This window comes from Allobranchiibius sp. CTAmp26, assembly GCF_017565405.1.
Taxonomy (GTDB): Bacteria; Actinomycetota; Actinomycetes; order Actinomycetales; family Dermatophilaceae; genus Allobranchiibius.
Window position 1 is genome coordinate 57672 of sequence record NZ_JAGEKR010000006.1, and the last position, 114826, is coordinate 172497.

At 70.2% G+C, this 114826-nt stretch carries 111 protein-coding genes, 2 tRNA genes and 1 riboswitch (2 of these 114 only partly in view); of the genes, 82 read left to right on the top strand and 31 right to left on the bottom strand.

Features of this window, described 5'->3' with window-relative positions; all coding sequences use genetic code 11:
- Positions 1 to 992, top strand: partial view of a methionine adenosyltransferase gene (gene metK, locus J4030_RS04140; protein WP_208047947.1) — the 3' portion only. The gene continues 229 nt to the left of window position 1, outside the view; the window shows 992 of its 1221 coding nt (coding positions 230–1221); its start codon lies beyond the left edge, outside the window; its stop codon occupies positions 990 to 992.
- A 180-nt stretch (positions 993 to 1172) separates the two neighbouring features.
- A complete protein-coding gene (locus J4030_RS04145) occupies positions 1173 to 3287 on the top strand; it encodes a primosomal protein N' (RefSeq protein WP_307864549.1) in 2115 nt (704 codons plus the stop codon).
- 93 nt (positions 3288 to 3380) lie between these two features.
- Here the strand turns inward: J4030_RS04145 and J4030_RS04150 are convergent, their stop codons facing one another.
- Positions 3381 to 3992 (bottom strand): DJ-1/PfpI family protein, encoded by a 612-nt coding sequence (locus J4030_RS04150; protein WP_208047948.1) that lies wholly within the window; start codon positions 3990 to 3992, stop codon positions 3381 to 3383.
- 44 nt (positions 3993 to 4036) lie between these two features.
- Here J4030_RS04150 and J4030_RS04155 point away from each other — a divergent pair, with 44 nt between their 5' ends.
- The 13 genes from J4030_RS04155 to J4030_RS04215 all read left to right on the top strand — a co-directional run bounded on the left by J4030_RS04155 (position 4037) and on the right by J4030_RS04215 (position 14464).
- Complete coding sequence (locus J4030_RS04155; RefSeq protein WP_208047949.1) at positions 4037 to 4741, top strand: HAD family phosphatase; 705 nt, start codon at positions 4037 to 4039, stop codon at positions 4739 to 4741.
- A complete protein-coding gene (gene def, locus J4030_RS04160) occupies positions 4742 to 5287 on the top strand; it encodes a peptide deformylase (RefSeq protein ID WP_208047950.1) in 546 nt (181 codons plus the stop codon). It abuts the gene before it with no gap.
- Positions 5284 to 6210, top strand: a complete 927-nt coding sequence (gene fmt, locus J4030_RS04165; protein ID WP_208047951.1) for a methionyl-tRNA formyltransferase — start codon at positions 5284 to 5286, stop codon at positions 6208 to 6210. The genes def and fmt overlap by 4 nt, the downstream gene beginning before the upstream one ends.
- Complete coding sequence (locus J4030_RS04170; protein WP_208047952.1) at positions 6207 to 7718, top strand: RsmB/NOP family class I SAM-dependent RNA methyltransferase; 1512 nt, start codon at positions 6207 to 6209, stop codon at positions 7716 to 7718. Before fmt ends, J4030_RS04170 begins: the two co-directional genes overlap by 4 nt.
- Positions 7719 to 7729: 11 nt before the next feature.
- Positions 7730 to 8383 carry a ribulose-phosphate 3-epimerase gene (gene rpe / locus J4030_RS04175; RefSeq protein WP_208047953.1) on the top strand — a complete coding sequence of 218 codons (654 nt, stop codon included), beginning with the start codon at positions 7730 to 7732 and terminating at the stop codon, positions 8381 to 8383.
- Positions 8384 to 8489: 106 nt separating this feature from the next.
- Positions 8490 to 8626, top strand: a riboswitch (FMN riboswitch).
- A 138-nt stretch (positions 8627 to 8764) separates the two neighbouring features.
- Positions 8765 to 9793 (top strand): bifunctional diaminohydroxyphosphoribosylaminopyrimidine deaminase/5-amino-6-(5-phosphoribosylamino)uracil reductase RibD, encoded by a 1029-nt coding sequence (gene ribD, locus J4030_RS04180; RefSeq protein WP_208047954.1) that lies wholly within the window; start codon positions 8765 to 8767, stop codon positions 9791 to 9793.
- Complete coding sequence (locus J4030_RS04185) at positions 9794 to 10417, top strand: riboflavin synthase (protein ID WP_208047955.1); 624 nt, start codon at positions 9794 to 9796, stop codon at positions 10415 to 10417.
- Complete coding sequence (locus J4030_RS04190) at positions 10414 to 11109, top strand: nicotinamide mononucleotide transporter family protein (protein WP_208047956.1); 696 nt, start codon at positions 10414 to 10416, stop codon at positions 11107 to 11109. The genes J4030_RS04185 and J4030_RS04190 overlap by 4 nt, the downstream gene beginning before the upstream one ends.
- Position 11110: 1 nt before the next feature.
- Positions 11111 to 12358, top strand: coding sequence for a GTP cyclohydrolase II (gene ribA / locus J4030_RS04195; RefSeq protein ID WP_243762841.1), 1248 nt, complete (start codon positions 11111 to 11113; stop codon positions 12356 to 12358).
- The gene (ribH, locus tag J4030_RS04200) at positions 12355 to 12849 is read left to right on the top strand and encodes a 6,7-dimethyl-8-ribityllumazine synthase (protein WP_208047958.1); all 495 of its coding nucleotides are present in this window, start codon (positions 12355 to 12357) and stop codon (positions 12847 to 12849) included. Before ribA ends, ribH begins: the two co-directional genes overlap by 4 nt.
- 11 nt (positions 12850 to 12860) lie before the next feature.
- On the top strand, positions 12861 to 13124 hold the full coding sequence (locus J4030_RS04205) for a phosphoribosyl-ATP diphosphatase (RefSeq protein WP_208047959.1): 264 nt from the start codon (positions 12861 to 12863) through the stop codon (positions 13122 to 13124).
- A 31-nt stretch (positions 13125 to 13155) separates the two neighbouring features.
- Positions 13156 to 14001, top strand: coding sequence for an ATP phosphoribosyltransferase (gene hisG / locus J4030_RS04210; RefSeq protein ID WP_208047960.1), 846 nt, complete (start codon positions 13156 to 13158; stop codon positions 13999 to 14001).
- A 7-nt stretch (positions 14002 to 14008) separates the two neighbouring features.
- Positions 14009 to 14464: a PH domain-containing protein gene (locus J4030_RS04215; protein ID WP_208047961.1), complete on the top strand. Its 456-nt coding sequence runs from the start codon at positions 14009 to 14011 to the stop codon at positions 14462 to 14464.
- A gap of 9 nt (positions 14465 to 14473) precedes the next feature.
- Here the strand turns inward: J4030_RS04215 and J4030_RS04220 are convergent, their stop codons facing one another.
- The gene (locus J4030_RS04220) at positions 14474 to 15085 is read right to left on the bottom strand and encodes a hypothetical protein (RefSeq protein WP_208047962.1); all 612 of its coding nucleotides are present in this window, start codon (positions 15083 to 15085) and stop codon (positions 14474 to 14476) included.
- A gap of 23 nt (positions 15086 to 15108) precedes the next feature.
- Between J4030_RS04220 and hisF the strand changes: the two genes are divergently transcribed.
- Entirely contained in the window at positions 15109 to 15864 is a 756-nt protein-coding gene (gene hisF, locus J4030_RS04225; RefSeq protein WP_208047963.1) for an imidazole glycerol phosphate synthase subunit HisF, read from the top strand.
- Between the two features lie 141 nt (positions 15865 to 16005).
- On the opposite strand, the gene J4030_RS04230 is transcribed toward hisF, so the two are convergent.
- Entirely contained in the window at positions 16006 to 16647 is a 642-nt protein-coding gene (locus tag J4030_RS04230; protein ID WP_208047964.1) for a TIGR03085 family metal-binding protein, read from the bottom strand.
- A gap of 18 nt (positions 16648 to 16665) precedes the next feature.
- Here J4030_RS04230 and J4030_RS04235 point away from each other — a divergent pair, with 18 nt between their 5' ends.
- The gene (locus J4030_RS04235; protein ID WP_208047965.1) at positions 16666 to 18555 is read left to right on the top strand and encodes an ABC transporter ATP-binding protein; all 1890 of its coding nucleotides are present in this window, start codon (positions 16666 to 16668) and stop codon (positions 18553 to 18555) included.
- Complete coding sequence (locus J4030_RS04240; protein ID WP_208047966.1) at positions 18552 to 20366, top strand: ABC transporter ATP-binding protein; 1815 nt, start codon at positions 18552 to 18554, stop codon at positions 20364 to 20366. Before J4030_RS04235 ends, J4030_RS04240 begins: the two co-directional genes overlap by 4 nt.
- A gap of 72 nt (positions 20367 to 20438) precedes the next feature.
- Here the strand turns inward: J4030_RS04240 and J4030_RS04245 are convergent, their stop codons facing one another.
- Complete coding sequence (locus J4030_RS04245; RefSeq protein WP_208047967.1) at positions 20439 to 20822, bottom strand: ClpX C4-type zinc finger protein; 384 nt, start codon at positions 20820 to 20822, stop codon at positions 20439 to 20441.
- A gap of 74 nt (positions 20823 to 20896) precedes the next feature.
- On the opposite strand from J4030_RS04245, the gene J4030_RS04250 reads away from it, so the two are divergent.
- From J4030_RS04250 to J4030_RS04280, 7 genes are all read left to right on the top strand, one after another.
- Positions 20897 to 22261, top strand: a complete 1365-nt coding sequence (locus J4030_RS04250) for a serine hydrolase (RefSeq protein WP_208047968.1) — start codon at positions 20897 to 20899, stop codon at positions 22259 to 22261.
- 95 nt (positions 22262 to 22356) lie between these two features.
- Positions 22357 to 22443 (top strand): K(+)-transporting ATPase subunit F, encoded by an 87-nt coding sequence (gene kdpF / locus J4030_RS18645; protein ID WP_374221978.1) that lies wholly within the window; start codon positions 22357 to 22359, stop codon positions 22441 to 22443.
- Positions 22443 to 24089 carry a potassium-transporting ATPase subunit KdpA gene (kdpA, locus tag J4030_RS04260; RefSeq protein ID WP_208047970.1) on the top strand — a complete coding sequence of 549 codons (1647 nt, stop codon included), beginning with the start codon at positions 22443 to 22445 and terminating at the stop codon, positions 24087 to 24089. The genes kdpF and kdpA overlap by 1 nt, the downstream gene beginning before the upstream one ends.
- A complete protein-coding gene (gene kdpB, locus J4030_RS04265; protein WP_208047971.1) occupies positions 24086 to 26113 on the top strand; it encodes a potassium-transporting ATPase subunit KdpB in 2028 nt (675 codons plus the stop codon). Before kdpA ends, kdpB begins: the two co-directional genes overlap by 4 nt.
- A gap of 3 nt (positions 26114 to 26116) precedes the next feature.
- Complete coding sequence (kdpC, locus tag J4030_RS04270) at positions 26117 to 26704, top strand: potassium-transporting ATPase subunit KdpC (RefSeq protein ID WP_208047972.1); 588 nt, start codon at positions 26117 to 26119, stop codon at positions 26702 to 26704.
- Positions 26705 to 26742: 38 nt separating this feature from the next.
- Positions 26743 to 29247, top strand: a complete 2505-nt coding sequence (locus J4030_RS04275; protein ID WP_208047973.1) for an ATP-binding protein — start codon at positions 26743 to 26745, stop codon at positions 29245 to 29247.
- Entirely contained in the window at positions 29244 to 29921 is a 678-nt protein-coding gene (locus J4030_RS04280; protein WP_208047974.1) for a response regulator, read from the top strand. Before J4030_RS04275 ends, J4030_RS04280 begins: the two co-directional genes overlap by 4 nt.
- Before the next feature lie 211 nt (positions 29922 to 30132).
- Here the strand turns inward: J4030_RS04280 and arr are convergent, their stop codons facing one another.
- On the bottom strand, positions 30133 to 30561 hold the full coding sequence (gene arr / locus J4030_RS04285) for an NAD(+)--rifampin ADP-ribosyltransferase (protein WP_208047975.1): 429 nt from the start codon (positions 30559 to 30561) through the stop codon (positions 30133 to 30135).
- A 30-nt stretch (positions 30562 to 30591) separates the two neighbouring features.
- Positions 30592 to 31419 carry a glycoside hydrolase family 16 protein gene (locus tag J4030_RS04290; RefSeq protein ID WP_208047976.1) on the bottom strand — a complete coding sequence of 276 codons (828 nt, stop codon included), beginning with the start codon at positions 31417 to 31419 and terminating at the stop codon, positions 30592 to 30594.
- A 255-nt stretch (positions 31420 to 31674) separates the two neighbouring features.
- Between J4030_RS04290 and hisI the strand changes: the two genes are divergently transcribed.
- From hisI to J4030_RS04350, 12 genes are all read left to right on the top strand, one after another.
- Positions 31675 to 32028 carry a phosphoribosyl-AMP cyclohydrolase gene (gene hisI, locus J4030_RS04295; RefSeq protein ID WP_307864550.1) on the top strand — a complete coding sequence of 118 codons (354 nt, stop codon included), beginning with the start codon at positions 31675 to 31677 and terminating at the stop codon, positions 32026 to 32028.
- The gene (locus J4030_RS04300) at positions 32028 to 33569 is read left to right on the top strand and encodes an anthranilate synthase component I (protein WP_208048089.1); all 1542 of its coding nucleotides are present in this window, start codon (positions 32028 to 32030) and stop codon (positions 33567 to 33569) included. Before hisI ends, J4030_RS04300 begins: the two co-directional genes overlap by 1 nt.
- Positions 33566 to 34147 (top strand): Trp biosynthesis-associated membrane protein, encoded by a 582-nt coding sequence (locus J4030_RS04305; RefSeq protein ID WP_208047977.1) that lies wholly within the window; start codon positions 33566 to 33568, stop codon positions 34145 to 34147. The genes J4030_RS04300 and J4030_RS04305 overlap by 4 nt, the downstream gene beginning before the upstream one ends.
- Before the next feature lie 71 nt (positions 34148 to 34218).
- Complete coding sequence (locus tag J4030_RS04310; protein WP_208047978.1) at positions 34219 to 34482, top strand: HGxxPAAW family protein; 264 nt, start codon at positions 34219 to 34221, stop codon at positions 34480 to 34482.
- Between the two features lie 5 nt (positions 34483 to 34487).
- Positions 34488 to 35288, top strand: coding sequence for an indole-3-glycerol phosphate synthase TrpC (trpC, locus tag J4030_RS04315; RefSeq protein WP_208047979.1), 801 nt, complete (start codon positions 34488 to 34490; stop codon positions 35286 to 35288).
- Entirely contained in the window at positions 35285 to 36568 is a 1284-nt protein-coding gene (gene trpB, locus J4030_RS04320; RefSeq protein WP_208047980.1) for a tryptophan synthase subunit beta, read from the top strand. Before trpC ends, trpB begins: the two co-directional genes overlap by 4 nt.
- Entirely contained in the window at positions 36565 to 37362 is a 798-nt protein-coding gene (gene trpA / locus J4030_RS04325) for a tryptophan synthase subunit alpha (RefSeq protein WP_208047981.1), read from the top strand. The genes trpB and trpA overlap by 4 nt, the downstream gene beginning before the upstream one ends.
- Positions 37359 to 38309 (top strand): prolipoprotein diacylglyceryl transferase, encoded by a 951-nt coding sequence (gene lgt / locus J4030_RS04330; RefSeq protein ID WP_208047982.1) that lies wholly within the window; start codon positions 37359 to 37361, stop codon positions 38307 to 38309. The genes trpA and lgt overlap by 4 nt, the downstream gene beginning before the upstream one ends.
- A gap of 174 nt (positions 38310 to 38483) precedes the next feature.
- Positions 38484 to 43040 carry a glutamate synthase large subunit gene (gltB, locus tag J4030_RS04335; protein WP_208047983.1) on the top strand — a complete coding sequence of 1519 codons (4557 nt, stop codon included), beginning with the start codon at positions 38484 to 38486 and terminating at the stop codon, positions 43038 to 43040.
- Positions 43033 to 44490, top strand: a complete 1458-nt coding sequence (locus tag J4030_RS04340) for a glutamate synthase subunit beta (protein ID WP_208047984.1) — start codon at positions 43033 to 43035, stop codon at positions 44488 to 44490. Before gltB ends, J4030_RS04340 begins: the two co-directional genes overlap by 8 nt.
- A 71-nt stretch (positions 44491 to 44561) precedes the next feature.
- On the top strand, positions 44562 to 46034 hold the full coding sequence (gene pyk, locus J4030_RS04345) for a pyruvate kinase (protein ID WP_208047985.1): 1473 nt from the start codon (positions 44562 to 44564) through the stop codon (positions 46032 to 46034).
- 136 nt (positions 46035 to 46170) lie between these two features.
- Positions 46171 to 46256 (top strand) — tRNA-Leu (locus J4030_RS04350).
- A gap of 74 nt (positions 46257 to 46330) precedes the next feature.
- Here J4030_RS04350 and J4030_RS04355 read toward each other — a convergent pair.
- Together J4030_RS04355 and J4030_RS04360 are read right to left on the bottom strand one after the other, a co-directional pair.
- Positions 46331 to 46624 (bottom strand): hypothetical protein, encoded by a 294-nt coding sequence (locus tag J4030_RS04355; protein ID WP_208047986.1) that lies wholly within the window; start codon positions 46622 to 46624, stop codon positions 46331 to 46333.
- A 9-nt stretch (positions 46625 to 46633) separates the two neighbouring features.
- Positions 46634 to 48502 (bottom strand): sodium:solute symporter family protein, encoded by a 1869-nt coding sequence (locus J4030_RS04360; protein ID WP_208047987.1) that lies wholly within the window; start codon positions 48500 to 48502, stop codon positions 46634 to 46636.
- Between the two features lie 165 nt (positions 48503 to 48667).
- On the opposite strand from J4030_RS04360, the gene J4030_RS04365 reads away from it, so the two are divergent.
- The 10 genes from J4030_RS04365 to J4030_RS04410 all read left to right on the top strand — a co-directional run bounded on the left by J4030_RS04365 (position 48668) and on the right by J4030_RS04410 (position 58791).
- Positions 48668 to 49471, top strand: coding sequence for a DeoR/GlpR family DNA-binding transcription regulator (locus J4030_RS04365; protein ID WP_208047988.1), 804 nt, complete (start codon positions 48668 to 48670; stop codon positions 49469 to 49471).
- On the top strand, positions 49419 to 50558 hold the full coding sequence (galT, locus tag J4030_RS04370) for a galactose-1-phosphate uridylyltransferase (protein WP_307864553.1): 1140 nt from the start codon (positions 49419 to 49421) through the stop codon (positions 50556 to 50558). Before J4030_RS04365 ends, galT begins: the two co-directional genes overlap by 53 nt.
- Complete coding sequence (gene galK / locus J4030_RS04375; RefSeq protein ID WP_208047989.1) at positions 50555 to 51694, top strand: galactokinase; 1140 nt, start codon at positions 50555 to 50557, stop codon at positions 51692 to 51694. Before galT ends, galK begins: the two co-directional genes overlap by 4 nt.
- Before the next feature lie 191 nt (positions 51695 to 51885).
- Positions 51886 to 52518 (top strand): response regulator, encoded by a 633-nt coding sequence (locus J4030_RS04380; protein ID WP_307864562.1) that lies wholly within the window; start codon positions 51886 to 51888, stop codon positions 52516 to 52518.
- 140 nt (positions 52519 to 52658) lie between these two features.
- Positions 52659 to 53858: a branched-chain amino acid ABC transporter substrate-binding protein gene (locus J4030_RS04385; protein ID WP_208047990.1), complete on the top strand. Its 1200-nt coding sequence runs from the start codon at positions 52659 to 52661 to the stop codon at positions 53856 to 53858.
- 75 nt (positions 53859 to 53933) lie between these two features.
- Positions 53934 to 54857 (top strand): branched-chain amino acid ABC transporter permease, encoded by a 924-nt coding sequence (locus tag J4030_RS04390; protein WP_208047991.1) that lies wholly within the window; start codon positions 53934 to 53936, stop codon positions 54855 to 54857.
- Positions 54854 to 56542 (top strand): branched-chain amino acid ABC transporter permease, encoded by a 1689-nt coding sequence (locus J4030_RS04395; protein WP_208047992.1) that lies wholly within the window; start codon positions 54854 to 54856, stop codon positions 56540 to 56542. The genes J4030_RS04390 and J4030_RS04395 overlap by 4 nt, the downstream gene beginning before the upstream one ends.
- Positions 56539 to 57393, top strand: coding sequence for an ABC transporter ATP-binding protein (locus tag J4030_RS04400; protein WP_208047993.1), 855 nt, complete (start codon positions 56539 to 56541; stop codon positions 57391 to 57393). The genes J4030_RS04395 and J4030_RS04400 overlap by 4 nt, the downstream gene beginning before the upstream one ends.
- A complete protein-coding gene (locus J4030_RS04405) occupies positions 57390 to 58106 on the top strand; it encodes an ABC transporter ATP-binding protein (protein WP_208047994.1) in 717 nt (238 codons plus the stop codon). The genes J4030_RS04400 and J4030_RS04405 overlap by 4 nt, the downstream gene beginning before the upstream one ends.
- Before the next feature lie 106 nt (positions 58107 to 58212).
- Entirely contained in the window at positions 58213 to 58791 is a 579-nt protein-coding gene (locus tag J4030_RS04410; RefSeq protein WP_208047995.1) for an N-acetyltransferase, read from the top strand.
- Positions 58792 to 59000: 209 nt separating this feature from the next.
- On the opposite strand, the gene J4030_RS04415 is transcribed toward J4030_RS04410, so the two are convergent.
- A complete protein-coding gene (locus J4030_RS04415) occupies positions 59001 to 59474 on the bottom strand; it encodes a hotdog fold thioesterase (protein WP_208047996.1) in 474 nt (157 codons plus the stop codon).
- 19 nt (positions 59475 to 59493) lie between these two features.
- Between J4030_RS04415 and polA the strand changes: the two genes are divergently transcribed.
- Positions 59494 to 62175: a DNA polymerase I gene (gene polA, locus J4030_RS04420; RefSeq protein WP_208047997.1), complete on the top strand. Its 2682-nt coding sequence runs from the start codon at positions 59494 to 59496 to the stop codon at positions 62173 to 62175.
- A 124-nt stretch (positions 62176 to 62299) separates the two neighbouring features.
- Here the strand turns inward: polA and J4030_RS04425 are convergent, their stop codons facing one another.
- Genes J4030_RS04425 through J4030_RS04445 form a run of 5 tightly spaced genes read right to left on the bottom strand, consistent with a single transcriptional unit; the run spans position 62300 to position 66167 of the window.
- Complete coding sequence (locus J4030_RS04425) at positions 62300 to 63043, bottom strand: AAA family ATPase (RefSeq protein ID WP_208047998.1); 744 nt, start codon at positions 63041 to 63043, stop codon at positions 62300 to 62302.
- Positions 63044 to 63052: 9 nt separating this feature from the next.
- A complete protein-coding gene (locus J4030_RS04430; protein ID WP_243762843.1) occupies positions 63053 to 63598 on the bottom strand; it encodes a GNAT family N-acetyltransferase in 546 nt (181 codons plus the stop codon).
- A 4-nt stretch (positions 63599 to 63602) separates the two neighbouring features.
- Entirely contained in the window at positions 63603 to 64469 is an 867-nt protein-coding gene (locus J4030_RS04435; RefSeq protein WP_208047999.1) for a metal ABC transporter permease, read from the bottom strand.
- The gene (locus tag J4030_RS04440) at positions 64462 to 65277 is read right to left on the bottom strand and encodes a metal ABC transporter ATP-binding protein (protein WP_208048000.1); all 816 of its coding nucleotides are present in this window, start codon (positions 65275 to 65277) and stop codon (positions 64462 to 64464) included. The genes J4030_RS04435 and J4030_RS04440 overlap by 8 nt, the downstream gene beginning before the upstream one ends.
- The gene (locus J4030_RS04445) at positions 65274 to 66167 is read right to left on the bottom strand and encodes a metal ABC transporter solute-binding protein, Zn/Mn family (protein ID WP_208048001.1); all 894 of its coding nucleotides are present in this window, start codon (positions 66165 to 66167) and stop codon (positions 65274 to 65276) included. The genes J4030_RS04440 and J4030_RS04445 overlap by 4 nt, the downstream gene beginning before the upstream one ends.
- 135 nt (positions 66168 to 66302) lie before the next feature.
- On the opposite strand from J4030_RS04445, the gene J4030_RS04450 reads away from it, so the two are divergent.
- From J4030_RS04450 to J4030_RS04510, 13 genes are all read left to right on the top strand, one after another.
- Positions 66303 to 67703, top strand: a complete 1401-nt coding sequence (locus J4030_RS04450; RefSeq protein ID WP_208048002.1) for a sigma 54-interacting transcriptional regulator — start codon at positions 66303 to 66305, stop codon at positions 67701 to 67703.
- A 154-nt stretch (positions 67704 to 67857) separates the two neighbouring features.
- Entirely contained in the window at positions 67858 to 69843 is a 1986-nt protein-coding gene (locus J4030_RS04455; protein ID WP_243762844.1) for a VWA domain-containing protein, read from the top strand.
- Between the two features lie 117 nt (positions 69844 to 69960).
- Entirely contained in the window at positions 69961 to 70584 is a 624-nt protein-coding gene (gene pdxT, locus J4030_RS04460; protein ID WP_208048003.1) for a pyridoxal 5'-phosphate synthase glutaminase subunit PdxT, read from the top strand.
- A gap of 104 nt (positions 70585 to 70688) precedes the next feature.
- Positions 70689 to 71444 carry a YebC/PmpR family DNA-binding transcriptional regulator gene (locus J4030_RS04465; protein ID WP_208048004.1) on the top strand — a complete coding sequence of 252 codons (756 nt, stop codon included), beginning with the start codon at positions 70689 to 70691 and terminating at the stop codon, positions 71442 to 71444.
- 106 nt (positions 71445 to 71550) lie between these two features.
- Positions 71551 to 72114: a crossover junction endodeoxyribonuclease RuvC gene (gene ruvC / locus J4030_RS04470; protein WP_208048005.1), complete on the top strand. Its 564-nt coding sequence runs from the start codon at positions 71551 to 71553 to the stop codon at positions 72112 to 72114.
- On the top strand, positions 72111 to 72725 hold the full coding sequence (gene ruvA / locus J4030_RS04475) for a Holliday junction branch migration protein RuvA (protein WP_208048006.1): 615 nt from the start codon (positions 72111 to 72113) through the stop codon (positions 72723 to 72725). The genes ruvC and ruvA overlap by 4 nt, the downstream gene beginning before the upstream one ends.
- Positions 72722 to 73846 carry a Holliday junction branch migration DNA helicase RuvB gene (gene ruvB, locus J4030_RS04480; protein ID WP_208048007.1) on the top strand — a complete coding sequence of 375 codons (1125 nt, stop codon included), beginning with the start codon at positions 72722 to 72724 and terminating at the stop codon, positions 73844 to 73846. The genes ruvA and ruvB overlap by 4 nt, the downstream gene beginning before the upstream one ends.
- Before the next feature lie 116 nt (positions 73847 to 73962).
- Positions 73963 to 74433, top strand: coding sequence for a preprotein translocase subunit YajC (locus J4030_RS04485; protein ID WP_208048008.1), 471 nt, complete (start codon positions 73963 to 73965; stop codon positions 74431 to 74433).
- Between the two features lie 6 nt (positions 74434 to 74439).
- Entirely contained in the window at positions 74440 to 76470 is a 2031-nt protein-coding gene (gene secD / locus J4030_RS04490; RefSeq protein ID WP_307864554.1) for a protein translocase subunit SecD, read from the top strand.
- 1 nt (position 76471) lies between these two features.
- Positions 76472 to 77638, top strand: coding sequence for a protein translocase subunit SecF (gene secF, locus J4030_RS04495; protein ID WP_208048009.1), 1167 nt, complete (start codon positions 76472 to 76474; stop codon positions 77636 to 77638).
- Complete coding sequence (locus tag J4030_RS04500) at positions 77638 to 78174, top strand: adenine phosphoribosyltransferase (protein WP_208048010.1); 537 nt, start codon at positions 77638 to 77640, stop codon at positions 78172 to 78174. Before secF ends, J4030_RS04500 begins: the two co-directional genes overlap by 1 nt.
- A 9-nt stretch (positions 78175 to 78183) precedes the next feature.
- A complete protein-coding gene (locus J4030_RS04505) occupies positions 78184 to 80568 on the top strand; it encodes a bifunctional (p)ppGpp synthetase/guanosine-3',5'-bis(diphosphate) 3'-pyrophosphohydrolase (protein ID WP_208048011.1) in 2385 nt (794 codons plus the stop codon).
- Positions 80555 to 81091, top strand: coding sequence for a GNAT family N-acetyltransferase (locus J4030_RS04510; protein WP_208048012.1), 537 nt, complete (start codon positions 80555 to 80557; stop codon positions 81089 to 81091). Before J4030_RS04505 ends, J4030_RS04510 begins: the two co-directional genes overlap by 14 nt.
- A gap of 72 nt (positions 81092 to 81163) precedes the next feature.
- Here J4030_RS04510 and J4030_RS04515 read toward each other — a convergent pair whose 3' ends face one another.
- The 3 genes from J4030_RS04515 to J4030_RS04525 form a co-directional block, all read right to left on the bottom strand.
- A complete protein-coding gene (locus tag J4030_RS04515; protein WP_208048013.1) occupies positions 81164 to 82450 on the bottom strand; it encodes a M18 family aminopeptidase in 1287 nt (428 codons plus the stop codon).
- Positions 82450 to 83715, bottom strand: coding sequence for a DUF349 domain-containing protein (locus J4030_RS04520; protein WP_307864555.1), 1266 nt, complete (start codon positions 83713 to 83715; stop codon positions 82450 to 82452). Before J4030_RS04520 ends, J4030_RS04515 begins: the two co-directional genes overlap by 1 nt.
- A gap of 113 nt (positions 83716 to 83828) precedes the next feature.
- Positions 83829 to 84566 (bottom strand): peptidylprolyl isomerase, encoded by a 738-nt coding sequence (locus J4030_RS04525; protein WP_208048015.1) that lies wholly within the window; start codon positions 84564 to 84566, stop codon positions 83829 to 83831.
- Positions 84567 to 84669: 103 nt separating this feature from the next.
- Between J4030_RS04525 and J4030_RS04530 the strand changes: the two genes are divergently transcribed.
- A complete protein-coding gene (locus J4030_RS04530; protein WP_208048016.1) occupies positions 84670 to 85365 on the top strand; it encodes an MBL fold metallo-hydrolase in 696 nt (231 codons plus the stop codon).
- A gap of 24 nt (positions 85366 to 85389) precedes the next feature.
- Positions 85390 to 86712, top strand: a complete 1323-nt coding sequence (gene hisS, locus J4030_RS04535) for a histidine--tRNA ligase (RefSeq protein ID WP_208048017.1) — start codon at positions 85390 to 85392, stop codon at positions 86710 to 86712.
- Positions 86713 to 86776: 64 nt separating this feature from the next.
- On the opposite strand, the gene J4030_RS04540 is transcribed toward hisS, so the two are convergent.
- On the bottom strand, positions 86777 to 87394 hold the full coding sequence (locus J4030_RS04540) for a hypothetical protein (protein WP_208048018.1): 618 nt from the start codon (positions 87392 to 87394) through the stop codon (positions 86777 to 86779).
- Between the two features lie 111 nt (positions 87395 to 87505).
- On the opposite strand from J4030_RS04540, the gene J4030_RS04545 reads away from it, so the two are divergent.
- Positions 87506 to 88297, top strand: coding sequence for an SCO family protein (locus J4030_RS04545; protein WP_208048019.1), 792 nt, complete (start codon positions 87506 to 87508; stop codon positions 88295 to 88297).
- 3 nt (positions 88298 to 88300) lie between these two features.
- On the opposite strand, the gene J4030_RS04550 is transcribed toward J4030_RS04545, so the two are convergent.
- Positions 88301 to 88804, bottom strand: coding sequence for a MarR family transcriptional regulator (locus J4030_RS04550; RefSeq protein WP_208048020.1), 504 nt, complete (start codon positions 88802 to 88804; stop codon positions 88301 to 88303).
- Positions 88805 to 88832: 28 nt separating this feature from the next.
- On the opposite strand from J4030_RS04550, the gene J4030_RS04555 reads away from it, so the two are divergent.
- The 11 genes from J4030_RS04555 (at position 88833) to J4030_RS04605 (ending at position 99081) form a co-directional block, all read left to right on the top strand.
- Entirely contained in the window at positions 88833 to 90188 is a 1356-nt protein-coding gene (locus tag J4030_RS04555; protein WP_208048021.1) for a ClC family H(+)/Cl(-) exchange transporter, read from the top strand.
- A 70-nt stretch (positions 90189 to 90258) separates the two neighbouring features.
- Complete coding sequence (xerD, locus tag J4030_RS04560) at positions 90259 to 91179, top strand: site-specific tyrosine recombinase XerD (protein ID WP_208048022.1); 921 nt, start codon at positions 90259 to 90261, stop codon at positions 91177 to 91179.
- Positions 91180 to 91280: 101 nt separating this feature from the next.
- The gene (locus J4030_RS04565) at positions 91281 to 92135 is read left to right on the top strand and encodes an AAA family ATPase (protein ID WP_307864556.1); all 855 of its coding nucleotides are present in this window, start codon (positions 91281 to 91283) and stop codon (positions 92133 to 92135) included.
- Position 92136: 1 nt separating this feature from the next.
- Positions 92137 to 93015 carry a ScpA family protein gene (locus tag J4030_RS04570; RefSeq protein ID WP_208048023.1) on the top strand — a complete coding sequence of 293 codons (879 nt, stop codon included), beginning with the start codon at positions 92137 to 92139 and terminating at the stop codon, positions 93013 to 93015.
- Positions 92999 to 93640: an SMC-Scp complex subunit ScpB gene (gene scpB / locus J4030_RS04575; protein WP_374221977.1), complete on the top strand. Its 642-nt coding sequence runs from the start codon at positions 92999 to 93001 to the stop codon at positions 93638 to 93640. Before J4030_RS04570 ends, scpB begins: the two co-directional genes overlap by 17 nt.
- A gap of 58 nt (positions 93641 to 93698) precedes the next feature.
- Positions 93699 to 94592 carry a pseudouridine synthase gene (locus J4030_RS04580; protein WP_208048024.1) on the top strand — a complete coding sequence of 298 codons (894 nt, stop codon included), beginning with the start codon at positions 93699 to 93701 and terminating at the stop codon, positions 94590 to 94592.
- Positions 94589 to 95671, top strand: a complete 1083-nt coding sequence (locus J4030_RS04585) for a prephenate dehydrogenase (protein ID WP_208048025.1) — start codon at positions 94589 to 94591, stop codon at positions 95669 to 95671. The genes J4030_RS04580 and J4030_RS04585 overlap by 4 nt, the downstream gene beginning before the upstream one ends.
- Positions 95668 to 96357 (top strand): (d)CMP kinase, encoded by a 690-nt coding sequence (gene cmk, locus J4030_RS04590; protein WP_243762845.1) that lies wholly within the window; start codon positions 95668 to 95670, stop codon positions 96355 to 96357. The genes J4030_RS04585 and cmk overlap by 4 nt, the downstream gene beginning before the upstream one ends.
- A 127-nt stretch (positions 96358 to 96484) precedes the next feature.
- On the top strand, positions 96485 to 97966 hold the full coding sequence (gene der, locus J4030_RS04595) for a ribosome biogenesis GTPase Der (protein WP_208048026.1): 1482 nt from the start codon (positions 96485 to 96487) through the stop codon (positions 97964 to 97966).
- A 91-nt stretch (positions 97967 to 98057) separates the two neighbouring features.
- Positions 98058 to 98131: transfer RNA gene (locus J4030_RS04600), tRNA-Pro, on the top strand.
- 182 nt (positions 98132 to 98313) lie between these two features.
- Entirely contained in the window at positions 98314 to 99081 is a 768-nt protein-coding gene (locus tag J4030_RS04605) for a hypothetical protein (protein WP_208048027.1), read from the top strand.
- A gap of 78 nt (positions 99082 to 99159) precedes the next feature.
- Here J4030_RS04605 and J4030_RS04610 read toward each other — a convergent pair whose 3' ends face one another.
- Together J4030_RS04610 and J4030_RS18445 are read right to left on the bottom strand one after the other, a co-directional pair.
- The gene (locus tag J4030_RS04610; protein WP_208048028.1) at positions 99160 to 99804 is read right to left on the bottom strand and encodes a response regulator transcription factor; all 645 of its coding nucleotides are present in this window, start codon (positions 99802 to 99804) and stop codon (positions 99160 to 99162) included.
- Positions 99801 to 100958 (bottom strand): sensor histidine kinase, encoded by a 1158-nt coding sequence (locus tag J4030_RS18445; protein ID WP_208048029.1) that lies wholly within the window; start codon positions 100956 to 100958, stop codon positions 99801 to 99803. Before J4030_RS18445 ends, J4030_RS04610 begins: the two co-directional genes overlap by 4 nt.
- Before the next feature lie 179 nt (positions 100959 to 101137).
- Here J4030_RS18445 and J4030_RS04620 point away from each other — a divergent pair, with 179 nt between their 5' ends.
- Together J4030_RS04620 and J4030_RS04625 are read left to right on the top strand one after the other, a co-directional pair.
- Positions 101138 to 101566 carry a hypothetical protein gene (locus J4030_RS04620; protein ID WP_208048030.1) on the top strand — a complete coding sequence of 143 codons (429 nt, stop codon included), beginning with the start codon at positions 101138 to 101140 and terminating at the stop codon, positions 101564 to 101566.
- A gap of 9 nt (positions 101567 to 101575) precedes the next feature.
- Positions 101576 to 101941 (top strand): hypothetical protein, encoded by a 366-nt coding sequence (locus J4030_RS04625; RefSeq protein ID WP_208048031.1) that lies wholly within the window; start codon positions 101576 to 101578, stop codon positions 101939 to 101941.
- A gap of 52 nt (positions 101942 to 101993) precedes the next feature.
- Here the strand turns inward: J4030_RS04625 and J4030_RS04630 are convergent, their stop codons facing one another.
- The 3 genes from J4030_RS04630 to J4030_RS04640 form a co-directional block, all read right to left on the bottom strand.
- Positions 101994 to 102575 (bottom strand): dihydrofolate reductase family protein, encoded by a 582-nt coding sequence (locus J4030_RS04630; protein ID WP_208048032.1) that lies wholly within the window; start codon positions 102573 to 102575, stop codon positions 101994 to 101996.
- A 79-nt stretch (positions 102576 to 102654) separates the two neighbouring features.
- Positions 102655 to 102966, bottom strand: a complete 312-nt coding sequence (locus J4030_RS04635; RefSeq protein WP_208048033.1) for a DUF2316 family protein — start codon at positions 102964 to 102966, stop codon at positions 102655 to 102657.
- A 43-nt stretch (positions 102967 to 103009) separates the two neighbouring features.
- Positions 103010 to 103528, bottom strand: a complete 519-nt coding sequence (locus tag J4030_RS04640; protein WP_208048034.1) for a CGNR zinc finger domain-containing protein — start codon at positions 103526 to 103528, stop codon at positions 103010 to 103012.
- Positions 103529 to 103617: 89 nt separating this feature from the next.
- Here J4030_RS04640 and J4030_RS04645 point away from each other — a divergent pair, with 89 nt between their 5' ends.
- Positions 103618 to 104502 (top strand): alpha/beta fold hydrolase, encoded by an 885-nt coding sequence (locus J4030_RS04645; protein ID WP_208048035.1) that lies wholly within the window; start codon positions 103618 to 103620, stop codon positions 104500 to 104502.
- 40 nt (positions 104503 to 104542) lie between these two features.
- Here J4030_RS04645 and J4030_RS04650 read toward each other — a convergent pair whose 3' ends face one another.
- Positions 104543 to 105391, bottom strand: coding sequence for a helix-turn-helix transcriptional regulator (locus tag J4030_RS04650; RefSeq protein WP_307864557.1), 849 nt, complete (start codon positions 105389 to 105391; stop codon positions 104543 to 104545).
- A 102-nt stretch (positions 105392 to 105493) separates the two neighbouring features.
- On the opposite strand from J4030_RS04650, the gene J4030_RS04655 reads away from it, so the two are divergent.
- A complete protein-coding gene (locus tag J4030_RS04655; RefSeq protein ID WP_208048037.1) occupies positions 105494 to 106210 on the top strand; it encodes an SDR family NAD(P)-dependent oxidoreductase in 717 nt (238 codons plus the stop codon).
- Between the two features lie 103 nt (positions 106211 to 106313).
- On the opposite strand, the gene J4030_RS04660 is transcribed toward J4030_RS04655, so the two are convergent.
- The 4 genes from J4030_RS04660 to J4030_RS04675 form a co-directional block, all read right to left on the bottom strand.
- Entirely contained in the window at positions 106314 to 107021 is a 708-nt protein-coding gene (locus tag J4030_RS04660; RefSeq protein WP_208048038.1) for an MBL fold metallo-hydrolase, read from the bottom strand.
- A gap of 22 nt (positions 107022 to 107043) precedes the next feature.
- Positions 107044 to 107976, bottom strand: coding sequence for a 2-deoxy-5-keto-D-gluconate 6-phosphate aldolase domain-containing protein (locus tag J4030_RS04665; protein WP_208048039.1), 933 nt, complete (start codon positions 107974 to 107976; stop codon positions 107044 to 107046).
- Positions 107977 to 108048: 72 nt separating this feature from the next.
- Complete coding sequence (locus J4030_RS04670; protein ID WP_208048040.1) at positions 108049 to 109488, bottom strand: APC family permease; 1440 nt, start codon at positions 109486 to 109488, stop codon at positions 108049 to 108051.
- Between the two features lie 166 nt (positions 109489 to 109654).
- Positions 109655 to 110599: an FAD:protein FMN transferase gene (locus J4030_RS04675; protein WP_208048041.1), complete on the bottom strand. Its 945-nt coding sequence runs from the start codon at positions 110597 to 110599 to the stop codon at positions 109655 to 109657.
- Between J4030_RS04675 and J4030_RS04680 the strand changes: the two genes are divergently transcribed.
- Entirely contained in the window at positions 110591 to 110935 is a 345-nt protein-coding gene (locus J4030_RS04680) for a hypothetical protein (RefSeq protein WP_208048042.1), read from the top strand. The two genes, J4030_RS04675 and J4030_RS04680, sit on opposite strands and share 9 nt — an antisense overlap.
- A 77-nt stretch (positions 110936 to 111012) precedes the next feature.
- Here J4030_RS04680 and J4030_RS04685 read toward each other — a convergent pair whose 3' ends face one another.
- Positions 111013 to 111411, bottom strand: a complete 399-nt coding sequence (locus J4030_RS04685) for an SRPBCC family protein (RefSeq protein ID WP_208048043.1) — start codon at positions 111409 to 111411, stop codon at positions 111013 to 111015.
- Positions 111412 to 111608: 197 nt separating this feature from the next.
- Complete coding sequence (locus tag J4030_RS04690) at positions 111609 to 113006, bottom strand: wax ester/triacylglycerol synthase family O-acyltransferase (RefSeq protein WP_208048044.1); 1398 nt, start codon at positions 113004 to 113006, stop codon at positions 111609 to 111611.
- 72 nt (positions 113007 to 113078) lie between these two features.
- Here J4030_RS04690 and J4030_RS04695 point away from each other — a divergent pair, with 72 nt between their 5' ends.
- The gene (locus J4030_RS04695; RefSeq protein ID WP_208048045.1) at positions 113079 to 114434 is read left to right on the top strand and encodes a deoxyribodipyrimidine photo-lyase; all 1356 of its coding nucleotides are present in this window, start codon (positions 113079 to 113081) and stop codon (positions 114432 to 114434) included.
- Positions 114435 to 114454: 20 nt separating this feature from the next.
- A protein-coding gene (locus J4030_RS04700) for a nucleotide sugar dehydrogenase (RefSeq protein WP_208048046.1) crosses the window boundary here: on the top strand, positions 114455 to 114826 show its start. The gene runs 813 nt beyond the window's last position; 372 of the gene's 1185 nt are visible here — the first part of the coding sequence; the start codon lies at positions 114455 to 114457; the stop codon falls past the right edge of the window.

Here is a 114826-nt window from a genome sequence, read left to right on the forward strand (position 1 = left end):
ACGACTCCTCGCTCAAGGGCTTCGACGGGCACTCCTGTGGGGTGTCCATCTCGATCGGCGCGCAGAGCTCCGACATCGCCCAGGGCGTCGACACCGCGCACGAGCACCGCGCCGAGGGCGGCACCGAGGCGCTGGACAGCCAGGGCGCCGGCGACCAGGGCCTGATGTTCGGCTACGCGTGCGACGACACCGCCGAGCTGATGCCGCTGCCGATCTTCCTCGCGCACCGGCTCTCCGAGCGCCTGACCCAGGTCCGCAAGGACGGCACGCTGCCCTACCTGCGCCCCGACGGCAAGACCCAGGTCACCATCTCCTACGAGGGTGACCGGGCCGTCGGTCTGGACACCGTGGTGCTCTCGACGCAGCACGCCGACGACATCTCGCTGGACGGCATGCTGGCGCCGGACATCGACCAGCACGTCATCCGGCCGGTGCTGGAGGACCTCGCCGCGGCGGGCAACACCCTCGACACCTCGTCGTACCGCAAGCTCATCAACCCGACCGGGCAGTTCATCATCGGCGGCCCGATGGGCGACGCCGGCCTGACCGGTCGCAAGATCATCGTCGACACCTACGGCGGCATGGCACGGCACGGTGGCGGCGCGTTCTCCGGCAAGGACCCCTCGAAGGTCGACCGATCCGCGGCGTACGCGATGCGCTGGGTGGCCAAGAACGTCGTGGCCGCGGGGCTCGCCACCCGGTGCGAGGTGCAGGTCGCTTACGCGATCGGCAAGGCGCAGCCGGTCGGTCTCTACGTCGAGACGTTCGGCACCGAGACCGCGCCCCTGGACGACATCCAGAAGGCCATCACGGACGTCTTCGACCTGCGGCCCGCCGCGATCGTGGAGGAGCTGGACCTGCTGCGCCCGATCTATCAGCCGACCGCCGCCTACGGTCACTTCGGCCGCACCGAGGCGCCCGGCCTGCAGAATGCCTTCACCTGGGAGCGCACCGACCGGGTCGAGCACCTGCAGAAGGCCGTCCGCGGCTGATACCCCACGAAGTTTCTCCCCCGCTTCGCTCCTCCGAATACTTCGCGGGGACCCCGAGGTGGGGCGCACCAACCTTGTTGTCTTACGGATGGGGTCGTGGCGCGCTCTATGGAGCGCGCTGCGACCCCATCTGTCGTTGCGGCCGCGACCTTGTCCGGAGCAGGCCGTATAACTGAGCGCGTGGATCAGGAGGGCGGGACGCCGCAGGCGCCGAGCGAGCAGCAGTTGGCGCTGCTCCACGCGGCCGCCGCGACCCGTCGTACGAACGCGCAGGGGTCCTCCGACGGCGGGCCCGAGCTGCCCGTCGCGCAGGTGGCGGTCGATGTGGGGCTGGCCCATCTGGACCGCCCGTTCGAGTACGCCGTGCCCACCGACCTCGACGAGACGGCCACCCCCGGCGCCCGCGTGAAGGTGCGGTTCGCGGGCAAGGACGTGTCCGGGTTCGTGCTGGCGCGCGCCCGGGACGCCGAGCACGTCGGGAGGCTCACCGACATCCGGCGCGTGGTCTCGCCGGAGGCGGCGCTGACCCCGGCGATCGCGCGGCTGTGTCGGGACGTCGCCGACCGGTACGCCGGTACGTTCAGCGACGTCGTACGCCTCGCCGTACCCGCCCGGCACGCCGGCGCGGAGAAGGCCCTGGACGCGCGGGCGGAGGGCGACGACTCGCCGTCGCCCGGCACCGGTGTGGACGAACGCGCTGTATCCGGCGCGGCCGTTCCCACACCGTCCAGCGCCTGGGAGCGGTACCCCGCGGGCCCGGCGTTCCTGCACCGGCTGAGCACGGGCGGAGCGCCCGCAGCTGCTTGGCTCGCGGCGCCCACGACCGACCCTGCGCTGGACTGGCCGTCCGCGATGGCGCAGGCGGCCCGCGCGGCGCTCGAGGGTGGGCGCGGAGCGGTCCTGGTGGTGCCCGATCACCGAGACGTCGACCGACTCGACGACGCGCTCACCGAGCAGTTGGGACCAGGCCGGCACGTGCGGCTCACGGCGAGTCAGGGGCCGCAGGCGCGCTACACCGCGTTCCTGAAGCTGTTGCGCGGACATGTGCGGTGCGTCGTCGGCACCCGGGCCGCGGCGTTCGCGCCAGTGGCGGACCTCGGCCTGGTGGCCTGGTGGGACGACGGCGACGACCTGCTGGCCGAGCCGCGCGCGCCGTACCCGCACGTGCGCGAGGTGCTACGGCTGCGCGCCGAGCAAGAAGGTGCCGGCCTCTTGAGTGGCGGGTTCGCCCGGTCGGTCGCGATCCAGCAGTGGGTTCAGCAGGGCGTGCTGCAGTCGGTCGACCTTCCGGTACGCCGAGGGGCCGTGCCGCGGGTGGTCGTCGCCGGCGACGAACGCGACGTCGAACGCTCCGGCGCGGCGGCCCGCGCGCACCTGCCGTCGGCCGCGTGGCGCGCCGCGCACGAGGCGCTGCAGCACGGTCCGGTGCTGATCCAGGTGCCCCGACGCGGTTATCTGCCGTCGCTGCGCTGCGACACCTGCCGTGATCCCGCGCGGTGCGCGGTGTGCCACGGCCCGCTGGCGCTGACCGGGGCGCGGGAGACACCGGAGTGCCGGTGGTGCGGCGTACCCGCTGCCCCGTTCGACTGCCCGAACTGCCACTCCCACCGGTTGCGCGCGGGCGTGGTGGGCGCGCGGCGTACGGCCGAGGAGCTGGGCCGGGCCTTCCCGGGTGTGCCGGTGGTGCGCTCGGGCGCCGGGGAGGTCGTGGCCCACGTGGCAGCATCGCCGGCGTTGGTCATTGCGACGCCTGGCGCCGAACCCGTTGCGGCGGAGGGCTATCGGGCCACGTTACTGCTGGATGCCTGGGCACTGGTGGACCGACCGGTGCTCGCCGCCGGCGAGGAGACGCTGCGCCGCTGGTGCACGGCCGCAGCCCTCACGCGGTCCCACGACGACCACGGCCTGGTCGTCCTCTGCGGCGTCCGCGACGACGAGCCGCTGCCCGTGGTGCAGGCCCTCGTGCGGTGGGCCCCGGTGTGGCTCGCCGAGCGGGAGCTGGCCGAGCGGGAGGCGCTGGCCCTGCCGCCGGCGGTGTGGATGGCCGGGTTGACCGGCGATGCCGCGGCTGTCGCGTCGATCGACCGCGCTGTGGGCGAGGGGTTCGAGCGGATCGGGCCGCTCACCCATCCCGACCGTGACGGCACGGTGCAAGAGCGGCTGCTGCTGCGTACGTCGCTCGCGGACGGCCCGCGGGCGGCAGCGGCCCTGCACGCGGCGCGCGCCGGCCGCAGCGCCCGCAAGGAGCCGGGCAGCATCACTGTCCGCGTCGACCCGGCAGGCGACCTGCTCTGACCCTTCCCGTCGGGGGGTAGGGCAATCGTCGAGAGGTGGGGATATAGACCCACCCCTCGACGATTTCTGCACCCCCCGACGGGAAGGAGCGGGTCAGACCGGTGGCTGCGGGTCGTACTGGATGCCGCGCCGCACCTGGCGCGCCCGCTCCTCACCCGCGAGGCGCCGCACGAGGTGCAGCGCCATGTCGATCCCGGCGGACACCCCGGACGCGGTGATCACGTCTCCGGAGTCGACGTAGCGGTCGTCCGGGCGGATCTCGATGCTCGGGTCCAGGGCGCGCAACTCCTCGATCGCACCCCAGTACGTCGTCGCCGGTCGCCCCGCGAGCAGTCCGGCCGCGGCGTACACCAGCGAACCGGTGCAGACACTCGTGAGGAGTGGGACCGACTCGCGTTGATCGCGCACCCAGTCCAGCTGCGCCTCGTCGACCAGGTGCGGCCTGGTGCCCTCGCCTCCGGGGTAGAGCAGCACCTCCCAGGACGGCGCGTCCGCGTAGGACAGTGGTGCGTGCAGGGTGAGGCCTTTCGCGCACCGCACCGGGCCGCTGTCGCGCGAGAAGCAGGACACGTCGTACCCGTCGTCGGGGAACTCTCTGCTCCAGAACGACAGGACCTCCCAGGGGCCGACCGCGTCCAGCTCCTCCACTCCGTCGAAGAGCAGGAGGCCGATGTGTCTGCGCACAGCCGGCGCGTCGGTGGTCATGCCCCGATCGTGCCAGCGAAGGCCGCCGTTAGGCTCCCTTCACCATGAGTTCGAGCCTTCCGGAGTCCGGCGGATCCACCCTGCCCTCGCCCACGACGGTCGATCGCGACCCTCTCGCACCCTCACCCGTGCTGGCCGTGGTCTTCGACCTCGGCAACGTGTTGATCGAGTGGGACGCGCACGCCGCCATCAGCACCGCCGTCGGCGATGCCCGGGCACGTGCCTTCCTGGCCGACGACGAGTTCGACTTCCACGCCTGGAACCTGCAGCAGGACGCCGGTCGGACCTGGGTGGAGGCCGAGGCTGACGCGATCGCCCGGCACCCGCACTATCGCGAGGAGATCCTGGCCTACCGGGAGCACTTCGAGGCCTCCCTGGTCGGGCCCATCGAGGGGGCGGTCGCCATCCTGCGGGAGCTGCACGCCGCGGGTACGCCGCTATTCGCGCTGACCAACTGGTCGCACGAGCTCTTCCCGGTCGCGTTGGACCGGTTCGAGTTCCTGCAGCTCTTCGAGGACATCGTGATCTCCGGCGAGGAGGGGATCGCCAAACCCGACCCAGAGATCTTCGAGGTGCTGGCCGAACGCCTGGAGCACGTCGGCGACCTGGAGGAGACCGTCTTCATCGACGACCGCCTCGACAACGTGCAGGCCGCCGTGCTGGCCGGGATGGACGCGGTGCAGTTCACCGGGGCGGCCGACCTGCGCGCGGACCTGCTCTTCCGCGGGCTCCCCGTGGAGGCGATCTGAGTGTCCGTCACCCCCATCCGCCTGTTCGGCGACCCGGTGCTGCGCACGCCGGCCGCGCCGGTGACCGTCTTCGACCGCGAGCTGCAGACGCTCGTCACCGACCTGACCGACACGATGATGAATGCGCCCGGCGCGGGCCTCGCGGCCCCTCAGATCGGCGTGGGCCTGCGGGTCTTCACCTATTACGTCGACGGACAGCTGGGTCACCTGATCAATCCCGAGCTCACCCTGTCGCCGGAGCTGCAGTGCGGCCCTGAGGGCTGTCTGTCCATCCCGGATCTGCGTTTCGACACCACCCGGTCGCTGCGTGCGGTGGCTCGCGGTTTCGACATGCACGGCGAACCGGTGAGCATCGACGGCAGCGACATGCTCGCCCGTTGCTTCCAGCACGAGACCGACCATCTCGACGGCATCCTCTTCGTGGACCGCCTCGACCCGACCGCCCGCCGTCAGGCCCTCAAGGCTATCCGCGACGCGGAGTGGGCCGGGCTGCCCGGCCCGATCGTGCGCGACAGCCCGCACGCGACGTACGGGCGTGCGCTGTGAGGGTCGTGTTCGCCGGGACCCCGCAGGTCGCGGTCCCCTCGCTGCAGGCGGTGCTCGACTCCGCGCACGACGTGGTCGGCGTCATCACCCGCCCCGATGCGCCCGCAGGACGCGGGCGTTCGGTACGCCGATCTCCGGTGGGCGTGCTCGCCGACGAGGTGGGCGTGCCGGTCCTCACGCCGCAACGGCCGCGGGACCCGGACTTCCTGGCCCAGCTCGCCGAGCTGTCGCCGGACGTGTGCCCGGTCGTGGCGTACGGCGCCCTGGTGCCGCGCGTCGCCCTCGACGTGCCCCGCCTCGGCTGGATCAACCTGCACTTCTCCCTGCTGCCCGCCTGGCGCGGCGCGGCACCCGTCCAGCACGCCGTCATTCACGGTGACGAGGTCACCGGCGCCACGACGTTCCTGCTGGAGGAGGGCATGGACACCGGCCCGATCCTCGGCACCATGACCGAGGCCGTGCGGCCGCGGGACACCAGCGGCGACCTCCTCGAACGACTCGCGACCGCGGGCGCCGGGTTGCTGGTGGCGACACTGGACACGCTGGCCCAGGGTGACCTCACGCCGATGCCGCAGCCCGCCGAAGGCGTCTCGCTCGCACCCAAGATCTCCGTGGAGGATGCGCAGATCCGTTGGCACGAGCCGGCGTTCGCCGTCGATCGGCGCGTCCGGGGAGTGACGCCGGCGCCCGGTGCGTGGACCACGTTCCGTGGCCAGCGCCTCAAGGTGTCGCCCGTGACGCCGATCGACGGGGACGTCGGCGTTGCGCCCGGCGCGATCCGGGTCGGCAAGGGCGACGTCCATGTGCAGACCGGTGCCGGCGCGGTCCGTCTCGGCACGGTGCAGCCCCAGGGCAAGAAGGCGATGCCGGCGGCAGACTGGGCACGCGGCTCCCGAATCGGTGAGGGCGAGGTGTTCGGATGAGCGACGACGGCGGCGGCTACCGCGACGCGAAGGGACGCCAGCGTCCCGCGGCGCGACGTCGCCCCAACGACGGACGCTCGGCGCAGCGCCCCACCGACCGGCGACGGTCCGGCGACCCGGCGCGGCGCGTGGCGTGGCAGGTGACCCGCAACGTCGCGGACGGCGCGTACGCCAACCTCGACCTGCAGAAGCTTCTGCGGGAGGCAGACCTGCACGGCCGCGACGCCGGTTTCGCCACCGAGCTGACGTACGGCGCGATCCGGATGCGCGGTCTCTACGACCCCATCCTCGAACGCTGCGCGGGTCGCACGGCCGCGCAGATCGACGCCCCCGTGCTCGACACCCTGCGGCTCGGGGCGCACCAGCTGCTCGGTATGCGAGTGCCCTCGCACGCCGCGGCGTCCGAGACGGTCGCGCTGGCGCGGGAGGTCAACGGGGCCGGTGCCGCCGGTTTCGTCAACGCCGTGCTGCGGCGGGTCAGCGAACGCACGCGCGAGGAGTGGGTTGCCGAGGTGACCGCGGGCCGGGAGCCGTTGGAACGCCTGGCGATCGAGCACTCGCACCCGATCTGGGTGGTGCGCGCGATGCGTGCCGCGCTGCTCGAGCGGGGCACCGCGACCGCCGAAGACATCGACGAGCAACTGCTCGCACTGCTGCAGGCCGACAACGCGCCGCCCCTGGTGTCGCTGGTGGCGAGGCCGGGCCTGTCCACCGTCGAGGAACTGGTGGCCGCCGGCGCCCACGCCTCCCAGCTGTCCCGGGTGGGCGCGGTCCTCGACGGCGGCGACCCCGCGCAGATCGACGCCGTACGCCGGATGCGCGCGGCCGTGCAGGACGAGGGCTCCCAGCTGCTGACGCTCGCGCTGGCCGAGCCGGGTCTGGTCGGCGGGCGCGAGCACCAGGAATGGCTCGACCTGTGCGCCGGTCCGGGCGGCAAGACCGCCCTGCTCGCGAACCTGGGTGCCCAGCAGGGTGCCGTGGTCTTCGCCAACGAGGTCAGCGAGCACCGCACGACTCTGGTGCGCAAGTCGTTGCGCGCCACGCTCGAGGCGGGCATCGAGGTGATGATCGGCACCGGAGACGGTCGCGATCTGGGCGCCGAGGAGCCCGACACCTACGAGCGGGTGCTCGCCGACGTGCCGTGCACGGGTCTCGGCGCGCTGCGCCGCCGCCCCGAGGCACGGTGGCGGCGTACGCCCGCCGACGTGACGCCGCTGGTGACGCTGCAGCGCGAGCTGTTGCTGTCGGCGATCGCCACCACCCGACCCGGTGGCGTCGTCGGCTACTCCACCTGCAGTCCGCACCTGGCCGAAACCTCGCAGCTGGTGGCGTCGGTGGTGGAGCAGACGGGCGTACGGCTGGACGACGCCCGTCCGCTCTTCCGCGACACCGCTGGCGCACCCATCGAGCACTTGGGCAACGGTCCCGACGTGCAGCTGTGGCCCCACCTGCACGGCACCGACGCGATGTACTTCGCACTCTTGCGCAAGCCGGACACACAGGACTGAGAGGACTTTCCGTGCAGATCGCGCCGAGCATCCTGTCCGCGGACTTCGCCAATCTCGAGGCGGAGCTGCACCGCATCTCCAACGCCGACTGGGCCCACGTCGACGTGATGGACGGGCACTTCGTCCCCAACCTGACGCTGGGCGCTCCCGTGGTGGAGGCGCTGGCGAAGGTCAGCCCGATCCCGCTGGACTGCCACCTGATGATCGAGGATCCGGATCGCTGGGCCCCGGACTACGCCGAGGCCGGTGCCGGCAGCGTGACCTTCCACATCGAGGCCGCCCATGACCCGGTGCGGCTCGCTCGTGCGATCCGTGCCGCCGGGGCGCGGGCGAGTATGGCGATCAAGCCGGGCACCGCGTTCGCGCCGTACGAGGAACTCCTCGACGAGGTCGACATGGTGCTCGTGATGACCGTGGAGCCGGGGTTCGGCGGTCAGTCGTTCATGGCCGACCAGATGCCGAAGGTGGCGCAGGTCCGTGACGCCGTGCGGCGGCGGGGCGGCGAGATCTGGGTGCAGGTCGACGGGGGAGTCTCCAGCGACACGATCGAGCAGTGCGCGCAGGCGGGCGCCGACGTCTTCGTGGCGGGATCGGCCGTGTACGGCGCGGACGATGCCGCGGGGGCCATCGACCGACTGCGCGAACTCGCCCGGAACTGCTGCTGATCGGCGGCCCGGTTGTCAGCGCTTCTATGGTGCCGGCGCCACCGATCCGCTGACAACCACCGTGCGGTGCCAGGAGCCACGACGACGCTGCGGTAACATCGCGGCAGAACGTGCTCCGGGGTCGGTGTAATTCCGAACCGGCGGTGACAGTCCGCGACCCGGTCCAGCTTCGATCAGTGGGCCGGTTGACCTGGTGGAATTCCGGGACCGACGGTGAAAGTCCGGATGGAAGGCAGCACGTGACCCGCTTCGGCGGGTCTGCGACACGCGTGTCGCGATCGACGCCACCCTTCGGGATGCGCGCTCGTCGCGGACCGCGACGTCGCCCATCGCCCTGGAGCCCGTGCCCGACCGGCCGGCCGACAGGAGCAGCGAAGCGCGATGGACACCCGATCCACCGACGAGACCTTCCTTGCGCGCGCCCTCGAACTTGCTGCGCGGGGCCCCGGTGCCGACCCCAACCCGCGCGTGGGATGCGTTGTCGTGACGGGCGATTCGGTGGTCGGCGAAGGCTGGCACGACGGTGCAGGCACCCCGCACGCGGAAGTCAGGGCGCTGTCCGCTGCTGGCGACCGCGCGCGCGGCGGTACGGCGTACGTGACCCTCGAACCGTGCGCCCACGTCGGACGGACCGGTCCCTGCGCCGACGCTCTCGTCACGGCCGGCGTACGCCGCGTCGTCTACGCCCAGCCCGACCCCAACCCCGCCGCCCGGGGTGGCGCGGCACTGCTGAGCGACGCCGGGGTCGAGGTGTCCGGAGGGCTCATGGCCACCGAGGCGGCCGCACTCAACGTGCATTGGACCTTCGCCGTCGAGCACGAACGGCCCTACGTCACCTGGAAGTTCGCTGTCACCCTGGACGGCCGCAGCGCGGCTGCCGACGGCAGCAGCCGCTGGATCACCGGCGAGCAGGCTCGCGCCGACGTGCACCGTCTGCGGGCCTCCGCCGGCGCCCTCGTCGTCGGCACCGGCACCGTCCTGGCCGACGACCCGGCATTGACCGTGCGGACGCCGGACGCCCCTCGCCGCCCGCCTTTGCGGGTGATCGTGGGGGAGCGCGAGATCCCGCGCACCGCAAGGGTGCTGGACGACTCCGCGCCCACTCTGCAGCTGCCCACCCACGACCCGCAGCTCGTGCTGAAGCAGCTGCACGCCCAGGAGATCCGGCACGTGTGGCTCGAAGGCGGTCCCAGCCTCGCCGCGGCGTTCCTGCGGTCGGGGCTGGTCGACGAGGTCGTCGCCTACCTGGCACCGGCGCTGCTCGGTGACGGCGCCGCTGCCGTCGCCGGGCTCGGCATCGGCTCCATCGACGGGATCCGCCGTTTCGAGCTGTCCGACGTCACCCGGCTCGGAGACGACGTCCGGCTGCGGATGCGCACCACGACCACCCCGACAACGAAGGAAGCCTGAATGTTCACCGGCATCGTGGAGGAGCTCGGCTCCCTGGGATCGATCGAGCACGGCACCGACTCGGCGGTGCTGCGCATCAACGGCGCCACGGTGGTGTCCGACGCGCGGCACGGTGCGTCCATCGCGGTCAACGGGGTGTGCCTGACCGTCGTCGACCACGACGAGAGCGGCTTCACCGTCGACGTGATGGCCGAGACGCTGCGCCGTTCCAGCCTCGCCGGCATCGCGCCCGGTGACCCCGTCAACCTCGAGCGTGCGATGCCCGCCGACGGTCGCTTCGGCGGCCACATCGTGCAGGGCCACGTCGACGGCACCGCCCGAGTGCTGGGGCGCGATCCCGGCGACCGGTGGACCGTGGTGCGGATCGAGCTGCCGCCCGCCCTCTCGGCGTACGTCGTGGAGAAGGGGTCGATCACCGTCGACGGCGTCTCCCTCACGGTGGCATCGGTCGACGACGACAGCTTCACCGTCTCGCTCATCCCCACGACGCTCGCCCTCACCACGCTGGGGCACCGCAACGTCGGTGAACCCGTGAACCTCGAGGTCGACATCCTCGCCAAATACACCGAGCGCCTGCTCGCCGGCCGCCTCGGCGCCCGGTCCACCACCGAAGAGGACGCATGAGTTTCTTCCAGCACCTGTACGACGCGCACCTGACCATCTCCGGTCACGTCATCACCTGGCGCGAGATCATCGGCAACCTCTTCGGGCTCGCCTCGGCACTCGGCGGCATGCGCCGCAAGGTGTGGGCCTGGCCGATCGGCATCATCGGCAACGCGCTGCTCTTCACTGTGTTCTTCGCGGTCGGCTTCACCGGCCACGGCGGTCAGGTGCTGTTCGGGCAGGCCGGCCGGCAGGTGTTCTTCATCCTGACCTCGATCTACGGCTGGTGGGCCTGGCGGCAGACGAAGCGCACCCGCACGCAGGACGCGCCGGCCGTCGACCCGCGCTGGGCCACAGCCGGTGAGCGAGCTGCGTACGTCGGGGTGTGGCTCGTCGGGCTGGTCGTCTGCTGGTGGCTCTTCAAGCTCATCGGCGCCGGGTTCCCCGCCCCTTGGTACTACTACTGGTGCGACGCGTGGATCTTCATCGGCTCGATGATGGCGACCTTCGCGATGGCGCGCGGCTGGAACGACTTCTGGCTGATGTGGCTGGCCGTCGACCTGGTCGGGGTGCCGGAGCTCATCAAGTTCCAGTACTACCCGTCGGCCGTGCTGTACGCCGTGTACGGCGCGTTCGTGATCTGGGGCTTCTTCGTCTGGCTCAACGTCTCCCGGCGGGATGCGCTGGTCCTCGAACCCACCGGGAGCATCTGACATGCGCCTCGCGACGATCGACGATGCCCTGGCCGAGTTGGCGCTGGGCAGACCGGTGCTGGTCGCGGACGACGCCGACCGGGAGAACGAGGTCGACCTCGTGATGTCCGCGGCGGTCGCCGACGAGTCCTGGATGGGCTGGGCCGTGCGGCACGGCTCGGGCGTCATCTGCGCGCCCCTGCCGGGCGAGGTCGCCGACCTGCTGGGGTTGCCGCCGATGGTGCGTGACAACCAGGACCCCAAGGGCACGGCGTACACCGTCTCGATCGACGCCGCCCGCGGGGTGAGCACCGGCATCAGCGCCGCCGACCGCACGGCCACCGTCCGCGCACTCGCCGACCCCTCCGCCACGACGAGCGATCTGACCCGCCCGGGGCATGTCTTCCCGCTGCGGGCCCGGCCTGGCGGCGTCCTGGAACGTCCCGGTCACACCGAGGCCGCCGTCGACCTGTGCCGTCTCGCCGGCCTGGCGCCGGTGGGCGTCATCGTCGAGCTGGTGCACGACGACGGGTCCATGATGCGGCTCGACACCGCGCTCGAGCTCGCCGAGCGCGACGGACTGCTGACGATCACCATCGCCGACCTGGTCGCGTGGCGCCGCCGTCGGGACCGGGTGCGCGCGGTGGCACGCACGACTCTGCCCACCCCGCACGGGACCTTCGCGGTGACGGCGTACGTCGACCGGCTCACCGGTGCCGAGCATCTCGCCCTGGTGAGTCCGGCGGGACGCGGTGACGGGTTGGTCCGGGTGCATTCGGAGTGCCTGACCGGCGACGTCTTCGGATCGCGGCGGTGCGACTGCGGCCCGCAGCTCGAGGCGTCACTGGAGCGCATCGCACGGGATGGCGGAACCGTCGTCTACCTGCGCGGGCACGAGGGCCGTGGGGTGGGTCTCGCCGACAAGCTGCGGGCCTACGAGCTGCAGGACGCCGGATACGACACGGTCGACGCGCAGACGCAGCTCGGGCTGCCGGTCGATGCGCGCGAGTACGACGCCGCCGCGGCGATCCTGCAGGACCTCGAGATCGCCGGGGTGCGGCTGCTCACCAACAACCCACGGAAGGCGGAAGCGTTGCAGGAGTTGGGGATCGACGTCACAGAGATGGTGCCGCTGCACGCGGGGCAGACCATGGAGAACGAGCGGTACCTGCGCACGAAGCGCGAGCGGCTCGGGCACACGCCGCCTCTGGAGTCGGTGCCTTCTGTGCACGCCACGGACCTGGCGACCGGTCACGGGGTGTCGGCGTGAGCGGGCACGGCGCTCCGGCCGTCACGACCGACGCCTCGGGACTGCGGGTCGCGGTGGTCGCCGCGTCCTGGCACGAGCAGGTGATGGACGGTCTGGTCGACGGTGCGCGTCGTGGACTGGCCGATGCCGGGGTGCGGGTGTCCGACGTCGAGCTCGTGCGGGTGCCCGGCAGCTTCGAGCTGAGCGTCGCCTGCGCGCGTCTCGCGCCGTCGTACGACGCCCTCGTGGCACTCGGCGTGGTAATCCGTGGCGGGACGCCGCACTTCGACTACGTCTGCCAGTCCACGACTCTGGGACTCACCCAGGTCAGCGTGCAGACGGGGGTGCCCGTCGGTTTCGGGCTGCTCACCTGCGATGACGAGCAGCAGGCGCTGGCGCGAGCCGGGCTGCCGGGATCCAGCGAGGACAAGGGCCACGAGGCGGCCACAGCGGCCGTGGCGACCGCAGTCACGCTGCGGACGCTGGCCCGGGCGACCTCGATCGCACCGTAACCTGGCTCCTCGTGAAGACGTTCGAGCAGTTGTGGTCCGAGCTGGCCGAGAAGGCACGCGAGCGACCGACCGGATCCGGCACCGTCGCGGAACTCGACACCGGTGTGCACGGCATCGGCAAGAAGATCGTCGAGGAGGCTGCCGAGGTGTGGATGGCCGCCGAGCACGAGGGCGTGGAGCGGACGGCCGAGGAGATCAGCCAACTGCTCTACCACCTGCAGGTGCTGATGCTGGCGCGCGGGCTCACGCTCGAGGACGTCTACTCCTACCTGTGACCCTCCGACCGGCACCGACGAAGGACGACCCATGCTGAGAGTGGCGATGCCCAACAAGGGCGCGCTCGCCGAACCGGCCGCCGAGATGCTGCGCGAGGCGGGCTACCGCGGGCGCCGCGACGCCAAGGAGCTGGTGATCCTCGACGCCGACAACGACGTCGAGCTGTTCTTCCTGCGCCCGCGCGACATCGCGGTGTACGTCGGCCAGGGCACCCTCGACGTCGGCCTCACCGGCCGCGATCTGCTGCTGGACTCCGGCAGCCCCGCCACCGAGTGCCTGCCCCTCGGTTTCGGGGCGTCGACCTTCCGGTACGCCGGGCGCTCCGGCGGCGTGAGCGACGTCGCGCAACTCGAGGGCCGCCGGGTCGCCACCAGCTTCCCCGGTCTGGTGCGGGCGGACCTGAAGAAGCACGGAGTGCACGCGGACGTCGTACGCCTCGACGGTGCGGTCGAGACCGCGGTGACCCTGGGGGTAGCCGACGTCATCGCCGACGTCGTCGAGACCGGGACGACGCTGCGCAACGCCGGGCTCGAGGTGTTCGGGGAACCGATCCTGCACAGTGAGGCGGTGCTGGTGCAGCGTGCCGACGCGGAGTCGAATCCGTTGCTGGCAGTGCTGATCCGACGTCTGCAAGGGGTGTTGACCGCCCAGCGTTACGTGATGGTCGACTACGACATCCGGCGCGAGCTGGTCGACCAGGCCTTCGCGGTGACCCCGGGGCTGGAGAGTCCGACCGTGTCACCCCTGCACGACGAGCACTTCGTGGCGGTGCGGGCCATGGTGCCGCGGCGCACCACGAACGCGGTGATGGACGAGCTGTACGAGATCGGCGCACGCGCCATCCTGGTCACCGAGATCGCGGCCTGCCGACTGTGAGGCCGCGATGACGACCACCTCCGAGCCGTACGCCGTCTTCCGCCCGCGACGATCGCGCGTGGTCGCCACCGTCGCCGCCGTGGCGTCGGTGATCGCGTTCGCGGTGGTGGCGCTGACCGTCCCGCGCGGCGGTGTGACGGGCTGGGCGGGCATCGACTCGGTGATGCTGGTGCTCTTCGGGGTGCTCATCGCGGCGTTCCTGATGCGGTACGCGCTCGTCCGCGCCGTGCCCACTGAACGCGGCCTGCAGGTGCGCAACCTGATCTCCACGCGCACCATCGAATGGGTGCAGGTGGTCAACGTGCAGTTCGGCGGCGGGCAGCCGTGGCTGGTGCTCGAACTCGACGACACCGAGCACCTCGCCGTGATGGCGGTGCAGCGTTCGGACGGCCCGAGCGCGCAGGCCGAGGCCGGCCGGATGGCGGCCCTGGTGCAGGTGCACTCCACGGTCCACGACCACTGACCGGGCGGTCTAGCCCGGGCCGGTCTCGATGGTGAGGTGGGCGTGGTCGGGGGTTCGGTCCGTGTCGAAGAGCGCCTGCTCCTGGGCGGCCCACCGCTCCCAGTGCCCGGCGAACCCACCACCATCGCGGTCCTCACCCCGCTGCCGGCGCAGGCCGACCGGGGCCTGCACCCACACCCGCACGTCGGTGTACGCGCGCGCCGCGCCGGCGCTGGACCCCACGCCTTCGACCACGACATACCGGTGCACCGGCACCACCAGCGTCTCGGCGTACCCGCCCGCCACCCAGTCGTAGCGCCGGTACGACGCCCGCTCACCCCGCGCCAGCGGCGCCAGGACCTGCTCCACGAGCAGGGGGACCGCCCTGGCCAACCCGTCCCACCCGGGGTAGAGGTCGTCCATGTGCACCACCGGCGCATCGTCGAGCAGAGGCCCCACGAGCGCCGCCAGGCTGGACTTGCCGGCGCCGCCGCATCCGTCGATCGCCACCACCACGGGTCGCCACCCCGGCTCGGACTCGACCAACTCGGCGACCGAGCGCGCCCACGCCGCAACAGAATTCGCATCCCCTGCTCGCGCGTCGTTGTCGCCCCACACGAAACTGTTCGCGCCCACGTCCACACGCCCACCGTAGGCTGCGGCCCGTGACCTCAGCGGTGCGCGTGATCCCGTGTCTCGACGTCGACGCCGGGCGCGTCGTAAAGGGCGTCAACTTCGCCAACCTGCGTGATGCCGGAGACCCGGTCGAGCTGGCCCACGGGTACGAAAATCAGGGCGCCGACGAGCTGACGTTCCTGGACGTCACGGCGAGCTCCGCCGCCCGCGACACGACGTACGAGGTCGTCGGCCGCACCGCCGAGCAGGTCTTCATCCCGCTGACCGTCGGCGGGGGAGTGCGCACCGTCGCCGACGTCGACCGGTTGCTGCGCAGCGGTGCCGACAAGGTCGGCATCAACACCGGCGCGATCGCGCGACCCGAGGTGATCGCCGAGATCGCCGACCGGTTCGGCGCGCAGGTGCTGGTGCTGTCGGCCGACGTACGCCGCGCCGCCGACGGCCACTTCGAGATCACCACCCACGGGGGCCGCACCGCTGCGGGCCTCGAGGCCGTCGAATGGTGTGTGCGCGCTGCCGCCCTCGGCGCCGGGGAGATCCTGCTCAACTCCATGGACGCCGACGGCACCAAGGACGGCTTCGATCTGGAGTTGATCCGCGCGGTACGCCGCGAGGTGTCGGTCCCGCTCATCGCCAGCGGGGGCGCCGGCGCACCCGAGCACTTCGTGCAGGCGGTCGAGGCCGGAGCCGACGCCGTGCTCGCCGCGTCAGTGTTCCACTTCCGCGAACTCACCATCGGCCAGGTCAAAGACGCGCTGCGGGCCGCCGGGCACCCCGTCCGCTGAGCGTTGGGAGTACGCGCGCGCTCATACAGCGCGCTGCTGCTCCATCTGTCGGACGCTGTGCTTTCTGCGGCATCTGACTGCGCACTCCGCTCCGGCCGCGTGCTCGCTGCGCTCGCCCACAAACCTCCGCTGCGTGCTCCGTCAGATGCCGCGCTTGGATTCCCGGTACGCCGCCACGTCCGCATCCGCGCCGTCGAAGGTCACCATCGCGACCCCGTCCCGGCCGAACACCGACAGGAAGATCTCACCCGGCGCACCCGTGAGCACGACGCTGCCGTGATCGTCCTTCGGCTTCCTGATCGAACGCCGCCCCACCCCAGGGGCGTCGGCGACGACTCCCACGCGTACGTCGCGCATCGCGAGCCGAGCGACCTGCGGCAGGCTGCCCCAGAGTGCCGATGAGAGCTCGGGCGACAGTTCCCGCCGCTCCCAGGACCCCCCGCCACGCAGCACATCCTCGTGGTGCACGAAGAACTCGCCGAGATTGGTGACCATGTCGATCTTGTCGATCCGCGCTGGGTGCCACACCGGCGGACCCTGGCGGATCTGCTCGACCAACCCTGAGAAGTCCTTCGCGGCCAGGTCGCGCTGGATCCGTTGGGTGCGGTCGGCGAGCGCCGGGAGCACCGCACCGAGAGCGGCGTCCGGGCGCCGTTCGCGCAGGATCAGATGGGCGGCGAGGTCGCGGGCCCGCCAATCCCCGTCCAGGGTCGGCGCATCCGGTCCGACCTCGATCAAGGTCTGGCAGAGCGCGGCACGTTCCTGCTGAGCGATGTTGGGCATACCGACATACTGGTGCATATGCCCGCGCCCGTTGCACCCTCGACCGCCCGGGCATTCGGACCTGCACTGCGCATCATCGGCGTCGGCTTCCGGCGCGAACCACGGCCGCTGGCCGTCGCAGTGCTCGGCAGCTTCGTCTACGGCGTGATGACGGTCTTCACAGCCCGCGTCATCGGCCACCTCGTCGGCACGATCGTCACCCCCGCGGTCAGGGTCCACCAGATCACCTCCGCCCAGATATGGACCATCGTCTGGGAACTCGGGATCGTGGTGCTCCTCAACGCGATCGGCGTCGTCTGCCGACGGGTCGGCGCCGGCATGGCCTACTACAACCTGATCGCGCACTACCGACGCCAGGTCACCCGGCAGTACCTGCGCCTGCCGCTCGCCTGGCACCACCGACACCCTTCGGGCCAGCTGCTGTCCAACGCGAACGCCGACGTCGAGGCGACCTGGTCGATCTTCCAACCGCTTCCCCTGGCCCTCGGGGTCGTGGTGATGCTGGTGGTCGGGGTGGTGGAGATGCTGCGGATCGACGTGTGGCTGGCGTTGATCGGCGTGCTGGTCTTCCCGACGCTCTTCGCGGTCAACGCGGTGTTCCGCTCCAAGATGTCGCCGCGGGCCACGCGGGCGCAGCAGCTGCGCGGCGAGGTCAGCGAGGTCGCCCACGAGAGCATCGAGGCCGCGCTGGTCGTGAAGGCGATGGGCCGCGAGGAGCAGGAGACCGAGCGTTTCGCCGAACGCACCAACGAGCTGCGCGGTGCTGCCATCGAGGTCGGCCGGGTGATGGGCATCTTCGAGCCGGTCATCGACGCCATCCCGACCTTCGGCACGCTGGCGGTGCTGGCGGTCGGTACGGCACGTGTGCAGGCCGGCGATCTCAGCGCCGCCGACGTGGTCCAGGTCGCCTACCTCTTCGCGCTGCTCGCCTTCCCCGTCCGGTCCTTCGGGTGGGTGCTCGCCGGCCTCCCCGTCACCCTCGTGGGCTGGACCCGGATCGACAACGTGCTCTCGGCGCAGGGATCCATGGCGTACGGCGACCGTGCGCTGCCGGCCGACGGCTCCGGGGCGCTCAGCATGCGAGCGGTCGACTTCTCCTACGAGGGGGGCGGCACCTCCGACCTCTCGAGCAAGGACAGCGCATCGGTCGGCGGCGCTCAGGTGCTGCACGGCGTCGACCTCGACCTGGCGGGTGGTTCGCTGACCGCGGTCGTCGGGCCCACCGGTTCGGGCAAGTCGACGCTCACCAACGTCGCCCTCCGGCTGGTCGACCCGGACTCCGGTGAGGTGCTCGTGGACGACGTCCGGTTGGCCGACGTACGCCGTCACGGCATCCCCGCGGCCGCGACCCTGGTCTCCCAGGAGACCTTCCTCTTCGACGACACCGTGCGCGGCAACGTCACCCTCGGGGGCCCGTATGACGACGCCGACGTCGACCGCGCCCTGCGGATCGCGCAGGCCAGGGACTTCGTCGACGCGCTCACCGACGGCCTCGACACGCGGGTCGGAGAGCGCGGTGCCACTCTGTCCGGCGGCCAGCGGCAGCGCATCGCGCTGGCGCGGGCGGTGATCCGCTCGCCGCACCTGCTGGTCCTCGACGATGCGACGTCTGCGGTCGACCCGACGGTCGAGGTCGCGATCCTGGACGGTCTGCGGGCGGAGGCGCAGCGTCGGGGCAGCCGCAGCACCACCCTGGTCGTCGCCTATCGACTGTCCACCATCTCGCTCGCCGACACGGTCGTCTACGTCGAGCGCGGTCGGGTGGTCGACACCGGCACCCACGCCGAGCTCATGGACAGGTGCGCGCCATATGCCCGCATCGTGAGCGCGTACGCCGACGACGCGCAGGATCGCGCGGACGCCAAGGCCGCGGCGGGTCAGGACGTGCAACCGGTGGACGCGCGATGAGCACCTCCACCGAGGAGCGGTCCGACACCCGCACGCGCCATCTGGGCGACACCGAGAGCCTGGGCACGTGGGCGATCCTGCGGCGCGGACTCACGCTGTCACCGGAGCTCGGCCGAGGCTTCTCGATCACCCTGGCGCTGGCGCTGGTCGCCACGCTCGGCCAGGTGCTCGTCCCGATTGCGGTGCAGCAGACGACCGACAAGGGGATCCTCGCTGCGGGCGGGCCGGACGTCGGGCTGGTGCTGCGCCTCGTGATCGTCGTGGGCCTGGCGGTGCTGCTCACCAGCGTCGCGTCGTACGCGGTGAACCTGCGGCTGTTCCGCTCCTCGGAGAGCGGTCTGGCGACCCTGCGGATCAAGGGTTTCCGCCAGATCCACGACCTGTCGATGCTCACCCAGAACGCCGAGCGGCGCGGTTCCCTGGTCTCCCGGGTGACCAGCGACGTGGACCAGATCTCCAAGTTCGTGCAGTCCAGCGGGCTCACGTTGATCATCTCCAGCGCCCAGATCCTGATCGCCACCGCGCTGATGCTCTTCTACAGCCCGGAGCTGACCGGCGTCGTCTGGGTCTGCTTCGTGCCGCTCTTCCTGTTGCTGCGCAAGTTCCAGGCCAGGATCGGGCGGGCCTATCTGGCGGTGCGCGAGCGCGTGGGCGACATGCTCGGGGCGGTGTCGGAGTCGGTGGTGGGCGCGACGACGATCCGCGCGTACGGCGTCGAGGACCGCACCGCCGAGCGGATCGACGTGGCCGTCGAGGCCCATCGCCGGGCCGCGATCACCGCGCAGGTGCGCACGGTCAGCGCCTTCGTCTCGGGTCAGGTCGTCGCGGGTGTCACCACCATCGCGGCGCTCGGGGTCGGCACGATCCTCGCGGCCCACGGCCGGCTCACGATCGGTGAGCTGGTGGCGTTCCTCTTCCTGGTCAACCTCTTCACCCAGCCGGTGCAGACGGCCACGGAGAACCTCAACGAACTGCAGAACGCCGTGGCGGGCTGGCGCCGCGTCATCGGGTTGATCGACACGCCGGCCGACGTCCCCGACCCCGGCGAGGGCGGGGTCGACCTGCCGCCGGGCCCGGTACGCGTGCAGTTGCAGGATGTCGGGTTCGCCTACCCGGGCGGTGCCGCGGTGCTGCACGACATCGACCTCGACATCACGCCGGGTTCACGGGTGGCGATCGTCGGCGAGACCGGATCGGGCAAGACCACCATCGGCAAGCTGCTCACCCGCCTGATGGATCCGTTGACCGGCTCGGTGCTGCTGAGCGGTGTCGACGTACGCCGGATCCGCTTCTCCTCGTTGCGGTCCCGGGTCGTGCTCGTGCCCCAGGAGGGCTTCCTCTTCGATGCGTCGCTGCTGGAGAACGTGCGGTTCGCGCGCCCGGGCGTCTCCGAGGACGAGGTGCTGCTGGCTTTCGCGACCCTCGGTCTCGGCGACTGGCTCGACGGGTTGCCGGGCGGACTCGCCACGGCCGTCGGGCAGCGCGGGGAGTCCCTGTCGGCGGGGGAGCGGCAACTGGTCGCGCTGGTCCGCGCCTACCTCACCGAGCCCGACCTGCTGCTGCTCGACGAAGCCACCTCGGCGGTCGACCCGGCGACGGAGGTCCGCATCCAACGGGCGCTGGAGCGCCTCGCGGCCGGCCGTACGTCGATCGCCATCGCCCACCGGCTGTCCACCGCGGAGGCCGCCGACGAGGTGGTGGTCGTCGACCGCGGGCGCATCGTGCAGCGCGGCGCGCACGAGGAACTGGTGGCCGACAAGGGCAGCGTCTACGCCCGGATGCACGCGTCCTGGTCGGCCCAGTCCAGCTGACCGCGCAGTTCGAGCAGGGTCGTAGCGCGCCGTATGGGGCGCGCGACGACTCCGATCAGCTGTGCGCGTCCGTTACTCCTCTCCGGAGAAACGCCCCCACGCCGACTGGCGCGTCATGTCCAGGGCCGCGCCGATCCGCGACCAGGTGACGCCGCGGTCGCGCAGCCGGGTGACCCACGTCGCCAGCCCGGTCTCGACCTGGTCGGCGACACCGGCGATCTTGGGCAGCAGCTCGAGCATCTGGTCATCGCTCATGCTCTGCCAGTAGGGAAGCTCGGGCTGGTCGGCACCCGCCTGCTCTGGAGCGGACCCGGCCAGGATGTCGTTGCACAGCTGCACGCACTCGTTGCAGATGTAGATGCCGGGGCCGGCGATGATCTTGGCGATGTCCTGCTCGTCCTTGGCGCAGAACGAACACCGCACGGTGGTGGTCTGCGACCGGGTCGTGGTCGGCATGGCGGTCTCCTCGTCGTCCGTCAGGTTGTCCCTGACACGCAGGTGTGAGTCACGCTCTTGGGTACGGTCGCCGGATGGACGACGCCAGCACCCGCCTGCTCCCACAGACCGCACGTGACCTGCACCGCAAGGCGGCCACCCGCCAGTCCGAGGGACGGGTGCCGGGGCTGCTGGCCGCGGTCGGCCGCTCCGGGAGCCTGTGGTGGACCGACGGGATCGGCACGGCCGACCTGTCGAAGCCCGGCACCCCACCGGACGCCGACACGCAGTACCCGATCGCGTCCAACACCAAGACCTTCGTCGCGGTGATGGTGATGCAGCTGCGGGACGAGGGCCGCCTGAGCCTGGACGACACGGTCGAGCGGCACCTGCCGGAGGCGACCCATCCCGGCGTCACGGTCCGCCAATTGCTCTCGCACACCACCGGCATGGCCCGCGAACCGGTCGGGGACGTCTGGGAACAGTTGCGATTCCCCGGCCGCGACGAACTGGTGCCCGGGTGGAACGACGCCGAGCGGATCGGACGCCCGCACGACCGGTGGCACTACAGCAACCTCGGTTTCGCGATCCTGGGTGAGATCGTCGCGCGCCTCGACGGGCGCGAGTGGCACGAGAGCCTGCGTGCCCGCCTGCTGGACCCCTTGGAGCTGCGACGGACGACGCTCACCCGTGTCGCACCCGCGGCCGGGCAGTACTTCGTGCCCCCGTTCCACGACGTACCGCTGCAGGAGCCGGTGGTCGACCTGGCCGCCACGGGCTCGGCCGGTGCGCTGTGGAGTACGGCGTCCGATCTGATCTCGTGGCACGGTTTCCTCGCCGACCCGACGCGCGAGATCCTCGACCCGGACACCCTCGAGGAGATGGTCCAGCCCCAGGTCGTCGCCGACACCGTCGGGTGGACCTCGGCGTGGGGTCTGGGGCTGATGCTCGCGCGGCGCGACGGGAAGACCTGGGTCGGCCACACCGGCGGGTTCCCGGGCGCGATCACCGGCGTCTTCACCGAGCGCGAGAGCGCGACGACCGGCCTGGTGCTGATGAACGCCACCTCCACACCGGATCCGGCGGCGATCGCGCTGGACCTCGGCGCCCACCTCTTGAAGCACGAGCCCGTCGACATCGAGCCGTGGCAGCCCGGCACCACGCTGCCGCAGGAGCTGCTGCCGCTCATCGGTCGGTGGTACTCCGAGGGTCGCGCGTTCGTCTTCGGCGTCGTGGACGGCCACCTCGAGGCGCGGGTCGACGGGCAGCCGGCGCATCTGCCGCCGTCCGTCTTCGAAGCAGATGGCGCCGATGCCTTCCGCACGATCTCCGGGCGCGAGCGCGGCGAGCCGCTGACGATCGACCGCCACTCGGACGGGTCGGTGCGCCAACTGCACTGGGCGACCTACCCGTTCACGCGCGAGCCGGTCACCTTCGACGGGCTGCCGCCACGCCGCTGAGCCGCTGAGCCTCAGCGCATCAAGATAGCATCAAGAGCCGTGAAGACGGCATCAACGAGGCGGGGGTCGGCAGCGGTCCGTCCTTGACTGGCGGCATGGCTGAATATGTGGGCGCGGGAGTGCTGGCCCTGGCGTTGCTGGGCTACCTCGTGTACGCGCTGATTCGACCGGACAAGTTCTGATGGGCGACACCACTGCGGGGCTGCTCACGATCCTGACGCTGGTCGTCGTGCTCGCCCTCGTGCACGTGCCACTCGGCGACTACATCGCGCACACGTTCACCAGCGAGCGCGACCTGCGCGCCGAGCGGTTGATCTACCGCCTGTGCGGGGTCTCGCCGCGTTCGCAGCAGCGCTGGACGACGTACGCCGTGTCGCTGATCGCGTTCTCGGGGGTGGGCGTCGTCGTGCTCTTCGCGTTGTGCGTCCTGCAACCTCACCTCCCCTTGGCGCGCGGCGCGTCGATGGATGTGAGCACGTCGTTCAACACGGCGATCTCGTTCGTGACCAACACCAACTGGCAGAGCTCCGCCGGCGAGGCCGGGGCCTCACCGGTCGTGCAGACCCTCGGGCTGACCATCCAGAACTTCGTCTCCGCCGCCGTGGGCCTGGCCGTCGTGGTCGCCGTGATCCGCGGCCTCACCCGGTCGGAGTCCGGCACCGTCGGCAACTTCTGGGTCGACCTCGTACGCGGGACCATCCGGATCCTGTTGCCGCTCGCCGTGATCGGCGCGATCGTCCTCCTCGCCGGAGGCGTCATCCAGGACGTGGCAGCGCCGCACGTCATCCAGACCCTCGATGGCGGCCGACAGACCGTGCAGTCCGGGCTGGTCGCCAGCCAGGAGGCGATCAAGCAGGTGGGCACCAACGGCGGCGGGTACTTCAACGCCAACTCCGCGCATCCGTTCGAGAACCCGAACCCGTTCACGAACGTCGTGCAGATCCTCCTGATGCTGGTCATCCCGTTCTCGCTGCCGCGGGCGTACGGCCGACTGGTGGGCGACCGGCGGCAGGGGTACGCCGTCCTGGGCTTCATGGGGGTCCTGTGGGCGGCGGGCATCGCCGTCATCACCTGGGCCGAGCACGCCTCCGCCACGAACGCTCTGGGCGCGATGGAGGGCAAGGAGGTGCGGTTCGGCGTGTGGGGGTCGACCATCTTCGCCGGCTCGACCACGAGCACCTCCACCGGTGCGGTGAACTCGCTGCACGAGAGCTACAGCCCCCTCGGGGGAGGTGGCGCCCTCACCAACATGGCGCTGGGCGAGATCTCGCCCGGAGGCGTCGGGTCCGGCCTGTACGGCGCCCTCATCGTGGCGATCCTCGCCGTCTTCATCGCCGGTCTGATGGTCGGCCGCACGCCGGAACTGCTCGGCAAGACGATCGGCCGCAAGGAGATCACCTACGCCGCGCTCTACACCGTGGTCACCCCGGCCCTGGTCCTGGTCGGCACCGGCGCCGCACTCGCGCTGCGGACCGCACGCTCGGGTCTGCTGGCGAGCGGTCCGCACGGTCTGACCGAGATGCTCTACGCGTACACCTCGGCGGCGAACAACAACGGCTCCGCGTTCGCCGGGCTCACCGCCGACCAGCCGTACCTGAACACCACCCTGGCCGTCGCGATGGCAGTCGGCCGATTCGTGCCGATCATCTTCGTCCTCGCTCTGGCGGGATCGTTTGCGGCACAACGCAAACGGCCGCACACGGACGGCACCATGCCCACTCACACCCCGCTGTTCACCGGGTTGATGGTCGGCGTCGCCCTGCTCGTCACCGGCCTGACGTTCCTGCCGGCACTCGCTCTCGGTCCACTCGCGGAGGCCCTCTCATGACCAGCCCGACCAGCACCCTGCTGCACAGTGCCGGCACCTCGATGCCGGATGCGGTGCGCAAGTTCCACCCCGCCCATCTCTACCGCTCGCCGGTGATGTTCGTCGTGGGGGTCGGTTCCGTCCTCACCACGCTGCTGGCGATCGTGCACCCGTCCGTCTTCAGCTGGGCCATCACCGTGTGGCTGTGGGCGACCATCCTCTTCGCCAACCTCGCCGAGGCCATCGCGGAAGGGCGCGGCAAGGCGCAGGCGGACTCGCTGCGCAAGACGCGGACGAGTACGACGGCTCGCCGGCTCGGCGCCGACGGCACCACCGAGGAGGAGGTGTCGGCCGCGGACCTGCGCCAGGACGACCGGGTCGTCGTGGACGCCGGGGGAGTCATCCCCGGTGACGGTGATGTGGTGGAAGGCATTGCCACCGTTGACGAATCGGCGATCACAGGTGAGTCTGCGCCGGTCGTTCGTGAGGCCGGCGGAGACCGGTGCGCGGTGACCGGTGGCACCACGGTGCTCTCCGATCGCATCGTCGTACGCATCACGTCCAAGCCCGGTGAGACCTTCATCGACCGGATGATCGCGCTGGTCGAGGGCGCCGAGCGCAAGAAGACGCCCAACGAGATCGCGCTCGGGATCCTGCTGGTGGTCCTCACGATCATCTTCCTGCTCGCCGTGGCGACCATCCCTCCGCTCGCGTCGTTCACCGGTAGGCCGCCGACGCTGGTCACGCTCGTCGCGTTGCTCGTGTGCCTCATCCCGACGACCATCGGTGCGCTGTTGTCGGCGATCGGCATCGCCGGTATGGACCGGCTGGTGCAGCGCAACGTGCTCGCGATGTCCGGGCGCGCCGTCGAGGCGGCCGGTGACATCTCGACCCTGCTGCTGGACAAGACCGGCACCATCACGCTGGGCAACCGGCAGGCGGCGGACATCCGGGTGCTGCCCGGCGTGGACGCCGAGCAGGTGCACCGGTGGGCCCAGCTGTCCTCCCTCGCCGACGAGACCCCGGAGGGTCGCTCGATCGTCACCTGGACGGCGCAGACCCTCGGGACGACGGCGGATTCGCCCGTCGACGCGACCGTGGTGCCGTTCACCGCCCAGACCCGGATGAGCGGGCTCGACCTCGCCGACGGCACGTCGCTGCGCAAGGGCGCCGCGGGCTCCGTGTGCCGCTGGGTCGAGGAGTCGGGGGGCGCCGGGGTGCCCGAGGCGATGCGGGCCGCCGACGAGATCAGCGAGCTCGGCGGCACGCCCCTGGTCATCGCGACCCGGCAGGGCGACGCCCCGGCCGCTGCCGTCGGGGTGATCTACCTCAAGGACGTCATCAAACCGGGCATGGTGCAGCGCTTCGCCGAACTGCGGCGGATGGGCATCCGCACCGTCATGATCACCGGCGACAACCCGTTGACCGCCAAGGCGATCGCCGAGGAGGCCGGGGTGGACGACTTCCTGGCGGAGGCGACGCCCGAGGACAAGATGCGCCTGATGAAGAAGGAGCAGCTCGGTGGCCGGCTGGTCGCGATGGCCGGTGACGGCACGAACGACGCCCCCGCGCTGGCCCAGGCCGACGTCGGCGTCGCGATGAACACCGGGACGTCCGCCGCGAAGGAGGCCGGCAACATGGTCGACCTCGACTCCGACCCGACCAAGCTGATCGAGATCGTCGGGATCGGCAAGCAACTGCTGATCACCCGCGGTGCGCTCACGACGTTCTCCATCGCCAACGATCTGGCGAAGTACTTCGCGATCATCCCCGCGATGTTCGTCGGTCTCTACCCGGGGCTGCACACCCTCAATGTGATGCACCTGCACTCGCCGAACTCCGCGATGCTCTCGGCGGTCATCTTCAACGCCCTGATCATCGTCGCGCTGATCCCGTTGTCGCTGAGGGGTGTTCGCTACCGACCGTTGCGAGCGGACCAGCTGCTCGCGCGCAACCTGCTGATCTACGGGGTGGGCGGCGTCATCGCGCCGTTCGTCGGCATCAAGCTCATCGACCTGCTCGTCCAGCTCCTACCGGGAATGTGAATCATGGCCTCCTCCTCCCTCACCTGGCGTCGACAGACCATCGCCGCCGTCCGTCTCCTGCTGGTGTTCACCGTGCTGCTGGGCGTGGCGTACCCGGCCGCGGTGTGGGCGGTCGGGCGGGTCGGATTCCACGACCAGGCGACCGGGTCCCTGGTCCGGCACGACGGCCGGGTCGTGGGCTCCTCCCTGCTAGGCCAGCAGTTCACCGGGCCGACGTGGTTCCACGGACGCGCGTCCGCGTCGTCGTACGCCGGTGACACCAGCGGCGGGACCAACCTGCCGGAGTCCGACCCGCAGCTGTGGAAGGCGGCCACGGCGATGCGTAAGGCCGCAGGGTCGATCGGGAACCGTCTGCCCCCGGACGCCCTGACCACCAGCGCCAGCGGTCTGGACCCGGACATCTCGCCGGCGTACGCCGCCCTGCAGGCACCGCAGGTCGCCGCGGCGCGCCACCTCCCGGTGGCGACGGTGCGACACCTGGTGGCCCAGCACACCACCGGCCGGACACTGGGGTATCTGGGCGAACCCCGGGTCGACGTGCTCGAGCTCAACGTCGCGCTGCGGGCTCTGTCCGAGACCCCGCAGCACTGACCCGTCGTCGACGGTTCGCGGTAAGGGAGGATGACGGGATGTCCAGGGGCCGGCTGCGCGTCTATCTCGGTGCGGCACCCGGGGTCGGCAAGACGGTGCGCATGCTGCAGGAGGGCCGACGGCGGCGCGACCGCGGCACCGACGTGGTGGTCGGCCTGGTCGAGACCCACGACCGGGCGTACACGCTCGAGCAGATCGGCGACCTCCCGATCGTGCCTCGGTGCAGCGTGCAGCACCACGGCACGCACCTGGACGAGCTCGACGTGGACGCCGTCCTCGCGCGGCATCCGGACGTCGTGCTCGTCGACGAACTGGCGCACACCAACGCCGCCGGGTCGCGGCACGAGCGCCGCTGGGAGGACATCGAGGAGCTCCTCAGCCACGGCATCGACGTCATCTCCACGGTCAACGTCCAACACCTGGAATCCCTCAACGACGTCGTCCGGGAAATCACCGGGGTTCGGCAACGCGAGACGGTCCCCGACGCCGTGGTCCGCAGCGCCGACCAGATCGAACTGGTCGACATGGCACCCGAGGCGCTGCGCCGTCGTCTCGCCCACGGCAACGTGTACGGCGCCGACAAGGTCGACGCCGCCCTGTCGAACTACTTCCGACCCGGCAACCTGTCCGCGCTGCGCGAACTGGCCCTGCTCTGGGTCGCCGACCGGGTCGACGAGGCACTGCTGCGGTACCGGACCGAGCACGACATCCGGCCCACGTGGGCCGCGCGCGAACGCGTCGTCGTGGCCCTCACCGGCGGACCCGAGCAGGACACCCTCCTGCGACGCGGCGCCCGGCTCGCGGACCGCGGTGCCGGGGGCGAATTGATCGCCGTACAGGTGGTGACCGAGTCGGGGCTGCGGGAGGCCCCGCCGGACTCCGCGGCGGCTGCGAGTGCGCTCACCGAGAAGCTCGGCGGCCGCTTCCACACGGTCACCGGCGACGACGTCGGCGAGGCGATCCTGGAGTTCGCGCGCGGCGTGAACGCCTCGCAGATCGTGGTCGGCGCGAGCAGGCGGTCGCGGTGGCAGCAGCTGCTCGGCCGTGGCGTCGGGGAGACCGTCGTCGCGGGCTCCGGCGAGATCGACGTGCTGATGGTCACCCACCCCCTCACGCGCAGCGGCCGCTCCGCCGGCATCACACTGCCGGGTCTCGGTCCGCGACGCACGATGCTGGGATTCCTGCTGGCGACGGTCGGGGTCGCCCTGCTGACGGCCGCGCTCGACGCGACGCAGCAGTACCACTCCCTGCCGCTGGAGATGCTGCTCTATCTGGCACTGACCGTCCTGGTGGCGATCGTCGGCGGGCTGCTGCCCGCCGTCACCGCGGCAGTGCTCGCCAGCCTGGCGCTCAACTGGTACTTCACCCAGCCGACCGGCACGTTCACGATCGGGCGGCCGGAGAACGCCGTCGCGCTGCTGCTCTTCGTGCTGGTCGCCGCCGCCGTCGCGACCGTCGTACACCTGACGGCCCGGCGCAGCGCGCAGGCCTCCGCGGCCGGACGCGACGCCCAGCTGATGGCCGCCCTGGCCCACTCCCTGCTGGACGCGCAGGAGCAACTGCCCGCGCTGTTGGAGCAGGCACGGGACACCTTCGCCGTGCCGGGTGCAGCCCTGGTGCGGACCGCGGACCGCGGCGGGACGCCGGGACTCGACCCCGAGGCTCCGACGGTGATCGCGTCCAGCGGCGTGATCGACGTCGCCGACCAGGCCCGCCTCACCTGCGCCGACGTGGGGACCGACCACCGCCTCGTGCTGGCCACCCGCACCGTCGACGCGCGGGAACGGCGACTCGTCGAGGCGTTCGCCGACCATGCCGAGGCGATCCTGCACCGCGAGGAACTGGCGGCCAGAGCGGGTGACGCGGCGGTCCTCGCCAAGGACAACGACTACCGCACGGCGCTGCTGGCCGCTGTGTCGCACGACCTGCGGACACCCCTGTCGGCAATCAAGGCCGGGGTCTCCGGGCTGCGCAGCACCGACATCGAGTTGTCCCGCTCCGACCAGGTGGAGTTGCTGGAGACGGTCGAGGAGTCCACCGACCGGCTCGACGCGCTCATCGAGAACCTGCTCGACATGTCGCGTATCCAGTCCGGCAGCCTCACCGTGCGCAGCGACGAGACCCTGGCGGCGGATCTGATCGAGGGCGCGCTGCACTCGCTGACCGACCGGGCCCAGGTGCAGGTGCGCCAGACCGACCCGCACCTGACCTGCGCGGTCGACCCCGGCCTCGCCGAACGTGTCCTCGCCAACCTCATCGAGAACGCCATCCGGCATACCCCGACCGGTACGCCGGTCACGGTCGACGCCGAGGACGTCGCCGGGCACGTGGAGTTCCGGGTGGTGGACCGCGGCCCCGGTGTGCCGCCGGCGCGTCGTGACGGCATCTTCGCGCCGTTCCAGAGGTACGGCGACGCCCCGCGCGGTGGTGGCATCGGACTCGGCCTGGCCGTCGCCAAGGGCCTGTCGGAGGCCATGGGCGCCACGCTGACCGCCGACGACACCCCCGGCGGCGGGCTCACCATGACGGTGCGGCTGCCATGACGCGCATCCTGGTCGTCGACGACGAGCCGTCCCTGGTCCGCACTCTCAGCATCAACCTGCGCGCCCGCGGGTACGACGTCGAGCACGCCTTCGACGGTCGCAGCGCCCTGCAGAGCGTCGTCGACTCCGTCCCGGACCTGATCGTGCTCGACCTCGGGCTGCCGGACCTGGACGGGGTCGAGGTCATCCGCCGGGTGCGTGCCGCGAGCGAGGTGCCGATCATCGTGCTGTCCGCACGCCACGACTCCGACGACAAGGTGGAGGCGCTCGACGAGGGAGCCGACGACTACGTCACCAAGCCGTTCGGGATGGACGAGCTGCTCGCCCGGGTGCGCTCCAGCGTCCGCCGCGCCGCCAGCGACGCCGCCCACGCACCGACGGTGCGCACCCCCGACTTCACCCTCGACTTCGTCGAACGCCGCGCCACCCGCAATGGTGCGTCCGTGCGGCTGACCCCGACGGAATGGCAACTGCTGGAGCGACTCGCCTCCGCCGGCGGCCACCTGGTGTCGCAGTCGGATCTGCTGCGCGCCGTCTGGGGGCCGGGCTACGAGCGTGAGGCCCACTATCTGCGCGTCTACGCCGCCGGGATCCGCCGCAAGCTCGAACCCGCACCTGGGCACCCCCGCTACCTGCTGACCGAGCCGGGGCAGGGGTACCGCCTGCGGGTATGACGCTCCGTCACCACCGGCGTACGGGGTGCGGGTGCGGGGAAGTGACCGTGGTGTCGACAACTCACCGACGTACGCCGTGCGGGTGCGGGAAAGTGGCCGCAGCGCCGACTTCCCACCGACGTACGCCGTGCGGGTGCGGGAAAGTGGCCGTAGTGCCGACTTCCCACCGACGTACGACGGGCCGATGCCCTCGGCCCCGATTGCGGCCCGGTCAGTCGTCGATGACCGCGAGGCCCCGGCGCCGCAGGTCGTCGAGCGACTCACGCCGGGCCTGCAACTGGGCAGGGGAGTGCCCCACCCAGCCCACGACCTCGTCGACGACCCGCACAGGCTCACGCGTGCGATAGGACCGGGTCGGGTTGCCGGGGAACTTGCGATCCGTGACGTTGGGGTCGTCCTCGAGATCGCCCACAGCTTCGACCAGGTAGATGCGACCACGCCCGTCACCCACCGCGAGTTCGGCACCCCAGGTGGCAGCGTCCAGGGTCGCCGTCACGTAGACGTGGTTCGCCGTCCGCCCCGCTTCGAAGTTCGAACCGTGCCCGGGCACCAACAGGTCACCCACCGCCAGGTCCGCCTTCGTCCCGTGCAGCAGGGTGTCCGGCTGATAGACCTCGAACGGTCTCGGCTCACTCATCATGCTGACCCCCATCGTCGTGCGTCGACCTGCTCAGCTGTTGTAGGCCCATTCCTTGACGTAGGCCAGTTGCAGCGTCGCGGTCGTGCCGGCAGCGAGCGGCGGGTTGCCCCACATCCGGCCCACCTGGAGCAGCCAGCGCATCGGGATGGTGGGGGAGGCGAACCCCGAACCGACCGTGGTGAAGGCGGTGTGCCCGTCGATGAAGAACGTCAGGCCGGTCGGCGACCAGTCGATCTGATACGTGTGCCAGTTGCTCAGCTGCTGGCCCAGCGCAGACCGCCAGCCCACGGCGCCGTTGTGGTACGCGTAGTGGTAGTTCCCGCTGTCCACGGTGCCGGGCAGCATCGCGCCCTCGTGATCGAACTCGAACTGTCCGCTGTCGTCGGAGGGCCACAGCAGGCCCGCGAATCCGAAACCGGAGGCACCGGTGGCCCGCATCCGGTAGACGGTCCGCCCATAGGTGCGGGCGCCGTACGGGTCGTCGGTCGCCACGGGTTGCACGTTGCCGCCCCACACCACTCCGTTGACGACCTTGCCGGTGAGGCTGAGCACCCCGCCCGAGACGCTCAGCGACGTCTCGGGGTGGTAGAGGCCGTTGGCGGCGGACCCCCAGCCGGTGGGGTAGGTCGTGAGACGGCCGTGGTACGGATTGGTCGCCGGAAGGTTCCCGTTGTCGCTGAGGGGCGCCCACAGGCTCCCGGCCGGCACGTCTCCGCGGTTGAAGAAGAGATTGGTGACCTGTCGCTGATAGTGGTTCACCGGGGGCGTCACCGGAGCGGTCGCCGCCCTGCTCGGCGGGATGATCGCGAGCGGTGCGACCACGACCGCCAGCGCCGCGGCGGCGCGTATCCATTTCATGTCTTCCCCAACCCCCTGGTGTCGTATCGGCAATGACGCGAACGAAACCGACAGGGCGGGGCTGCCGTCATTGATCAGCCCGCCGCGTCAGGTTAACCACGCCGACGGCCCTCGCGCTGGCGTTCGTCCGAAATCGTCGACCACCAATCCCCCATCTCGGACTATCGCCCGCTATGATTCCGCCGCGCCGTGCGGGGGTCACCTCGGCGGACGCCGGTTCGGTCCGTGCAGCGGCCCGACGGCACAATGGGCTGCGTGTCCGACACGCCCAGCCTGCCCTCCGACCTCCTGCAATCCCTGCGTCGCGATGCCGCCGGCCTGGTCGCCGCGATCGTCCAGCAGCACGACACCGGCGAGGTGCTGATGCTCGGCTGGATGGACGACGAGGCGCTGCGCCGCACGCTGCACGAGGGGCGGGTGACGTTCTGGTCGCGCAGCCGCCAGGAGTACTGGCGCAAGGGCGACACCTCCGGGCACGTGCAGCACCTCCGGTCGGCCTCCCTCGACTGCGACGGCGACGCTCTGTTGCTCCAGGTGGAGCAGGTGGGTGCCGCCTGCCACACAGGAGAGCGCAGCTGTTTCCACCGGCCGGTGGGGGAGCTCGCGTGATCACCGCCGACCTGCACGCCGACGTGACGTTCGGGCGGGACTGGCCCTCGGCCGACCTCTTCGCCGAGCTGGCGCGAGACCGGCGGGTGATTCCCGTCGTACGCCGCCTGCTCGCCGACGCCGAGACACCGCTGGGGGTCTACCGCAAGCTGGCCAAGGACCGACCCGGCACGTTCCTGTTGGAGTCGGCCGAGCACGGGGGTGTGTGGTCGCGGTATTCCATCGTGGGTGCCGCCAGCCGCGCCACGCTGAGCGAACGCGACGGCCAGGCGCATTGGATCGGCGAGCCGCCGGTCGGTGTGCCGACCGACGGCGCGCCGACACAGGCGCTGGCCGACACGCTGGACGCCCTGCGCACGCCCCACATCCCGGGTCTGCCACCGCTCACGGGCGGCATGGTCGGGGCGGTGACCTACGACGCCGTACGCCGCTTCGAGAAGCTCCCGGACACCGGTCGCGACGACCTGGGGCTGCCGGAGCTCAGCATGATGCTGGCGTCCGACCTGGCGGTGCTCGACCACTCCGACGGCTCGATCCTGCTCGTCGCGAACGCCATCAACTACGACCGGCGGCCGGAGGGCGTGGAGCGGTCCTATTACGACGCGCTGGCGCGGCTGGAGCGGATGCAGTCCGAGCTCGCGGCGCCCGCCCGCAGCACCGTCTCGGCCCCGCACCCGCGCGAGGACGAGCCCGTGAGTACCCATTCGCGGGAGGAGTACCACGACATGGTGGAGGAGGCCAAGGAGGCGATCCGCTCCGGCGAGGCCTTCCAGATCGTGGTGTCCCAGCGCTTCTCGGTGCCGTGCGCCGCGGATGCACTCGACGTCTACCGTGCGCTGCGGGTGAGCAACCCGAGCCCGTACATGTACCTGCTGCGTATCCCGCTGGACGACGGCGCGACGTACGACATCGTCGGATCCAGCCCTGAAGCTCTGGTCAAGGTCGAGGGTGAGCGGGTCACGACGCACCCGATCGCGGGCTCCCGACCGCGGGGGAAGGCCCCCGAGGACGACCAGCGGCTCGCGTCCGAACTCGCCGCCGACCCCAAGGAACGCGCCGAGCACCTGATGCTCGTGGACCTGTCCCGCAACGACCTGCAACGGGTCTGCGCGCCCGGCAGCGTCGAGACCGTGGAGTTCATGCAGACCCGCTACTACAGCCACATCATGCATCTGGAGTCCACGGTCGTCGGCCGCCTGCGGGAGGGCACCAGCGCGTACGACGTGCTGGTGGCGACGTTCCCCGCCGGCACGCTGTCCGGCGCGCCGAAACCTCGCGCGATGGCCCTGATAGATCGGTACGAGGGAGTGCGCCGCGGGGTGTACGGCGGGGTGGTCGGTTACCTGGACTTCGCGGGCGATCTCGACCTCGCCATCGCCATCCGCACGGCCGTCATCAAGGACGGTCAGGCGCACGTGCAGGCCGGCGCCGGCATCGTCGCGGACTCGGTGCCGGAGAGTGAGTACCAGGAGACCTGGAGCAAGGCGCGAGCTGCGCTGCGCGCGGTCGCCACGGCGCAGGGAATGAGCGACATCTCGTGACGAGCAAACGGTCGGTGTTCCTCGTCGGCCTGGTGGCCGTGCTGCTGCTGCTGCTCGCCGGCAGCCGCACCTGGGTGACCGGCAGCGTCGCCGACGCCGTCCTGCAGCGGGCCGACGTCCAGGTCGGCGGGTCCAGTGCGGCCCCGGTCGTGACGGCAGGCGCCCTGGTCGGGGCCGCGGCGGTCATCGCTCTGCTCACGGTGGGGAGGCTGCCCCGGTCCGTCGCCAGCGTGCTGGCCGCGCTCGCCGGAGCGCTCGCGCTCTACGGCGTGCTGCACGTGATCACCGACCCGGACGGCGCGATCCGTGACCACGCGGCGGGCTCCACCGGTCGCACCGGTGACGCGGTGACACACGGCGCGCTCACCTTCTGGCCCTGGGTCGGGGTGCTCGGTGCGGTGCTGCTGGTCATCACGGGGGTGCTGGGTTTCGTGGGCGGCCGGCGGTGGAGCGGGCTGTCCAGCAGGTACGACGCCCCGGCCGCTCGCACCCGCACCGTGTCGGCCTGGGACCGGCTCAGCGAGGGCGAGGACCCCACGGCGGACGACCCGCGGGGCGACGCGCGCGGGTCGGCCTGACAGAATGAAGCGCCCGTCTGGGGCACCCCGCGCAGTCAGCGGGACGACGTCGTACACGGAGGGCACCGCGGATGGCCGAAGAACACGAGAACCACGGACACAGCCTCGCTGCGTGGACCCTGGTCGGCCTGATGATGCTCGGCTCGGTCTTCATCGCCTTCGGGGTGGCCTTCGGGCTTCACTCGCTGGACATCGTCGGGGTCGTCATCTGCGCCGTCGGGGTCGCCGCGGGCAAGATCCTCGCCAAGGCCGGCTTCGGTGCGCCCGCGCTGCGGGCGCCCGGCCAGCAGGAGCACCACGAGGTCTCCACCCAGGCGCAGACCGGAGTGCACTGACCGGCGTGGGCACTGTTCTCGACGACATCGTCGCCGGCGTCCGCGAAGATCTCCAGGACCGCCGTCGGCTGCTGCCCCTCACCCAGCTCGAGCAGGACGCCGCGCAGGCCGTTCCCGCCCTCGACGCGATGGCGCGCTTCACCGCCCCCGGGCCGGTGAAGCTGATCGCCGAGGTCAAGCGGCGCAGCCCCAGCAAGGGCGATCTGGCCGACATCGCCGACCCGGCCGGTCTGGCCGCCGACTACGAGGCCGGCGGTGCCACGGCCATCTCGGTGCTGACCGAACGACGCCGCTTCGGCGGGTCGCTGCGCGACCTGGACGCCGTCCGTGAGCGCGTGCGAATCCCCTTGCTGCGCAAGGACTTCATGGTCGACCCGTACCAGATCGCCGAGGCGCGCGCGCATGGCGCCGACCTGATCCTGCTCATCGTCGCGGCCCTCGACGACGCCCTGCTGCGCGATCTGCACCAGCAGGCCACCCGGCTCGGCATGACCGCCCTGGTCGAGGTGCACGACGAGGCCGAGCTGGACCGCGCGGTCACCCTCGGCGCGCGGCTGATCGGCGTCAATGCGCGCAACCTGAAGACCCTCGAGGTCGACCCTTCGGCGTTCGGGCGCCTGGCGCCGCGGGTGCCGGGCGACCAGGTGTTGGTCGCCGAGTCCGGCATCGCCGGACCGGCCGACGTCGCGTCCGTCGTGCGCGACGGTGCGTCCGCGGTGCTGGTGGGGGAGGCGCTGGTCACCGGCGGCACCCCGCGCGAGGCCGCGGCGGCCCTCATCGACGCCGGACGGGCGGCCTCGGTATGACCGCCGCCGTGCCCGCGCAGGGTCTCGGCCGGTTCGGTGAGTTCGGCGGCCGTTACGTGCCGGAGGCGCTGGTCGCGGCCCTGGAGGAGCTCGACGAGTTCCGCACCAAGGCCATGGTCGACCCGGCGTTCATCGGCGAACTCGCCCAGCTGCACCGCACCTACACTGGCCGGCCGAGCATCCTGACCGCCGTCCCGCGCTTCGCCGAGCACTGCGGCGGCGCCCAGGTCGTGCTGAAGCGCGAGGACCTCAACCACACCGGCTCGCACAAGATCAACAACGTGCTCGGGCAGGCGCTGCTCACCCGCCGGATGGGCAAGACACGGGTCATCGCCGAGACCGGCGCGGGCCAGCACGGCGTGGCCACCGCGACGGCGGCCGCGCTGCTCGGCCTGGAGTGCGTCGTCTACATGGGCAAGGTCGACACGCAACGACAGGCCCTGAACGTGGCCCGGATGCGGCTGCTCGGCGCCAAGGTCGTGCCGGTCGAGCACGGCTCGCAGACGTTGAAGGACGCCGTCAACGAGGCGTTCCGCGACTGGGTCGCCAACGTCGACCGCACCCACTACGTGCTCGGTACCGTCACCGGGCCGTACCCGTTCCCGGAGATGGTGCGCGATTTCCACCGGATCATCGGCGTCGAGGCTCGCGCCCAGATGCTCGACGAGTACGGCCGCCTGCCCGACGCGATCTGCGCATGCGTGGGCGGGGGATCCAACGCCATGGGCATCTTCCACCGGTTCATCGACGACGCCGGGGTGCGTCTCGTCGGCCTCGAGGGCGGCGGCGAGGGCGTCGAGTCCGGTCGGCACGCCTCCCGCTTCAGCGGTCAGGCCGAGCCCGGGGTCCTGCACGGCGCCTACACCTACGTACTGCAGGACGACGACGGTCAGACCATCGAATCGCATTCGGTGTCGGCCGGACTGGACTACCCGAGCGTCGGCCCGGAGCACGCCTTCCTGCGCGACAGCGGCCGCGCGGAGTACTACCCGGTCACCGATGTCGAGGCCATGGAGGCCTTCCGCCTGCTGTCGCAGACCGAGGGCATCATCCCGGCCATCGAGAGTGCCCACGCACTCGCGGGCGCGATGAAGATCGGGCAGGAACTCGGCCCCTCCGGTGTGGTTCTGGTGAACCTGTCCGGGCGCGGCGACAAGGACGTGCACACCGCGGCGAGCTGGTTCGGTCTGCTGGAGGACGAGGCGACGACCCCGCCCGACGATGCGCCACGGCCCGCGGACGACGAAGCCGCCAGCGGCGGCGGGGAGAGCCAGACGTGACCGGCGTGAGCGATGTGCTGGCCCGCACGAGGAAAGAGGGCCGGGCGGCGCTGATCGGCTACCTGCCGACCGGGTTCCCCAGCGTCGAGCAGTCCATCGAGGCGATGGTCGCGATGGCGCAGTCCGGTGCGGACATCGTCGAGGTCGGCCTGCCCTACACCGACCCGTTGATGGACGGCCCGGTCATCCAGTCGGCCGCGACCAAGGCGCTGGAGAACGGCGTGCGCGTCGCGGACGTCTTCGACGCGGCCGCCGCGATCGTGCAGGCCGGCAGTGCCGCCGTGGTGATGACCTACTGGAACCCGGTGCTGCGGTACGGCGTCGACAAGTTCGCCGGTGCCCTGCGCACCAGCGGCGCGAGCGGACTGATCACGCCCGACCTCGTCCCCGACGAGGCCGGCGAGTGGATCACCGCCAGCGACGATCACGACCTCGACCGGATCTTCCTCGTCGCCCCGAGCTCGACCCCTCAGCGGCTCGCGAGCACCACCGCCGCCGCCCGCGGTTTCGTCTACGCCGCGTCGCTGATGGGCGTCACCGGCGCCCGCGACAGCGTCGGCGGCCAGGCACAGGTGCTCGTCGAGCGCACCCGCGAGGTCACCGACCTGCCTGTCTGCGTCGGCCTCGGGGTGTCCACCCCGGCCCAGGCGCACCAGGTGGCCGAGTTCGCCGACGGCGTCATCGTCGGCTCCGCGCTCGTGCGCTGCCTGTTGGAGGCCGACACCTTCGCCGCCGGCCTGGACGACCTGCGTTCGCTCACCAGCCGTCTCGCGGACGGCGTGCGCCGGACATGACCGCGTACCTGCCCAGCCCGACCCAGGGAGTCCTCTGGATCGGGCCGCTGCCGCTGCGCGCGTACGCGCTGTGCATCCTGGCGGGCATCTTCGTGGCGGTCTGGATCGCCGGCCGCCGGATCGTGCCCCGCGGAGGCACCGCCGACGACATCTACACCGTTGCCTGGTGGGCCGTGCCGTTCGGGATCGTCGGGGGGCGCCTCTACCACCTGATCACCTCGCCGCAGGCCTACTTCGGCAAGGGCGGCCACCCGCTCGACGCGTTCGCGATCTGGCACGGCGGCCTCGGCATCTGGGGGGCCGTCGCGCTCGGCGCGGTCGGCGGATGGATCGGCGCCCGGAAGGCGGGCATCAGCTTCCTGGACTTCGCCGACGCGGCGGTGCCGGGCATCCTGGTCGCCCAGGCGGTCGGGCGCTGGGGCAACTGGTTCAACAACGAGCTGTACGGCGGCCGCACCGACCTGCCCTGGAAGCTGCAGATCCACGAATGGGACGAGTCGCGCGGACACGCGATCTTCCAGGACGGCCACGCCGTCGTTCTCGGGTACTTCCAGCCGACGTTCCTCTACGAGGCCATCTGGTGCCTGCTGATCGCCACCGCGATCGTCGCGGCCGACCGGCGGCTGCTGCTCGGGCGTGGCCGGGTGCTCGGCCTCTACGTGATGCTCTACCCGGTCGGCCGCATCGTCTTCGAGTTGATGCGCACCGACCCGGCCAACCACATCCTCGGCCTGCGGGTGAATGTCTGGGTCTGCATCCTGGTCTTCCTGGGCGGGGTGGCGATCTTCCTCCGGACAGGTCGTCGGCACCCGGACGGCGTCCGCGAAGGCTTCATCGATCGACGCCGGTTCGACGAAGGCGACGAAGCCGCGGGACGCGACGCCACGAAGAGCGCGAGCCCAGCGCAAAACGTCTCGTCTGATGAGACGGATACGTCCACCTTGTGAGCATCCGAGGGGCCCGGATACGCTGAGCGCCCCGCAGGCCAACGTCGTCCCGCAGGTCACTGGAAGAGCAGTGCAGAGCCGGCGCCGGTGGCGCGGCTCTTTCATGATGTGCGCACGCGAGAGCGCATGCGCCCCGTCGCCGGGGCGCACGACGACGACAGGACGGTGGGTGCGATGAGCGTTCGCGGCAATTCCGGCTTCACTTCTGTACCCGATGCGCAGGGCCTCTACGACCCCCGTCTCGAGCGGGACGCCTGCGGCGTGGCCATGGTCGCCACGATGCGCGGCTGGGCCGGGCACGACATCGTGGAGCACGCGCTGACGGCGCTGCGCAACCTTGAGCACCGCGGCGCCACCGGCGCGGACCCCAGCGTCGGCGACGGCGTCGGCGTCCTCACCCAGATCCCGGACGACCTGTTGCGCGGGGTGTGCGACTTCGACCTGCCGCCCGTCGGCCGGTACGCCGTCGGCATCGCGTTCATGCCGGTCGACCCCGATGCCCAGTGGCACATCGGCGAGCGCCTCGCGCAGATCGCCGGTGAGGAGGGTCTGCGCGTGCTCGGCTGGCGCGATGTCCCGGTCAACCCCGATGGGGTCGGACAGGCCGCGCTCGACGTGATGCCGGTCTTCCGTCAGGTCTTCGTGGCCGACGCCGCGGACGGTGACGACGCGGCCGCGGGCATCGCGCTGGACCGGATGGCGTTCTGTCTGCGCAAACGCATCGAGCACGAGACCGACGTGTACTTCCCGTCGCTGTCCGCGCGGACCATCGTCTACAAGGGCATGCTCACCACGGGTCAGCTGGAGCCATTCTTCCCCGACCTGTCCGACGAGCGTTTCACCTCCCAGCTGGCCCTGGTGCACCAACGCTTCTCCACCAACACGTTCCCGTCGTGGAAGCTCGCGCACCCCTACCGGATGATCGCGCACAACGGTGAGATCAACACGGTGCGCGGCAACCAGAACTGGATGCGCGCCCGCGAGTCGACGCTGGCCAGCGAGGTCTTCCGCGGCGACCTGTCGCGCACCTTCCCGGTCTGTACGCCGGGCAACTCCGACTCGGCGTCGTTCGACGAGGTGCTGGAGATGCTGCACCTGGCCGGTCGGAGCCTGCCGGCGTCGGTGCTGATGATGATCCCCGAGGCGTGGGAGAACCACGCGTCGATGGACCCCGCACGCCGCGCGTACTACGAGTACAACTCCACGATCATGGAGCCCTGGGACGGCCCGGCCTGCGTGACCTTCACCGACGGCACGCTGATCGGTGCGGTCCTGGACCGCAACGGTCTGCGCCCGGGCCGCTACTCGGTGACCGACGACGGCCTGGTCGTGCTGGCCTCGGAGGCCGGCGTGCTCGACCTGGACCCCACCCGCATCGTCCGCAAGGGTCGGCTGCGTCCTGGCCGGATGTTCCTGCTCGACACCGCCGAGGGGCGGATCGTGAGCGACGAGGAGGTCAAGCAGCAGCTGGCCACCGAGCACCCGTACGGCGAATGGCTCACCGCCGGGATCATCAAGCTCGCGGACCTCTCGGAGCGTGAGCACGTCTGGCACACGCCGGCATCCGTCGAGCGTCGGCAGCAGACCTTCGGCTACACCCAGGAGGAGTTGCGGGTGCTGTTGGCGCCCATGGCCCGCACCGGCGGCGAGGCGTTGGGGTCGATGGGCACCGACACCCCGATCGCGGTGCTGTCGCAGCGCCCACGACTGATCTTCGACTACTTCACCCAGCTGTTCGCCCAGGTCACCAACCCGCCGCTGGACTCCATCCGCGAGGAGCTGGTGACCTCCCTCGGGAGCCTGATGGGCCCGGAGAGCAACGCCCTGGAGATCGGCCCGGCGCACGCGCGCCAGGTCGAGCTGCCCTTCCCGGTCATCGACAACGACGAGCTGTCGAAGCTGGTGCACATCAACGCCGAGGGCAACTTCCCCGGATACGGCACCTACGTCATCCGCGGCACCTACAACGTCGAGGGCGGCGCCACCGCACTGCGCGCGCGGCTGCAGGGGATCTTCGCCGAGGTGAGCCAGGCCATCGCCGACGGGTACCGCTTCGTGGTGCTGTCCGACCGGGACAGCAACTCCGAGTTCGCGCCCATCCCGTCGCTGCTGCTCACCGCCGCCGTGCACCACCACCTCGTCCGCGAGAAGACGCGCACCCAGGTCGGGCTGCTGGTCGAGGCGGGCGACGTGCGCGAGGTGCACCACGTGGCACTGCTCGTCGGGTACGGCGCCGCCGCGGTCAACCCCTACCTGGCCATGGAGTCCGTGGAGGACATGGTGCGCCGTGGCGAGCTGCCCGACATCAGCGCCGACCAGGCCACCCGCAACCTCATCAAGGCCCTCGGCAAGGGGATCTTGAAGGTGATGTCCAAGATGGGCATCTCCACCGTGGCGTCCTACCGCGGCGCGCAGGTCTTCGAGGCCATCGGGCTGTCCGACGACCTGATCAAGGACTACTTCACCGGCACCTTCTCCCGCCTGGGCGGCGTGGGCCTCGACGTGATCGCCAAGGAGGTCGCCGCCCGGCACGCCACGGCGTACCCCAAGAGCGGCCAGCGGCCCCCGCACCGCACCATCGAGACGGGCGGGGAGTACCAGTGGCGCCGCGACGGTGAGCCCCACCTGTTCGACCCGGAGACGGTCTTCCGGCTGCAGCACTCGACCCGCGCGCGGCGTTACGACATCTTCAAGCAGTACACCGCGCGGGTCGACGAGCAGTCGGCGCGGCTGATGACGCTGCGCGGGCTCTTCCGCTTCGATTCCGGCCGCGACCCGATCCCGCTGGACGACGTCGAGCCGGCCAGCGAGATCGTCAAGCGTTTCTCCACCGGTGCGATGAGCTACGGCTCGATCAGCAAGGAGGCGCACGAGACCCTGGCGATCGCGATGAACCGGATCGGCGCGCGCTCCAACACCGGCGAAGGCGGCGAGGACCTCGACAGGCTGCTCGACCCGGAACGCCGTTCCTCGATCAAGCAGGTCGCATCGGGCCGCTTCGGCGTCACCTCGGTCTACCTGACCCAGGCCGACGACATCCAGATCAAGATGGCCCAGGGCGCCAAGCCCGGCGAGGGCGGCCAGCTGCCCGGCCCGAAGGTCTACCCGTGGATCGCCGGGACCCGGCACTCCACCCCCGGCGTCGGGCTCATCTCACCGCCGCCGCACCACGACATCTACTCGATCGAGGATCTCGCCCAGCTGATCCACGACCTCAAGAACGCCAACCCCGAAGCGCGGATCCACGTCAAACTCGTCTCCGAGGTCGGGGTCGGGACGGTGGCCGCGGGCGTCAGCAAGGCCCACGCGGACGTCGTCCTGATCTCCGGCCACGACGGCGGCACCGGTGCGGCGCCGATGACCTCGCTGAAGCACGCCGGCGGACCCTGGGAGATCGGCCTGGCCGAGACCCAGCAGACCCTGCTGCTGAACAATCTGCGCGACCGGATCGTCGTACAGACCGACGGCCAGCTGAAGACCGGACGCGACGTCGTGGTCGCTGCCCTGCTCGGCGCGGAGGAGTTCGGTTTCGCGAGCGCCCCGCTCGTGGTGAGCGGATGCATCATGATGCGCGTCTGCCACCTGGACACCTGCCCGGTCGGCGTCGCCACCCAGAACCCCGAGCTGCGCAAGCGGTTCAGCGGCAAGCCGGAGTTCGTGGAGACGTTCTTCGAGTACATCGCCGAGGAGGTTCGCGAACTGCTCGCCGAGCTGGGCTTCGCCACCATCGACGAGGCGGTCGGTCAGGTCGGCGCCCTCGACACCCGCCCGGCCGTGGATCACTGGAAGGCGCAGGGACTCGACCTGTCGCCGGTGCTCGCCGACGTCGACGTGCCGGAGGGATCGCCCCGGCACCACACGATCGCCCAGGAACACGGGCTCGCCAAGGCCCTGGACCAGCAGCTGATCACGCTGTCCGCCGACGCGCTGCAGGACAAGGAGCCGGTGCGCATCGAGCTGCCCGTGAGCAACGTCAACCGCACGGTCGGCACGATGCTCGGGCACGAGGTGACCAAGCGCTACCCCGAGGGGCTGGCCGACGGCACCATCGATATCTCCCTCACGGGCACCGCGGGGCAGTCGCTCGGCGCGTTCCTGCCCCAGGGCATCACGCTGCGGGTCTTCGGTGAGGGCAACGACTACGTCGCCAAGGGGCTGTCCGGCGGCCGGGTCGTCGTACGCCCCACGCGCGACGCGTCGTTCGTGCCGGAGCTGAACTCCATCGCCGGCAACGTGATCGGGTACGGCGCGACCAGCGGCGAGGTCTTCCTGCGCGGCCAGGTCGGCGAGCGGTTCTGCGTCCGCAACTCGGGCGCGACCGCCGTCGTCGAAGGCGTGGGCGACCACGGCTGCGAGTACATGACCGGCGGCACGGTCCTGGTGCTCGGCCCGACCGGACGCAACTTCGGGGCAGGGATGTCCGGCGGGGTGGCGTTCGTGCTCGACCTCGACGAGCAGATGGTCAACACCGAGCTGGTCGACGTCCTGGAGGTCAGGGAGAGCGACCTGGAGCGCGTCCACACGCTGCTGCGCGACCACCACGAGTGGACCGAGTCGCAGGTGGCAGCCAGGTTGCTGGCGGACTGGCCGGATGCCGCGGGGCGACTCAGCCTCGTACTGCCGCGCGACTACCAGCGGGTGCTGGACGTGCGGGCCAAGGCCGACGAAGAGGGGCTCGACCCCGACGGCGGTCAGGTCTGGGAACGAATCATGGAGGTGAACCGTGGCTGATCCACGAGGTTTCCTGAAGGTGCGCGACCGGGCGCTGCCGCAGCGGCGGCCCGTCTCGGTCCGGATCAAGGACTGGAAAGAGGTCTACGAGGAGCAGCAGCTCGGCGAACTGCAGCAACAGGCGGGCCGCTGCATGGACTGCGGAATCCCGTTCTGTCACAACGGGTGTCCGCTCGGAAATCTGATCCCCGAGTGGAACGACCTGGCCTGGAAGGGCGACTGGCCCGACGCCATCGAGCGGCTGCACGCCACGAACAACTTCCCGGAGTTCACCGGACGGTTGTGTCCGGCACCCTGCGAGACCGCGTGCGTGCTCGGGATCAGCGAGCCGGCGGTCACCATCAAGCAGGTCGAGCTGACCACGATCGAGCAAGCCTTCGAGGCCGGCGCGGTCGAGCCGCAGCTGCCGACCCGGCTGACCGGCAAGACGGTGGCCGTCATCGGCTCCGGGCCGTCGGGGCTGGCCGCCGCGCAGCAGCTGACCCGCGCCGGCCACACGGTGGCCGTCTACGAGCGCGACGACAAGCCGGGCGGCCTGATGCGCTACGGCATCCCCGAGTTCAAGATGGAGAAGGCGGTCCTGGATCGTCGGCTCGAGCAGATGATGGCCGAGGGCACCCGGTTCCGCTGCTCGACCGACGTCGGGGGAGAGCTGACCGGGTCCGCACTGCGCCAGCGGTACGACGCCGTCGTGCTGGCCGTCGGCGCCACCGTGCGCCGCGGGTTGCCCGCCCCGGGCCACGAATTGAACGGCGTGGTGCAGGCGATGGACTTCCTGCCGGCCGCCAACCGGGCCGCGCTCGGTGAGCAGGTCCAGGACCAGATCACCGCCAAGGACAAGCACGTGGTCGTCATCGGCGGCGGTGACACCGGTGCGGACTGCATCGGGACGTCCCACCGGCAGGGCGCAGCGTCCGTGACGTCCCTGGAGATCATGCCCAAGCCGGGCGAGGACCGCTCCGAGGCCAACCCGTGGCCGACGTACCCGATGCTCTACCGGTTCGCGAGTGCGCACGAGGAGGGCGGCGAGCGGGTCTACGCGATCAGCACCAAGGAGTTCCTCGATGACGGTGCGGGCAACGTCAAGGCGCTGCGGCTCGTCGAGGTCGAGCGCAAGGGCAGCGGTTTCGAGGAGGTCGAGGGTTCCGAGCGGGAGATCCCGGCCGATCTGGTGCTGCTCGCCATGGGATTCCTCGGCCCGCAGAGCACCGGACTGGTCGAGCAGCTCGGGGTCGAGCTGGACGAGCGCACCAACATACGGCGCGACGCCAACTTCATGTCCAGCGTGCCGGGCGTCTTCGTCGCCGGTGACGCCGGCCGCGGTCAGTCCCTGATCGTCTGGGCGATCGCCGAAGGCCGAGCGGCAGCCCGCGGGGTGGACGCGTTCCTCAGCGGATCCAGCGACCTCCCGGCCCCGATCGGCCCGACCGATCGGCCGCTCACGGTCTGACCGCGAAGTTACCTCTGGGTACGGCGTGCATCGGCATCGAATGCCGGTGCGCCGTCGATAGGCTCGACATCATGCGACACGCCAAGATCGTCTGCACCCTCGGTCCTGCCACCTCTTCCGCGGAACGCTGCCGCGAACTGGTCGAGGCGGGCATGGACGTCGCCCGGCTCAACCTGTCCCACGGTGCCTACGAGGATCACGAGGAGGTCTACAACAACCTGCGCCGTGCCAGCGAGGCGAGCGGACGCCCCCTCGCGATCCTGTGCGACCTGCAGGGCCCCAAGATCCGCACCGGCCGCTTCTCCGCCGGTCCGATCGTGCTCACCAAGGGCGACCGCTTCACCATCACGGTCGACGAGGTGGACGGCGACCAGGACCGCGTGTCCACGACGTACAAGGGCCTCCCCGGGGACGTGCAGCCGGGCGACTCCCTGCTGATCGACGACGGCAAGGTCTCGCTCCGGGCGCTGCAGGTCACCGCGACCGACGTCCTCACCGAGGTCGTCGAGGGCGGCACCGTCTCCAACAACAAGGGCATCAACCTGCCGGGCGTCGCGGTGAGCGTGCCCGCACTGTCCGCCAAGGACGAGGCGGACCTGCGCTGGGCCGTCCGCCTGGGCGCGGATCTGATCGCGCTGTCCTTCGTGCGCGAGGCGGCCGACATCGACCGTGCCCACGAGATCATGGACGAGATCGGGCGCCGGGTGCCGGTGGTCGCGAAGATCGAGAAGCCGCAGGCCGTCGACAACCTGGCCGAGATCGTCGAGGTCTTCGACGCGATCATGGTGGCGCGCGGCGACCTCGGCGTGGAGTTGCCCCTCGAGGAGGTGCCGATCGTGCAGAAGCGCGCGGTCGAGCTCGCCCGCCGCGCCGCCAAGCCGGTCATCGTCGCCACCCAGGTGCTGGAGTCGATGATCGAGAACTCCCGGCCGACGCGCGCCGAGGCCAGCGACTGCGCGAACGCCGTGCTCGACGGCGCCGACGCCATCATGCTGTCGGGGGAGACCAGCGTGGGTGCCTGGCCGATCGAGTCCGTGCGGACCATGGCCCGCATCATCGCGAGCACCGAGGACCACGGGCTGGAGCGCATCGCGCCGCTCGGCACCCGTCCGCACACGAAGGGCGGCGCCGTCACCCGCGCGGCCGCCGACATCGGCGAGCTGCTCGGCGTGAAGTACCTGATCCCGTTCACCACGAGCGGCGACTCCGCGCTGCGGCTGGCTCGGTTGCGCAGCCCCCGGCCGATGCTGGCCTTCACCTGCGACCCGGTCGTGCGCAACCGGCTGGCGCTCGTCTGGGGGGTGCACCCCTACCTGGTGCCCGAGGTCAAGCACACCGACCAGATGGCGATGCAGGTCGACGAGATCCTCCTGGGGAACGACGGCTGCGTCGAAGGTGACCTGGTCGTGATCATCGCCGGATCACCTCCCGGCATTCCCGGTTCCACGAACGCGCTGCGGGTCCACCAGATGGGCGATGCGAAGAACAAGGTCGCTCCGGCGTACGACGACCCGACCACGTCGTTCGAGGGCCCGATGATCTGAGGCGCACCACCGGCGGCGCCCACCATGACGCAGTTCGGCACGAGCGCCGCAGGTCTACCTGCGGCTCTCGTGCCGAACTGCGTCAATGCTCGATCGAGCCGACGGTCCGCGTATGCTGGCGCGCGCACGAACCCCGGCCGGGGTGGTGGAATGGCAGACACGGAGCACTCAAAATGCTCTGCTCGAAAGGGCGTGCGGGTTCGAATCCCGCTCCCGGCACCAACGTTCGCAGTGCGTGAACGACGAATGGGGGGTCCACCAGGACCCCCCATTCGTCGTACGCAGAGTGAGGAGAGCTAGAACTCCTTCGGTGCCGAAGCCTTGTCGGTCGTCCCATCCTCGGCCGGAACGATGATCGGGCGCAGCCCGGCCCACAGGGCCATCAGGACCGCGACCAGGATCATCGCGAGCCCCGCCCACAGGTTGAGGTTGACCCCGCCGGTCTTGCGGCTGTCGGAATCGGTGTAGTTGGCGGCGCCCATGATCGTGAGCACCACGCCGTAGATCGCGAAGAGCGCGGCGATGATGTTGCGGACGTCGAAGATCCCGGCCGCGCGCCGATGGGTCGGCGCCGTTGTGGTCTGAGCCATGAGACGTCCTTAGTGGAAGATGATGTTGAGGATGATGACCAGGACCAGCGACACCCCGGCGAGCTTGGTGGGGGAGAGCCACCAGTGCGCGACCTCGCCCTCGGCGAAGTCGGCCTTGGGGGTCATCGAGTAGACCAGGCCGCGCAGCTCCGACTCCGGCTTGGGACTCGTGTACATCGTGACGATGACGCTCACGATGACGTCGACCACGAACGCCGCGCCCGCGCTGACGAAGCTGGCGCCCTGGCCGCTGAGGTTCAGCGCCCCGATCGACAGGTTGCCGAGCGCGTCCTTGGACAGGATCGCGACCACCAGCGCGCCGAGCGTTCCGGACACCAGACCCGTCCAACCGGCGGTGGGGGTCATCCGCTTCCAGAACATGCCGACGATGAACGTCGCGAAGAGCGGGGCGTTGAAGAACCCGAAGAGGGTCTGCAGGTAGTTCATGACGTTCGGGTACTGGCTGGCGAACGCCGACGTGCCGACGGCCACCAACGTGCCGATGACCGTGGCGATGCGCCCGAACCCCAGGTAGTAGTCGTCGCTGCGGTCCTTCTGGATGTACGTCTGCCAGATGTCGTAGCTCATCACCGTGTTGAACGCCGACAGGTTGGCCGCCATACCGGCCATGAACGCCGCGAGCAGACCGGCGATGGCGACCCCGAGCAGGCCGTTCGGCAGCAGATCGCGCATCAGGAAGAGCAGCGCATTGTTGTAGTCGGGCTTCTTCTCACCGGCGAACGCGCCGAGGCCGGCGGCCGCCATGCCCGGGATGATCACGATGAAGGGGATGAACATCTTGGGGAAGGAGCCGATGACCGGCGCCCGTTTCGCGGAGTTCATGTCCTTGCTGACCATCGCGCGCTGAACCTCGACGAAGTTCGTCGTCCAGTAGCCGAACGACAACACGAATCCCAGCCCGAAGACGATCCCGAGGATCGACAGGAACGAACTGCTGAATCCGGTCAGCCCGTTGCCCGGCCAGGAGTGTGTCTGGTCGTGGGTGAGCTTGCTGGTCAGACCGTTCCAGCCACCGACCTTCTTCATCGCGATGATGGTGAGCGGCAGCAGGGCCGCCACGATGACGAAGAACTGCAGCACCTCGTTGTAGATGGCCGCCGAGAGGCCACCCAGGGTGATGTAGCTGAGGACGATGAGCGCGGCGATGACGGTGGACAGCCAGATGTTCCAGCCGAACAGCGTGTTGACGATGGTCGCCAGCAGGTAGAGGTTGATGCCCGCGATGAGCAGCTGGGCGACGGCGAAGCTGATCGAGTTGACCAGGTGCGCGGTCGAGCCGAAACGCCGGTACATGAACTCCGGGACGCTGCGCACCCCAGAGCCGTAGTAGAAGGGCATCATCACCACGGCGAGGAAGAGCATCGCCGGGATGGCACCGATCCAGTAGTAGTGGAATGTCGGCAGGCCGATTTGCGCCCCGTTGGCCGACATGCCCATGATCTCGGTCGCGCCCAGGTTGGCCGAGACGAACGCCAGGCCGGTGATCCAGGCCGGCAGTGAACGACCGGACAGGAAGAAGTCGACGCTGCTCGACACCTGACTCCGGGCGATGAGCCCGATGCCGAGTACGAAGACGAAGTACGTCGCGATGAGGATGTAGTCGATCGGCCCGGCATCCAGCCGCAGGCCGCCGGACACGGCGTTCACCGTCGTACTCCGATGGCTGTGCCCGACATGCTCGACATGCCCGTTCGAGTCGGCGGCGTCGTGCCGACGGGTCGGCGGCCGCCCGTACGCAACGTCATGGTGATGTCCTCCGTAGTGCCCGTGGACCGCGCGCTCGGGGGTACGTCGCGTGCCGGTCAGCGGGGGGTCGTGGGTGTGATCGTTGACACTCTGGCGCGGATGTTCGATCATTGTCAACCAGCTTCGCCCATCAACCGCGCACGTTCACACATTCCTCGGGCCTGATCCCCCAGATGCGCGGGCGGTATGTGCGTTACTGTTCGTTCAGCGCTTGTCGCCCGGGTCGTGGTGTCCCCACCCGAACCCTCGCGTCCGTCACACCCAAGGGGAGTCGCCGTGTTAGCTCGCGAACGTCAGGAGCGCATCCTGTCGCGGGTCCGGGCCGACGGCAGCGCCAGGGTGGCGCAACTGACGGCCCAGTTCGGCGTCTCGGAGATGACCATCCGACGTGATCTGGACCAACTGGACTCCGAGGGCCTGGTGGACAAGGTGCACGGCGGCGCGACGATGCCGCGGCAGGCCGTCACCGACGAGCCGGGCTTCACCCGCAAATCGCAACTGAAGACAGCGGAGAAGCGGGCGATCGCGCGCGAGGCGGCGGGTCTGATCCGCCCGGGCTGGGCCGTCGGCTTCGGCGGCGGTACGACGGCCTGGCAGGTCGCGCAGGAACTCGGTGCCGGTGCGGTCGCGGCGCTGACGGTCGTGACCAACTCGATCCAGGTGGCCACGGCCATCGACTCCGAGGGCGCCGGCCCCCACGTCATCCTCACCGGCGGGCTTCGGACGCCGTCCGACGCGCTCGTCGGCCCGGTGGCGCTGAACACCATGCGCAGCCTGCACCTGGACGCGCTGGTCCTCGGTGCGCACGGCTTCGACCCCGGCCGCGGTCTCACCACCCCCAACCTGATGGAGTCCGAGATCAACCGCGCGATGATCGATGCGGCGAACCGCTTGATCGTGGTGGCGGATTCGAGCAAATGGGGAGTGGGCGGCCTGGCGACGTTCGCCAGGTTCGACGAGATCGACATCCTGGTGACCGACTCCGGTCTCCCGCGCGATGCCCGCACCGCGCTCGAAGGTGCGGTCGGTGCCCTCCACCTCGTCGACGTACAAGGAGTCACCCACGATGAAGGTCACTGAGGCGTCCCTGGCCGATGGCCGCGACATCTTCTACTACGACGAGGAGGACGACGCCGAGCGGCGGCTCGTCGACACCCGGGATCTGAGCGGGGCGCCCACCCTGCACTCCGAGGTGCGTTACGACCCGCTGCTCAAGGAGTGGGTCGCCATCGCCTCGCACCGCCAGAGCCGCACCTACCAGCCGCCGACCAGCGACTGCCCGCTGGATCCGAGCACCCCGGAGCGGGCGACGGAGATCCCGTCGTACGACTACGACGTGGTCGTCTTCCAGAACCGCTTCCCATCGTTCGCCCAAGGCGTCCCGCCCGTCCCGGGCAGCGTCGACGACGAGCCGCTGCTGGTGCGGATGCCGGGCGAAGGCCGTTGCGAGGTGGTGTGTTTCAGCTCCGACCACAACGCGTCGCTGGGGGACGTGTCACCGCGGCGGATGCGCACGATCGTCGATGCCTGGGCCGACCGCACCGCGGCGCTGAACGCGCTGGACGAGGTCGCCCACGTCTTCCCGTTCGAGAACCGTGGCTCCGAGATCGGTGTCACGCTCAGCCACCCGCACGGACAGATCTACGGCTACCCGTTCGTCCCGCCGTGGACCGCGCGGATGCTGGAGTCGGCGGCCCAGCACCACGATGAGCACGGCAGCAACCTCTTCGAGGATCTGCTGCACGCCGAACAGCGCAGCGGCACCCGCGTGGTGACGGCCAGCGAGCACTGGACGGCGTTCGTGCCCGCCACCGCGCGGTGGCCGATGGAGGTGCACCTCTACCCCAACCGCCGCGTACGGGAGCTGCCCGAACTGGACGACGCGCAGCGCGACGACTTCGCGCACGTCTATCTCGACGTGCTGCGGCGGCTCGACGGTCTGTACGACCTGCAGATGCCGTACGTCTCGGGCTGGAACCAGGCACCGGCCGGGACCGACTGCCTGGGCGCCGAACACGCCTACCTGCATCTGCGGCTGCTCTCCAACCGCCGCGGCCCCACGAAGCTGAAGTTCACCGCGGGCTCCGAGAGCGGGATGGGGGTCTTCGTCAACGACGTCGCGCCGGAGATGCAGGCGGCCGCGCTGCGCGAGGTCGCGGGCCGATGAGCGATGCCTTCCGGACGGCCTACGGACGCCCGGCGGAGTGCGCGTGGCACGCGCCCGGCCGGATCAACATCATCGGCGAACACACTGACTACAACGAAGGATTCGCGCTCCCGGCGGCGTTGCCCCTCGGTGTCACGGCGCAGGTCGCGGCCCGGGACGACGGGATGGTGCGCGCGTCCTCGGTGCAGGACGACGACGTGGTGACCGTGCCGATCGCCGACCTCGCGCCGGGCAGCGTGCAGGGGTGGGCCGGGTACGTCGTCGGCGTGGTCTGGGCGTTCCGGGAGGCCGGCCATCGTGTGCCCGGCCTGGACATCGTGGTCGACGGATCGGTGCCGATCGGGTCGGGGTTGTCGTCGTCGGCGGCCCTGGAGTGCGCCGTGGCCGGGGCGGTCGACGACCTGTTCGACCTCGGCTCCGATCCTGCGGACCTGATCGCCGTGGCGCGACGGTCGGAGAACGACTACGTCGGCGTACCCACCGGAGCACTCGACCAGTCCGCGTCGGTCCTGTGCCGGGAGGCCGAAGCCCTCTTCGTGGACTTCCGCACGATGCGAACGCGCGGGGTACCCCTGGATCTGGACGGCGCGGGGTTGCGGCTGCTGGTGATCGACACCCAGGCGCGGCATCAGCTCGTGGACGGGGAGTACGCGCGGCGGCGCGCCGAATGCTCCCGGGCCGCAGAGCTCTTGGGGGTGCCCATGCTGCGCGACGTCGATGACGACGAACTCCCTGGGGCGCTGGGACGGCTCACCGACCCGGTCCTGCAACGACGGGTCAGGCACATCGTCACCGAGGACGCGCGGGTGCTGCGGACGGTGCAGGTGCTGGAGGGGCAGGGTGACCCGCGCGCGATCGGGGCGTACCTGTACGCGTCCCACGTCTCCCTACGGGACGACTTCGAGGTGTCCTGCCGCGAGCTCGACCTGGCCGTGGACACGGCCATGGACTCCGGCGCGCACGGCGCCCGGATGACGGGCGGTGGCTTCGGCGGCAGCGCGATCGCGCTCGTGGAGGACGGCGACACCGACGCGGTCACCGAAGCCGTGATGGATGCGTTCGACGCGGCCGGACTCACCGCACCGGTGGTCTTCGCGATGCAGCCGGCCCGCGGCGCACATCGCTTGGAGGGCTGACAGGTATTCGTCGGCCGAGCGTTCGTCGCCTGCGGTGATGTCACGCGGTCGTGCTCCAGAGTTTTCGGGCCCGTAACACGCGCTCAGTAGGCTCGATCGACGTGAGCACCGAAGCGAACAACGGCCTGCCGCAGCGCGGTTCAGCATCCGGCGACGCCGGGGGACCACGCGGACCCGGGGAGGCAGGGGGAGTGGCGGACGTGGAGACCACCGGTGGCCCGGATGTCCTGCGTGTCCTGCGTGTTCTGGTCGCCGAGGACGAGGCGCTGATCCGGATGGACCTCGCCGAGATGCTGCAGGAGGCGGGATACGACGTGGTGGCGCAGGTCCGCGACGGCCGTTCGGCCGTGGAGCAGGCCAGGACGCTGCACCCGGATCTCGTGGTGATGGACGTCAAGATGCCGGTCCTGGACGGCATCAGCGCCGCCGAGACGATCGGCGAGGAGGGCATCGCACCCGTCGTCATGCTGACCGCGTTCTCCGACAAGGACCTGGTGGACCGCGCGGGCGATGCCGGGGTCATGGGGTACGTGCTCAAGCCGTTCACCATCGACGACCTGCGACCCGCCCTCGCCATCGCGCGTTCGAGGTGGTCGGAGCGGCAGGCGCTCACCGCCGAGGTGGCGGACCTGTCCGACCGGCTGGAGACGCGCAAGCGCCTGGACCGGGCCAAGGGCGTGCTGATGAAACAGCTCTCGCTCGACGAGCCCGCGGCCTTCCGCTGGATACAGAAGGCCGCGATGGATCGGCGGCTCGGCATGCGCGAGGTGGCGGACGCCGTGATCGCCGGTGCGCGGCCGCCTGCCGACCGCGCCGCTGAGTAGATAGTTCGCCAAAGGTCACAAACCGGAATCAAACGGGCGTGGGAATCACTCCGGGGCCCTCGTGCTCCGTACTCTTCGACCATCTTGCTGCGATTGCAGCGTCCGATCGTGAGATACATGAAATTCCAGGAGGCAATCTCGTGCGTTCTACCTTGATCAAGGTGGGTGTACCCGTCGTCGCCGGCGCGCTCGCGCTGTCCGCATGCGGAAGTCGCAGCGGCGGCGGAAGCAGTAGCGGCAGCAGTGACGGAGGCAGCGGCAAGGTCGCCACGATCGGCGTGACCGCCCCCTTCACCGGTGACCTGTCGGCGGTCGGTCTCGGCATCGAGAACTCGGTCAAGCTGGCCGTGCAGCAGGCCAACGCGAAGAAGGTCATTCCCGGCTGGACCCTCAAGGTCGACGCCGAGGACGACCAGGGCAAGCCCGAGGTCGGCACCAACGCCGCCACCAAGCTGGCCGGCGACCCCACCGTGGTCGGCGTGGTCGGCAACCTGAACTCCAGCGTCTCCACCAGCACGCAGCCGATCTTCTCCCGCGCGAACATCGTGCAGGTGTCCCCGGCCAACACCGGTGTCGCGCTGACCAACGTGGGCGGCAAGCGTCCGTACGCGACCTACTTCCGCACCTGCACCACGGACGCCATCCAGGGTCCGTTCGCGGCGAAGTACCTGATCAGCCAGGGCATCAAGAAGGTCGCCACGATCAACGACCAGAAGACCTACGGTGCCGGCCTGACCGCCGCGTTCGAGAAGGAGTTCAAGAAGGAGGGCGGCACGATCACCGCCTCCCAGACGATCACCGACGCGCAGACCAACTACTCCTCGGTCATCAGCCAGATCAAGCCGGGTGCCCCCAAGGCCCTCTACTACGGTGGTGAGTACCCCCAGGCCGGCCCGCTGTCCAAGCAGCTGGCGCAGGGTGGTCTCGCGATCCCGGTGATGGGTGGCGACGGCATCTACGACCCGAAGTACATCCAGCTCGGTGGTCGCGCCGCCGACCTGGCCACCTCGGTGGGTGCGCCCACCGACAGCACGACTGCCGGTAAGGCGTTCCTCGCCCAGTACAAGGCGGCCAAGTTCAACTCCGAGGCCGGCGGGTACGGCGCGTACGCGTTCGACGCGGCCAACGCCATCATCGAGGCGCTCAAGACCTCGCTGAAGGACGCCAAGACCCCGAAGGACGCCCGTGCGGCGACCGTCAAGGCCATGGCAAACGTCAACATCACCGGTGTGACCGGCAAGGTCGCGTTCGACAAGTTCGGCGACACGACCAACAAGGTGCTGACCGTCTACAAGGTGACCGGCGGGGCGTGGGTCGCGGCCAAGACCGACACCTTCTGATCTGACGCAGCGCGCGGGGGCGAGAACTCATCGGAGTTCTCGCCCCCGCGTTGCCCTGACTCTCCTGGGAGCCTGATGACTCAGTTCATCCAGCAATTGCTCAACGGCCTGACCGTAGGGTCGCTGTACGCCTTGATCGCCGTCGGTTACACCGTCGTCTACGGCATCGTCCAACTGATCAACTTCGCGCACGGCGAGGTCTTCATGATCGGCGCCTTCGGGTCCCTCGCGACCTGGCAGGTCGTGTGCCAGAAGAGCACGGGCCTGTGGGTGCTGCCAATCATGATCGTCGGCGGCGCCCTGTGCTCGGTCGCCATCGCGTTGGTGATGGAGCGCTTCGCCTACCGGCCGTTGCGCAACGCGCCACGTCTGGCGCCGCTCATCACCGCGATCGGGATCTCCATCGCCCTGCAGCGGGCGATCCAGCTCTGGTACCCCGGCGCGACCAGCAACGTGCCCTATCCGAGCATCGACGGCGTGACCGGCGGCTCGCTGACCGTCGGCAGCGTCGTGATCCAGCGCACCACGCTCTTCACGCTGGGCGTCCTGGTGGTCAGCGCCGCCGCCCTCTACATCTTCATCAGCCGCACCCGCACCGGGAAGGCCATGGTCGCCGTGTCGCAGGATCCCGACACCGCGCGCCTGATGGGCATCAACGTCGACCGCATCATCGCGGCGGCCTTCGCGATGGGCGCGATCCTCGCGGCCCTCGCCGGCGTGGCGCAGGGGCTGCGCGACAGCAACGTGTCCTCCACGATGGGCTTCCTCGCCGGGCTGAAGGCCTTCACGGCGGCGGTCCTCGGTGGCATCGGCAACATCCAGGGAGCCGTCGCCGGTGGTCTGGTCCTCGGACTCATCGAGGCCATGGCCACCCAGTACATCCCCGGCCAGTTCGGCGGGAACGCCTGGAGTGACGTCTACGCATTCATCGTCCTGATCCTGGTGCTGGTCTTCCGGCCGCAGGGTCTCTTCGGAGCCCGGGTGGTGGACCGCGCATGAACATCCCCAAGATCACGATCTCCCCGCGACCGAACGTCGGCAAGGCTCTCCTGGCCGGCGGCGCGGTGCTGCTGATCGTCGCCGCCCTGCTGGCATGGAGCTACGACTCGACCATCCTCGGCGACCTGTCGATCAGCGGGAATCCCGCTCCGTTGCAGGAATTCGCCATCGTGATGGGCGTCGTCGGACTCATCGAGGCCGCCCTCGTGCACCGCCGGCTGACCTCGCTGTCCTGGTGGGACACGACCTCCAGCGCCAGGGCCCTGGCCGTCGGCACGCTCGTCTACATCGTGCTGATCGACTACAACATCGCCTACCAGTCCGGGGGCGTCATCAACCTGGACCCGGGCGCCTGGCTGGCCCTGGTCGGCGCCCTCGTGATGGTCGCGGGAAGCTTCCTGCTCGCGCCGGTGAAGGTGACCAACCAGCTGAAGGTGCACGGCGCGAACTGGCTGGAGATCGTGGTCATCACCGCGACCCTCGCGGCTCTGCTGTTCATGGTCGCGTTCATCCTGCGCGGCGACGACGGTGGCTCCGTGCTGGCGGCCCTGGCCGCGGGCGGCACGTTCGGCGTGCTGCTCTTCCGCGGTGGCTTCTTCACCTGGTTGTCGGTCGCGGCCGCCCGCCATCGCCCCGTGATCATGCTGGGTGCGCTGGTGGTGGCGCTGCTGTTCCCGCTCACCCAGAACGGCACCGACGCCAACATGTCGATCGCCGTCGACATCGCGATCTTCCTGTGCGCGGCCCTCGGCCTCAACATCGTCGTCGGCCTGGCCGGCCTGCTCGACCTGGGCTACATCGCCTTCCTCGGCACCGGTGCGTACGTCGGCGCCATGATGTCGAGCGCGGCGAGCGCGACGATCGGGTGGCACCCGCCGTTCCTGGTGGTCGCCCTCCTCGGCGCGCTCACCTCCGCCGTGCTCGGCCTGATCATCGGCTCGCCCACGCTGCGGCTCTCCGGTGACTACCTGGCGATCGTCACCCTGGCGTTCGGTGAGATCTTCCACACCGCGGTCAACAACATGGACGGCACCAACGGTCCGGATCTGACCCACGGCCCGAACGGCATCGCCGGCATCCCCGACCTGAACCTGTTCGGGTTCAACTTCGGGTCCACGCACAACCTGGGCTCGTTCACGATCTCGAACTACTCCAACTACTACATCCTGCTGGTGCTCGTGGCGGCGCTGATCATCACGATCTTCTCCCGCCTCAACAACAGCCGCATCGGCCGCGGCTGGATCGCGATCCGGGAGGACGAACGCGCCGCCGAGGCGATGGGCGTCAACATCTTCGGTCTGAAGATCCTGGCCTTCGCCGGTGGTGCGTTCCTGGCCGGCCTGGCGGGCACCATCCAGGCCCACGCGACGCCGTCCGTCGTACCGGACAACTACACCTTCCAGGAGTCCTCCTTCCTGCTCGCCGCCGTGGTCCTGGGCGGGATGGGGACCGTGGTCGGCGTGGCGCTCGGCGCGACGGTCCTGAAGCTGCTGCCTGAGAAGCTGCGGTTCATCGAGGACTACCGTCTGCTGATCTTCGGTCTGGCGCTGGTGCTGATGATGCGCTTCCGCCCGGAGGGGCTCATCGCGAGCCGTCGTCGTCAGCTGGAGTTCCACGACGAGGACGAGAACCTGGCCGACATCGTTCAGGAGGAACACGTGGACGAGCAGAAGGCGAACGCATGAGCACCGCGACACGGCGCCCCCGGGACACCGAATTCGCATCCGGCAAGGGTGAGGTGCTGCTGCAGGCGTCCGACGTCCTCATGCAGTTCGGCGGCCTGACCGCCGTCAAGGACGTCAACATGACGGTGCACGAGGGCGAGATCGTCGGTCTGATCGGCCCGAACGGCGCCGGCAAGACGACGTTCTTCAACTGCCTGACCGGGTTGTACAAGCCGACCTCGGGCGAGGTGCGTCTCGCCGGCGAGCAGATCCCGCCGAAGCCGCGCAAGGTCGTCAAGGCGGGGATGGCCCGCACCTTCCAGAACATCCGGCTCTTCGGCAACATGACCGCGCTGGAGAACGTCATGGTCGGCACCTACTGCCGCACCACGTCGGGGGTGCTCACCACCGTCCTGCGCGGGCCGAAGTTCCACCGTGAGGAGAAGGAGACCCGCGCGAAGGCGCAGGAGCTGCTGGACTTCGTCGGGTTGGGCCACACCACCGAGCTGCTGGCCCGCAATCTGCCGTACGGCGACCAGCGGCGCCTGGAGGTGGCACGCGCGCTGGCCACCGACCCCAAGGTGGTCCTGCTCGACGAGCCGACGGCGGGCATGAACCCGCAGGAGACCCAGCAGGCCTCGGATCTGATCTTCCGGATCCGGGACACCGGCCGGGCCGTCGTGGTCATCGAGCACGACATGCGGTTCATCTTCAACCTCTGCGACCGGGTGCTGTGCCTGGTGCGCGGAGAGGTGCTGGTCGAGGGCTCGCCCGAACAGGTGCAGTCCGACCCGCGGGTCATCGAGGCCTACATCGGCACCGGTGACGACGACGATTTCGACGACGACGATGTGCAGGAGGGCCCGGCATGACCGCGATGCTCGAGGTCAAGGACCTGTCGGTGGCCTACGGCAAGATCACCGCCGTCAAGGGCATCAACTTCACGGTCGAGGAGGGCCAGGTCGTCACTCTGATCGGCACCAACGGCGCCGGCAAGACGACGACCCTTCGCACGATCTCCGGGTTGCTCCGGCCTTCGGCAGGGGAGATCTCCTTCCTCGGCAAGCGCATCGACAAGGTGCAGGCGCACTCCATCGTCACGATGGGACTCGCGCACTCACCGGAGGGTCGGCGGATCTTCCCTCGGCAGTCGGTCGAGGAGAACCTGATGCTGGGCGCGTTCGCCCGTCGTGACCGCACCGACATCCAGGCGGATCTGAAGGAGGCGTACGACCTCTTCCCGATCCTCGCCGAACGACGCAAGCAGCCGGCCGGCACGTTCTCCGGTGGCGAGCAGCAGATGCTGGCGATGGGCCGGGCGATGATGAGCCGGCCCAAGCTGCTGATGCTGGACGAGCCGTCGATGGGGCTCTCGCCGATCATGATGAAGAAGATCATGACGACGGTGCGCACCCTGCAGAAGCGCGGCACCACGATCCTGCTGGTCGAGCAGAACGCCCGGGCCGCACTGAAACTGGCGACCCACGGATACGTGCTCGAGGTCGGCAAGATCGTGCTCGACGGACCCGGCCCGGAGCTGCTCGTCAGCGACGAGGTGAAGAAGGCCTACCTCGGGGAGGACTGACCGCGCGCACCGATCCTGTGGATTCTCGCGACCTCTGTTCAAGGGTGAAGCGGATACCACTAGGGTCAATACGTTCTGTCCCCGTCACGCGAGGTGTCGCCCCCACATGTCTCGTTCCACCACCTGTGTGACCATCGCCTCACCGGACGATCGGGACCGGTTGATACCCATGTGGGTACAACTGCGATCCGAGACCGGACAGACCGTGGAATGGGCCGAACGCGCCGCGCAGGACGGTCGAATGGACGTGGCGCTGGCGCGCGACGACGTACGGGTGTTCCTGGCCTCCACCGAGGACAAGGACACCGGCTTCGCCGTCGTGACCCGCAGTCCGCTCTCCGGCCTCGGGGATGAGCAGGCCGTGTGGATCGACCAGATGTGGGTGGCTCCCGACCACCGCGGCACGGGCGTCGCGAAGGCCCTGCTGACACGGGTGTCGGCGTACGGCGAGGAGCACGGCAGCACCCAGGTGGTCTGCTGCGTGCCGACCAACGAGCGCGGGATCAACCGGTACTTCGCCAAGCTGGGTTTCGCGGCCACGGTGACCCTGCGGGTGACCTCGACCGCGTCGCTGCGTCGCAAGCTGACCGGCGTGGCCGAGTCCAAGGGCGCCGCGACGTTGCGGGCGCGTCGTTCGTTACGGGCGCGTGCGCGCGAGGACGTCAAGGTGGCCTCCGGCCTCTGACGAACCGCGCAGCGGAGGTTGTCGACGAGGCCCCAGCCGAGTCGGCGGCCGCAGCGGAGTGGGAGGAAGGGGCCGAGATAGAACCGGCCTCTGACGAACCGCGCAGCGGAGGTTGTCGACGAGGCCCTAGCCGAGTCGGCGGCTGAGGCCTCCGATTGTCAGCGGCTTCGTGATGCGGACACCCGAGAACCGCTGACAACCGGGCGGATTCAGGCCCCCGGCGGGGCGGGACGCACCATGCAGGTGATCCGTGACGTGCACACCCGGCGACCGTCGTCGTCCAGGATCGCGACGTCGTAGGACGCGAGCGTGCGTCCCAGCGACAGCGCGGTCGCCGTCGCGGTCACATGACCCTGCCGGGCAGCGCGGTGGTGGGTGGCGTTGATGTCCAGGCCGACGGCGATGCCTTTCTCGCCCGCGTGCAGTGCGGCTCCGATGGAACCCACCGTCTCGGCGAGCACCACGCTCGCGCCGCCGTGCAGCAGGCCGTAGGGCTGGGTGTTGCCCTCCACGGGCATCCTGGCGACGACTCGCTCGGGGGAGACCTCGAGGAACTCGATGCCCATCCGCTCGCTCAGCGACCCGGCGCTCATCTCGTTGAACCGGTCGAGCAGGTCCGCATCGGAGGCCGCGTCGTTCTCCGGCTGGCTGGGTTCGGCGTCGTGCGTGGGGGTGTCGGTCATGGGGCTTAGGCTGCCACGCGTGAAAAGGCTGCTGTTGTTGGACGGGCATTCCCTCGCGTACCGAGCGTTCTTCGCCCTGCCCGTGGAGAACTTCTCGACCACGACCGGGCAACCGACGAACGCCGTCTACGGCTTCACCTCGATGCTCATCAACGTGCTGCGTGACGAGGAGCCCACCCACGTGGGCGTCGCGTTCGACGTGTCGCGCCAGACCTTCCGGTCCGAGGAGTACGCCGGCTACAAGGCCAACCGCTCGGCGTCCCCGGACGAGTTCAAGGGCCAGGTCTCCCTGGTGCGCGAGGTGCTCGACGCACTGCGCATCGCCTACGTCGAACTCCCCGGCTACGAGGCCGACGACATCATCGCCACGCTCACCGCCCAGGCGAACGCCGCAGAGTTCGACGAGGTGCTGATCTGCTCCGGTGACCGCGACGCGATCCAACTCATCAACGACCGGGTCACCCTGCTCTACCCCCGCAAGGGCGTCTCCGATCTCGCGCGGATGACCCCCGCGGCGGTGCAGGAGAAGTACGGCGTGGCTCCGGGGCGTTACAGCGACCTGGCGGCGATGGTCGGTGAGACCTCCGACAACCTGCCCGGTGTCCCCGGGGTCGGCCCCAAGACCGCCGCGAAGTGGATCAACCAATTCGGCGACCTCACCGGGGTCGTGGACCACGTCGGTGAGATCAAGGGCAAGGCCGGTGAGGCGCTGCGCGAGCACCTCGACGGGGTGCTGCGCAACCGCCGCCTCAACCAGCTGCTCGGCGACCTGGAGCTGCCCCTCGACGTCGACGCGCTGGAACGGCAGGGCTGGGACCGCGAGCAGGTGCACACCGTGTTCGACGGGCTGGAGTTCCGGGTGCTGCGCGACCGGCTGTTCGCGACGCTCGACGCCGTCGAGGACGAGGCCAGCCCCGATGCCGGCGTCGAGGTCGACGGGGTCACGCTGGACAGCTCGGAGGTGTCCGGGTGGCTCGCGGAGGCCGCCGGCGTGGGTGTCCGGAGCGGGTTGCAGGTCGTCGGACAGTGGGCGCGCGGCACCGGTGACGTGCAGGGAGTGGCAATCGCCCCGGCGGGGCGCGACGACGCGGCGTACATCGACCTGGAGGCGCTCGAGCCCGACGGTGAGGCGGCGTTGGCGACCTGGCTCGCCGATCCTGACCGGCCCAAGGCGCTGCACGACGCGAAGGGGCCGCTCCAGGCGCTTATGGCGCGCGGGATGCCGGTGCGCGGCGTCGTCAGCGACACGGCGTTGGCCGCCTACCTGGTGCGGCCGGACCAACGGTCGTACGACCTCACCGATCTCGTGCTGCGCCACCTCAAACGCGAGTTGGCCGGCACCCCTGACAACGCCGCCCAGGGTGTGCTCGACCTCGGGGTCGGCGACCAGCGCTCCGACGAGACGATGGCCCAGGCGCGAGCGGTGCTCGACCTCTCGGTGTCCCTCGACACCGAGCTGGAGGCCATCGGAGAGACCGCGCTGCTGCGCGATGTCGAGCTGCCGCTGGTCGGTGTGCTCGCGACCATGGAGCGGGCGGGCATCGGTGTCGATGTCGAGGCGATGCAGGTGCTGGAGGCCGACTACGGCGACGGCGTCTCATCCGCCGCCGCCGACGCGTACGAGGCCATCGGCGGCGAGCAGATCAACCTGGGCTCGCCGAAGCAGCTGCAGGTGGTGCTCTTCGAGACGCTGGGGATGCCGAAGACCAAGCGCACCAAGACCGGCTACACCACCGACGCCGACGCCCTGAGCGACCTCTATGCGCGGACCGAGCACCCGTTCCTGGAGGCGCTGCTGCGGCACCGGGACAGTTCGCGACTGCGGGTGACGGTCGAGGGACTGCTGAAGTCGGTCGCGGACGACGGGCGCATCCACACGACGTACCAGCAGACCATCGCCGCGACGGGGCGGCTGTCCTCGACCGATCCCAACCTGCAGAACATCCCGATCCGCACCGAGGCGGGTCGTCGGATCCGCGAGGTCTTCGTCGTCGGATCAGGTTACGAGACACTGATGTCCGCGGACTACAGCCAGATCGAGATGCGCATCATGGCGCACCTGTCCGGTGACGAGGGGCTGATCGAGGCGTTCCGCACCGGTGAGGACCTGCACCGGTTCGTGGGGTCGCGGGTCTTCCATGTCGAGCCCGCCGACGTCAGCGGTGAGATGCGCTCCAAGGTGAAGGCGATGTCCTACGGCCTGGCCTACGGGTTGTCGGCGTTCGGCCTGTCCAAGCAGCTGACCATCAGTACCGAGGAGGCCAAGGCGCTGATGGACGAGTACTTCGCCCGGTTCGGCGGGGTGCGCGACTACCTGCGGGAGGTCGTGGCTGCCGCGAGTCTGACCGGTTACACCGAGACCATGCTGGGCCGACGGCGCTACCTGCCCGATCTGACCTCGACCAACCGGCAGCGCCGCGACATGGCCGAGCGGATGGCGCTTAACGCGCCGATCCAGGGGTCGGCGGCCGACATCATCAAGCTGGCGATGCTGCGCGTGGATGCCGCTCTACGCGCCGCCGACGCGCAGTCGCGGATGCTGTTGCAGGTGCACGACGAGCTGGTGCTGGAGATCGCGCCGGGGGAGCGGGCCGATGTCGAGGAGCTCGTACGACGCGAGATGGGCGCCGCGATCGCCCTGGACGTGCCGCTCGACGTGAGCGTCGGGGTCGGCTCGTCCTGGCACGACGCCGCGCACTGAGCCGACCGTCCCGCCACCACGCACGTCCAGGTGCGCAGTTTGCGTCGGTGGCCAGTGCTGCAGCCCTGGCCACCGACGCAAACCGCCCACCCCGGCAGACACCGACCACCCTGCGCTCAGACCCTCAGCGGAGGTGGCGCAGGTACCGCTCGGGCAGCTCGCAGAAGCCGCGGTAGTGCATGACCAGATCCAGGTCGTCCCACGCCCGTTCGTGGAAGCCGTCGGCGTCCAGTTCGAGCACGGTCGCACCGGGCAGGCTCGCAATGATCGGCGAGTGGGTCGCGATCAGCACCTGGACACCAGAATGCTCCAACATGCCCATGAGCTCGCTGACGAGTCGCAACTGCGCGGTGAAGGAGAGTCCCGCCTCGGGCTCGTCCAGCACGTAGAACCCGTCGCCGGTGAACCGGGTGGTGTCGAAGAGGGTCTGGAAAGCCTCACCGTGGCTGAGCTGGTGGAACTCGGGGTCGCGCGTGTAGCCCTCGCCGCGTGTGCGGTCGAGGAAGGTGAACAGGCCGTGCATCGTCTCGGCGCGCACGAAGTAGCCCCACCGCGATCCGCCAGCCGACCGGGTCAGCGTCAGCCAGTCCCATAGCGGCGACTCGCTGACCCAGGTCGAGTGGGTCGCACCGGTCGACCCGCCCTCCCCGTTCATTCCGTACGCCATCGCGATGGCCTCGACGAGGGTGGACTTGCCCGTGCCGTTCTCCCCGACCAGCACGGTCGCCGGGGACAAGTCGAGCCCGTCGGCGAGTAACTGGCGAACCGGCCCCAGAGAGGTCACCCAATGTGAGTGGTCGACGTCGTCCGCCCGCACGCTGATGCGGCGTAGCGGCACCGGAGTCTTCTCCAGCCACCCCTTGGACATGTCCGCAGACTAGGTGCCTGCAGCGACAGCCGGCGCGTTCTTGGCCATCAGGATCACCGGGGGCTCGGTGCCGGGAAGCCAGTCCGGACGGGCGTGGCCGATCTCGCGCCACCCGCGGTGCCGGTAGACGGCGAGCGGCCGTTCGTTGGCGGTCACGACGTCGAGCACAGCTGTCCGACCGCGGGCGAAGATCCAGCCCTCGGCCGCGTCCATCAGGGCTCCACCGATGCGCCGACCCCGCACCGCGTGATCGACGAAGAGCACTGACAGGCAGGCAAGTTGGTCGATGTGTCGACCTGCGCCGACCGCCCACGCCTCGCCCAGCTCACCCGGCAGCACCGAGGTCACGGACACGTGACCGACCACCCGTCCCGCCTCCTCGGCCACCATCGCGACCAGTTCGTCGGGGCGCACGATGAACTCCCGCACCGGGAACGGCAGCGGCCATCGCAACGGGTAGCGCGACGTCGGTTGCTGCGCCGCCAGCACCGACTCCAGGGCCGGCAGGTCGCCCTCCCGCCGGGCTCGGATGCGGATCGGCGGCGCGGGATTCATGGAGTCATGCTGCAACGGCCCGCGCGGACCAGCCACGGCGGGTACGCAGGGAGCCGACGGCGCGGCATACGAGGTAGATGAGAAACGAGAGCGTGGTGACGTACGGGCTGATCGGCCGCCCGGGCGAGAGGGACAGCAGGATGCCGCCCTCCATGGACAGCACCGCGAACGTCACGGACAGTGCGCTCACCAGGACCGGTCGGGCGGTGAGGCAGGTCGCGGCCGCCGTCGGGGTGATGAGCAGGGCCATCACCAGCAGGGCGCCGACCAGCTGCACGCACATGGCGCACACCAGCCCGAGCACGACCATGAAGATCAACGACAGCTCGCGCACCCGTACGCCGCGTGCCTGGGCCACCACCGGATCGACCGCGGCGAAGAACATCGGCCGCCACAGCGGGATGAGCACGACGGCGACCACCACGGTCAGCAGGGCGAGCGAGCCCAGCTGCGCATTGTCGACGGAGACGATCTGGCCGAGCAGCAGCCCGAACTTGTTGCTGCTGCGACCGTCGTAGAGAGACAGGAAGAGCACGCCGAGCCCGAGACCGAAGGGCAACACGATGCCGATGAGCGAGTTGCCCTGCCGTGCACGGATCCCCATCAGCGCCAACACGATCGCGCCGAGCACGGACCCGGCCACCGCGCCGAGTGTGATGCTCACCCCGGCCAGCAGCGCGGCGGCGGCGCCCGCGAACGACAGCTCCGCGGTGCCGTGCACGGCGAAGGCCAGGTCCCGCGCCTGGATCATCGGCCCGATGACGCCGGCGATGATGCCGAGCAGTGCTCCGGCGACGAGCGACGACGTCACCAGGGGCAGCAGCGACCAGAACTGGTCGAAGGAGATCAGTTTCGCGAGCGCGTCACCCATGGTCGTGCGCCTCCTCGTGGTGGTGGTCGTGCCCGGGGGTCGCCGTGTCGTCGCCACCCAGGACGACGATGCGGCCGTTGTGGTGCAGCACGTCGACCGGGGCTCCGTAGAGCTCGCTCAACACCTCCGCGCGCATGATCTCCCCAGGGCGGCCGACCCGTGCCTGCCCGCCGGCCAGGTAGGCGACGTGGTCCACGAGCGGGAGGATCGGGTTGATCTCGTGCGTCACGAACAGCACCGCGGTGCCTTCGAGGCGACGTACACGGTCGATCGCCTGCGCGACCTCACGCTGGTGGTGCAGGTCGAGGTTGAGCAACGGCTCGTCGCACAGCAGCAGCCGCGGCCTGGTCACCAGGGCCTGCGCGATCCGCAACCGCTGGCGCTCGCCGCCGGACAGCATCGACAGCGGTGCATCCGCGTACGCCGTCGCTCCGACGGTGACCATCGCACGCTCCACGGCCTCCTTCTTGGCGCGCGAGCCGAGGCCGAGGCCGATCCGGTGACCGTCCCAGCCGAAGCCCACGAGGTCGCGCCCGCGGATCGCGGTGTCCGGGGCGAGCGCGCCGTGCTGGGGGATGTAGCCGATGAGCGAGGACCCGCGGTGCACGGGTTCACCGCAGACCAGAGCCTGGCCGGCGCGCAACGGTTGCTCGCCGAGCAGCACGCGCAGCAGCGAGGACTTGCCCGCACCGTTGGGCCCGAGGACGCCGACGAACTCACCCGCCTGCACCTGCAGGTCCAGGCCGCTCCACAGCAGGCGACTGCCGTACGCCAGGGCCGCGTCCTGCAGCGACACCACCGGGGTCATGCAAGGGCTCGCTGCAGCGCCGCGATGCAGGTGCGGACCCAGTGCAGGTAGTCGTGCTCGCCCGTCGGGAACGTCTCGTAGACCTGCACCACCGGCACACCGGCCTTGTCCGCGGCGTTCTGCAGCGTCGTCGACGTCGCATCGGAGGTCTGTGCGTTGAGGGTCACGAGTTGCACCCGCTTTGTGGAGATCGCGGTGGTGGCGGCTTGCAGCGCAACTGCCGACACCGAATCCGCCTCGGACTGCTTACGGTAGATCGCCGGTGTGCCGTCGGAGATTCCCGCGGTGCCCAGGAGGTAGCCGACGACCGGTTCGGTCATCAGTGCAGACAGGTGCGGGTGGGCACGTCCGATCGACTGGGCCAGCGCGGTGAGCGCGCTGATCTTGGTGGCGAAGGAGCGGGCGTTGGCCCGGAAGTACGCCGCGTGGGCCGGGTCCGCCTTGACCAGGTCGCTCGCCACGGTGTCGGCGACCTTGACCGATGTCGGGAGTGACCAGAAGACGTGCTCGTTGAACGACGGGTTGTTGCCCTGGTCGAGCCCGGAGACGGTGACCGCGTCGACGCCCTTCGTGCCCGAGTCGCCCTCGACCAGCTGCTGGGCCCAGTCGTCGTAGCCCCCGCCGTTGTAGATCGCGACCGCGGACCCCTGGACCGCGAGCTTGTCGCGTGCGGTGGACTCGTAGCTGTGCGGGTCCTGCGACGGGCTGGTGATGGCGGACGTGACATCCGCGTGTTCGCCACCCACGTAGCGCGCCACCGAGCCCCAGACGTCGGTCGAGGTCCACACCTGCACCTTCCCGTCGCTCGCCTTGCCCGAGCCGCCGGAACTGCACCCCGCGAGGGCGAGGACCGCGGCGACGGTGGCAAGGACGGCGACGGGGCGCTTCATCTGCTCTCCTGAGGTGGGCAAGTGGGAATCATTCTCGATCCCGATCATAACCACCGAATGAGAATCATTACCAAGTAGGCCGATGTCGCGCGACGAGCCCGGACAGCCCCCAGTCGCGTGACGTAGCGTGAAGTGGTGAGTGCATCCACCACGGCCCCTGTCATTTCCACCGTCGGCGAACTGCGCGCGAGCGGCCACGAACAGGTCGGCGTACGCGAAGAGATCCGGCACAACCTGTTGAGCGCACTGGCGGAGGGCCGTGACCCGTGGCCCGGCATCCAGGGTTTCGCCGACACCGTCATCCCGCAGCTCGAACGCGCGCTGCTCGCCGGGCACGACATCGTGCTGCTCGGCGAGCGAGGGCAGGGCAAGACGCGAGTGCTGCGCACCCTGCAGGGACTGCTCGACGAGTGGACGCCGGTGATCGCCGGATCGGAGCTGGGCGAGCACCCGTACGACCCGATCACGCCCGTGTCGATCCGGCGCGCCGGCGACCTGGGCGACCAGCTTCCCGTCGCGTGGCGGCACCGCGACGAGCGGTACGCCGAGAAGCTGGCCACGCCGGACACCTCCGTCGGCGACCTCGTGGGGGACATCGACCCGATGAAGGTCGCCGAGGGGCGCAGTCTGGGCGACCCCGAGACGATCCACTTCGGGCTCATCCCGCGCAGCCACCGCGGCATCGTGGCGATCAACGAACTGCCCGACCTCGCCGAGCGCATCCAGGTGTCGATGCTCAACGTGATGGAGGAACGCGACATCCAGGTCCGCGGCTACGTGCTGCGCCTGCCGCTCGACGTCCTCGTCGTGGCCAGCGCGAACCCCGAGGACTACACCAACCGCGGGCGCATCATCACTCCGCTCAAGGACCGCTTCGGCGCCCAGGTGCGCACCCACTACCCCCTCACCGTCGAGGGCGAGGTCGCCGTCATCTCCCAGGAGGCGCAGCTCGTCGCGACGGTGCCGGACTTCATCGTGGAGATCCTGGCGCGGTTCACCCGGGGGCTGCGCGAGTCGAACGCCGTCGACCAGCGGTCGGGTGTCTCGGCCCGATTCGCGATCGCTGCGGCCGAGACCGTGGCGGCTGCGGCCCTGCGGCGGGCGAGCATCCGGCACGAGGACGAGGCCGTCGCTCGGATCGTCGACCTGGACACGGCGTCCGACGTGCTCACCGGCAAGGTCGAGTTCGAGAGCGGGCACGAGGGGCGTGAGGAGCCGGTCCTGGAGCACCTGTTGCGGATGGCGGTCGCCGATACCGCCCGGTCCCGGCTCCGCGGGATCGACCTCGGGCTGCTCGTACGCAGCATCGAGGAAGGCGCCGAGATCAGCACCGGCGACGACGTGACGAGCGCCGATCTGCTCGCCGCGCTGCCGGTGCTGGGTGAGTCCGACCTCTACGACCAGATCGCCGAGCGCCTCGGCGCGCACACCGCCGGCGAGCGCGCCAGCGCCGTCGAGCTGGCCCTCGAGGGGCTCTACCTCGCCCGCAAGGTCAGCAAGGACGTGGACGACGACGGTCGCGCGACATACCGCTGACCGTTGCGCCCGACGCTGACGGTCTTCGCGACGGTTGACGGTCTTCGAACGCCGTCAACCGTCGCGAACGCCGTCACCGTGGGGCGGACGTTCGGCCCCGCTCGGTATCATGTGATCGGTAACGCCTCAGCCCTCTTAGAGGAGGCGCATTCCCTTGGCCAGTAAGCGAACTCATCGCTCCCGCTACGGCCGGTACGTCGGTGGGCCCGACCCGCTCGCGCCGCCGGTGGACCTGGCCGAGGCGCTCGACGCGATCGGCGAGGACGTCATGTCCGGCTACTCACCGGAGCACGCGATGCGGGAGTTCCTGCGCCGCGGCACCCGGGACCAGCAGGGCCTGGACGAGCTGGCCCGCCAGGTGGCGCAGAAGCGGCGGGAGATGCTCGCCAAGCACAACCTGGACGGCACCTTCCAGGAGGTCAAGGAACTGCTCGACAAGGCGGTGCTCACCGAGCGCAAACGGCTGGCGCGCGATCTGGACGACGACGCGCGGTTCGCCGAGATGCGCATCGAGAACCTCCCGCCGTCGACCGCGGCCGCGGTCAACGAGCTGAGCGACTACCCGTGGCGTGACGCCGAGGCGCGCGAGGACTACGAACGCATCAAGGACCTGCTCGGCCGCGAGATGCTCGACCAGCGGTTCGCCGGCATGAAGCAGGCGCTCGAGGGCGCCACCGACGAAGACCGCGCGCAGATCAGCGAGATGCTGAAGGACCTCAACGACCTGCTCACGAAGCACCGCAACGGCGAAGACACCGACGCGGCGTTCGAGCAGTTCATGGACAAGCACGGAGACCTCTTCCCCGAGCAGCCCGAGACCATCGAGGAGCTGCTGGACTCGTTGGCGCAGCGGGCCGCGGCGGCCCAGCGGATGCGCAACTCGATGACGCAGGAGCAGCGTGACGAGCTCGACGCGCTGGCGACCCAGGCGTTCGGCTCGCCGGAGCTCATGGACCAGCTCGGTGCCCTGGACGACAACCTGCGCGCCCTGCGCCCCGGTGAGGACTGGGGCGGCGGCGAGGAGTTCGGCGGTGAGCAGGGGATGGGCCTCGGCGACGGCACAGGGATGCTGCAGGACCTGGCCGACCTCGACGCGTTGAGCGAGCAGCTCTCCCAGCAGTACGCCGGGGCGCGGATGGACGACCTCGATCTGGACGCGCTGCGGCGCCAGTTGGGCGACGAGGCGGCGGTGGACGCGCAACGCTTGGCGGAGCTGGAGCGGCAGCTGCGCAATCGTGACTATCTGCAGTCCGATGCGCAGGGCGACCTGCGCCTGTCACCCCGTGCGATGCGCGAGCTGGGGAAGTCCTTGCTGCGCGACGTCAGTCAGACGTTGTCGGGTCGGCAGGGGCAGCGTGACGCTCGCAAGGCGGGTACGGCGGGAGAGCCGTCCGGGGCCTCGCGACCGTGGGAGTTCGGCGACACCGAGTCCTGGGACGTCACGCGCACGCTGACGAATGCGGCGCTCCGGCGGGCGGGTGAGCCCGATGGTCCGGCCATCTCCTTCCAGGACGTGGAGGTGCAGGAGACCGAGGCGCGCACCCAGGCCGCGGTCGCGTTGCTGGTCGACACGTCGTTCTCGATGGCGATGGACGGTCGCTGGCTGCCGATGAAACGTACGGCGCTCGCGCTGCACCAGCTCATCTCGACCAGGTTCCGCGGCGATCATCTGGAGCTGGTGGCGTTCGGTCGGCACGCGCAGACGATGGAGATCGCCGAGCTGACCGGGCTGGCGCCGGAGTGGGACAAGGGCACCAACCTGCACCACGCGCTGATCCTCGCGAACCAGCACTTCCGCAGGTACACGAACGCCCAACCGGTGCTGCTCGTCGTCACCGACGGGGAGCCGACGGCGCACCTGGAGTCCGACGGCGAGGTCTTCTTCGACTACCCGCCACACCCGCTGACCGTGGCGTACGCCGTCCGCGAGCTGGACCAGTCGACCCGGCTCGGCGCGCAGACGACGATCTTCCGGCTCGGCGAGGATCCCGGGCTGGCGCGCTTCCTGGACCAGCTGGCCAAGCGCGCCGGAGGTCGGGTGCTCGCGCCCGAGCTGGAGGGCCTGGGCGCCGCGGTCGTCGACAGCTACCTGTCGGGACGCAACCTCGGCGGCAGCAACTGGTTCGGCGCCTCCGGCTGAGTCAGCCGCACGTCGGGAGTACGTGCGCGCCTTATGGAGCGCGTAACAACTCCCAACTTCCCGCGCGCCCTATGGAGCGCGCGACGACTCCACGCTCACGCTCCGTAGGATCGGCGCGTGACGAAGCCACGCATCGGAGTGCTCGCCGTACAAGGGGACGTGCGTGAGCACCTGCGTGCGCTGGCCGGCGCCGACGTGGAAGCGGTGCCGGTACGCCGCCCGCAAGAGGTCGCGCGGATCGACGGGCTGATCCTCCCCGGTGGGGAGTCGACCACCATCGACAAGTTGCTGCGCATCTTCGAGCTGCAGGAGCCCATCCGTGCGCGCATCGCGGCCGGGATGCCGGTCTACGGGTCGTGCGCCGGGATGATCCTGCTGGCCGACCAAGTACTGGACGGCCAGCCCGGCCAGCAGACCCTCGGCGGGATGGACATCACGGTTCGGCGCAACGCCTTCGGGCGTCAGGTGGACTCGTTCGACACCGATCTGACGATGCCGTCGCTCGCGGACGGCGCGCACACCCCGGTGCACGCGGTCTTCATCCGCGCCCCCTGGGTCGAACGCGCCGGGGAGGGGGTCGAGGTGCTCGGCACGGTCCCGGACGGACCGGCGCGGGGACGCATCGTGGCGTGCCGCCAAGGCGGGCTGCTCGCGACGTCCTTCCACCCCGAGGTGACCGACGACTACCGGGTGCACCACTACTTCGCCGCCATGGTGCGCGACGCCGTACGCGTGTCGTAGGCGTGCGGCGTACGCCGCCGGAATCGCGCCCCCGCGCGAATCGTTACGATGACGGGCGGATCAGCCGTCGGTGACGGACGCAACGAGCACGAAGCAGGGAGAACATGAGCGGGCACTCCAAGTGGGCCACCACCAAGCACAAGAAGGCGGTGGTCGATGCCAAGCGCGCCAAACTGTTCGCGAAGCTGATCAAGAACATCGAGGTGGCGGCGCGCTCCGGCGGCGGCGACCTGTCGGGCAACCCGACGCTCTACGACGCGGTGCAGAAGGCCAAGAAGTCCTCGGTGCCCAACGACAACATCGACCGCGCGGTCAAGCGCGGTTCGGGCGCGGAGGCCGGCGCGGCGGAGTACCTGGCGCTCACCTACGAGGGGTACGCGCCCGGCGGCGTGGCGCTGCTGATCGAGTGCCTGACCGACAACAAGAACCGCGCGGTCGCCGAGGTGCGCACGGCCCTGCAGCGCAACGGGGGGACGATGGCCGAGAGCGGCTCGGTCGCCTTCCAGTTCCACCGCAAGGGCCTGGTGACGGTGCCCAAGGCGGACAAGAGCGAGGACGACATCCTCGAGGTCGTGATGGACGCCGGAGCCGAGGAGATCAACGACCTGGGGGAGTCCTTCGAGATCGTCTCCGAGGCCACCGACTTCGTCGCGGTCCGCGAGGCCGTGCAGGCCGCGGGCATCGACTACGACTCGGCCGAGTCCTCCTGGCTGCCCACGGTCGAGGTGCCCCTGGACGCCGACGGTGCCCGCAAGATGTTCCGCATCATCGATGCGCTCGAGGACAGCGACGACGTGCAGAACGTCTACGCCAACGGTGATGTCTCCGACGAGGTCCTCGCCGAGCTCGACGAGGAGTAGGCGACTCGCCGCACCGCCTGCCCGCGGTCGGTCCCCGCTCCGGGTAGCGTCGCCATGTGCCGAACAAGTGTTCGGCACACGGCGATTCATTCTCCAGGAGGCTTGCGTGCGTGTCCTCGGCGTCGATCCCGGGCTGACCCGGTGCGGCCTCGGCGTGGTGGAGGGCGGCATCGGCGAACCGGTCCGGATGATCGCCGTCGGCGTCGTGCGTACGCCGCCCGGCGACGATCCCGCTGAACGCCTGCTCACCCTGCAGACCGAGATCGACGAGTGGCTGCAGCGGTACTCACCCGACGCCGTCGCCGTCGAACGCGTCTTCGCCAAGGCCAACATCAAGGGGATCATGGGCACCGCGCAGGCCTCCGCCGTCCCGATGCTCGCCGCGGCCCGACTGGGGCTGCCGCTCGCCATGCACACCCCCTCGGAGGTGAAGGCCGCGGTTACCGGCAACGGCCGCGCCGACAAGGCGCAGGTGACAGCGATGGTGACCCGGATCCTCAAACTGCAGGTCGCTCCCACGCCGGCCGACGCTGCCGACGCTCTGGCCCTGGCGATCTGCCACGTATGGCGCGGCGGCGCGCAGGACCGCATCGCCCAGGCCCTGGCCCGCCAGAAGGCAGCCCAAACAGCTCAGGCAGCCCGAGCTCAGGCGCGGCGGGTGGCCCGATGATCGCGAGCCTGCGGGGCACGGTCCTCGCGACCGGTCTCGGCACCCTCGTGGTCGAGGTCGGCGGCGTCGGACTGTCGGTGCTCGCGACCCCTTCCACCGCGGCGTCGGTGCGGGTCGGCGAGACGGCCACCCTGGCGACCACGCTGGTCGTACGCGAGGACTCGCTCACCCTCTTCGGCTTCGCCACCACGAGTGAGCGCGACCTCTTCGAGCTGGTCCAGACCGTCAGCGGTGTCGGGCCTCGGCTCGCGCTCGCGATGCTCGCGATCCACGCACCGGAGGTGCTGCGCGCCGCCATCGCCGGCGGTGACCTCGCCACGCTGGTGAAGGTGCCCGGCATCGGCAAGAAGGGCGCCGAGCGGATCGTGCTGGAGCTGAAGGACAAGGTCGGCCCGATATCGGCGGTCGGCGCGGAGGATGCGGCGACGCAGGCGTCCGGCATCGTCGAGGGCGAGCACGGACAGGTCGTCGAGGCCCTGGTCGGTCTGGGCTGGTCGGGCAAGCAGGCGCAGGACGCCGTCGAGCGGGTCGTCGACGCGGCCTCCGATGACGGCCAGGTGCGCGACGTGTCGGGTCTGCTGCGCGCCGCGTTGCGGGAGCTGGGCCGGTGAGCGAGAGCGACGACCCGTCGTACGAGGACGAGTCGTACGACGCGACGGCGCGGATCGTGGACCCGGGGGGCCACCCGGTCGACGAGGACCGCCGGTTCGAAGCGGCCCTGCGGCCGCGCAAGCTGGCAGACTTCCCCGGCCAGCCGCGGGTGCGTGACCAGCTGGGTCTGCTGCTCGAGGCCGCGCGGCGCCGCGGTGCACCGCCGGACCACGTGCTGCTGTCGGGCCCACCCGGCCTGGGCAAGACCTCCTTGGCCATGATCATCGCCGCGGAGCTGGAGCAACCGATCCGGATCACCAGCGGTCCGGCGATCCAGCACGCGGGCGACCTCGCCGCCGTGCTGTCCTCGCTCGCCGAGGGTGAGGTGCTCTTCCTCGACGAGATCCACCGGATGGCGCGCCCCGCCGAGGAGATGCTCTACCTGGCGATGGAGGACTTCCGGGTCGACATCATCGTCGGCAAGGGCCCGGGTGCCACCGCGATCCCGCTGGAGTTGCCGGCGTTCACCGTGGTGGGTGCGACGACGAGGGCGGGCCTGCTGCCCGCGCCGCTGCGCGACCGTTTCGGCTTCACCGGACACCTCGACTTCTACGCGACGGCGGACCTGGCCGCGATCCTCACCCGCAACGCCACGCTGCTCGGCGTCGAGAGCACCCCGCAGGGGATCGACGAGATGGCCGGGCGCTCCCGCGGCACCCCGCGGATCGCCAACCGGCTGCTGCGACGAGTCCGTGACTACGCGCAGGTGCACGGCAACGGGATCGTCGACCTGACCGCGGCTCGCGCGGCACTGCAGCTCTTCGACGTCGACGATCGCGGCCTGGACCGGCTCGACCGGGCGGTGCTCGACGCCCTCTGCCGGCGCTTCGGTGGCGGGCCCGTGGGGCTCTCGACCCTCGCCGTGGCGGTGGGCGAGGAGGCCGACACGGTCGAGACCGTCGCCGAGCCGTATCTGGTGCGGGAGGGGTACCTGGTGCGTACGCCGCGCGGCCGGGCCGCGTCCCCGATGGCGTGGGCGCACCTGGGCCTGACTCCTCCCGCACCGGGCGCAGCAGGAACGCAGCTGGGCTTCGGCGATGTCGACGGCCGGTTCGGCGGGGGCACGTCCGACACCGATTGACGGCGTGGCCTGCGGTTGGGTAAGCCCCCAAGCTGACCTAGACTCTGCCGCTGGTAATCCAACGACGGGCCGGTGTGGCTGCGTCGCACCGTGAGACCCGAAGGACGTTCCGTTCCATGCCCGCTCTTGCAGCAGCCAGTTCCGGTAACTCCGGGTCGAGCAACGGCACGTTCATCCTCATCGGGGTGGTCATCCTCCTCGGCGTGCTGCTCTTCGTCTCCAACCGGCGCAAACGCCGCCAGGCGCAGCAGCAGCAGGAGAGCCTGAAGCTCGGCACCGCGGTGAGCACCACGTCCGGTCTCCTCGGCACCTTGTCCGCCCTGGACGAGCGGACCGCCACCGTCGAGGTGAGCCCCGGGGTGCACCTGCAGTTCGTTCGCCGAGCCGTCGTGCCGCGCTCCGCGCTGCTGCCCGAGGCGCCGGCCACCAGCACCGAATCCCCTGAAGTGGGATCCTCGAAGGACGCGGCGGAACCCGCCGCAGCGGGCGAGGCGTTGCCTCCTCAGGACAACCGACCGGCCGGCGCATCGCCGGGCTCACCCGACCGGACGCCCGACGACCATGACGACACCCGCGCGGAGGCCTGAGCACCGGTGGCAACACGCACACGACGTACGACGCCGGGCGGGCGACCCGTCCGCACCCTCGTCCTCCTCGCCGCCCTGGTGATCGCGCTCTTCGCGGCCATCGGCGCCAGCGCGGCACTGGGCAACCCCGCCGGACAGTGGAGCCCGAAGCTCGGACTCGACCTCGAGGGCGGCCGCCAGATCGTCCTGCAGCCCTCGGTCGGCAAGGGCCAGACGGTCACGTCCGGCGAGGTCGACCAGGCGATCGACATCATCCGCGAGCGGGTCAACGGCAACGGCGTGTCCGAAGCCCAGGTCAGCAGGCTCGGGGCCAAGAACATCCAGGTGTCACTGCCCGGCAACCCGAGCCAGCAGACACTGAGCTCGCTGGCGCAGTCCTCGCAGCTGTTCTTCCGCGCGGTCATCAACAGCACCCAGGACACCCCGCCGACCTTCACCCTGCCCACGCCGTACACCGCGCCGGCCGCCAAGAGCTCGACGACGCCGAAGTCGTCGACCAGCCCCTCCGGTACGGCGACGCCCTCCGGCACCAGTTCGAGCACATCCAGCAGCTCGACGGCGAACGACGTGCTGCCGCAGGCGTTCCGGGCGGCCACGGCCACACCGACCACCCCGAGCCCGACGAGCACGGCTGCCGCCACCAGCACCTCGACGGCGTCGACCCCCAGCGCGCCCGCGAGCAGCACCCCCCAGGCCACGGCGTCCTCGTCCACGACCCCCGCTCGCACCCTGCCCACGCCGTACGACCCCACCGGTGCGGCGACCACCACGAGCGGTCTGGGCGCGAGTGACACGGGCTGGGAGAGTAGGACGGTCAGCAAGGACTGGGTCGACAACCAGTTGGCGACCACGGGCGAGACCTACAGCCAGCTGCTGACGAGCTACTCCTGCTCGAACAACGACAGCCGGCTCGGCCCGCTGGCCGCCAAGTGGCAGCAGGTCGCCTCGCAGATCCCGGCGTCGCAGCCGACCGTCGGGTGTGACACCGGGACCTCGACGTCCGGCGCGCAGGCACCCGCGATGAAGTACCTGATGGGCCCCTCGGAGGTGACCGGCAGCCAGATCACCGATGCCAGCTTCGGCCAGGCCACCACCCAGCAGGGCGTGACCACGGGTCAGTACGAGGTCAACCTGACCTTCAACGGCAAGGGCGCATCGCAGTTCGCGAAGGTGACCGGCCGGTTGAACGGTCTGCAGCCGCCGCGCAACCAGTTCGGCATCGTGGTCGACGGCAAGGTCATCTCGGCGCCGTCCAACACCAACGGCGCCATCACCGGCGGCAAGGCGCAGATCACCGGCAGCTTCACCGAGAGCACCGCCCAGACGCTCGCCAACCAGCTGAAGTTCGGAGCGCTGCCGTTCTCCTTCAACGAGTTGACCTCCAGCCAGGTCAGCCCGCAGCTGGGCTCGCAGCAGCTGCGCGACGGCATCATCGCTGGCATCATCGGCCTGATCCTGGTGGTGCTCTACTCCCTGGCGCAGTACCGGCTGCTCGGCCTGGTCACCATCGCCTCGCTGGTGACGTCCGCTGTCATCACGTACGGCGCGGTCACCCTGCTCGGCTACACCGCCAACCTGCGTCTGACGATGGCCGGCGTGACCGGTCTGATCGTCGCGATCGGCATCACGGCCGACAGCTTCATCGTCTACTTCGAACGCGTGCGTGACGAAGTCAGATCGGGACGGCCGCTGCGAGCGGCCGTGCAGACCGGCTGGTCCCGCGCCCGTCGTACCGTCCTGGTCTCCGACGCGGTGAACTTCCTGGCCGCCGCGGTGCTCTACATCCTCTCCGAGGACAACGTGAAGGCCTTCGCCTTCACGTTGGGCCTCACCACCCTCATCGACATCCTGGTGGTCTTCCTGTTCACCCACCCCGTGCTCACGCTGCTGTCGCGCACGTCGTTCTTCGGCAACGGGCACAAGTGGTCCGGGTTCGACCCGGAGCGGCTCGGCGCGCGCGGCGTGACGTACGCCGGACGCGGACGGGTCACGATCGCCGAGCGCAAGGCCGCAGCCGCGGCTGGAAAGCAGGCCTGACATGGCGAGCTTCTCCCAGTTCGGCAACGACCTCTACACCGGTCGCCGGCAGCTCAACATCGTCGGCCGCCGGCGCACCTGGTACGCGATCAGCGCGGTCTTCCTCGTGCTCGCGCTCGTCGGCCTCTTCGGCCGGGGTCTCAATCTCAGCCTGGAGTTCAAGGGCGGTTCGGAGCTGCGAGTCACCGGTATCTCCAACCTGTCCAACTACGACGCCCGCGCCCAGAAGGCCGTGGCGTCGGTCACCGGCTCCTCGGCGAATCTGGAGATCAGCAAGGTCGGCGCCAAATCCATCACCATCGACTCCAAGAAGGTCGGCAACAACGCCGCCACGACGACCGACAGGGTCTCCGCGGCAGTCGCCCAGGAATTCAAGGTGCCGACCACCTCGGTCGACAGCCAGTTCATCGGTCCGTCGTGGGGGTCGCAGGTCACCCACAAGGCCGTCCAGGCGCTGATCGTCTTCCTGGTCTTGGTCTCGCTGTTGCTGGGCGTCTACTTCCGCACCTGGAAGATGGCCGTCTCCGCGCTCGTGGCGCTGGTGCACGACCTGGTGCTGACGGTCGGGATCTACGCCCTGGTCGGCATCGAGGTGTCACCGGCGACGGTCATCGGCTTCCTCACGATCCTCGGATACTCCATCTACGACACCGTGGTGGTCTTCGACAAGGTCCGGGAGAACACCGACGAGGCGCTGGCGACCGGGTCGCGCACCTACACCCAGGCCGCCAACTACGCCGTCAACCAGACCCTGGTGCGCTCGATCAACACCTCGGTCGTCGCCCTGCTGCCGATCGCGGCCCTGCTGGTGGTCGGCTTCACGGTGCTCGGCCCGGGCACGCTGCTCGACCTGGCGCTGGCTCTGTTCATCGGTATCGCGGTCGGCACCTACTCCTCGATCTTCATCGCCACGCCGTTGCTCGCATCGCTGCGCTCCCGTGAGCCGCAGATGCATGACCTGGAACGGCGGGCGCACAGCTTCCAGACCTCCCAGCAGGCGGTCCTCGCCGAGACCGGCGGTGGCGCCGCGAGCGAGCACCTGCAGGGTGAGGACATCTCGGGCGTGGTGGAGCCGGAACGCGCCGAGGCTGCTGCTGCGGCACGCCGTACGCGGGTGCGCAAGCGCGAGGTCCACCCCCTCGCCGTACGCGACAACGAAAGGGACTGATGCCGGTCGACATCGGCCAGGTGCTCCGAGAGCACACCCGGGAGATCCCCGACTTCCCCAAGCCGGGCATCGCGTTCAAGGACCTGACACCGCTCTTCGCGGACGCCCCGGCCTTCCAGCAGGTCGTCGACGACATCGCCGCACGGTTCGACGGCCGCGTCGACGCGGTGGCGGGGGTCGAGGCGCGTGGTTTCATCATCGGACCGCCGGTCGCCCTGGCCCTCGGTCTGCCGTTCGTGGCGGTGCGCAAGGCGGGCAAGCTGCCCGGCGAGACGTTAAGCCAGGAGTACGACCTGGAGTACGGCAGCGCCACCATCGAGATCACCGCGGACGCGGTCGGTGCGGGTGATCGGGTGCTGGTGATCGACGACGTCCTCGCGACCGGTGGCACGGCGGCCGCGGCGTGCGCTCTGCTGGAGCGAACCGGTGCGAAGGTGACCGGTATTCAGATGTTGATGGAGTTGGCGTTCCTGCACGGGCGGGACGCGTTGGGGGAGCGCGACGTCCACGTCCTGGTGTCGGTGGACGGCGACTAGGATCGCTGCATGAGTGCTGAGGACGGCGGGGCCACACCGGCGCCCTCGTCCGCGGCGGCCTCCCGGGTGCGCGCCCGCCTCGTGCGGTTCAGCGGTCCACGGTCCGGCAGCAACAGGGCCTTGGAGCCGCTGCTGCGAACCGTCCGCACCACTCATCCCAAGGTCGACGTCTCGGTCATCGAGCGCGCGTACGCCGTGGCCGACCGGTGCCACGAGGGGCAGCTGCGCAAGAGCGGCGACCCCTACATCACCCACCCGCTCGCGGTGGCGACGATCCTCGCCGAGCTGGGCATGACACCTCCGACGCTGGCGGCGGCGCTGCTGCACGACACGGTGGAGGACACGGCGTACTCCCTGGATCAGTTGAAGACGGAGTTCGGCGCCGAGATCGCGATGCTGGTCGACGGCGTCACGAAGCTGGACAAGGTCAAGTACGGCGATGCGGCCCAGGCCGAGACCGTCCGCAAGATGGTCGTGGCGATGGCGCGCGACATCCGGGTGCTCGTCATCAAGCTCGCCGACCGGCTGCACAACGCGCGCACCTGGCGCTACGTCTCGGTCGAGTCGGCGCAGCGCAAGGCCACCGAGACGCTGGAGATCTTCGCCCCGCTCGCCCACCGGCTGGGCATGAACACCATCAAATGGGAGCTGGAGGACCTGTCGTTCGCGACCCTCTACCCCAAGGTGTACGACGAGATCGCCCGGCTCGTGGCCGACCGGGCGCCGGCCCGCGAGGAGTATCTGAAGGGCGTGGGGGAGCAGGTCAGCGCCGACCTGCGGGCCGCCAAGATCAAGGCCACGGTCACCGGCCGCCCGAAGCACTACTACTCCGTGTACCAGAAGATGATCGTGCGCGGCCGCGACTTCGAGGAGATCTACGACCTCGTGGCGGTGCGCGTCCTGGTGGAGTCGGTGCGCGACTGTTACGCGGTGCTGGGCACGCTGCATACGCGATGGAGCCCGGTGCCGGGGCGGTTCAAGGACTACATCGCGATGCCGAAGTTCAACATGTACCAGTCGCTGCACACCACGGTGATCGGTCCGGAGGGCAAGCCGGTCGAGATCCAGATCCGCACCTACCAGATGCACCGGCGCGCGGAGTACGGCGTCGCGGCGCACTGGAAGTACAAGGAGGACGCGCGGTCCGCAGTGGCCGGCGCGACGCTGGACACCCGAGACGGCCCGGTCAACGACATGGCGTGGCTCCGCCAGTTGCTCGAGTGGCAGCGCGAGACCAGCGATCCCGGCGAGTTCCTGGAGTCGCTGCGTTTCGAGGTCGGCAGCCGCGAGGTCTACGTCTTCACCCCGAAGGGCGAGGTCATGGGCCTGCCCGCGGGGTCGACGCCCGTGGACTTCGCCTACGCCGTGCACACCGAGGTCGGTCACCACACCATCGGCGGGCGGGTCAACGGCCGGCTCGTGCCGCTGGAGTCTCCGCTGGAGAACGGCGACGTGGTGGAGGTGCTCACCTCCAAGGCCGACGGTGCCGGCCCGAGCCGCGACTGGCTGAACTTCGTCAAGAGCCCACGAGCGCGCAACAAGATCCGGCAGTGGTTCTCCCGCGAACGTCGCGAGGAGGCCATCGAGTCCGGCAAGGAGGCGCTGGCCAAGAACGTCCGCAAGCAGGGCGTCGGCCTGCAGCGCCTCATGTCGCACGACTCGCTGACCGAGGTCGCCGCAGGTCTGCACTATCACGACATCGACACGCTCTACGCGGCCATCGGCGACGGTCACGTGTCCGCGGATCACGTGGTCAGTCAACTGCTTTCGTCGCTCGGGGGCGAAGAGGCGGCGACCGAGGACCTCGCCGAGGCGACGACGCCGCACGCCAACACCCGCCGCCGTCAGACCGACCCGGGTGTCACGGTCGTCGGCACGGACGACGTGTGGGTCAAGCTCGCCCGCTGCTGCACACCGGTGCCGGGCGACGACATCATCGGTTTCGTCACGACCGGCAACGGGGTCTCCGTGCACCGCACCGACTGCAAGAACGTCGAGCAGTTGCGCAATCAGCCCGAGCGGATCCTGGCCGTCGCCTGGTCGCCCTCCGCCGCGAGCGTGTTCCTGGTGCAGCTGCAGGTCGAGGCGCTGGATCGCAACGCGTTGCTCTCCGATGTGACCCGCGTGCTGTCCGAACAGCACGTCAACATCCTGTCCGCCAGTGTCGCGACCAGCCGCAATCGGGTCGCGCTGTCGAAGTTCACCTTCGAGATGGGCGATCCGAGCCACCTCAAGCACGTCATCCAGGCGGTGCGCAACATCGACGGCGTCTTCGACGTCTACCGGATCACCGGCTCGGGTCATCGGCGTACCGACGAGAGCACACAGTCGACCGCGGTCGAGACGCCGCAGGACGCATCGCAGGACACGGAAGCCGCGCGTGCCGCGACCTGACACGACACTGTCGGTGCACTCGTTGTCCGACGGGGAGCTCGATGAGACCCTGATCGACCAGACCACGGAACTGCTGGGTGAACTGATCGCGGGCGGCGCGGCGCTGGGATGGTTGAGCCCGCCACCGCGCGCCGAGATCGCGGCGGTGCTGTCCCGGATCGCGACGGCACCCGACGGCTCGGCCACGCTGCTCGTGGCCCGACACGAGGGACGACTGGCCGGCTTCGGCTTCTGGGAGCGCTACGCACGCCCGACCTTCGCCCGGCACGCCGACCTGGTGCTGCTGGCCGTCGGGGACAGCTGGCAGGGTGCCGGCGTCGGACGGCGGTTGTGCGGCGAACTGGTCGCGTCGGCGCGCCGAGCCGGGGTCGAGAAGCTGACGGTCGACTTCCGCGACGACAACGTCCGCGCGCAGGCCCTCTACGAGTCGTTGGGGTTCCGCCGGTACGGCGTGCTCGGCGACTTCGTCGTGGCAGGCGGGCAGCGCTTCGACCGGATGATGTACGTGCTCGACCTGCGCTGAGGGCCGCTGACCCCGCGGTTGTCCGCACTTTCGTGCACCCGTCCGCACGAATCTGCGGACAACCGGGCCGGGTCAGACGGGGGAGAGGAACGCGGCCAGCGCGTCGGCGTACATCTGCTGGTCCGCCGCGCCCACCAACTCGCGCACGGAGTGCATCGAGATGGTCGCGGCGCCGAAGTCCACAGTGCTGACACCGGTGCCGGCCGAGGTGACCGGGCCGACCGTCGAGCCGCACGGCAGGTCCGAACGCGTCACGAACTCCTGCACCGGCACGCCCGCTTGCGCGCACGCGAGCCGGAACGCCGCTGCGCCCATGGCGTCGGTGGCGTAGCGCAGGTTGGCGTTGATCTTCAGGACGGGTCCGCCGTTGACGGCGATCTGGTGCTGGGGCTCATGACGATCGGCGTAGTTCGGGTGCGTGCCGTGTGCCATGTCGCCCGAGGCGACGACGCTGCCGGCCAGGGCGCGCAGGTGATCCTGGCGATCCCCGCCGAGCGAGGCGGTGATCCGCTCGAGGACGGCGGGCAGGAAGACACTGGCCGCGCCGCGCTCGGAGACGCTGCCGACCTCCTCGTGGTCGAACATCGCGAAGACGGGTACGCCGGGGTCGGCTGCCGGCCGTTCCACGGCCGCGACGAGCGCCGAGGTACCCGCGTGACAGGTGGCCAGGTTGTCCATCCGGGCGCCGACGACGAGGTCGCGCTCCCGTCCGAAGACCCTCGCGGGCTGCAGGTCGTGGGTCATCGCGTCCCAGCCGAGTACGTCGGGGGAGTCGACCCCGACCCGCTGTGCCAGGTATGCGCGGAAGTCACCGGGGGTGTCGCCGAGGCCCCAGTGGGGTGCCAGGTGCTGCTGGGGGTTGAGCGCTTCGCCCTCACGCACGCTGCGATCGAGATGGATCGCCAGACGCGAGACCCGCAGCACCGGGTCGTCGTCGCGGAAGAGCTCGGCGCGCACGCCGGACCCGTCACGCACCGCGACCCGGCCCGAGAGGCCGAGATCACGGTCGAGCCAGCTGGAGATCAGCGGGCCCCCGTACACCTCCACCCCGAGCAACTGCCAGCCGGCGCGCGCGAGGTCGGGACGCGGCTTGATGCGCAGGTTGGGGGAGTCGGTGTGAGCACCGACGACCCGGTACGCCGTGGCCGGACCGGCGGCGTACTGCGTCGACCAGGCGATCAGCGAACCGCCGCGCACCACCAGATAGCGGCCGGGCTCGGTAGGCCACACGTCGGTCTCGTGCAACCGGACGAAGCCCGCCGTCGTCAGCCGGTCCACCGTGGTGGCGCAGGCGTGGAACGGCGAGGGACTCGCGTTCAGGTAGTCGACCAGGCCGTCCGCGGCCGTCGGGCTGCCCACTACTCGCCGAACTCGGCGGCGCCACCGCGAGCCTGGTCGAGCCAGGCCTGGCGTGCGGTGAGCGAGTCGCGGACCTCGGCGGCCTTGCGCTCGTTGCCGGCCGCCGTCGCCTTGTCGAGGTCGGCCTGCAGGTCCGCGACCGCGCGCTCCAGCTGGGTGACCATCGAGTTGGCGCGTGCCGCGATCTCGGGGTCGGTCTTCTTCCACCGGGTGTTCTCGGCGTCCCGCACGGTCGTCTCGACCCGGCGCATGGCCTTCTCGACCCGCTCCATGTCCTTGCGGGGCACCTTGCCGGCGGCGTCCCAGCGGTCCTGGATCCCGCGCAGAGACGACTTGGCGGCGGCCAGGTCCTTGACCGGCAGGATGGCCTCGGCCTCCTTGAGCAGGCCCTCCTTGACCACCAGATTGGCCTCGAACTCCACGTTCTCCGCAGCAACCACCTCGTCCTTGGCATGGAAGAAGGTGTCCTGGGCGGCCTTGAAGCGCTCCCAGAGCTTGTCGTCGTCCGAACGGGACGCACGACCCGCGCGCTTCCATTCGCTCATCAGACGCTTGAACGCACCGGCCGTCGGGCCCCACTCGGTCGAGGTCGACAGCTTCTCCGCCTCGGTGACCAGCTCACGCTTGCGTGCCTTGGCGTGCGTGTGCTCGTCGTCCAGGGCCGCGAAGTGCGTCCGGCGCGCCTTGTCGAAGCCGTTGCGTGCCGCGCTGAAGCGGGTCCACAGCGCGTTCTCGACGGATTTCTCCAGCCGTGCGCCGGTGCGCTGGGCGTTCTTCCACTCGTCCAGCAACTCGCGCATCCGTGCGGTGCTGGTCTTCCACTGCATGCTGCGCTCGGGCACCGCGGCGATCTTCTCCGCTTCGGCGACCAGCGCCTCGCGGGCGGTCAGGGCGACCTCCCGTGCGGCGGCACGAGCCTCACCCTCTACTTGACCCTTCGCCTTCAGGGCGGTGGCGATCTGCTCGAGGGTGGCGTCGAGGGCGGCGAGGTCGCCGACGACCCGTGCCTCACGCACGCCGGTGCGCAGGTGCTTCAGCTGCTCACCGCCGGCGCCGGCGGTCAGGTCGGTCTGGACCACGCGCTGCAGCAACAGCGCTGCGGAGGCGGCCAACTCGTCGTACTTGCGGGCGAAGTAGGCCAGCGCCTCGTCGTGGCTCGCGTCCGGGTAGCTGCCCACCTCGCGTTCGCCGTCGGGTGTGCGCACGAAGACGGTCCCGTCCTCGGCGACCCTGCCGAACGAGGCGGCGTTGCTCGTGGGGGTCACGGGCGCGACCGGCTGCACGGGCGCGACGGGTCCCGTCGGCGCGGCGCCCGGGCGGGGTCCGGGCCGGGGGCCGGGGGTGGGATGGGGCTTCGGGATGTCCGTTGACACGGCTCTCATGCCTTCTGTTCGGTGACGGTGATCTGCAGAATGCCGATGGGTTGGGTCGGATGTCCGTCCCCGGTGGTGCCGGAGACCACCCCGTTCGCGTTGTCCGTGCCCTTCTTCGCGAGGGCCTGCAGGATGGGCAGACCCGAGGTGATCCGCCCGAAGATGCTGTAGCCACCGGTCGACGGGTCGATCGTGCTGTCGCGGTAGACCATGAAGAACTGACTGCCGTTGCTGGTCGGATTCTGCGTGCGGGCCATCGCCAGGGTGCCGGCGGGGTAGGCGCCGTCCGCGGGCGGGTTCTCGATGCCGTAGGCGTACCCGGGGCCGCCGCTCCCGTTCCCGGTCGGGTCGCCGCACTGCAGGACGTAGATGCCGGACGTCGTCAGCCGGTGGCAGGGGGTCTTGTCGTAGAAGGACTTCGCCAGTGCGACGAAGGAGGCGACGGTCTGCGGGGCCTTCGCACCGAACAGCGACGCGGTGATGGTGCCGCAGTTGGTCTGGATGCGCGCGACGAAGGTCTTCCCCGCGGCCGTCCTCTTGTCCGGCAACGTGAGCGCGGGGCCGGCGCTGCGCGCCGCCGGTGCCGCGCTGCAGTGCAGGGCGCTGGCACCGGCCGGGGCGGACGACGAGGGGGTCGAGCTGGACGCCGTCCTGTCGGCTGCGGCGACCTGCGAGCTGCAGGCACTCGTCAGACCCGCCGCCGCGACGACAGCGCAGACCACTGCGCCTCGTGACCGTCGCACAGGCCCCTCCTCACCTCGACAGCTTCCGGCACCGAACGTGGTGCCTCACGGCAGTGTAGGCAACCCGTTGGGAGCGGCGACGCGTCGTGGATAGGCTCGCGCGGTGCTTGCTCTCGCCTTCCCTGCCCCTGTGTTCGGCACCAACTGCTATGTGCTGGCGACGGGCACGGGTCAGGAGTGCGTGGTCGTCGACCCGGGCATCGGGGTCACGGACACCCTGGCCGAGGTGCTGCGCGAGCACCGGCTGCGCCCCAGTGCCGTGCTGCTCACCCACGGACACATCGACCACGTCTACTCCGTCACTCCGGTGTGCGGCGGCGAACTCGGTGCCTACATCCACCAGGAGGACCGCTACCGGCTGGAGGATCCGCTGGGGTCCCTGGACCCGGGGATGCTGGCGATGTTCGAGCAGCAGTTCGGCAAGGCAGCGACCTGGAGCGAGCCGTCGCGCATCGTGGAGATCGACGGCGGTGCCCGGCTCGAGCTCGCAGGGCTCCCGCTCGACGTGCTGCACGCTCCGGGACACACCCAGGGCTCGGTGATGTTCGGGCTCGACGGGATACCGGACGGCGTACCGGACGAAGCGGCCTGCACCGCGACGATGCTCACCGGCGACGTCCTCTTCGCCGGATCCATCGGGCGCACCGACCTGTCCGGTGGGTCCGCGGAGGCGATGCAGAGGTCGTTGCGGGAGGTCGTGCTGCCGTTGTCGGATCAGACGTTGGTGCTGCCCGGGCACGGACCCGGCAGCACCATGGCGCGGGAGCGCGCCACCAACCCCTACCTGCAGAACCTCTAGACGAGAAGGGCGTTCACGCACCTCATGGCGAGCAAAGTCACCCCCATCAGCGGCTTCCAGGAGTGGTTGCCGACCCAGCGGATCGTCGAGCAGCACTTCCTGGACACCATCCGCGAGGTCTTCGAGCTGCACGGGTTCGCCTCGGTCAACACCCGCGCCCTGGAGCCGGTCGAGCGGTTGTCGGACCAGGGGGAGGACGCCGACAAGGAGATCTACGGCGTACGCCGCCTCGCCGGCGACGACGGCAGCACGCCAACACTCGGCCTGCACTTCGACCTGACGGTGCCGTTCGCGCGATACGTGCTGGAGAACGGCGGCAAGCTGACGTTCCCGTTCCGCCGCTACCAGATCCAGCCGGCATGGCGTGGTGAGCGGCCTCAGCGGGGCCGTTACCGCGAGTTCCTCCAGGCCGACATCGACATCGTCGAGGCGGACACGCTGCCGGGCCACTACGAGGTCGAGCTCCCGCTGGTGATCGCGGACGCGTTCTCCCGGCTGCCGATCGGGCCGTACAAGATCCAGGTCAACAACCGCAAGATCTGCGAGGGGTTCTACCTCGGCCTCGGCATCGAGGACGTCGCGGGCACCCTGCGGACGGTGGACAAGCTGGACAAGATCGGCGCGGACGGCGTGCGCAAGGTCCTGCGGGCCGCCGGGCTCAGCGAGGAGCAGGCGAGCAGGTGCCTGGACCTCGCGGCGATCGCGACCCCGGACAGCAGCTTCGTCGATCAGGTGCAGGCGCTGGGCGTCGAGCACCCGCTGCTGGACGAGGGGCTGGCGCAGCTCGCGGCGGTCATGGACGCGGGCAACGAGCACGCGCCGGGTGTGCTGTCGGCCGAGCTGAAGATCGCCCGCGGTCTGGACTACTACACGGGCACCGTCTACGAGACGGTCATCGAGGGGCACGAGGATTTCGGCTCGATCTGCTCCGGCGGCCGGTACGACGCCCTGGCCAGTGACGGCAAGCGCACCTATCCGGGGGTGGGCATCTCCATCGGGGTGTCCCGGCTCCTCGGCCTGCTGATCTCCGAAGGGGGACTGACCGCCTCTCGTGAGACGCCCGCCGCCGTCCTGGTCGCGGTGACCGACGAGGAGTCCCGGTCGGACTCGATGCGGGTCGCCGCAGCCCTGCGGGCCCGGGGAATCGCCACCCTGGTGGCGCCCAAGGCCGCCCGGTTCGGCAAGCAGATCCAGTTCGCCGACCGGCGCGGCATCCCGTTCGTATGGTTCCCGTCGGGCGACGGTGACGAGGTCAAGGACATCCGCAGCGGGGATCAGGTGCCTGCCGACCGGGACACCTGGTCGCCGCCGGAGGCGGACCTTCACCCGACGCTCGTCCTGCCCTGAAACCTCACGTTTTGGACCTGCACACCGGGTCACAGATGACCCGGCGTGCATGTCCGAAAGCCGGCTAGGGCAGTTCCTCCAACTGCAGGCCCAGGGCGCTCAGCCGCAGCCGCGCGAGCGCCACGATGGTCTCCGGGTCGCGGCGGCGCCATCCGTCGACGGGTTCGTCGCCGATGCCGGCGAGTTCGCGGGGCGTGGCAGACCGCAGCGCGTCGAACGCCAGCAGGTCCATCCCGCCTGGGGTCCGGGCCAGGGACCGGGCACGGGAGGCGCGACGTACGTACGGCAGCCGGACGATGGCCCACACCAGCAGGGCGATCGCGATCGGGATCCCGGCCGTCAGCGACCCCATGACGCGACCGAGGGTCTCGATCGTGTCGCCCAACTGCTGACCGGCGTTCGTCATGGAGGTGCCGGCGCCCTGGGCCTGTACGAACGGCTCCTTGAGCTGCCCCCCGACCAGCGGCACTCCGTCGACGGCGCGCGCTGCGTTGCCCATCTGGGTCCGCAACCGCTCGCCGCCGGCCGACAGGTCACGCGCGCCGCCCTTGGCGGCGACGGTGTGCTGGTAGACCGCCCACCCGGCGCGTGCCCACAGGATCACCCAGACCGCCACGAGGGCGTCGAAGACGATCTGGCGGAACAGCCGGTCCTGGCGGTCGGCGTACAGCTTCATGGGCACCGTCCCAGTCTCGGTGGATCGGGGTCGCTCTCGCCAGCATCGATCGCGGGCTCAGCGTGCTGACGAACCTAGTGCGGGAACCGCCCAGGTTGCGGTGCCACCATCCTTCGCATGCGACGGTTCGCAGCGATGACCGCGGCGCTGACCGCGTGCGCGTGCCTGGCGGCCTGCTCCGCCGGCGCGTCCGGCACGGGTCACAGCGAGACGTCCGACGCGGGGGCGTCGAGCACCATGGACCGGATCGGCACTCCGCTCGACAGTGCGCTTCCTGCGTCGATCCGCGATCTGAGCTTCACCGACAGTGACGGACGTTCCGTGCGGTTGGCGGACTTCGCGGGGAAGACGGTGGCGATCTCCGACGTCATGACGCTCTGTCAGGAGACCTGCCCGGCGGACACCGCCACGCTGGTGCAGACCGTCCGGGCCGAGGACGCTGCCGGCCGCGGATCGGGGCAGGAGTTCCTGTCGATCACGGTCGACCCGGGACGCGACACGGCCGCGCAGATCGCCGCGTACCGGCGTCTGTTCGTCCCACCGCCGTCGAACTGGCTGGCACTGACCGGCACGCCGTCGACCGTCAACGCCCTGTGGGACTACCTGGGCGTGTGGCGCCACAAGGTCGGCGAAGGCCCGGGGCCGGCTCCCCGCAACTGGCGCACGGGCGCGCCGTTGACCTACGACGTCCAGCACTCCGACGAGGTGTTCTTCCTCGACGCGCGCGGGCGTGAGCGTTTCGTCCTGGAAGGTGCGCCGTACGCGGCCAAGGCATCGGTGCCGCGCACCTTGTACGACTTCATGGACGCCGACGGGCGGCGTGGCCTGCAGGCCGCGCCGGACACGGCGTGGACCCAGGCGCAGGCGCAGAAGGTGCTGGCCTGGGTCGGGGGCCGATCGCCGGCCTGAGGGTCACCAGCCGAGGCGAAGGGCGTGATCGGGGCGTGCGGTGGGCTCCCCGGCGGCGGTCGCGAAGGCCTCCAGGGCAGCGATCAGGGCCCGGCGATCCGTGTCCTGCATGTCCTGCACGATCTGGGCGATGGCCACGCGACGGCGACTGGTGACCACGTCGACCAGGCGAGATCCGTGCTGCGTCAGGGTGATTGCGACCTCGCGGCGGTCCTGCGGGTTCTCCCGCCGGTCCACCAACCCGTCGTGCATCAGTCGATCGACCTGGCGCTGGGCGGTCGAGGCGTTCACACCGAGGCTGGCGGCAAGTTGACCGAGGGTGCCGTCGCCGTTGCCCGCGAGCACGACGAGGACGCGGAACTGGGTCGGGGTCACGGTCTCCTCGACATCGGCGAGAGAGCGCGCGGACACTCCGACGAGGACCCTGGAGGCGGTCAGGAGCGCATTGACGAAGTCCTCCGTGTCCTGCCCGTCGTTCCCGGATCTCGTCAGCCGTTTTCGTTGCACACTGCAATCATTGCAGAATGCAGTGGTGATGGCGAAGATCGGAAGGGCGGCAACTGACGGCCAGCCGACGTTCGTGGCCGCGGCTGCGGTGGTCGGGCTGCTCACCGGTCTGGTCGCGGGCAGCTTCGGGATCCTGTTGGACGCTGCGGGACGCGGCCGGGTGGACCTGGTGCGGTGGGCTCACGGCATGCAGGTGCCGGGGTTCCTGCTGATCGTCGCGATCTGCGCCTCGGCCACCGGGGCCGCCGCCTGGCTGGTTCACCGAGTCGAACCGCACGCCGAAGGCAGCGGCATCCCGCGTGTCGAGGCGGTGGTGGAGGGCAGGGCGGTGCCGGGCCGGTTCCGGATCCTGCCGGTGAAGTACGTCGGCGGACTTCTCTCGATCGGTTCGGGCCTGGCACTCGGCCGGGAGGGCCCGTCGGTGCAGATGGGCGGGAACATCGCGGTGATCGTCGCCGCGGTGCTGCGGCGCAGCCGCAGCGACGTGCGCGTGCTCGTCGCGGCCGGTGCTGCGGCCGGTCTCGCGACGGCGTTCAACGCACCGATCGCGGGCGGTGTCTTCGTCCTGGAGGAGCTGGTGAAGCGGTTCGACCCGCGCACGACCCTCGCCACGCTCGTCGCATCGGCCGCCGGTTTCGCGGGCGCCCACCTCGTGCTGCACAACTCCACCACGACCGACTTCCGGGTGCCGACCCTCGGCGACCCGACCCTGGCCCAGGCGCCGTCGGTGATCACCCTCGGTGTGGCCGCCGGGCTGCTGGGGGTCGCGTACAACGGCGCTGTCATGGCGGGGCTGCGGATCGCGGATCGCAGCCGCTGCCCGGTCGTGCTGCGGGCCGTCGGCATCGGTGCGGTCGTGGGCGCGGTGGGTTGGTGGGCCGCCCCGTTGGTGGGAGGCGGCGACAACCTGACCCAACGTGCGCTGCTCGGCCACGGAGCGGTCCTCGCGGTGGTCGGGCTCATCACCGTGCGGTTCGCGCTGGGTGTGGTCTCGTACGCCGCGGCGACACCGGGCGGTCTGTTCGCACCGATGCTCGTGCTCGGATCCCAGCTCGGACTGCTGGTGGGGCTGATCGGCCACATGCTCGCGCCTCACGAGACGCTCGCTCCCGCGGGACTCGCGCTGATCGGGATGGCGGCGTTCTTCACCGCCACGGTCCGCGCGCCGGTCACCGGCATCGTGCTGGCCACCGAGATGACCGGGTCCACCACCCAGCTCGCGCCGATGCTCGGCGCGTGCGCCATCGCGATGCTGGTGGCGACGATGCTGCGATCCGCGCCCATCTACGACCAGCTGACCGGACGAGCAGCATCGGCCGCGCGGGAGAACGCCGTGGAGGCGGCCACCAGGTCCGAGGCACCCGCGGCGACCGCCGCAGGCTGACATCGAGGCCGTGTCCGCGGCGCTGCCTGGCCCGTCCCGAGGCCGTGATCGATTTGAATGGTGCACCGTGGTGAGCGGAATCGAACGAGCGGTGCGCGGGTGGCTGGACCATCTGCGGGTCGAGCGCGGAGTCTCCCAGCACACACTCAGCGCGTACGAACGCGATCTGCGCCGGTACGTCGCCTACCTCGCCGCCCGCGGCATCACCGATCCCGCCGTGGTCGGCGAGGCCGACGTCGCGGAGTACGCCGCCACCCTGCGCGAGGGCACTGCCGAGCATCCCGCGCTGGCCGCCTCGTCCGCCGCCCGGAACCTGGTGGCGGTGCGCGGCTTCCACCGGTTCCTGACCCTGGAGGGTGACGCCACCGCGGACGCGGCAGCGGCGGTCACCCCGCCGCGGCCCCCGCGCCGGCTTCCCAAGGCCATCCCGCTGGACCAGGTCGAGCGACTGCTCTCAGCGGCGGCGGTGGGGGACACGCCCGTCTCGTTGCGCGACCGTGCGCTGCTGGAGCTGCTGTACGGCGTGGGTGCCCGGGTGAGCGAGGCCACCGGGCTCGACGTCGACGACCTGGAGCTGGAGACCGACGCCGTGCGGGTCTTCGGCAAGGGCAGCAAGGAGCGCATCGTGCCGCTGGGCGGCTACGCCAAGGACGCGCTCACGGCGTACCTGGTGCGCGGTCGGCCCGCCCTGGTGAAGGCTGGCAAGGGCACGCCCGCGCTGTTCGTGGGACAGCGCGGCACCCGGCTGTCGCGGCAGTCGGTCTGGAACATCGTCCAGGCCAGCGCGGAACGCGCCGAACTGGGCGGGCACATCAGCCCGCACACGCTGCGGCACTCCTTCGCGACCCACCTGCTGGAGGGCGGGGCCGACGTGCGGGTGGTGCAGGAGCTGCTCGGCCACGCCTCGGTGACCACCACCCAGATCTACACGATGGTCTCGGTGCAGCAACTGCGCGAAGTGTTCGCCGCCGCTCACCCCCGCGCACGCTGACAGCGGGTGACGGCGGGCGCCGGTGGGGGCGGCATGCGTTAGGTTGAACCGCGATCGGCGCGAGCCGTACGACGCCCTACCCGGAAGAGCACAGATCAGCCGTGAGTTCGACAGAGACCGTGGGCCCTACCGGCCGACCGCTCCCGACCTTCCCGGTCCCGCGCCCGCTGTCCGCGCATGGGCCGGCCCGCATCATCGCGATGTGCAACCAGAAGGGCGGGGTCGGCAAGACCACCTCGACCATCAACCTGGGCGCCGCCCTGGCCGAGTACGGCCGCAAGGTGCTCCTGGTCGACTTCGACCCGCAGGGCGCCCTGAGCGTCGGCCTCGGGGTGCGCGCCAACGAGTTGGACGTCACCGTCTACAACCTGCTGGTCGAGCGCGGCCACGACGTGCACGACGTCATCCAGCACACCACCACACCCGGACTGGACGTGCTCCCGGCCAACATCGACCTGTCCGCCGCCGAGGTGCAGCTGGTCGGTGAGGTCGCTCGCGAGATGGTGCTCTCGCGCGTACTGCGGCCGGTCGCCGACGAGTACGACGTGATCCTGATCGACTGCCAGCCCTCGCTCGGTCTCCTGACCGTCAACGCACTGACCGCCTCGCACGGCGTCCTCATCCCGCTGGAATGCGAGTTCTTCGCGATGCGCGGGGTGGCGCTGCTGATCGAGACCATCGACAAGGTCACCGACCGGCTCAACCCCAGCCTGCGTCTCGACGGCATCCTCGCCACGATGTACGACGGGCGCACCCTGCACAGTCGCGACGTGGTGCGTTCGGTGGTCGACCACTTCGGCGAGGACGTGCTCCACACCGCGATCAACCGCACCGTGAAGTTCCCGGACGCGAGTCTGGCCGCCGAGCCCATCACCCGCTACGCCTCCGGGCACGGTGCAGCGGAGGCCTATCGGCAGCTGGCCCGCGAGCTCATCTCGCGCGGCGCCGCCGCGTGACGTGACGGACGCAGATGCGCGGAACCGGCAGCCGCAGGCGCCGGGCGGCGTCCTCACTAGGCGGACCGCAAGCACCCCGTTCGAGGTGCACCTCGATGTCTTCTCCGGCCCGTTCGACCTGCTGCTCGGGCTGATCTCCAAACACCAACTGGACGTCACCGAGATCGCTCTGGCCCAGGTCACCGACGAGTTCGTGGCTCACATCCGGGCCGTGCGCGAGGACGGCGCGGCCGAATGGGACCTCGACCAGGCCTCGGAGTTCCTGCTGATCGCGGCGACGCTGCTCGACCTCAAGGCCGCGCGACTGCTGCCCGGTGGGGCGGCCGAGGACGAGGAGGACCTGGCGCTGATCGAGGCGCGCGACCTGCTCTTCGCCCGCGTGCTGCAGTACCGCGCGTTCAAGGACGTCGCGGCGTTCTTCGCCGACCGGATGGCCACGGCGGGGCGGATCACCGCTCGACAGGCGGGCCTGGAGGAGCGGTTCGCGGCGCTCCTGCCGGAACTGGTGATGGGCGTCGGTCCCGAGCAGTTGGCGCGCATCGCCGCCCGGGCGATGACCCCGCGTCCGGAGCCCACCGTCGGCCTCACCCACCTGCACGCGCCCACCGTCAACGTGCGCGAACAGGCGGTCATCGTGTCGGCGATGCTGCGCGAACGGCATACGCTCGGGTTTGCGGAACTCGTGGCGGACGCCGATTCCACCCTCGTGATCGTGGCGCGGTTCCTCGCCCTGCTGGAGTTGTTCAAGGAAGCGGCCGTCGCGTTCGACCAGCCGGAATCGCTGGGCGAGCTGCGGGTGCGCTGGACGGGCACCGGCGAGGTGGACGTGAGTGACGAGTTCGACGAACCGACCGGAGAGGGCGATGAGCGCGATGACTGAGCAGGAGCCTGAGGTCACCGCACCCGAGGCCACCGAGCCCGAGGCGCAGCTGGAGCTCGACCTGGGCGAGCTGCCGGGCGGGGTCGCCGGCGCGGTCGAGGCGGTGCTCATGGTGGTCGACCAGCCGCTCACCGAGGACGAGCTGGCCGACGGCCTGCACCTGCCCGTGAGGGAGATCCGCGAAGTGCTCCAGCAGTTGGAGACCGGGTACGCCGCGCAGAGCCGCGGTTTCACCCTGCGCTGCATCAACGGCGGCTGGCGCGTCTACAGCCGCGCCGACTACGCGCCCGTGGTCGAACGGTTCCTGATGGGCGGCCAGCAGGCCAAGCTCACGCAGGCGTCCTTGGAGACCCTGGCCGTCATCGCCTATCGTCAGCCGATCTCCCGTTCGCGGGTCAGCGCCGTACGCGGGGTCAACGTCGACGGTGTCGTGCGCACCCTGCTCACCCGTGGGCTCATCGCCCAGATCGGCGAGTCCGAGGAGGGCGGTGCGGGGCTCTACGGCACCACGCCGTACTTCCTGCAGCGCCTCGGGCTGACCTCCCTCGAGGAGCTGCCCGCCCTCGCGCCGTACCTCCCGGACGCCGACGTCATCGAAGAACTGATCGAGCAAGGACACGCATGAACGCCCCACGAAGTTTCTCCCCCGCTGCGCTCCGCCGAATACTTCGCGAGGACCCCGTATGAGCACCCCACGAAGTTCCTCCCCCGGCGGCGGCAAAAGCGGCGGCAAGGGCGGCGGCTCGTCGCATCGCAAGGGCCGGCCCTCTCCGGGCCGCACCGCCAAGCGGCCCGCACGGCAGGTCACGCCGCCGCGTGAGAAGCCGAAGACCCCCGTCGACCAACACGTCCCGAGCGGTGAGCGCCTGCAGAAGGTGCTGGCCACCGCGGGCGTTGGCAGCCGCCGGGTCTGCGAGGAGCTGATCGCCGCGGGCCGGGTCGAGGTCGACGGTCACCGGGTGACCGAGCTCGGCATCCGCGTCGACCCGGACCGGCAGATCATCCACGTGGACGGCGAGCGGGTGCAGCTGGACTCCAGCAAGGTCTACCTGGCGTTCAACAAGCCCACCGGTGTCATCTCGACGATGAACGACGAGCTCGGTCGGCCGTCCGTCGGCGAGTATCTCGAAGGGCGCAAGGAGCGGCTCTTCCACGTCGGACGACTCGACGTGGACACCGAGGGTCTGCTGCTGTTGACCAACGACGGCGAGCTCGCCAACCGGCTGCAGCACCCGTCGTACGGCGTGACCAAGACGTACGTCGCAGTCGTCCCCGGCCCCGTGCCGCGAGCGCTCGGCCGCCAGCTGCGCGACGGCGTAGAACTGGAGGACGGCATGGTCAAGGTCGACTCGTTCAGGGTCGTTGATTCCCGGCCGGGCTGGGCCATGGTCGAGGTCGTGCTGCACGAGGGCCGCAACCACATCGTGCGCCGCTTGCTGGAGGAGACCGGGCACCCGGTCGAATCCCTCGTGCGCACCGACGTCGGGCCGGTGCAGCTCGGCGAGCTGCGTCCGGGCAAGCTGCGTCCCCTCTCGAGCCGCGAGATCGCCGGGCTCTACAAGGCAGCCGGGTTGTGAGTTCGCCCGTCCACGTCGTGGGCGCGGGGCTGATCGGTACGTCGCTCGGTCTCGCGCTGTCACGCGAGGGGGTCGAGGTGACCCTGCACGACCCGTCCCCGACGGCCGTCGCGCTGGCGGCCGACCTGGGCGCCGGTGCAGCGCGTGAACCCGACGACCCCGCCATCGTCGTGGTGGCGGCGCCGCCGGATGTCGCCGCGTCCGTGGTGCTCGACGCACTGACCCGCTGGCCGACGGCGATCGTGACCGATGTGGCGTCGGTGAAGTCGACGGTGCTGGCGCAGGTGCGCGCGACCGCCACCACGAAGGACCTGGGCCGCTACGTCGGCTCGCACCCGATGGCGGGGCGAGAGCGCTCCGGCGCGGTCGCCGCGCAGGCCGATCTCTTCGAAGGGCGCACCTGGGTGGTGTGCCCCCACCAGGGCAGTGACGCTGGGGCAGCGGACCGGGTGAGTGAGCTCGCCCGGGTGACCGGTGCCGCGGTCGTCACGATGGGCGCCGCGGAGCACGACCGCGCCGTGGCGTACGTGTCGCACCTGCCGCAGGTCGCGGCGAGCCTGGTCGCCGGTCGGTTGCGCGAGCTACCGGACGACGCAGTCGCCCTGGCAGGGCAGGGTATTCGCGATGTCACCCGTATCGCCGCCAGCGACCCGCTGCTGTGGACACAGATCCTGGCGGGCAACGCCGAGGTGCTCGCTCCGGTGCTGCGCGACGTCGCGCAGGATCTCGACGCGGTGGCCCGCGCGTTGGCCGCGATCGCCGCGCAAGACGGTGACGGGGCGCGCGGCGTCGTCGCTCGTGCCATCGGGGACGGCCAGCTGGGGCACGCCCGGATCCCGGGCAAGCACGGTGCCGCGCCGACGGCGTACGCCACCGTCGTGGTGCTCGTGCCGGACGAGCCGGGGGCGCTCGGGCGGCTGTTCCAGGATGTGGGGGACGCGGGGGTCAACCTCGAGGATCTGCGCCTCGAACACGGTGTCGGCGCCCCGCTCGGCATCGCGGAACTGTCGGTGTTGCCGTCGGCCGTGGATCGGTTGATGACGCAGCTGGGAACGAAGGGCTGGAAGGTTCACGAATGAGCATGGGTGAGGCTGGTCTGTTAATCGTCGCGATCGACGGTCCGTCCGGCACGGGCAAGTCCAGTGTGTCCAAGGCGGTGGCGACGTCCCTGGGGATCGGTTACCTCGACACGGGCGCGATGTACCGCGCGCTCACCTGGTGGTGCGTGGACCGCGGCATCGATCTGCACGACCAGTCGGCGGTCGCGCAGGAGGCGCTGACCTTCCCGCTCGCGATGGGCACCGACCCCGCGGCGCCGACCGTGCGGATGGGCGATCTCGACATCGCCGCGGCGATCCGTACGCCGTCGATCTCCGCTGCCGTCTCGAATGTCGCGACCAACCTCGGTGTGCGCGAGGAGCTGATCCGTCGGCAGCGTGAACTGATGGCGCGGGTCGCCGCGGAGACCGGCGGTGTGGTCGCCGAAGGGCGCGACATCACGACGGTGGTGGCACCGGACGCCACCGTGCGGATCCTGATGACCGCGAGCGAGGAGGCCCGGATCGCGCGTCGTGCGGGTGAACTCGCCTCCACCGCAGAGGCGACCAGGGCCCAGGTGGTGGACCGCGACGAGCGGGACTCCACGGTGGCGTCGTTCCTGACGGCCGCGGACGGCGTGGTGACAGTCGACACCTCCCACCTGGACTTCGACGGCTCCGTCGAGGCGGTGCTGGCGGTGGTGGATCGAGGACGGGTCCGCGACTGAGCTGCGAGAAGCCCCTTCGCCAGAACGCCGACGACAGGGTGGCGCCGGCGGCCGGGGGAGCGCGACGCCGGGCGCCGCGTAGCGTCGTGTCCTGAGCACCCCCTCTCGTCCTGAGACAATGGGTCTCATGACCGACGACGCACGTGCCATGACCGACAGCGAGCTCCCCGACGACGACACGTCGGTGGAGCGTGCGCTGCGGGTCGGGTTGGACGATTTCGACCTCAGCGAAGAGGACCGCGCGCTGCTCAGCGGAGCGGGTGCGGGACGCGACGGCGACGAGGCCGCCGAGGCGCGTCCCGTGGTCGCGGTCGTCGGCCGCCCGAACGTCGGCAAGTCCACGCTGGTCAACCGGATCCTGGGTCGCCGCGAGGCCGTCGTCGAGGACGTTCCCGGGGTGACCCGTGACCGCGTGGCGTACGACGCCGAATGGACCGGGCGGGACTTCACCCTCGTCGACACCGGCGGGTGGGAGGTCGACGCGACCGGGATCCACCTGCGGGTCGCGGAGCAGGCCGAGGTCGCCGTCGAGCTGGCGGACGCCGTGCTCTTCGTGGTCGATGCGACGGTGGGTGCCACCGACACCGACGAGGCCGTCGTGAAGCTGCTGCGCAAGTCGGGCAAGCCGGTGGTGCTGATCGCCAACAAGGTCGATGACAACCGCACCGAGGCCGACGCGGCCATGCTGTGGTCACTCGGTCTGGGTCAGCCCTACCCCGTCTCGGCGATGCACGGCCGCGGCACCGGTGACGCGCTGGATGCCGTCCTCGGCGTGTTGCCCACCGAGACCAACGTCAGCGGCGCCTACCCGCGCGGTGGCCCGCGTCGCATCGCCCTGGTCGGGCGACCGAACGTCGGCAAATCCTCACTGCTCAACAAGCTCGCGGGGGAGGAGCGGGTGGTCGTCGACAACGTCGCCGGCACCACCCGCGACCCGGTCGACGAGATGATCGAACTGGGCGGCAAAGTATGGCGATTCGTCGACACCGCGGGTATCCGGCGACGCGTTCACCAGACCCGCGGGGCCGACTTCTACTCCTCGCTGCGCACCCAGACGGCCATCGAGAAGGCGGAGGTGGCTGTCGTGCTGATCGATGCCGAGGAGTCCATCGCCGAGCAGGACATCCGCGTCGTGCAGCAGATCGTCGACGCCGGCCGCGCTCTGGTGGTCGCCTACAACAAGTGGGACCTGCTCGACGAGGAACGGCGCTACTACCTCGAGCGTGAGATCGAGCGCGAACTGGTGCAGATCACCTGGGCGCCCCGGGTGAACATCTCGGCGATGACCGGCCGGCACACGGACAGGCTCGTGCCCGCCCTGGAGACCGCCCTCGCGTCGTGGGACTACCGCGTACCGACCGGGCGCCTCAACGCCTTCCTCGGCGAGGTCGCCTCGAGCCACCCGCACCCCGTCCGCAGCGGCAAGCAACCGCGGATCCTCTTCGCGACCCAGGCGTCCACGCGTCCGCCGCGGTTCGTCGTCTTCGCCAGTGGCTTCATCGAGGCCGGCTACCGCCGGTTCCTCGAACGACGGCTGCGCGAGGAGTTCGGCTTCGAGGGCACGCCGATCGAGCTGTCGGTGCGGGTGCGGGAGAAGCGCAAGCGCTGAACCGGGCTCCCGCTGCGGTCGATTGGGTCGCAACGAGGCCGGTGGGATATCGTTTCGCTCGCCCTCCGGGGCGGTTCGACAAATTGCACAACGGGATGTGGCGCAGCTTGGTAGCGCACTTGACTGGGGGTCAAGGGGTCGCAGGTTCAAATCCTGTCATCCCGACAGATCGGCTCTGGCCTGCTTCGGCGGGCCAGAGCCGTTTTCATGCGCTGCGGGAAGCGCGTCGCCACCCGTGGCAGATGCATATCTTTCGTATGTCCCGGAGTCGGGTGTACAAAGGCGATTCATCCGGTCCTGAGAGGGGACTGTGTGAGGAGGCAACTGCCATGAAAAGAGCATCATCGGTGAGGGTCGTGGGCGCCCTTGCTGCCGCGGGAGCGCTCGCACTCACCGGCGGCCCGGCGTCGGCTGCCGCGTGCGGACCGAAAGGACCCCCGGCGTACACGTGCACCAGCGGGGACGTCCCCTCGGGGACCTACGCGCAGCTCAAGGTCACGGGCGCGTGCAAGGTAGCGGCCGGCGCCAAGATCCGTGTCCTGGGCAGCGTGCGCGTCGCCGCGGGCGCCGAGTTCGACGCGCAGAGCGCGCCATCGACGATCACCGTGGGACGCAACGTCATCGGGGCCAAGGGCTCGCTTGTCGGCCTGGGCTGCCAGCCCACCGCGTTGACCGGTAATTCGGCGCATCCGTGCACCGACCAGCCGGACGGCCACTCCACGATCACGGTCTTCGGAAACGTGAGGGCCACCGATGCGGCCGCCGTCCTGCTGAACGGCACCGTGATCTTCGGGAATGTCACCCTCCGTGGTGGCGGATCGCAGATCCCGTGGGCGATCAAGAACAACACCATCGGCGGAGATCTCACCGCCCACGGGCAGAAGACCGACTGGCTGGGCGTGCTGTTCAACACCGTCGGCAGGAGCGTGAGGCTGACCGACATCGCGCTCAGCGACCCGGACCCGGGCGCCCCCGGCGTCTACATCGTCCGGAACACCATCGGGTGGGACCTCGTCTGCCACGGGCTCACCCCTGGAGTATCCGGCGGTTTCGTCCCCGGCAGTGTCAATGTCGTCGGTCACACGGCGACGGGACAGTGCGCCTCCCTGGTCTGAGCCCGCGACGCAGCTCGGCCGGCTGAGTCTCAGGCCGACGCCGATGACCCGCCGTCCTGGCGTACTCGCTGGCAGGTTTCAGGGCCGACCCGGCCGAATGAGACCGGTCTCGTACGCCAGGACGACGAGTTGCGCCCTGTCGCGTCGGTCCGTCTTGGTCAGGATGCGGCTGAGGTAGGTCTTGACGGTGGCTTCGGACAGATGGGACGCCGTGGCGATCTCTCGGTTGGAGTGACCGCGGGCGACGCCCTCGAGGACCTCGAGTTCGCGATCGGTGAGGGCGGCGATGGCGCGCCTGGCGTCGGGTGCAGGCCTGGTCAGGACCTCGTCGATGAGTCGTTGCGTGATTCGCGGGTCGAGCAGCGCATCTCCCGCGGCCACGCTGCGCACCGCACCGACCAGGTGCTCCGGTGGCGCTGTCTTGAGCAGATAGCCACTCGCACCGGCCCGCAACGCGGCGTAGACCAGGGCGTCATCACTGAAGGTGGTGAGTACGAGTGCCTTCGTCGCTCGGGGCAGCGCACGAATCGCCTCGATCCCGTCCATCGTCGGCATCCGCAGATCCATGAGCACCACGTCCGGCGTGGTCGCTGCGGCCGCGGCGACCGCGGCCTGTCCGTCGCCGGCCTCGGCGACGACTCGCAGATCGGGTTCGGACTCCAGGATGAGTCGCAGCCCCCGACGGATGAGGGCCTGGTCGTCGGCGATCAGGATCTCGATCATGCGACGGGGAGCGGGAGGGGGAAGGTCGCCGTGACGGCCCAGCCGCCGGCAGGCTGCGAGCCTGCGTGCAGGGTGCCACCGAACATTCGCACCCGTTCCCGCATGCCGGGCAGTCCCTCACCGGAGGACTCGAGGCCCGGCGACGGGCCACCTGCGTGTCCGTCGTCCACGACCCGGATCGTGAGGTCGCACAGTCCGTAGTCGACGACGACGTGAGTGCGGCTCCCGGCTGAATGCTTGAGCACGTTCGTGAGGGCCTCCTGCACGATCCGGAAGGCCGACACGTCGAGTGCATCCCCCACGTCTCGCACCGAACCGGTCACATCGAGCGACACCGGGAGGCCGATGCGGGCGAGCTCGCTGACCAGCGGGGCCACGGCGTGCAGGCCGGCTGCCGCGACGAGCGGCTGATCGTCCTCGCGCAACATCCCGAGGAGCAGGTGGAGCTCGTCGATCGCCTTGCGACCGCTCGACTGGATGTAGGTCAGGCTTTCGCTCACATCGGTCGAGCACGTGGGCAGCAGTCGTTCCGCCGCGGCGGCCTGGACGACCATCACCGCGACATCATGGGCGATCACGTCGTGAAGTTCTCGCGCGATGCGCTCACGCTCGGCCACGACCGCCTCGCGTGTCCTCAGATCCCGTTCGCGTGCCATCAGGTCTGCTCGGGCGCCTTCGAGGTCGGCGCGCCGGCGCAGCAGGCGCATCGCTCGCCCGGCGGCGAACGCCAGGACCAGGCCCGTCCCGACGTAGACCAGTTGGCTCGGGGTCGCGAACGCCGGCACCCGCACGACGAAACTGACGACCACCGCCACCGCGACGAGCGGGACGAGCAACGCCTGCCGGGTCGAGCACCTCGACCCCACGGCGTAGAACGAAGCCAGCGTGGGCACGAACGATGCGTAGAAGTCCGGAAAGGAGCCCGTAGCAAGCGTCGGCAGCAGGCTGCACACCATCACGACGAGCAGCACGGCCAATGGGTGTCGGGTCCGGCCCAGCAGCCCCGCCGCAGCGACGAGACCGCACGTGATGGCCAGGGCCGACGTACGAGGGGTGGTCCAGCCCGCGATCCCGTTGGCGACGATGGCGGCTGCGACGCAGACAGCGACGGCTAGATCCCATGGCGTCCAGAGCCACTGGCGCGTGACCTTCACCATCGCAGAGTAGGTCGTCGACGACCTGTCGGTCTGTCAACCAGCGAGGACGAGATCGTCAACCTCCGAGGACTGAGGTGTCCTCGGAGGGCCGATGACTCATACCGCGCGTTCGCGGACGCTGGAGGAGTTCGCCGGCTCGGCGAACCCACCCTCGAGTCGACTCGGAGACAACTCTCATGGCCCGCAGAACCACCGTCATCGCCGGCGCCGCGCTCGTCGCGGCCGGCGCCGCCGCGGCACTCTCGACCGCCGACGCCAGCGCAGCTCCACGCATCCACACGCAACACTTCCACGCTCGGGCGACGGCTCAACTGGCGACCGGGAAGACGAGCTTTGTCCTCGCCGAGCAGGACGTCATCGGTGCCAGGGTGATCGGCCACGACGTTCTCTTCTGCTCAGCCACCCGCACTCATTCGACCTGTCACATCGCCTTCGCTCAGGGCGGTGGGCTGATCTACGCCCGCTTCCTGCTCCGCGACTCCGACCACACTGCCCGCGGCCGGGTGACCGGCGGCACCGGGCAGTACTCGCATGCTCACGGCACGATCACCGCGCGTCTGCTGTCGCCGACCGACGTCGTCGTCGACCTGCGCTACCGGGATTGAGGAGCGACCATGGACACGTCGCCCACCGATGCTCCTCTCGACACCGCCGCAGTCTTTCCCGAGCGCCGGGACGTTCTCGGCACGACCGCTCTCGTGGCTGCGGCCGTCTCCTTCGCAGGCTTCCTCGTGCTCATCATCGGTCACCTGGTCGACCCGTCCGGCTTCAACAACGGGAAGCACCCCGACGCGGCGAACAACCTCGCATTCTTCGCTTACGTCCTCGGCCTGCTGATTGCCTTGATACTGGGCGCTGCCGTCTGGTTCCACGGACGCCGCAGCGGACGCACCGGACCACGGTCACCCGCAGCCCTGGCCACGTACTACGGGCTCGCCTTCCTCGTGGTGACGGTCGTCGCGGCGATGCTCGGCGGCTGAGGACGGCCCGGCAGGTTCGCGCCCGGTTGAACTGAGCCGGGCGAACGGCCCCTCAGTGCAGGTGCGGCCGATAGGTGAGTTCCTGGGTACGCCCGTCCAGAAGTCTGCTGTCGACGAGCTCCAGGTCGAAGTCGGCCGCACCACCGAGGACGGGACCCGTTCCAGTGGCTCCTGTGATGACGGGGAAGACCGACACCTGCACGAAGTCGACCACCCCGGCCGCCATCAACGACCTGTTGAGCGACAGGCTCCCGTGCGATCGCAACGGCACCGGGGACTCCCGCTTGAGTTCGGTGATGAGGTCCACCCCGTCGCCGGTGGCGACGGTCGCGTCCGGCCAGTCGAGCGGAGCCGCCAGCGTGGAGGACACCACGGTGGCGGGCAGGCTCCTCATCTTGGCCACCCAGGGGTCGGAGACTCCCGACTCCTCGGTCGGTGCGCCCAGCATCTGCATGAACAGCCGGAAGGTGTTCGCACCGAACACCATTCGCTGATCGGTGTCGTAGAGCTCGAAGCGACGGTCGAGCAGCTCGGGACCCTGTTTGCCCCAGTAGCCACCCCAGTCGCCAGGCAGGTCGTACGAGCCGAAGCCGTCCAGGCTCATGAAGATGTCGAAGGTGTAGGTCGCGGTCATGAGCTGCTCCCTCGTCCGGAGTCGATACGTGCGAGCCGGTGCTGCACCGAACCTAGCGCCACGAGCCGGCGGACCGCGCTCACGATGTGAAGCGATGGTGGGGTGCCGGGCGCAGCAGGAACCACGTCCGAGCGCGCATCCGGCCGGGTTCGTCGAGCACGCTGAAGGGGACCGGGGTGCGCCCCTGGTCCAGGACGGCCTGCTCCAGGTAGTCCCGCAGGCACCACACATCGGCCGGATCGGTGCGCCCCGACAGGTCGAGCAGCCGCTCGAGGGCGCCCGGGTCCAGAACGAGGTCGGCCGCGACCTCGGCCGTCGTCAGCCCGGACAGTTCGAAGTTGGCCCGCAGCTCACGTCGGGTGCGAGCTGTCTCGGCGGCGTCGAGTGACACGGTTGCTCCCATCGGGCGGTCGTCATCGGGTGGTCACGTCTCATCAGCTCGCGTCGTCGCGCCCACGGGTGCGCTCGTAGTGACGCCGGGCTTTCATCCGGTTGCCGCACGACGCCATGGAGCACCAGCGGGCGCTGTTGGGCTTGCTGCGGTCGAGCAGGAAGAGGCGACAGTCGGGATTGGCGCACGGCCGCAACCGACCCGGCATGGAGGACTGCACGGCATCCCACGCGAGGACCGCGGCTGCCGCTGCCTCGTCCGCGGCGGGCGCGGTCAGGGACCACGTGACCCTCCCGTCGGAGAACCCCGCCCGATAGCTGGCCGCCCGCACGAACGGCGCCAGGTCGTCGGCGGACACGTCGCCCCGCACCACGCCCTGCAGAGCGTCGCGCGCGTCGCGCAGCCGCCGCCAGGCCGCGTCGCCGGCCGGCCGGCCGTGCGCAGTCAACCAGGCGTGTCCTGCGGAGGCGTCGGAGAGCTCGTCCGTTGGCTGCCCACCGATCACAGGGGTCGAGTTGAGCAGGTCGAGCAGCAGTCGCTCGTCGGTGCCCGGCTGGTCCATTCGGCAAACCTAACTTCTCAACATGAGCTTGACAAGTTAGGCCGGTCCGACAAGATGGTAACCACCAATCGCTTTCATAGGAGTTAGACATGGTTGCCGTCCATCACCGCTACGCCACTGTTCAGGGACACGAGCTCTTCTACCGGGAGGCGGGGCCCGCCGGTGCCCCGGTCGTCGTACTCCTGCACGGGTTCCCGACCAGCTCGTTCATGTTCCGCGAGCTGATCCCCCTGCTCGCGGAGCGCTACCACGTGATCGCGCCGGATCACCTCGGCTTCGGACTGTCAGCGGCCCCACCGGCCGATGCGTTCGACTACACCTTCGACGCGCTGAGCGACCTCACCCGCGGCCTGTTGGCACACCTGGGCGTACGCCGATACGCGCTCTACGTGCAGGACTACGGCGCCCCGGTCGGCTGGCGGCTCGCGCTCGCCGACCCGTCGGCCGTCACCGCCATCGTGACCCAGAACGGCAACGGATACGACGCGGGCTTCGTGAAGAGCTTCTGGGGTCCGATCGAGGACTACCAGCGTGATCCGAGCCCCGAGCACGAGGCGAACGCGCGCGCCGGTCTGAGCCTGGAGGGCATCAGATGGCAGTACGTCGCCGGGGTGTCCGACCCGAGCGTCGTCAGTCCGGACACCTGGCACCACGACTTCGCGCTGGTCTCCCGACCGGGCAACGACGAGATCCAGCTGGCGTTGGTCCGCGACTATGCCAACAACTCACCGCTCTACCCGACGCTGCACGAGTACCTGCGCGCCCACCGGCCGCCGGTCCTGGCGGCGTGGGGGGAGAACGATCCGATCTTCGGTCCCGACGGTGCCCGAGCATTCGCCGCCGACGTGCCCGAGGCCGAGATCCACCTCATCGACGGTGGACACTTCCTGCTCGAGAGTGCGGGGGAGCGGGTCGCCGCGCTGATGCTCGATTTCCTCGACCGCGCGACGGCGGCGACGACGGACTCCGCCTGACCTGACGGGCCGCGCTGAGCGGACCGGACACGGTCGGGTGCTACTCGACCAGTGCCTGAGTGCCCAGCACGATCGCGAGCTGGAGAAGCTCGGCGTCCCGCGTACCGGGCTCGGCCGTGTAGGCCATCACCCGTAGGTCTTCGCCGGCGACGACGAGGGTGTCGCAGGTGAGCGCGATCTGGCCGACGGCGGGGTGCTCGATGACCTTGTGGCGCGACTGCGCCGGCCCCGCGGGCTCGGGCCTGGCGTCCCACAGCTCGATGAACCGCGGGCTGGCAGCGCGAAGCCGAGCCACGAGCCGTCGTACCCCCGCGTCGGCCGGGTACCGCGTCGCCGTCATCCGCAGATCCGCGACCAGCCGCGCGACCTGCGCCGCGTGCTGCCCGGGCGTCTGCACGGTGCGCGATCCGCTGCCCATGACGTTGCGCCACACCCCGTTGCGTTCGTCGCCTCGCAGGGCGGAGGTCTCACCCATCAGGGCGTCGTACGCCGCGTTGGCGCTCAACAGGTTCCACGCGGCGTCGTACACGACCAACGGCACACCCTCGAGCCGGTCCAGCAGACGCTGCATGCTGGCGGTGATGCGCGTCGGAACGAGGCCGGGCCCCGGCGCGGACAGCCCCGTGAGGTGGAAGAGCAGCTCGCGCTCGGCATCGGCCAACCGCAGACCGCGGGCGAGCGCCTCGACGACCTGCGGGGACGGCGAGGTGGCGCGGCCCTGCTCCAGGCGGGTCAGATAGTCGACCGAGATTCCGGCGAGCCCGGCCAGTTCCTCGCGCCGCAGACCGGCCGCACGCCGGTGACCGCCCCGTCGCAGGCCCACGTCCTCCGGGCCGACGCGTTCGCGCCACCCGCGCACCGCGCGGCCGAACTGGGACTGTTCCTGCACGGTGCCCATGGTGACCCATCGGGAGACACGTGTCGTGGCCCTGTCAGTCCTACGAAGACCGGACGACTGCCTGATGCCGTCGGCGCAGCGCAGCATGGATGCATGACCACCACACTGATCACCGGAGCCAACAAGGGCCTCGGCAAAGAGACCGCCCGCCTGCTCGTCGAGGCGGGGCACATCGTCTGGATGGGCTCGCGCGACCAGGCCCGGGGGACCGCCGCGGCAGAGGAGGTCGGTGGCCGGTTCGTCCAACTCGACGTCACCGACGACCGATCGGTCGATGTCGCGATGGCGATGATCGCCGAGTCGGGGACGGGTCTCGATGTCGTCGTCAACAACGCCGGCATCGCCAAGCGCACCGCGGGCGGGGGCCAGGCCGAGGCTCTGGACGGACCCAGCGTCCTGGAGGTCTTCGACACCAACGCCGTCGGGGTCGTGCGGGTCACCGAGGCCGCGCTCCCGCTGTTGGCGACATCGACGAATCCCGTCGTCGTGAACGTCTCGAGTGCTCTGGGTTCGTTCTGGGCCACGCACGAGCCATCACGGCCCGCCTCCCACTTCGTCTCCATCGTCTACGGCGCGAGCAAGGCCGCCGTCTCGATGCTCACGGTGCAGTACGCCCGCGCGCACCCCGGCATCAAGATCAACGCGGTCGAGCCCGGCATCACGGCCACCGAGCTCGGGGGCGGTGACCCGGGCAGCCACCCCGGGCGGCCCGCGATCGAGAGCGCCCGCGTGGTGGCCGACCTGGCGTGCATCGGCCCCGACGGGCCGACCGGCACCTTCCATGAGGACGCCGGCGAGCTCGGGTGGTGACATGCCGGTGAGGTCCATACCGAGAAGTCTCTGAGTACGCCGCCACGCGTCGTGCCCTCGATCGGCTCCGGAACCGGGTCGGCCGCACCGGCGAGGAGGGAGGTCATCGCCGTGGCGCGTCCGGGACCCAGATCGACGCGTCGTGCGCGAAGACCACCTGCCGCGGGTCGAAGGCCAGCAGGGTGTCGATCCATGCGGGGGCGACGGGCAGCGGAGGCACATGTCCGAGGTCGGCCGCCCGCCGAGCGAGGACGTCGTCGCTCCACTGCGAGGCCGCGTCGTGGGACTGCCCGGCCAGCACGATCGAACCGTCCTCGCACTCGACGACGAGGGACTGGTGGCCCGCGACGTGCCCCGGCGTGGGGAGGACGTGCACACCGGGAAGGATCTCGCTGGGCCCGTCGAGGACCTCGTAACGGACGCCGGCGTGGTCGACGAGTTCGTCGATCGTGTAGTCACCGCCACGCGCTGTGGCGAGCTCGGTGCGCTGGACGAAGATGGGCAGACCCGCCAGTTGCGGGTTGCCCCCGCAGTGATCGAAGTGCAGATGGCAGTTGACGACCCGGCTCACGTCTCCGGCATCGACACCGGCCGAGCGCAGCGCCTGGGACAGGGGCACCCTCTGCGGGCGGTACCAGGCCTCGGTCTCCGGATCGGCGGCGCCGATTCCGGTGTCGAGCAGCAGCAAGCCGTCCCGATGGGGCACGGCGTAGCCGTAGACCGCTTCGACCTTCGGCGTTCCCGTGCCGGTCTCCTCGGCCGGGCGTACGAAACTTCCCAGGAACACCCGACGTACGTCGTGGATCTTCATCGCGAACGAGGCCCCTGTGACGTCATGACGACGTGACGTCGCGCGACCAGCGTTGCGCGTACGACAGGTACGTGCGGCCGATCCGCGTCGCTGCCTCGGTGTCGTCGATCGTGCCGTGCGTCCAGTCGCGGATGGCCTCCTCCCAGATGCTGCGCCCGATCGCGAATCCCACGAAGGCATCGACCTGTGCGGCGACGTCGAGCCAGTGGTCCAGTCGCTCCTGCGGGGCGTCCCGGCCGAGCACGATGAGGTCCGCGTCATGCCCGCCGGAGCGAGCCTGGCCTGCCACCGCACGCGCAGCGTCGACCGTCTCCAGGCCCTCCACCTTCCACAGCCTCGGCGCGACCCCCGCCCGCTGGTTGTCGGCGATGACCTGCGTCACGAGCCCGGGCCGGACGTCGCGGTCGTAGCGATCCGTATCGCCGCTGACGGAGGCCTTCTGCTCGTCGGTGGCGGGTACGAGGAGCTCGTAGAGGAACGGCACCCCCGCGTCCGCGAGGCCCGCGCTGACCTTCGCCAGGTCGTCGAGCTGCCGCGACCGGTCGGAGGCGTCGAACCACGGGTTGTCGCGCACGAGCACCTTGGCGTACGCCGGTGCCACTTCACGGACATGATCGAGCCACTGCTCGCCGTACTCCAGCGTGAACCAGTCGTGACCGCTCGCCTCGACCGGGATCGCCAGCACCACGTCGTCGGACGGCGCGGCCGCCACCACCGCGGCGCCGTACTGCTCGTCCACGAGCACACCGGGCCGTCCGATCGTGACCTGCGCACGTACGTCGCGAAGCCCCGCGTAGATCAACTGCTTCGCGTGCCGCATCCTCCCCGCCTGCTCATCGGTGGGTGAGTCGTGCTCGACGCCGAAGAGGCTGGACCCGAACGAACCGCGGTGGTCCATCGCCAGGATCAGCAGCGGGTCGTCGTGGGTCGGGGACCAGGACGTGGGGACGGTCACGGTGCGCTCCCTCGGAGAGATGTGTGGGCCAGCCCATCCTGCTCCTGCGGTGGCAGGCGTCGGCGGGCCGCCCTATGCGCGGGTCGGGGTCGCCGTGCGACGCGCGTCGACCAGGTAGGACGCCAGCGGCGCGATGACGAACGCGATGGCCAACAGGGTGATCGCCAGGACATTGGGCCGACCCCCCGACACGAAGATGCCCTTGAAGTCGAACGACACCAGCAGGAACAGGGAGAACACGATCGCCACCGCCGGTACCACGGTGCCCAGCAGCCTGCCGGTGCGGATGGAGGCCCACCGCTCCTTCCTGCTCGACGCGAACCGGATGACGACGACCGGCACGACGAGGAACTGCACGAAGCGCGAGATGACGGCGAGCCCGGTCAGGTTGGCGGTGTCGTACCCGAGGGACAGCGGGAAGGCGATCGCCAGCACCGCGGTCACGCCGAACGCCAGCAGCGGCACGCCGAAGCCACGCTTGCGCGCGATCGCCGCAGGGAGCAGGCCGTCGTCGGCGAGCGCGGTGAAGAGCCGGGGCGCGCTGAACGACGAGGCGATGTTGATGCCGAACAACGACACCAGTGCACCGATCACGACGAGGGTGTGCACGGTGTCGTTGGTGATGGCTGCGGCGAGTTTGACGGTGTCGGAGGAGTTCGCGATCTTGTCCGGCGCGAGCAGCATGCCCGAGGTGATGGCGAGCAGATACACGACAGCGACGATCACCATGGCCGTCGGCACGGCGCGGGGCAGTGTCCGGTCGGGCTGCTCCATCTCCTCGGCGGCGTTGGCGATCGACTCGAAGCCGGTGAACGCGTAGAGCGCGGCGATCACGGCCAGCACGACGCTCGCGAACTCGCCTGTGCCCACGTCGATGAAGCCGAACAGGGAGTAGGTGCTCGGTCCGCCGTACACCTTGCTGCCGCCCGCCAGGTGGTAGTCGTTATGGCCCGTCACGACCACGGTGACGACGGCAGCGACGATGAAGATCACCAGCGCGAGGACCTTGCCGATCGTCGAGATGCCGTTGGTCCACGCGATGACCCGGTTGCCGAAGTAGTTGATGACCAGGAGCAGGAGGATGAACAGCACGAAGGTGAGGGTCTTCACGCTGAGGAAGCCGGTCTCCTTCGACCATCCTTCGTGCGGGAAGACCACCTGGAGGAAGGTCGTGACGGCGAACGACGCGAGCGTCCCCCAGGCGATGGCCGCGGTGAACGCGTGAGTGACCCCGACGTAGATCCCGGTCCGGCGACCGATCCCGACCATGGTGTACGCGTACGCAGCCCCGTTCGTCCTGACGTACCGCGCGGCGGTGGCGAAGACGAGGGCCAGGACGAGCGCGAACACGGCCGCGATCACGTACGCCAGAGGCGCGAGCGTCCCCGCGTCGGAGATCACCGCTCCGGGGGTGAGAAAGATCCCAGCACCGATGACGGCATTCACGCCGAGCAGTACGACGCTCCAGTAGCCGAGCGGCCGCTGCAGCAGACCGGTCCTTTGCTCGCTCAACCCACGCACTTCCCTTATTAAATCGGAAAGCAATGGTTATATCCCGAGCGAGGTGCCGCACGTCGACAGGACCGCCTGGCGAGATAATGGATCCGACAGCCGCGCACCGACGCTCAGCTGACTCGCCGGCGCCTGACCACGTCGCCGGGATCCTGCCGCATGGGGCTCAAGCCGGCTGGCGTTCCCCCGTCGGGTCGGCCCATCCCGCCGTACGCAGCACCCGCCCGTCCAGCGCGTCCAGCCGGGCAGCGACGCCCGCGGCCTCCAGCCAGCCCGGGGCGTCCTCACTCAGGATGATCGAGGCCGTGGAGGCCGCGTTCGCCTCCACGGCGTTCGCGGCGGCGCAGGTGACCTGCGACCAGATCGTGTCGGCGGGCGACCCGGTGCGGGGGTCGATGATGTGGTGTCGCGGCACATCACCCTGCTGCCAGGTGCGCAGCCGCGTGGAGGAGGTCGCGAACGCCTGCCCCGCACCGCACACCCGCTGGAGCACCGCGCCGTGGTGATCGGCGACCCCGATCGACCAGCCGGTGCTGGGAAGCGCTCCGGACGTCGCCACGTCGCCGCCTAGATTGACCAGGAACCCGCCGTCCATCCTCGCCGCCAGTTCCGCGGCGATGCTGTCGGCGGCCCATGCCTTCGCGCTGGCGCCGAGGTCGAGCTGCACGCCGGCATCCACCGTGAGCTCGCGGCGTACGGGATCGAACGTCCAACCCGCAGAGAGAGATCCGTCCCGGGGCGGCACAGCGACGAGCGACGACGTGGCACGGGAGGCGCGGGCTCGCACCACGTCCAGGTCGGCGTCGTACCCGGCGGTGATCAGCGCGCGGCCGACGGTCGGGGTGACCAGGCCATCGGTCAGCGCGCTGGTACGCCGCGCGGCTTCGAGCGCGGCCGCCAGCGTCGTCCCCACCTGGGTGCGATACGCCCGGTGCCGCGCCGCCGAATTCACCGCACTCAACTCGGAGTCGGGACGGAAGCGGGAGGCAGCGGCGTCCAGTTCGACGAGCCGGGCACGCAGGAGTTGCAGCGCTTCGCGCTCCACGGCCGGGTCGGTGACCACGAGTTCGATCATCGTGCCGATGGCTCGAAAGGAGCTGCGTTGCATCATGATCCGCCGGTGTTGGAGGCGGAGGTGCTGCTCGACGATGAGGTCACCGGGCTACTCGAGGTGAAGCTCGACGACGAACTGGTCGTGGAGCTGGAGGTGCCGGACGTCCCCGACTTGCTCGTCGAACTCGAGGTCGTCGGGGATGCCGTGGAACTGGTGGTCGTGGGGGACACCCCGGCGGCCGTGGCCGACTGGTCGAGGTCGAGCTTCAGCGCGACGCCGCCCGTCGCGAGCACGGCGGCGAGCAAGATGGAGGCGGTGGCGCGCCGGGTGCGTCGCAACGCGCGATGGCCGAGGGAGTGCGGCATGCGGTACTCCTGGGGAGAGGGTCGATGACCCGACCACCATCGCCGCCTGCTGTGTGCAGTTCCTGTGCGCGTTCTAGGTGCACGCGGTGGCTCGTCGCGCGCTGCTCAGGCGACCAGTCGGTGCAGGGCCCACCGCGCGATCGGCAGGTACGCCGCGAGGACCGGCCATGCGCCCGTCGCCCGGAGCCACGTCGAGCACCCGCCCGGCGCTGCGTCGACACCGTGCACCAACTGCATCCGGACCGGCCCGACCCGGGCGGTCCACGCCCACCGCATCGTCGCCTCGTCGAAGGAGTCGACGACGAACGCGACGCGCACCCCGAGTGGCCCGACCACGGTGCCCGTGACCCCGGCGGCCAGCCGATCGGCATCGGTCTCGACGCCGCGGATCTGCGGCGACCAGGTCGACCAGAGTTCGGGCCGCGCGTACCGCTCCCACGCGTCCGCGGCCGTCGCGCTGCCGGATGCGCTCAGATGGGCCGTGCCGGTCACGCGGTTTAGCATGCCCTCACCATCGCATCCGGCCCTGACACGTCGACGGACCGCTCGTCGTGGTCGGCGTCGTTGTGGCCCGCTGGGGCCCGAAAAGCACCCGCACCATGCCGGTCGGCGTCGTTGTGGCCCGCTCAGGCCCGAACGGCACCCGCACCATGCCCGGTCAGCGTCGTTGTGGCCCGCTCGGGTCCTCGACGAGCAGCGGGTCAGGCGACACCGGCGACGCGCTCGAGGTTGCCGAGCTCGTCGTCCAGGTGCCGCAGCAGCCACTGCAGGTGAGGAACGCTGCGGCGGCAGCCGGTCAGCCCGAACTCCATGCTGCCCGCGTAGCTGGCGCAGGTGATGTTGAGCGCCATCCCCTGCATCGGGACCGACAACGGATAGGTGCCCACCAGCTTCGCGCCGCCGAGGTAGTGGGTCTCGCGGGCCCCGGGGACGTTGCTGATGATCAGGTTGAACGGCGGGCGCACGACGCCCTGCAGCCCCAGCAGCGGCAGCAGCATCGCCGGGGTCATCCCGACCGCACTCATCGCGACGATCTGGTTCGGTGTCATCTCCGACAGCGCCCGCTTGCCGTCCTGCATGCCGGCGTGGATGCGCGCCAGCCGCTCCGCGGGATCGGCGACGTCGGTCGCCAGCCTGGCCATCACGGTGCCGACCGCGTTGCCACCCTCGGACGAGGCCGACTGGGAGTCCTTGGCGTTCAGTCCGATGGGCACCATCGCGACCAGTGACGCGTCCGGCAGTTCCCCCAGGTCCTCCAGGTAACCGCGCACCGCACCGCCGCACATGGCGAGCACGACGTCGTTCACCGTGGTCCCCGAGGCCTTGGAGATGGCCACCAGTCGCGCCAACGGCCAACTCTGCGCAGCGAACCGGCGGGATCCGGTGATGGTGGTGTTGAAGATCGTCTTCGGCGCGTGCATCGAGACCGCCGAGGTCTCGTCGCGGACACCACGGGTGAGGGTCCTCACCAACGCGCCCGGCATGCCCGCCGCGTCGGTCGCCAGTCCGCGCGCCGCGCGCAGCAGCTCGGAGCTGACGTCATTGGTCTCGTTGCGTCCCGTGGAGCGCTCGCGAGGCGGCCGGGCAGCCCACATCGGTACGATCTCCCGATCGGTCGGGTCGGTGCTCAGGGTGTTCATGAGCAACCGACTCGCCGAGATGCCGTCGACCAGCGCGTGGTGCAGCTTGACGTAGACCGCGAAGCGGCCGTCGCGCAGACCCTCGATCACATGGGCCTCCCAGAGGGGCCGGTCCCGCGACAGCGGGGTCCCGTGCAACCGCGAGCACAGCTCGAGCAGCTCGCGGACCCGACCCGGCTTCGGCAGGGCGCTGTGCCGCACGTGGTGCTCGATGTCGAACTGGGCATCCGGCTCCCACATCCACTGACCCGCCGTCCGCCACGAGCGGACCGGCCGCTTCAGGAAGAGCGGGTTGATGTCCTCGACACCGATGAACCGTTCGTAGACCTGGCGGGCGTAGTCGCGCGACGCGCCCGGCGGCTTCTCGAAGAGCTGCAGGCTGGCCACGTGCGTGGGCATGGCCCGGCTCTCCGACATGAGGAACGCCAATGACGTGGGATCGATGAGGGTGGGCGTCATCGGCGTCCTTTCAAGGAGTGTGACGCAGATCATTGCGTACGCCGTGTCGGAGGGGAGCGGCAGGATGGGCCCATGACCTCTTCGATCCTGTGGTTCCGCCGCGACCTGCGACTGCGCGACCACCCGGCGCTCAATGCCGCGGTGGAGCAGGCGGGCGCGCAAGGAGTGGTCCCGCTGTTCGTCATCGAGCCTGCGCTGTGGGACGGAGCAGGCGACTCCCGCCGGCGGTGGCTCGCTGCGACCTTGCGGTCCCTGGACGACGCATGCAACGGCCGGCTGACCGTGCGCCGCGGTGACCCGGCGCAGGTGGTGGCGCAGGTCGCCCACGAGCACCACGCCGACTCCGTGCACGTCTCCCGAGAGACCACGCCGTACGGCAGGCGGCGCGACGAGCGGGTCGGAGCGGCCCTCGGCGACGGCGTGCGCCTCGTCGAGACCGGCACGCCGTACGCCGTGGGTCCCGGCGTCATCGTCAACGGCAGCGGCTCTCCGTACAAGGTGTTCACCGCCTTCTCCCGCTCGTGGCACGACCACGGATGGCCGACGCCTGCCGAGCGTCCGGCCCGCATCCACTGGGTCGACGGCGGCTCCGGCGACGACGCGGAGAAGCTCATCGCGGACGCCGCCGGGGGCGAGCTGGACTTCGAGGTGGGAGAGGACGCGGCGCACCAGCGGTGGGAGGACTTCCTGGACGGCCCGGTCGACCATTACGGCACCGACCGCGACCGCCCCGCCAAGGACGGCACCTCGCGACTCTCGCCTTACCTCAAGCTCGGGGTGCTGCACCCGCGCACCCTGCTCGCCGATCTGGCCCACAAACGCTCCGACGGGGCCCAGACCTACCGCACCGAGATCGCCTGGCGCGAGTTCTACGCCGACGTGCTCTGGCATCAGCCGCGTTCGTCCTGGCACGACTTGCGCGACCAGCTGTCGGGCATGACGTACGACGAGCCCACACGGGCGATCGAGGCCTGGAAGGCGGGGGAGACCGGCTACCCCATCGTGGACGCGGGGATGCGTCAGCTGCTCGAGACCGGGTGGATGCACAACCGGCTGCGGATGATCACGGCCAGCTTCCTCACCAAGGACCTGCACGTGTGGTGGCCCGTGGGCGCCCGACACTTCCTGGACCACCTCGTCGACGGCGACGTGGCGTCCAACAACCACGGCTGGCAGTGGGTCGCGGGCACCGGCACCGACGCCTCGCCGTACTTCCGGGTCTTCAACCCGGTCACCCAGGGCCAGAAGTTCGACCCGGACGGTGCGTACGTGCGCCGGTGGGTGCCGCAACTGCGGCACCTGCAGGGCAAGGCCACCCATGAGCCGTGGACCGTCGACGACGGGTACGCCGAGGGTTACCCCGAGCGCATCGTGGACCACGCCGACGAACGGAAGGAGGCGCTGCGTCGCTACGAGGCGGCACGCTGAATCCCTGACAGGATGACGCCATGAATCGCAAGATCGTGGTCGTCGGCATGGGATATGTCGGCCTGTCCAATGCTGTGCTCCTGGCGCAGCACAACGACGTGCTGGGCACCGACCTGGACGCGTCCAGGATCGAGGCACTGCAGGCCGGGGTCAGTCCCATCAGCGACCCCGAGCTGGAGGACTATCTCGCGCACGCCGACCTGCGGCTGACCTTCGCCACGGACCCGCGGCCCGGGTACGTCGATGCCGACTTCGTGATCGTTGCGACCCCGACCGACTACGACCCGGTGACCAACTACTTCGACACCTCCAGCGTCGAGAGCGTCATCCGCGACGTTCTCGACAGCGGGAGCACCTCGACGATCGTCATCAAGTCCACGATCCCGGTGGGC

Bases quoted from the DNA above. Each gene is read 5' to 3' on its own strand.
- J4030_RS04150 (WP_208047948.1), bottom strand. From the start codon at position 3,992: ATGACCACCGACGCGCCGGCTGTGCGCAGACACATCGGCCTCCTGCTC.
- J4030_RS04155 (WP_208047949.1), top strand. From the start codon at position 4,037: ATGAGTTCGAGCCTTCCGGAGTCCGGCGGATCCACCCTGCCCTCGCCC.
- J4030_RS04170 (WP_208047952.1), top strand. From the start codon at position 6,207: ATGAGCGACGACGGCGGCGGCTACCGCGACGCGAAGGGACGCCAGCGT.
- ribD (WP_208047954.1), top strand. From the start codon at position 8,765: ATGGACACCCGATCCACCGACGAGACCTTCCTTGCGCGCGCCCTCGAA.
- J4030_RS04185 (WP_208047955.1), top strand. From the start codon at position 9,794: ATGTTCACCGGCATCGTGGAGGAGCTCGGCTCCCTGGGATCGATCGAG.
- J4030_RS04190 (WP_208047956.1), top strand. From the start codon at position 10,414: ATGAGTTTCTTCCAGCACCTGTACGACGCGCACCTGACCATCTCCGGT.
- ribA (WP_243762841.1), top strand. From the start codon at position 11,111: ATGCGCCTCGCGACGATCGACGATGCCCTGGCCGAGTTGGCGCTGGGC.
- hisG (WP_208047960.1), top strand. From the start codon at position 13,156: ATGCTGAGAGTGGCGATGCCCAACAAGGGCGCGCTCGCCGAACCGGCC.
- J4030_RS04215 (WP_208047961.1), top strand. From the start codon at position 14,009: ATGACGACCACCTCCGAGCCGTACGCCGTCTTCCGCCCGCGACGATCG.
- J4030_RS04230 (WP_208047964.1), bottom strand. From the start codon at position 16,647: ATGCCCAACATCGCTCAGCAGGAACGTGCCGCGCTCTGCCAGACCTTG.
- J4030_RS04235 (WP_208047965.1), top strand. From the start codon at position 16,666: ATGCCCGCGCCCGTTGCACCCTCGACCGCCCGGGCATTCGGACCTGCA.
- J4030_RS04240 (WP_208047966.1), top strand. From the start codon at position 18,552: ATGAGCACCTCCACCGAGGAGCGGTCCGACACCCGCACGCGCCATCTG.
- J4030_RS04245 (WP_208047967.1), bottom strand. From the start codon at position 20,822: ATGCCGACCACGACCCGGTCGCAGACCACCACCGTGCGGTGTTCGTTC.
- J4030_RS04250 (WP_208047968.1), top strand. From the start codon at position 20,897: ATGGACGACGCCAGCACCCGCCTGCTCCCACAGACCGCACGTGACCTG.
- kdpF (WP_374221978.1), top strand. From the start codon at position 22,357: ATGGCTGAATATGTGGGCGCGGGAGTGCTGGCCCTGGCGTTGCTGGGC.
- kdpA (WP_208047970.1), top strand. From the start codon at position 22,443: ATGGGCGACACCACTGCGGGGCTGCTCACGATCCTGACGCTGGTCGTC.
- kdpB (WP_208047971.1), top strand. From the start codon at position 24,086: ATGACCAGCCCGACCAGCACCCTGCTGCACAGTGCCGGCACCTCGATG.
- kdpC (WP_208047972.1), top strand. From the start codon at position 26,117: ATGGCCTCCTCCTCCCTCACCTGGCGTCGACAGACCATCGCCGCCGTC.
- J4030_RS04275 (WP_208047973.1), top strand. From the start codon at position 26,743: ATGTCCAGGGGCCGGCTGCGCGTCTATCTCGGTGCGGCACCCGGGGTC.
- J4030_RS04280 (WP_208047974.1), top strand. From the start codon at position 29,244: ATGACGCGCATCCTGGTCGTCGACGACGAGCCGTCCCTGGTCCGCACT.
- arr (WP_208047975.1), bottom strand. From the start codon at position 30,561: ATGATGAGTGAGCCGAGACCGTTCGAGGTCTATCAGCCGGACACCCTG.
- J4030_RS04290 (WP_208047976.1), bottom strand. From the start codon at position 31,419: ATGAAATGGATACGCGCCGCCGCGGCGCTGGCGGTCGTGGTCGCACCG.
- J4030_RS04310 (WP_208047978.1), top strand. From the start codon at position 34,219: ATGGCCGAAGAACACGAGAACCACGGACACAGCCTCGCTGCGTGGACC.
- trpB (WP_208047980.1), top strand. From the start codon at position 35,285: ATGACCGCCGCCGTGCCCGCGCAGGGTCTCGGCCGGTTCGGTGAGTTC.
- lgt (WP_208047982.1), top strand. From the start codon at position 37,359: ATGACCGCGTACCTGCCCAGCCCGACCCAGGGAGTCCTCTGGATCGGG.
- gltB (WP_208047983.1), top strand. From the start codon at position 38,484: ATGAGCGTTCGCGGCAATTCCGGCTTCACTTCTGTACCCGATGCGCAG.
- pyk (WP_208047985.1), top strand. From the start codon at position 44,562: ATGCGACACGCCAAGATCGTCTGCACCCTCGGTCCTGCCACCTCTTCC.
- J4030_RS04355 (WP_208047986.1), bottom strand. From the start codon at position 46,624: ATGGCTCAGACCACAACGGCGCCGACCCATCGGCGCGCGGCCGGGATC.
- J4030_RS04360 (WP_208047987.1), bottom strand. From the start codon at position 48,502: ATGATCGAACATCCGCGCCAGAGTGTCAACGATCACACCCACGACCCC.
- galK (WP_208047989.1), top strand. From the start codon at position 50,555: ATGAGCGATGCCTTCCGGACGGCCTACGGACGCCCGGCGGAGTGCGCG.
- J4030_RS04390 (WP_208047991.1), top strand. From the start codon at position 53,934: ATGACTCAGTTCATCCAGCAATTGCTCAACGGCCTGACCGTAGGGTCG.
- J4030_RS04395 (WP_208047992.1), top strand. From the start codon at position 54,854: ATGAACATCCCCAAGATCACGATCTCCCCGCGACCGAACGTCGGCAAG.
- J4030_RS04400 (WP_208047993.1), top strand. From the start codon at position 56,539: ATGAGCACCGCGACACGGCGCCCCCGGGACACCGAATTCGCATCCGGC.
- J4030_RS04405 (WP_208047994.1), top strand. From the start codon at position 57,390: ATGACCGCGATGCTCGAGGTCAAGGACCTGTCGGTGGCCTACGGCAAG.
- J4030_RS04410 (WP_208047995.1), top strand. From the start codon at position 58,213: ATGTCTCGTTCCACCACCTGTGTGACCATCGCCTCACCGGACGATCGG.
- J4030_RS04415 (WP_208047996.1), bottom strand. From the start codon at position 59,474: ATGACCGACACCCCCACGCACGACGCCGAACCCAGCCAGCCGGAGAAC.
- J4030_RS04425 (WP_208047998.1), bottom strand. From the start codon at position 63,043: ATGTCCAAGGGGTGGCTGGAGAAGACTCCGGTGCCGCTACGCCGCATC.
- J4030_RS04430 (WP_243762843.1), bottom strand. From the start codon at position 63,598: ATGAATCCCGCGCCGCCGATCCGCATCCGAGCCCGGCGGGAGGGCGAC.
- J4030_RS04435 (WP_208047999.1), bottom strand. From the start codon at position 64,469: ATGGGTGACGCGCTCGCGAAACTGATCTCCTTCGACCAGTTCTGGTCG.
- J4030_RS04440 (WP_208048000.1), bottom strand. From the start codon at position 65,277: ATGACCCCGGTGGTGTCGCTGCAGGACGCGGCCCTGGCGTACGGCAGT.
- J4030_RS04445 (WP_208048001.1), bottom strand. From the start codon at position 66,167: ATGAAGCGCCCCGTCGCCGTCCTTGCCACCGTCGCCGCGGTCCTCGCC.
- J4030_RS04465 (WP_208048004.1), top strand. From the start codon at position 70,689: ATGAGCGGGCACTCCAAGTGGGCCACCACCAAGCACAAGAAGGCGGTG.
- ruvA (WP_208048006.1), top strand. From the start codon at position 72,111: ATGATCGCGAGCCTGCGGGGCACGGTCCTCGCGACCGGTCTCGGCACC.
- J4030_RS04485 (WP_208048008.1), top strand. From the start codon at position 73,963: ATGCCCGCTCTTGCAGCAGCCAGTTCCGGTAACTCCGGGTCGAGCAAC.
- secF (WP_208048009.1), top strand. From the start codon at position 76,472: ATGGCGAGCTTCTCCCAGTTCGGCAACGACCTCTACACCGGTCGCCGG.
- J4030_RS04500 (WP_208048010.1), top strand. From the start codon at position 77,638: ATGCCGGTCGACATCGGCCAGGTGCTCCGAGAGCACACCCGGGAGATC.
- J4030_RS04505 (WP_208048011.1), top strand. From the start codon at position 78,184: ATGAGTGCTGAGGACGGCGGGGCCACACCGGCGCCCTCGTCCGCGGCG.
- hisS (WP_208048017.1), top strand. From the start codon at position 85,390: ATGGCGAGCAAAGTCACCCCCATCAGCGGCTTCCAGGAGTGGTTGCCG.
- J4030_RS04545 (WP_208048019.1), top strand. From the start codon at position 87,506: ATGCGACGGTTCGCAGCGATGACCGCGGCGCTGACCGCGTGCGCGTGC.
- J4030_RS04555 (WP_208048021.1), top strand. From the start codon at position 88,833: ATGGCGAAGATCGGAAGGGCGGCAACTGACGGCCAGCCGACGTTCGTG.
- scpB (WP_374221977.1), top strand. From the start codon at position 92,999: ATGAGCGCGATGACTGAGCAGGAGCCTGAGGTCACCGCACCCGAGGCC.
- J4030_RS04580 (WP_208048024.1), top strand. From the start codon at position 93,699: ATGAGCACCCCACGAAGTTCCTCCCCCGGCGGCGGCAAAAGCGGCGGC.
- cmk (WP_243762845.1), top strand. From the start codon at position 95,668: ATGAGCATGGGTGAGGCTGGTCTGTTAATCGTCGCGATCGACGGTCCG.
- der (WP_208048026.1), top strand. From the start codon at position 96,485: ATGACCGACGACGCACGTGCCATGACCGACAGCGAGCTCCCCGACGAC.
- J4030_RS04610 (WP_208048028.1), bottom strand. From the start codon at position 99,804: ATGATCGAGATCCTGATCGCCGACGACCAGGCCCTCATCCGTCGGGGG.
- J4030_RS04620 (WP_208048030.1), top strand. From the start codon at position 101,138: ATGGCCCGCAGAACCACCGTCATCGCCGGCGCCGCGCTCGTCGCGGCC.
- J4030_RS04625 (WP_208048031.1), top strand. From the start codon at position 101,576: ATGGACACGTCGCCCACCGATGCTCCTCTCGACACCGCCGCAGTCTTT.
- J4030_RS04630 (WP_208048032.1), bottom strand. From the start codon at position 102,575: ATGACCGCGACCTACACCTTCGACATCTTCATGAGCCTGGACGGCTTC.
- J4030_RS04640 (WP_208048034.1), bottom strand. From the start codon at position 103,528: ATGGACCAGCCGGGCACCGACGAGCGACTGCTGCTCGACCTGCTCAAC.
- J4030_RS04645 (WP_208048035.1), top strand. From the start codon at position 103,618: ATGGTTGCCGTCCATCACCGCTACGCCACTGTTCAGGGACACGAGCTC.
- J4030_RS04655 (WP_208048037.1), top strand. From the start codon at position 105,494: ATGACCACCACACTGATCACCGGAGCCAACAAGGGCCTCGGCAAAGAG.
- J4030_RS04660 (WP_208048038.1), bottom strand. From the start codon at position 107,021: ATGAAGATCCACGACGTACGTCGGGTGTTCCTGGGAAGTTTCGTACGC.
- J4030_RS04675 (WP_208048041.1), bottom strand. From the start codon at position 110,599: ATGATGCAACGCAGCTCCTTTCGAGCCATCGGCACGATGATCGAACTC.
- J4030_RS04685 (WP_208048043.1), bottom strand. From the start codon at position 111,411: ATGCTAAACCGCGTGACCGGCACGGCCCATCTGAGCGCATCCGGCAGC.
- J4030_RS04690 (WP_208048044.1), bottom strand. From the start codon at position 113,006: ATGACGCCCACCCTCATCGATCCCACGTCATTGGCGTTCCTCATGTCG.
- J4030_RS04695 (WP_208048045.1), top strand. From the start codon at position 113,079: ATGACCTCTTCGATCCTGTGGTTCCGCCGCGACCTGCGACTGCGCGAC.